This is a genomic window from Aquirufa sp. TARAVU-A1A (assembly GCF_054558675.1).
In genome coordinates this window covers 204,112-319,454 of sequence record NZ_JBPXKP010000001.1, presented here as the reverse complement: position 1 = coordinate 319,454, position 115,343 = coordinate 204,112, and the positions used below count along the sequence as shown (strand labels likewise).

Below are 115,343 nucleotides of genomic sequence, written 5' to 3'. Positions count from 1 at the left end.
ATGTCCCTGCCGCATTTAATGCCATCAAAAAAGCCCTAACGGAAGGCGAAATCACGGAAGCGGAACTTGATAAACGCGTTCGCCGCATCTTGAATGCCAAAGCCTGGGCGGGCTTAGATCAGTACCAACCGATTGAAACCAAAAACTTAATTGACGAACTCAATCCATTGCAAGCGGATTTGTTGAAACGTAGCTTGGCAGAGAAATCAACCACAGTTCTTAAAAATCCTTTTGACTTAATTCCATTGCGCCGTATAGATACCTTGAAAATTGCCACCCTGGCGATCGGAAAGGCAAACTATGGCGGGGTATTCCCAACGGAGTTCCAGAAATTGGCCCAAAATTACGTCGAGATGGAGCACTTCTATTTGGATGAAACGAGTGCCGACTCAACTATTACTCGCGTGGAAAATGCCTTGAAAAATTACAATGTTGTGTTGATGGGCTTGCATGGAATTTCTTACCGACCTGCGAATAATTATGCGATTAAGCCGCAGATTCAGGCTTTGGTGAAGCGTTTTGCGACCCCGAAAACGATCTTGTCTTATTTCGCGAATCCATTCACACTGAAGTCTTTTGAGAACCTGAAGAATTTGGGGGGATTGGTATTGACTTATCAGGATGGGGTGGCTCAGCAAGAAGCGGCGGCATCCGTGATTTTCGGTGGAATTGCGGCAGAGGGCAAAATGCCGGTAAGCGCATCTGCGGATTACCCAGCGGGAACGGGTATTATCACACCAAGTTTGGGCCGTTTGCAATACAATGTGCTTCCGGAAGCGGTAGGCATTTCGGGTAAATATTTGAATAAGCAAGTGGATTCTTTGGCACAAAAAGCAATCGATATCAAAGGTGCTCCTGGGGTTGTGGTATTGATTGCCAAAGAAGGCAAGGTGATTTACCACAAGGCTTTTGGTAACCAAACCTATGAATCCAAAGAGCCTTTGAAAAAGACGGATATCTTTGATTTGGCGTCCATTACTAAAATTTCTACCTCGATCCCGGCTTTGATGAAATGGCAGGATCAAGGAAAATTTACCTTGGAAACGACCATGGGGGAATTGATTCCGGAATTTGCGCAAAGTAATAAGAAGGATTTGAAGTATTTGGATGTCTTGACGCACCAAGCGCGCTTACGGGCCTGGATTCCTTTTTGGCAGGATTACATTGATAGCACCGACATGATTGTCCACAGCAAAAAGTTCAATCAGCGTTATGCCAAAAACGATATGCAATACTCGTTTGTGGAAAAGTATTTGACGAAAGCAGCGGGTGAGGAACGCATCAAAAAAATCATTCGTACGCAGAAAAACCTGTGGGATTCATGTGTCGACATTAAGTCGGAAGTAACACGTTGGAAGCCGAGAACGCTTTCTTACGCCTCTTCAGAAGAATATCCAATTCAAGTTGCTCCGAACCTTTGGGCGCATCGCAGCATCAGCGCGCAAGTAAGCGATGCGATTAAAAACTCGGCACTGCGGGAGAAAAAAGAATATGTGTACTCGGATTTATCGTATTATTTATTGCCCCAAATCGCTCCGCGCATCACAGGAAAAACCTGGACAAATTACCTTTCCGAGACTTTTTACAAGCCTTTAGGGGCTAGTACCTTGGTTTATCAAGCTGAGAAGTATTTTCCATTAGCGCGTATTGTCCCAACCGAATACGATTCTTTATTCCGCAAGACCTTGATTCATGGCAAAGTGCATGATGAGGGAGCTGCTTTATTGGACGGTATTAGTGGGCATGCAGGTTTGTTTGGAAACGCGAACGACTTGGCGAAATTGATGCAGATGTATTTGCAGAATGGTTATTATGGAGGCCAACAATTCATCGAAGAGAAGACGATGAAGCAATGGACTTCGTATCCGCTTCCGGTGGAAGAAAATTCTCGTCGGGGAGTTGGTTTCGATAAACCAGATCGAAAGAAACCAGGCATATCAGCGGCGCCATCTGCGAGCGGGGCGAGCTTTGGCCATTCCGGATTTACGGGAACTTATACTTGGGTAGATCCGAATCAGGATTTGGTCTATGTTTTCTTGTCGAATCGCGTGTATCCGACTCGAAATAATAGCAAAATTTCCGATGCGAATATTCGAACAGGGATCAATGAAGTGATTTATCAAGCGATTAAAAAAGGGAATTAATGCGCATTCTCATCACCGGCGGAACGGGTTTTATCGGGCAAGAACTACAGACATATTTACATGCGCTGGGACACCAAACGCGTGTATTATCGCGTAAGGGTGGTTGGGACATCGACAAAGGATTTCTGGCGGCGGATGCCTTGGATGATATTGATGCGATTGTGCATTTAGCGGGAGCGGGGATAGCCGATAAACGCTGGTCGGAGGCAAGAAAAAAGGAATTGATTCATTCGCGAGTGGCCTCTACTCGCTTGTTGGCGGAGGCCTTAAAAACGCGAAATCATCAGGTGCACACCTTTGTTTCAGCTTCGGCGATTGGTTATTATGGGGCGGATTCTGGGGATGTACTTTGTAAGGAGGACACTCCGGCGGGCGCCGACTTTTTAGGTGCTTGTACGGTGGCTTGGGAAAAGGCGGTGGATGAAATACAGGATTTGCGCGTGGTGAAATTGCGCATAGGCTTGGTTTTGGGTGCAAATGGGGGGATATTCCCCGTATTAGCCCGACCGATTCGTTGGTTCGCGGGTGTCATTTTAGGCAAGGGAACGCAAGGACAATCGTGGATTCATATTCAGGATTTAGTCAAAATGTTTGCATGTGCGCTGACGGATGAGCATGCACACGGTGTTTACAATGCGGTGGCGCCAAATCCGGTAACACATGCGGAGATGACAAAACAGATTGCGGCGGCTTATCACAGACCGATTTGGTGGCCTCAAGTTCCGGCTTGGGCATTGCGTTTGGTACTGGGCGAGATGGCCGTTTTAGTTACAGGAGGAAATTTTGTTTCTTCGGAGAAAATACAAAAAGAGTTAAATTTTACGTTTACTTACACGCGGCTGGCGGACGCGTTAACACAAATTATACATGTCTAAAACAATTTTAGTTTATTGTGGCTCATCAAAAGGGCACAACCCGATTTACGAAGCAGAAGCAAAAGCCTTAATGCAGGCGTTCAAGAAGCACGATTGCAAATTGATTTTTGGTGCGGGGAGTGTGGGAATCATGGGCGTTTTGGCAGATGAATATTTACGTTTGGGCGGTCATGTGATCGGGGTGATTCCGTCGTTTATGGAGCCTTGGGAAGTGAAGCATAAAGGTATTCAGGAATGTTATGTCACGGAAACGATGCACAGTCGGAAGCAGAAAATGGCTGAGCTGGCGGATGGCGTAATTGCTTTGCCGGGAGGTTTTGGTACCTTGGATGAGTTGTTTGAGATGTTGACTTGGAAGCAATTGGATTTACACCAAATGCCTATTTCCATCCTGAATACGAATGGCTATTATGATCATTTATTAGCGCAATTAAAGCATATGGTGGATGAAGGATTTTTGAAATCGCCTAATTTAGAAGCTTTGCAGGTGGAGACAAATCCGGAGGCTTTGGTCGATTACATTATGGCCTATGAGCCAGAGAAAATGGAGAAAAAATGGATTTATCGCGGCTAATTTGCCTTTTTTTATTGGTGTCATTTGTGGGTTTCGGGCAGCAAAAGTCGGAGAACTTAGGCTCTGCTGTGAACTCGGAATACGCGGAGTTGAACCCCGTAATGGCTCCAGATGGCAAGACGCTGTATTTTGGTCGGAAGAATCATCCATCTAATCGTTTTGGAACGCAGGGTTCGGAGACGGTGGCGGGGTCACAGGATATTTGGTTTAGTGAGCGTGTGGGGGATGTTTGGAGTACGGCGCGTCGCATGCCGGATGTGTTGAATCGTGATCAATACAATACGATTTTATCGATTTCTCCGGATGGCCAAACAATATTATTGAAGGGCGCTTACATCAATGGCGTGTATGAATCGCGCGGTTTTTCTTTGGCCAAAAAGACTGTCGGTGGATGGTCGATTCCTGAGAAAATTGACATTCCGGGCTATGAAAAGCTGAGTCGGGGTAAGAATGAATATGCTTATTTAGCGATGGACGGGAAGGCCCTCTTATTAGCTTTCGCGGAGAAGAAAAATAGTGATCGGGATGATATTTATGTGAGTTTATTGGGGGATACGGGTTGGTCGAAACCCGAGAATTTAGGGGACGGAATAAATACGGATTTTTCGGAAACAACGCCATTTTTGGCGGCGGATGGTCGGACGCTGTATTTCTCGTCGGACCGACCGGGTGGTCTAGGTTTGCAGGATATTTACATGTCGAAGCGTTTGGGAAATGGTTGGACGTCGTGGCGCAAGCCCGTGAACATCGGTCCGCCGGTGAATACAAGCGGTTATGATGCCTATTATACTTTGGCTGCCAAAGGGGATTATGCTTATTTTTTATCGTCGACGGAGGCAGGAAAGAAGGATATTTTTCGGATTGCGATCGAGCCTGAACCGGAGCCTGTTGTTGCGGAGGCGCCAAAGCCCATCTTGCAACAAGATGTTAAATCGAGTCCGCGAATCGGGTCATCAGAAACGTCCGAAGCAGTCGTATTGTTAACCGGAAAAGTAAGTGATGCTGCAGGCAAGGTGCCTTCGGGTGCTTCGGTGAGTTATGAGGATTTGAAAACGGGGAAGATCATTGGGCAAGCGACGCCGGATCCGGGAACGGGGCAGTATAAATTGGTCTTACCTTATGGAACGAATTACGGGATTACAGCGAAGGCGAATGGCTATTTACCTAGTTCGACGCATTTGGATTTAAGCCAATTACGCGGCCGGTATTTGGAATTAGATGGTCGGGATTTAGCGATGTCGCCTATTGCCAAAGGAAGTACGGTGACGGTTAATAATCTATTCTTTGAGCTGAATAAGGCAACCTTAACGGCGGAATCTGAGCCGGAATTGAAACGAATGGTTCAGGTGATGTTGGACAATGTGGCTTTGCGAATTGAGATCAGTGGGCATACGGATAATACGGGTACCGATGTAATTAATGATGCCTTGTCGCAGGCGCGTGCGGATGCGGTGAAGATTTATTTGTTGAACGCTGGTATTCCGGCGGGAAGAATTCAGTCGAAAGGCTATGGCTCTAAGCGTCCGAAGGTCTCGAATGATACGGAGGAAGGAAGAGCGCAGAATAGACGGGTGGAGTTTTCGATATTGTAAGTCATCAGTCGCTAGTCGTCAGTGGTCAGTCTGGAGTCCGGAGGGAATTAGTCCGAAGGGAGTCAGGGTTCAGTGGTCAGTCTGGAGTCCGGAGGGAATAAGTCCGGAGTCCGAAGTCTGGAGGGGATAAGTCCGAAGGACATTGTAGAGACGCAATACTTTGCGTCTGATTTAGTTAAGACGCGAGTTATCGATTCCTATTTTCGTTCTAAAAATTCCCCGGGGGAGCAACCTACTTCGGCTTGAAATGCGGAGTAAAAACTGGAACGGGAGCTGAAGCCGGCCATTTGGCCAATACCTTCCAAACTCAGATGAACGGCATCATCAGATTGCATCAATTGTTTCGCATATTCAATGCGTAATGAAGTCTTCAGCTTAGGAAAACTTTGCTTGTAGAGTACGCGGAGGCAATAAGAGATATGGTGCTGAGGCACTTTCATGGCAGTTGCCAAGTCGCCAATAGAAAACTCGGGATTCAAATAGGGTTTTTCCGATGCTAGGTAATCGCTAATTTGATCTCTTAAATCAATAAATGGATTGTCTTCTTCGTCTTCATCTATTTCAGGCAGTATGGGTTTATTAGCCTCTGTTTTACGAATAATTTTTTCGTTTGAACTTTGATAAACAGGAAATCCATACAGGATTTGGGGAAAGATGAGTAGGGATGCGGAAAGAATCAAGAACATAATTCCACCAAGGGTATGCACAAGATTTAATGCCCCAAAGGTCTCTTTTGGAGTTTTTTGAATAAAATCAGCCGTAATTAATCCAAACGCAATGAGCAAAATGATTAAGGCAATAAAAAACATATTAAGCCAGCGGTAGGTCAATAAATACTGTTGGGTTGGGATTGACTTTTTCACCTTGGGCTTGTACTTCCATACTTTGTAATAACTGTAAAGTGTATAAATCATCAGCGATGTTACCCGCATGATGTAATTCACAGATATTGGAAAAATGAAATTTACCCCGATATATTTGAGTTGATCCATGTCGGTTAAAATCTTTTTGGCATTTTCAATTTTAACATCAAATGGTGTAAAGTAATATGGGATATTTCCGATGAAGACAATGATGGCAGGTATAAAATGCAAATAATCCTGCGGGGTCAACACATAGCTATCTCGGATTATTCCCCGCACGTAAAAGTAGAGGAGCGGACCCGCAAGCAACATGAAGGGGGAGAAGTGACCATAAAATATGGCTAGCATGAAGGGAGAGTTCCCAAATACCGAAAAGTAATGTGTTAGGCTATATAGTGAAATGAGGAATAAAAACAGCCCCAAATAAATCGTGTTTTTATTCTCCTTCCAGTTGAAGAATAATAATATTAGGGAAATAAATAAGCTCAATAAAGCATTAAATAGAAACATAATTTTTAGAACAGCTGCAATCGAATAATTTATGTAAAGGTATTAGAATTGCCTGATATTCCCATGTACATGTCCTAGTTTTCAAATCTAGGACATGTACTGGAATTAAAATCGCATTTTGAAAAGTAATATTTTGAGATTTGTGTGGGAATAATCCTATGTTCTATTAATTACACATGACGATTCGATTTACGCGTTTATTCGCCCTAATCTTTTTATTGGGGTCACTTCATCAACAAACTTTTGCTCAGTCGGTTAATTATATCATCAATCCTAATACGGATGGTGGGTTTGAAGGAGCGCATGGCTGGACTTTTTTAAATGGCATTCAAGCCAATCAATGGCAAGTAGGCCCAGCTGTAAAATCTGCGGGTTCGAATGGAGCTTATGTCTCGAACAATGCAAGTACGCAAACATTGACAAGCCCGCAAGCAGGTAACTCGATTGTCTATATGTATAAGGACATCACAGTTCCTACTAATGCGACTTCGATTAATTTATCTTTCAAGTGGAAAAATCCGGATGGATCTACCTTTCCTCCGCGCGTCTTGTTCATGCCAGTTTCGGATTTGCAGTACTTGCCTACGGGCGGGGATTTTTACCGAACGAGTACCTCGGCCTTGACCACATTTTTGCAAAACCAATCAACGTGGCAAACGTATACAAACAGCGATCCTTTACAAAACGATCGAACCTCAACTTACCTATTCTTTACGGGTTATAACTTAAAGCCGGGTACAACGTATCGGGTAGTTTTTGAGTGGGCGGCATTTGATCAAAATTATTATATTCAAAACCCGCCTATTTGTACATTGCCTACGTCGGCAACGATTGTTCCAACGGGAAACAATATTGTTTATGATGCCAACCATGTACAACAATGGGCGGCTAACACTATTTACACTTACCATGTTGATTTACCTGGTGGCGGGGCCAATTATATTATTGAATGGTCGTTTGACAATGCCACAATTGTCTCAGGTCAAGGAACTCAGGATGTTACGGTGCGAACAAATAGCTCTATTCCTTCGGGAACATCTTACAGCCGAGTTAAAGTTTATTGCCCTACGCCGACCTATACCTTTGGCGGATATAACGGAGGTAATTTAGCGATTGATGAGGTTGCATTGACTTATGTGGCGGCACCTGTGATTTTGACGACAAGTGCTACCTCGGGGGCCGTAGGAAGCTCCGTAACATTAAATGGACAGTTTTTTGGCGATGATGCGGCTCATAATATTGTGTACTTAGGAGGTTCAAAATGTACGATCACATCTGCAACATCCACAAGCATCACGGTCACGATTCCGGCTCACGCGAAATATGATCATTTCTCTGTGCTGAATACCGCAACCAATCTGTCGGCTACTTCACAAGCCAAATTCTTGCCCAAAAACACCGGTTTAGTTAACGCCAAATATTCGAGTTTGGCGAATACGTCCTTTTTAGCGCCGATTTCATTTTCTACTCCAGAGGCCTTAAACCCATCCCAAAGATTAGCTGTTGCTGATATTGACCAAGATGGAAAACCCGATTTGGCGACCTATTCTTCAGCGGGTGTTCCTCAGGTGTTACGTAATACAGCTACGGCTGGTGTTGTTAACTCCAGCACTTTTGCTGCCGTTACAGCTGTTGCCGGCGTATCAGAAACGTATTACCCTAATGCTTCTCGTTCGGTGATGGCTGCCGACTTGAACAATGATGGCAAGATTGATTTGGCTACAAGTAATGGATTGTCTGCCGCAGGTGGATTCGCGAATATGAATTCAAGCACGAGTGGTTCCATCAGTTTAGGGGCTTATCGCAGCATCAAGGCACCAAACGGGGATTATTTCGTGGATGCTGCGATGATTCCTTTGGATGTGAATAACGATGGTAAATTGGATATTTTTGGATTGAATGGTCAGTCAATTTTTAATCCCTCAATAAATTCAAGTTACCAATCGGGCTATTATTTAACCCAAAACACTTCAACTGGAACTAGCTTTTCGAGCTCAACAGGAAAATCTGCTAATGCAAATGCTTGCAAATCATGTACCGACTACCTATTAGTTGGGCCCATGTATGCTGCCGATCGGGCGGATTTAAATGGGGATGGTAAAGTGGATGTTGTCGTAGCGGGTAAAGCGGTAAATATTTTGAATAATACGACTAACCCAGGTTCTCTGACGTTGGCGGATTTCAAGTACGATAATTTCAATATGCGATTTAATGATAATTCCGGCATTTCAAATTCCGTTAAAATCGCAGATTTTGACGGCGATAGTCGATTGGATATTGTCTATTCGAATAGTACGACGAAGCAGGTATCTGTGTTGATGAATACCTATACAGCAACGGGCACCCTAAGTTTCCCTGTTTCGGCGAGCAATTTTGCCACCCCGGATCTATTGAATACGCACATGATTGCCGTAGGAGATATGAATGGTGACGGAAAGCCGGATATAATCGTATCGGATTATTCATCGGCAGGTGGATTTTCAACGAAAATTGCCTATTTGGCAAATACTTCCACGATTGGAACGATATCATTTGCTCCTGAAGTCCTTGTTGCGACCACTGCTAACCGTGTGTATCATCAATTGGAACTGCTTGATGTAGACGGCGATAATAAATTGGATATCGTAGCGACGCAAGTGGCATCTGCCGTGGATGTTTACCGTAATATGACCGGCGAAGCGGGGTCAATCGGCTCAGATCAAACCATTTGTTCGGGTGCTTCACCTGCCGCTTTTACGAGTATCGCCGCAGGAACCTATACCGGAGGTACATTGGTTTATAAATGGCAAAAATCAACGGATGGAATAAACTTTACAGATATTGCTGGTGCGACATCCACGACTTATACATCGACGGCCTTGACGCAAACGACATGGTTTAGACGTGGGGTGACGAATCCGGGAGATGCGAATAATTATTATTTTACTACACCTGTACTTGTGACAGTAACAGCCTTGCCTACAGTGGATGCCACCGTCCCTGGGGAACGTTGTTCAACGGGCACGGTGGCGCTTTCGGCGTCTGCCTCCGCAGGAAGTACGATTGAATGGTACTCTGCAGTTACTGGAGGTACATTATTAGCAAGTACCGCAAACTATACGACTCCGAGTATTGCTTCTTCAACTAACTATTATGTTGGAGCCGTTACGCCAAATGCTTGTCGGTCCGCAGCCCGAACAACTGTACTAGCAACTGTTCAAACAACGGCACCCGCTTTGCCTACATTAAGTTCGGCAACTGCTTTGACGCGCTGTGATGCGGGTTCGGTGACAATCACGGCAACGGGGGGAGCAGGAATTACATACAATTGGTATAATGCAAGTACTGGAGGAACCCTTTTAGGTACGGGGAGTACTTTTGTAACACCGGTGGTTTCGGCAAATACAACTTATTACGTTTCTGCGACCAATTGTATCGGGACAAATGCCTCTCGAGGGTCAGCAGCGGTGACTGTTTTAACGACACCTTCTGTTTCCTCGGTGACGGGTTCAACCGTTTGTCAGTATTCAACGGCAACTTTTAGCGCGGTTCCATCAAACGGTGGAAATAATATTCGTTGGTACGATGCTGCGACAAATGGTACATTAATAACGGCGAGTTTGTCTACTTCATTATCGCTATCGGCAAACACAACGCGTTATGCTGCGGCATTTTCAACGGCTAACAGTGTTTATTGCGAGAGCCCGAGAACTGCGGTAACAAGTAGCATAATAAGTTTACCCACTGTAACAAGTTCAACGCCTGCATCTATTTGCAAACCAGGAACGGCTACGATTAGTGCGACCTCAGCGACCGGGACTATTGTTTGGCAAAATATAGGAGGGGGCGTTGTTGGTACAGGTAATTCATTTGTGACTCCAGTCTTAGGTGACATGCCGCGCGCAAACAATCCCATGCCACAAACTTACTATGCTGTTGCTGTAAGTCCTGCGGGTTGTTATAGTAGTCCTAGAACTGCAGTGGCGGTTACTTATACAGGTGCTTCGATTCAGAATACACTTTCTAATTATAGTTTTGTTACCAATTCATTAAGTCAGAAAATAGTTGCGGGAGGATTAAGTGGACAGGCGACTTACGTATGGCAACGTAGTACGGATGGAGGATTAACGTATACTGATATTACCTCTAGCATGGACGGGATTACCTATACTGGCTATTCAGGTACAACCGCTACCGCTGCTACGTTGACGCTTTCAACTGTTAAAAAAGAATTTAACGGTTTCATGTACCGCATTGCACTAACCGCCTCTGCTGGTTGTGTTTCGTATAGCAATGGATCGATTATCAATGTTGCTGATGTTTTTGGTTCGTGTGCAAATTCCTATTCGGTTAATAACTACATTAATTATGCAGGGATTACCTATTTAAATCCAAGTTCGGGCTCCTATAATGTTCCTGGAGACCAGGGAACTTATGATTATAATATGAATTGGGTCTATCCTGACCAAACCTATTATTTCAATACCGCTAGTGCTGGAAGTTTAACTGACCAAGGACAATACGGGGGCATTGATACGAAGTCTGGTATCGTAGCGAATCAAATTACGTTAGATTTTGGCTCAATTTATCGAATTAATGCGATGGTTATTGGAGGTATTGGAGGGTTTACACCTGATCCCAATTCACCATATGCAAGTAACTGGGGTAAATTTAGCTTAGAAGATTGGAATGGAGGATCGATTGAGTATAGTCCGGATAATGTCAACTGGTATACCTTAGTGAATAATTTGTCTAATACGGAATATGAGTCAGCATTTAATGGATATGGTAGTGGATATTTTCCTGACCGAACTTTTACAGAAGTCGAAGCGCGTTATATCCGGGCAACCAAATGGGGTTCCGGTGCTGGATTAAGTCATTTGCAATTTAAGGGTTACGGATTAGATGTTGTTCCTTCTATTAAAACGGCTCCATCTAATATTACAACCAGTGAAGGGGGATCCGTTTTTGTTAGCGTTACGCCTATTTCGGTAGGGTCTTCATTTAACAATGAAGTTTGGTCAAGTTCGTCTTACTGGGGAGGTCCGAATTTAGATATATCTTCTGTTGCTTACGGCAATGCAGGAACATATACCTATACGGCCACAGACGGAAATCAATGTGAAGTTTCCACAAGCCTCATTCTAAGTGTTGTTGCTCCCTTTTATTCTTCAGCCACAGGTGCTGCAGGACAGTTACAGTCCTTGGCCAACTGGAGTTCGAATGCGAACACATTAGGTACGGGACCTTCTCAGCCATCTAATTTTACCTCTGTATTTTTATTAGCCAATGGTGCCGGAGGTTCATACACCTTTGCATCAGATTGGTCCGTGCCCGGTAACTTGCGTTTGAACGGTAAGGTATTGACTTTAGGAACAAAAAATTATACAGGAGGAGTTGTTTCTGATGGCGGGGCTAATTTGAACGCATCAGGGCTTCTTTCCTATGTTAATACGAATAGTACAGGTATGCTGAAATTGCCGGTTGGTAATTTCGAAACCACCTTCCCAATTGGTGTCGGAAATGCTTACGCACCGGTAACCATGGTTAACAATGCGAACGCATCCGAGATTTATACAGCGCGTGTTGCAACGGGAGTTTTGTCGGCAGGGTCCACTGGAACGGCATTAACGAATGTTGTCAATAAAACCTGGTATTTAGGAAAAACATCCGCGAACTCGACGGGTACAGGAACAGACTTAATTTTCAGTTATGATCCGACGGATGTCAGTGGTACGGTGGTGAACCCCGTTTTATATAGTTACGTGGCTGGGGCTTGGGTAGCGCAAGCTGTGGCTTCAACGACCTTTGAGGATGATCCAGCTAATTCAAATCCGACTAATAGCACGCCATACAAGCGCGTGACTTTCCGCGGATTTAAAGGAACGATGACCCTTTCGGGATCCTTGTTCATGATTGGTAATCCGCCGCCAACGATTAGTTCGTTTAGTCCAACCAATTCTGGAGCTTCAACGAGTGTAGTAATCACCGGAACAGGATTGACGGGAGCGACGGGAGTGACTTTTGGTGGTACGGCTGCAACGTCATTTACGGTGAATAGCAATACGCAAATTACCGCTGTTGTAGGTGCAGGAACTTCAGGTTCTGTCGTGGTTACCGCACCAGGCACTTTGGCAACAACGGCAACTTTAGCGGGCTTTACCTTTGCGCCAGCACCTACAATCACGTATTTTAGCCCGATTCGCACGAATGCTTCAACGACGGTTACCATCAAAGGAACCAATCTAAGTACGGCAAGTTCTGTGTCTTTTGGGGCTACTGGAGCTTATAGTTTTACGGTTGTGGATAATAATACCATTACCGCAGTTGTGCGTAATGGTAGTTCTGGCGCTGTCACGGTTACAACAGCAGGTGGAACAGCAACATTAGCAGGATTTGCGTATGGTTTGCCTTATACTTCGGTCGATTTATTGGCCGGTTGGAACCAGGTTAATACCTCTTCAACTACTTACCCTTCAGCAGCTACTTATACTAAGTCGGGGGCTGTTACGTCTGCGTCGACCACGCAATTGAGTATGTCTACGGCGAACTCAACGTCTAACCAATGGACACATGCAAACGCATCAGCAAGTTTAACAACCGGAACAGCGCCATACCTAAGCTATTCAGTTACTACTAGTGTAGGTACGAAGTTTACGCGTTTGGTTTTGGGTGGATTGAACATCGCTGGGACAACCAAGTTGCAGCTAAGATCAAGTGTTGATAATTTTGCGTCTTCATTAGGTGAATTTAAATCTGCGGCAGGCGCTGGTTTTGGCCTTACTTCTGTCGACCTTTCTAGCATTGCTACACAGCCTGCAGGTACCACGGAATTCCGTATCTATGCTTACAATGGGAATGGGGATTTAATTACACTGAAAGATGGCAATAGCTATTCTGCCACGGATAATACGAACCCTACGCTAAGTGGTGCGTATAATGTCATGGTCTATGGTGCGACACGTACAACGCCAACGCTAGGTTCGTTGGCTAACGTGGACAAGTTGGTTTCCGATCCAATCTTCTCGATTCCAACGCCTACTTCAAATAGTAACGGAACCTTCACCTTTACGAGCAGCAACACAGCGGTTGCCACGGTATCTGGAAATAATGTTACGATTGTGGGACCGGGTGTTACGACGATTACAGCGAAGCAAAATGCGACGGAAGACTATGCGGAGGCAACAACAACCTTCACTGTAACAGTTACGAAATATGCCTCCATTCGTTTAACGCCAATCAATAAGTTAATTGGGGATGCGAACGTTACATTGGGTGTAACATCAGATTCACCAGGAGCGATAACTTATTCGGGATCTGTGGCGAATGTGTTCTCTGTAAGCGGGACAACGTTGACTGTGGGAACGACTGCTGGTTCAGGGACGATTACTGTGACGCAAGCTGCGAGTGGGATTTATGCGGCAACGACAGCCACAATTCCTGTGACGGTATCGGACCCTTCGAAATTAGCTCCAACGATCACTTGGGTTTCCGGTTACAATAAGACAAAAGGCCAACCGTCCTTTGCCTTGCCAGTGCCCGTTTCAACAAGTAATGGAACCTATACCTACTATTCAAGCAACCCATCCGTTGCGACCGTTTCTGGGAATACCGTTTCGATTATCGGTGATGGACAAACAACCTTGACCGCGATTCAGGCTAGCACAACAAACTATCGTTCGGCGTCGATTAGTGCACCGTTGATCGTAGGATTGGTTTCCAATACCACCCCAACCTTGAGTGGATTTGCGAATCAAACTAAGACCATTACGGATGGAACTTATACGATAACTGCGCCAACATCAGCCAGTTCAGGGGTGTTCACGTACATCAGCTCAAATCCTGCAGTAGCAACGATTTCGGGGACAACCGTGACGTTAGTAGGATTAGGAACGACGACCATTTCTGCGATTCAAGATCCGGCAACAGGCTATAATGGAGCTACGACCTCAGCGACATTAACAGTACTCAATCCGAATATTCCAATCATTACTTTTGCGCCAAGCGCATCGTGGACAAGAGGGTCTGCTATTACGAATTTATTGCCAACATTCGTTTCGGGCGCTGCGGCAACATCCTATAGCATTGCTCCGCCACTTCCTGCTGGCTTAAGTTTTAATACGACGACGGGTGAAGTTTCCGGAACGCCATTAAGCTTAAGTGCTGCTCGTGATTATACAATTACCGCATCCAATGTGGGGGGGTCAACATCCGTTGTGACGAGTTTGGCGGTATTAGAACCTGCCCCAACGGCTTTAAGCATTTCGGTTCCGTCGATTTATTTGTTAGGCCAAAGCATCACGCCAGTTGTTCCTACAAATAGTGGAGGTGTTGTGAATACCTACAGCATTAGTCCAAGTTTACCAGGAGGTTTGGTATTTGATCCAGTGACAGGTACGATTTCAGGTGTACCTGCCGAGCTAAAAGCAGCTACTACGTATACAATTACTGCGACCAACTCAGGGGGATCTACAACTACAACATTCTCATTGACCGTTAATGATGTTGCGCCTACTTCTTTGAGTTATGCCTCTCCGATTGTATTGGAAAGAGGAATTGCCATTTTATCGATTGGGCCAAGCACATCAGGCGGAACAATTACTTCCTATAGCATTAGCCCTGCATTATCTGCCGGATTATCCTTTAACACGACAACTGGGGTTATTACGGGAACGCCTACTGCGGTAACGGCTCGGACGACTTACACGATTGTCGGATCCAACGTGACAGGTTCTTTGACAGCAACACTTGACATCATCGTCAATGATGCACCACCGGTGAATTTCACGTATTCAACACCACCTATTTATTACTTGAATACCGCAATCACGCCATTAACTCCTTCGAATAATGGTGGAACGCCAGCGGGATATTCCATCTCCCCTGCCTTGCCAGCGGGATTAAGTTTCAATACATCGACCGGGGTTATTTCGGGTACGCCTACCGCGATTACGGGTTCTGCAACTTATGTGGTGACAGCCTCCAACTTCGTGGGATCTGTTTCCCAAAACGTCGTGATTGAAGTCAAGGATTATGCACCGGTGAATTTGGTGTATCCTTCCGCGACGCTTACGGCAACGAAAACCGTGGCAATTAATCCGTTAACGCCAACCGTTGGCGGAGGCGCTGTGATTACTTATACCGTCAGCCCAGCTCTACCAGCAGGTTTGTCAATTAACACCAGTACGGGTGTGATTTCGGGTACGGCGACGGCATTAAGCCCCTCGGCGAATTATACGTTGACTGCCAACAACGGAACGGGTTTCACCACATTCACCATGAACATTACCGTGGTCGATGTAGCGCCATCACAATTAAGTTATGCGACCCCAGTAGGTTTGGTCCGTACCCAAGCGATGACGAGCTTAAGCCCGACCAGCATAGGAGGTACTGTTATTAGTTACTCCGTTGTTCCGGCCTTGCCAGCGGGATTGCTTTTGAACCCTACAACCGGGGTTATTTCAGGTACGCCAACAGCCGTTACGGCGCAAGCAACATACATCATTACTGCAACCAATACAGGAGGCTCATCGAGTTTTGGTGCGGTGATTCGTGTCTATGAATTCAACGACCCTAACCTAGATTCCGATGGGGATGGTATTATTGATTCAGCCGATTCTTGTCCATTGTTATTTGGTACAGCCCAATTAAATGGTTGCCCGGTTGATTCTGATGGGGATGGATATTATGATACTGTGGATGATTGGGATGATGATAACGATGGTATTTTAGATACAGAAGAAAATGCTGCTTGTAATCCGGCAAGCGCGTCTTGCGATACGGATGGTGATACTGTTCCAAATCGATTGGATTTAGATTCTGATGGAGATGGCATTAAAGACGTGATCGAAGCCGGAGGGACAGATGCAAATAATGACGGTAAGGCCGACGGAACAATTGGTGCACATGGAATTCCTTCTTCAGCAGGAAGCGGTTTGGCAACGGTCGATACAGATTCGGATAGCATTGCCAATGCCTATGACCTGGACTCTGACGGAGATACCGTATTGGATGCGGTTGATCAATGTCGTTTGGTTGCAGGTTCGGTTCTATTGAATGGTTGTCCAGTTGACTCCGACGGTGACGGGGTGTTTGATACCTTGGGTGATTTGGATGACGATAATGATGGTATTTTAGATACGGTAGAAAATGCGGCATGTAATCCATCAAGTATTTCTTGTGATACGGATGGAGATAATATTCCAAACTACTTGGATCTAGATTCTGATGGTGATGGCATCAAAGATGTGATTGAGGCCGGAGGAACGGATGCAAATAATGACGGCAAAGCGGATGGCCCTGTCAATGCCAATGGTATTCCTTCTACGGCCGGAACGGGCTTGACACCTTCGGATATTGACGGAGATGGAATCCGTAATCCGTATGATTTAGAAAGTGATGGGGACGGTGTCTTGGATGCGACGGAGGTCAACGACAATACCAATCCAAGAAATAATTGCTCGTATTTATTGATTCACCGGACGGTATCGACTTCCACCGCTTGGCAACAAGGGGATTGCGATGGAGATGGAGTTCTTAACTTGAATGATACGAATCCATTGCTGGCCTTAGCCCAAAACGACTTCTTTGGCCCAGTTGTTAATGGTAGTATTTCTGGTAATGTGATGGCTAATGACGATTTTGTTCCTGGAGCAAACATTAGTCTTACACGCTTATCGGGCGGTGGTGCAGGAACAGCTACGGGTACGGTTGTGCTTACGCCCACAACGGGGGTACTGAATTACACAGCAGGCCTGAATGAACCCGCGAGTGTGGTGACCATTGGTTACCAAGTGTGTAATACGACGACGAGTACGTGTGCTACGGCAACCATCTCAGTCCGAATCACGCGTGATAACCCGACGCTTTCGAACTTCCCGGCTATCACGAAAACAATCCGTGATGTGGCATTTACGATTACTCCGCCTACAAGTTCTGCGGGAACAGGTGCAATTACGTACACAAGTAGTAATTCGGCTGTAGCAACAATCAGTGGGAACACAGTGACTATCGTCGGAATCGGTACGACGACCGTTACAGCGACACAGGCGCAGGATAATAATTATAATGCGGCAAGCATCACGACGATTATGACGGTGTTGATTGGTGATTCTGATGGAGATGGTGTGCCAGATACGGACGAGCAAGCGCAAGGCACAAATCCGTATGATGCGGGTAGTTTCTTAGATACCGATGGAGATGGTGTACCGGATTATATTGAAAACCAACAAGGTACGAATCCAAACAGCGCGACAAGTTTCTTGGATGCGGATGGGGACGGTGTTCCGAATTATGTGGAGCAACATCAAGGGACAAATCCAGCGAATATTTCGAGTTATTTGGATAGCGATGGCGATGGCGTTCCAGATTATGTGGAAATCCGTCAAGGAACAGATCCACATAATGCAACAAGCTTCTTGGATACGGATCATGGAGGAATTGCGGATTACGTGGAAACGCGTCAGTCCACGAACCCTTTGGTCGCTCCAGATACCTTGCATGATGCAGATGGTGACGGAATCCCAGATTATTTGGAAGGATTCGACCCGAATAACCCTGTCGCCTCGACAGATACGGATGGGGACGGTATTCCGGATTATTTAGATACAGATTCAGATGGCGATGGTATTCCAGATGCGACGGAATTAACGCATGATACGGATGGGGATGGTGTGCCAGATTATCAAGAGATGCTTGATGGAACGAATGCAAATAACCCGACGAGCTTTAAGGATTCCGACGGTGATGGGGTTCCGGATTATGTGGAAATCGCACAAGGAACAGATCCTTTCAATCCGACAAGTGTTCGCGATAGCGATGGGGATGGGGTGCCAGATTATGTAGAGACCCAACAAGGTACAAACCCGAATAACCCAAGTTCATATCGCGATAGCGATGGTGACGGTATTCCGGATTATGTGGAAAGTCGGCAAGGAACTAACCCGAACTCCGCAGGAGACGTAGTAGCAGATAGTGATGGCGATAGTATTCCAAACTATATCGAGGGCTATAATAGTCAAAGCCCAAGTGCTTCGCGCGATAGTGATGGTGACGGAACGGCAGATTATTTGGATATGGATTCCGATGGGGATAACATTCCAGACATCACAGAACGTACGGTGGATTCAGATAGCGATGGCGTTATGAATTACCGCGATTTAGATAGTGATAATGATGGTATTTTAGATGCCTCTGAAGGTAGTAGCGATTGGGATTCTGATGGTGTCGCAAATTATATAGATACTGATACAGACAACGATTCGATATTTGATGCTTGGGAGGCTGTGGATGATTATCATTATCACCAGGATTACAATGCGGATGGCCGATTATCAGTGGCTTCAGGCGCATTTTTGGATGCAAATGCGAATGGTTTGATTGACTATTTAGACCCTCGTGTAGGCGGTATCGCTCGGACCCTTCAGGATACAGATCACGATGGAACTCCAGATTATAAAGACACGGATTCGGATGGGGATAGTATTGCCGACTTCTTAGAGCGGACCAACGATGCGGACCATGATGCCTTGTCGAATTACCGTGATGTCGATGCTGACGGAGATGGAGTAGGCGATAACTTCGAGAAATGGAGTGATGTGGATAACGATGCGTTACCGAATTACCTCGATACGGATTCGGATGGCGACGGAATTCCGGATGCTTGGGAGGGTGCGGAGCGCTGCTGGACATGTACGGATGCCGACAAAATTGACAACAATGGAGATGGCTGGGATGATCGCATTCAGTTTGCTGGATTTAAGCCAAAAGATACCGATCTCGATGGCACATGGGATTTCTTGGATACCGATTCAGATAATGATTGCGTTCCCGATGCGGCCGAGGGCTTAAATGATGTGGATCATGATGGTCAATTCAACTTCCGTGATGGAGATAGTGACAATGACGGTATTCCGGATGCTGTGGAGGCTGTGACATGTGCCAAACCGGTGGATACAGACAATGATGGTGCCCGTGATTTTGAAGATTTTGATTCGGATAATGATGGCATGCTTGATTCATTTGAAGCGGGTTCCAATGGATGGACTCCACAGGATTTTGATCGCGATGGCAAGCCGGATTACCGCGATACTGATTCGGATAATGATGGTATTTCAGACCTTTTGGAAGTAGGTTCATCACCTAAAATACCTGTTGATTCGGATGGGGATGGAATGCCAGATTATCACGATTTAGATTCCGATGCGGATGGTATTTCGGATGCCATTGAGACATCGGTGGATACGGATGGGGATGGCACGGCTGATTTCCGTGATTTGGATTCGGATAATGATACGATTCAGGATGTGATTGAAAAAGCAATCGATACGGATGGGGATGGCATTATGAACTTCCGTGATTTGGATTCAGATAACGATACGATTTTTGATTCGGTTGAGAAAGCGATTGATACAGATGGCGATGGTTTGGGTAATTACATTGATACGGATTCGGATGGAGATACAATTCCTGATACAGTTGAGAAAACGATTGACACGGATGGCGATGGTAAGGCCAATTACATCGATACGGATTCCGATGGCGATAAGATTCCGGATGCGATTGAAGCAGGTTTGACTCCGGCTAATCCAGTGGATACAGATGCAGATTCGCGTCCCGATTACTTGGATTTAGATACGGATGACGATGGTATCCCAGATACGTATGAGGCGGGGACTACGCCTGCTGCTCCTGCAGATACGGATCGCGATGGGGTGTACAATTTCCGTGATTTAGATTCCGATGGCGATAAGATTCCTGATAAAGTGGAGGCGGGCAATTTGGTATCTGCCAACGAGCCGAATGGCTACAAGGAAATCGATACGGATGGCGATGGTCAGGCCAATTATGCAGATACAGATTCCGATGGAGATGGAATTACCGATGCGATCGAGGCGGGGCCTAATCCTTTGGTACCTATAGATACAGATAAAGATGGAAAGCAAGATTATGTGGATGTCGATTCGGATAATGATGGAGTTTCCGATAGAGATGAGGCGAACCTAGTGAATGGTGTTCCTGCGGATACCGACAAGGATGGCATACCCGATTATTTGGATTTGGATACGGATGGTGATGGAATTTTGGATGCCGTTGAAGAAGATTTGAATTATGGTGCGTTGCCAGACTGCGATCACGATGGTATTCCAAACCGTTTGGATAAAGATCAATGCGAAACTTTTGCGACGCAAGGTTTCTCACCGAATGGTGATGGCAAAAATGATACGTTCATCATCCCAGGAATTTTAAGTCGGCAGCCAAACCGCATGACGATCATGAATCGCTCAGGTCAGGTGGTTTATGATGCAGAAAATTACAAAAATGATTGGGCTGGGAAAGGTTCGGATGGACATGATTTACCAGATGGAACCTATTACTATGTCCTTGATTTTTATGGCAAATACCCGACGGTTTCGACATATGTCTACATCAATCGGTTAAAATAAGAAGAATATGAAACGAATATATATGATGTTTTTGCTTGCCATGGGGCTTTTGCCAGCCTGGGGACAAGTAGATCCTATTTATAGTTTGTACCGATTTAATCCGCAAAATATTACACCGGCACATGTGGGTGGATATGAAGGAACGGAAATTACGGTGATGAATCGTCAGCAATGGATGGGCATAGAAGGAGCTCCTAAAACGATGGGAATTACGGCAAACATGAAGTGGGGAAAACAAAAAGGCCTTGGGATTGTGGGATTATTGGATGAAGCAGGCCCAATGAAAACGGTTCATGTCGGCCTTGATTTCGCTTACCATGTTCGCTTAAATGAGCTTTGGTCGTTTTCTGGCGGTATTCGTGGGGGAGTGGGTAACATGAGCCTAAACTTTAATGGGATTCGTGTTCCTCAAGCAGGAGATGAGGCTTTTACGACGGATCGTTCTACAGGAATGCAAATAAATACAGGCTGGGGAGTGAAGGTTTACAAAGGGGAGGGTCTATTTTTCTCTGTATCACAGCCTCGTATGTTTCGTTATGATTTTGGTACATCAGGAGCTGCATACAAGGATAGTCCGAGTTTTTTTGTGATGACGGGGACCAAATGGCCTGTCTCGGAGAAGGTAATTCTATATCCGAGTGCGTTGATTCGATTAGCGACAGATTTGCCGGTTAGCTATGATGTGAATGTGGTGGCGAATATGAATGGGAAATTGGATGCAGGATTGAGTTTTCGTGGCGGAGAAAGCGTAGGCATTCGTCTAGGCGTGCAAATGTCAAAGGTTTTTTACCTAGGCTATGTATATGAATTACCGACATCCCAAATTAGTAAAATGACGAGTCAATCGCATGAGCTAGCTCTGCGCGTGCAATTGGCTAAGAAATAGACAGTAAATTTTAGAACACAGAGTAAGTAAAGTCATGCGTTTTTAACGCATGGCTTTTTTGTTTCTATGCGTTCTCAATTAGTTGTATGATCCAGCGGAATGGCATGCTGGCATATTTGCGGACGCGCAAATAACGTTTAACTGGGGCTTTAACGACCGGTTTAATGTAATAGCAGCTGTATTTTTTTAGTTCTTTGTGGCCGTTCGCGATGAGTGCTTGGGCGTAATAATCGAATAGACTGGCGACGTCCCCCTTTTCTTGGAAGCTGTAACGGTCTTGGTATTTCGATATCTCAGTGGGTTTTTCAGGTGAATAACCTGAGAAATGGAAGAATATCAAGGGGAATTGATTGTTGACCTGATAGGGTTCGTTATCGTTTGTTATTTGGCGTTCATGCAGATTCCAATAGGCCATGTTCAGGCCGAGGTGTCTGCTGACGAACACATCTTCGTAGAAAATGGGCGCAAAATTGACCCATAATTGGTCGACGAACATCCCATTGGCCAAATCGATGTAACATTGATCAAACAATCTGTCTTTCCACCATTGCAGGAAATGTTGGGTCGTTTCGCTGCGTTTGGTCCCGATAAAACCTAGGTTATATAAGCCGGTATTTAATAGACCGCGCTCGTTTGGACTACAGGCGTCATCCGGGTAGGCTTGCAGTGTATGCGGCGTTAAGAAGAGACTGTGATCTTTCAGGCCGTTTTCAACTTCTGTGAGCGGTTGATAGATGATGATGTCGGGGTCAAAATAATGCACAAATTGTGCTTCAGGGTAATTTTGGTACACAAAGTCGAGAAAGTACGGTTTAACGGCCGTATTTAGTTCGGTGATGTCATAACGCGTGCACATCTCGTCGAGGTCTTCTACGCCAATTGTATGTAGTTCTACGAGGGTGTAGGGGGGCAATAGGTTCTTGTCGACCTGCGATGCATCAATTCTGTCTACCAAACCGATTAAAAACGTATAATCGGGGTTATGTTTCATTAGCGAATCGCCGAGCGTTTTGGCTTGTGCGAGGTAGTTAATGGAACAGATGGTGATGACGATTTTTTGCATGCTTCAGATTATCAGTTTCAAAAATACGAAATGTAAATTGAAAATCGTTAGGGCTTTGGCGCCTGGCGTGACCACGCTGCCGGGGTCAGCGACCCCGGCAGCGTCCGCCACCGCACGGGCCAGCAGGCGCCAAGCCTACGTGACAAGGCTACTTTTTCAGACTGCCGTAGATGATGTTTTCGATTTTATCACCATAATCCCCGTGTGAATTTGGCGTGTGCTGTGTCATAATCAGGACAACTAATTTCTCTTTGGGATCTACCCAGTAGGTGGTGCCATAATACCCACCCCAGCCATAACTGCCTTCAGAGGTTACATTCAGTTGCGCAGATTTTTTGGACGTTATGCTGAACCCTAAGCCAAAATCATCATTTCCCATGTTGATCTGCGGGCTCGTCATGAGTTCGATTGTTCTCCGACCTAAGATTTGTTTTCCATTGTAAACGCCCCCGTTCAACAACATTTGCAAGAACGTTGCGTAGTCGAAGGTTGACATGGAAAGTCCCGCACCACCCGAAAAATAGGTATGTGGATATAGGGGATAATTCGGGTCTAAATTGCGGAAATTAGGATCCCAAGGGATAATTTGTTTGTCGGCATTCTCCGTGTACACCTTGGGCATACGCGACGATTTTTCTAAAGGAACCGTAAAGTGGCTGTCCTTCATGCCGAGCGGCTCAAAAATATTTGCCTTAAAATAGTCTTCCAGCGTTTTACCTGTGATGACCTCGACTAAACAGCCCAATAAATCCGTATTCAGGCCATAAGTGAACTTTTCGCCGGGTTGGTGTGCCAACGGCAAGCGCCCTAAGGATTTCATTTTATCCAATAATACCGCGTTGAAATTTCCTAAACCCGATGGAATCCCCGCTTTCGCATAAATGGCTTGCATCTTAGGAGAACCGATTGCCGCGTAGTCGATTCCGGAACGGTGGCTCAACAAATCGCGAATGGTAATTTTGCGTTTCGCGGGCTCCGTCGTGTACGAAGAATCCGCGGGATTAAAATCTTTGAGCACTTGTTGGGTCGCGAATTCTGGGATAAAATCTCCTACGGGTTGATCTAAACGCAATTTCCCTTGCTCGAACAGTTGCATGATGGCCACACTCGTAATGGCTTTTGTCTGACTCATGACGCGGTAAATCGCCTCATTGGTCATCGGTTTTTTATTCGCCAAATCGGCATAGCCGTTCGACTTAAAATAAACGACGGAATTGTCCTTGATAACCAAGGTTGTAGAGCCCACCATCCAGTTCTTTTGGATGTATTCTTCCATCACCGTATCGATGTAGGCCAAACGTTTGTCATCCATTTGTGGATGCGATTTTTGAATAGGGGAGAGGATTTGCGCCGTAGCAGCAAAGCCCGTCAAGAGCAAAAACAGAATTTTTTTCATGGATAGGTTTTTTTGACAACGCAAACTACGGATTGTGTGGGGGAGATGCAAGGGAAATAGACATTGGACATTGGACTTTAGACATTAGACAATTTGCAATGGTTTCAAGTTTAATGAAAAAATCCAACGTCTAAAGTCCAATGTCCAACGTCTAATAACAAAAAAACCTTCCAAGTTTCCTCAGAAGGTTTTCAGTCGATTTATGTACCTGGGATGGGAATCGAACCCATACGAGCGTTTCGGCTCACAGGATTTTAAGTCCTGCGTGTCTACCAGTTCCACCACCCAGGCAGCCCTGTAAAACTTAAAAGCACCTAGAGGTGCCTTCTCGTTTTGAGCGAAAGACGGGGTTCGAACCCGCGACCTCGACCTTGGCAAGGTCGCGCTCTACCAGCTGAGCTACTTTCGCGTTTTGTGGGTACAAAAGTAGAACCTTAAAGTTATTTATGCAAGACCTAAGGCAAAATTTCCTTAAAAAATCTTTATTTTTGTTTTTTCAAATCAACAAATGAGCATCACCAAACTCGATCAGATCGATCATAAATTATTGGAAATTCTTCAGCAAAACGCGAAGATTACCAATGCCCAATTATCCAAAGAAATCGGTTTGTCGCCGGCTCCCACCTTAGAACGGGTGAAGAAATTAGAAGCTTTGGGAATCATACAAAGCTATCACGCTCAGGTAGATCGCGATAAAATCGGCTTAGGGGTTAGCACGTTTGTGACGGTAACGTTGACAGGTCACAAGAAGCAAGTAACGGAATCTTTTGTGCGTCAAATCAACCAAATTCCCGAGGTGATCGAGTGTCATCACGTGACAGGTTCAGGTGATTTTATGTTGAAAATTATCTCGAAAGATATATCTACCTACCAAAAATTGATGTTGGAAAAAATCAACGAAATCGAAGAAGTAGCTGCTACATCCACGATGGTGATTCTTTCTAGCTTCAAAGAAAGCAAGGTTTTACCTATTCCTTGATGGCTATAAGCGGTTCATGAACTGCGGAATCATCCGATTTTTCCATGCGGTAAAAGTGCCTGCTTGAATTTCCTTGCGGGCCTCGCCAACCATCCATAGGTAAAAACGTAGATTAAATACACTGGCGATCATCGGTCCCAAAAGCTCCTCACAGCGCACCAAATGGCGTAAATAGGCTTTGGTATATTGCCCATGGATATCTTCTGCAAAGTGTGGGTCGATCACCGAAAAGTCATTTTTCCACTTTTCATTTCGGATATTGATAAAGCCTTGTGTCGTGAAAATCATTCCATTTCGCGCATTTCGCGTCGGCATCACACAGTCAAACATGTCGATTCCGAGCGCAATTCCTTCCAAAATATTCGCCGGCGTTCCCACACCCATCAAATAACGAGGCTTGTCTTTGGGTAAAATATCGGTTACCTCATCGGCCATTTTATACATATCTTCCACAGGCTCACCTACAGAAAGGCCACCTATGGCATTACCAAATGCTCCTTTGGAGGCGATGTATTCCGCCGAAATTTTACGTAAATCCGAATAAACACTACCCTGAACAATGGGGAACAACGCTTGATTGTAGCCGTATTTCGGAGTCGTTTCGTCGAAGCGCTTGATGCAACGATCCAACCAGCGGTGCGTCATGTCCATCGACTTGCGCGCATATTCGTAGGTACATGGATAAGGCGTACATTCGTCAAAGGCCATCATGATATCCGCCCCAATCGTGCGCTGAATATCCATCACGCCCTCTGGACTAAAAAAGTGTGTACTGCCGTCGATATGCGACTTAAACTTGACGCCTTCTTCTTGAATTTTCCGACCGGTTCCCGCCAAAGAATAGACTTGGTAGCCACCTGAATCGGTTAGGATTGGCTTATCCCAACCGTTAAATTTATGCAATCCGCCCGCCGCTTCGATGACGTCGAGGCCGGGTCTGAGGTATAAATGGTAGGTATTTCCCAAAATGATTTGGGCATTGATGGGTTTTGATAATTCGGAAATGTGAACCGCTTTTACGGTGCCCGCGGTACCCACCGGCATGAAAATGGGTGTTTCAATCACCCCGTGATCGGTCTCTAACTTTCCTGCCCGTGCCTTGGAATTTGGGTCTAACTTTTCAATTTCGAACTTCATGCGGCAAAGGTACGAAAATAGTCACAAGTCGCTAGTCACTAGTCCGAAGGGGATTAGTCCGGAGTCCGAAGGGGATTAGTCCGGAGGGGGTTGGTCCGGAGTCCGGAGGGGAAATAGTCCGGAGTCCGAAGAATAATGTAGAGACGCGATACTTCGCGTCTAATTCTTTTTTAGTATAACCCTAGGCTTCAGCCTAGGGAATCGACGCTGAAAAAGCGTCTCAAACTTTGGCAATCCTTAAAGGTTTGCCAAAGACGCGAAGTATCGCGTCTCCACAGCCTGGGAACTAGACGCGAAGTATCGCGTCTCCACAGCCTGGGAACTAGACGCGAAGTATCGCGTCTCTACAATCCTATGTCCATGGTCCAACGTCCAACGTCTAATTTTCTACTTTCATCACCCCATTCATAATCCGCCAGTGCCCCGGGAAAGTACACAAGAACGGATAATTACCCGGTACACTAGGAGCTTTGAAGACCACTTTTACCCGACCATCCGATTCAACCAATGGTGTAAATGCCAATACTTCCGGCATCGAAGGAATGTAGTTTTTCGCTGCGCCATCTGCGGCCGTAATCATCTTATCTGCCGCCAAACCAATTTTTTCTTGGCTTCCCAAAGCTCCTAATACCCAGTTGTGCTGCATCGCATCCACATTTTCAAAAATCAATTCCACCGTCGCACCTGCCGGAACCTTGAATTCCGCCGGACTATATTTCATCGCTTCCTTGATCGTTTGAATCGTGACCTTAACCACATTGCCTTTGGCACCTGTATTCGGAATTTCAATCTTCCATGCATTCGCCAAACGCTCCCACATCTCCACATCTTGTGGACGAACCACTTTTGCTAATGCTACGAAATATGCTTTATTTTCTTCGGAAAGCTCTGCCGCCCGACGGGCATTCCAAGTGCCTGCCGCTCCTTTCAAGGCCACGCCCATCGCGTTGCTTTCCGGATTGCTGATTAAACGTAATTTGTCAACGACCTGATTTCCTGTCCATTCGGTCGCACCTGCACGGAAGATTTTTTCCACCATGTAGCTCGATAAAGTCGACGTATTATTCACCGCAATGGCTTGTCGGTACCCGTTATTTCCGCGATTCGATTCCGCGATGCTCGCCTTCGGATCCAAGGAAATTTCCATCGTATAATTGCCTGGATTTTCTGCGGTCCAACCTAAATTTCCCGTCCATGGGCCATTGTTTCCTTTAATCACGGATACCGTTTCACCAGGTGCAATGCCATCCTTGAAGGTATAGGATTCCATGTCGATCCGACTACCCATTCCCTCAATTTTGATGTTCATTGGAACCGGGATTTCCTTCGCTAGTGCTTGTATCCCGCGGTTTTTCACACGAACAACAAAGCTGGCTCCTTCACGTAATTTGAAGTTGCCTCCTTTTACTTGTACCTCTTCTACGACTAAATCGATCCCCGAAGTTGATCCGTCCACAGATGGGTTTTTCAAGTCTTTCGCTAATTTCTCAGCGACTGTTTGCGCCGATTTCGCTCCTTCCGTTCGGATGATTCCTTCGATGCGTTTTTGGTTCGCCGACATCGCCCAAGCTGTCAATGCATCCGGAATCCAACGGTCCTCGTTTTGTTGGCTTGCAGCCATTTTCTTCATCACGGCAGCATCGATCACTGGACTGCTCGGCATTTCACTTAATGCCAAAATGCTGTTCAATACCACCAACGAATCACGGTCATTCAATAAACCAAACGCTAGAATTGCTTTCGCTCCAGCTTCTGTTCGAGGCAATACTTGTACTGCTTGTTTACGAACCGCTGCGCTCGGATGACGCAAAGCTTTGGTCGTAACATCGAATGGCAATGCGCCTAATCCTTCCAACGTACGCAAAGCATGAATAGCTCCTGGTGCTAATCCGATTTCGTCCATGCGAGCGGATGAAACCAATGCGATCAATGCTGGAACTACATCTTTATTTCCGCGTTCTACCAACAAGCGTTGTGCTGTTAATCGCCAGAATAAGTTATTGTTTGACAATGCTGCCACACATCCTGCTGGCGTACTCAAATCCACAGGTGTATAGGCTGGTGCTTTGTTGTATCCTATGCGGTAAATACGACCATGTGTAAAGTCGCGCAAATCCGTATCATACGCATTACCCCCACCATTTTTAAATCCTTGTGGAACGGGATTGTGCTGAATGATGTAAGAATACCAGTCGGCCACCCAAACCGCACCATCCGGACCTACTTGTGCAAACACGGGCGATACCCATTCATCCGCTCCAGCGAGCAAATTAAAGGCCTCTTGATCGCTGAAATCAGAGCCTTTGGCAACTTGTCGGTTCTGGTGAATCACGTGTCCTGTCGGTTCCGAAACAAAGGCGATTTGATTCCAATAGCTCTTTGGAAAGGCTCTCGCTGTGTAAAAATTATGTCCTGCTGCAGCGGTAAATCCACCAAAAACGTCCACTTGGCGTACTTTTTGCGTGATTGTCCGCATGTCTTTATGCGTATCCGTATTTTTGGAACCGTTCAAGGACATCGGCGCATGCCAGATGTTGCGATGGGGAATAGGCATGTACCAACCGTGTGCGTTGTTTGCCGTAGAACCAAACACATCTCCTGCTTCATTAAAATCAAATCCCCAGGTATTGTTTGAGGTAGTCGTCATGTGCTCCATTTTCGAACCATCAGGTTTAAAACGGAAGAATGCTTGTGCAAATTGCAAGGAATCCGCCCCTACTTTTCCTTTGAAACCGGAATAACCAATACACCCCCAAATCCAGTTATCAAATCCATAATGTAAATTCGATGGTCCCGCGTGCGTATCGCCAGTGCCGAAGCCCGTGAATAAAATTTTGCGCTCATCGGCCTTGTCGTCACCATTCGTATCCTTTAAGAAAATCATGTGTGGCGCTTGTGAAATAATCATCCCGCCATTCGCAAATACCATGCCGGTTGGGATGCTTAAACCATCCGCCCATTTGGTAAATTTATCAGCCTTTCCGTCCTTATTCGTGTCCTCACAAAGCAAGATGTAGTCACTTCCGCCCGTCTCTTTGCGCTCGTTCGGGTAGTCTTTGGTAATCAACACATACAAACGTCCCTTATGATCCCAAGCCATGGCAATCGGGTGCATGACATTCGGTTCTGCGGCGAATAATTGCAAATTGAAGTCTACCGGAACTTGAATGAATTTAGCAGATTCCTCCGGACTTAAGGGCAATTGCTGCAATTGCGGCCCTTCGCGTTTCTCGTAATTCGGCAATTTTGCCTCGCGGTATTTCAAAGTAGGCAAGTTAAGTGCTGCCAAAATCGCCCGTTTTTCTGGGCCAACCGCATGCAAAATGCCTTGCGTAATTAGGTCTTGAAAACCGGTTGTATTCCAGGTTCTTTCATCGTGGCCATAAGCCGTGTAAAAGATATTACCTTTGCCATACGTGCGCGTCCAGGTATAAGGTTCCGTCTTCACGCCGGGTTTATCTTTGGCCTGTTCAGGTCCCAAAATTCGACTTTGCCAAATCTGATTATCGGGTTGCAAATAGGCGTGTAAATAGGTCTCGTCAACGGTCTTAATTTGCACGTTTGTATTGGCCTCATTTTGTACCCGAATGGAATCCATGCCATGACGCCAGAATTGCCCGCCGACCATCTTCACAAATTCCTTCGAATTCCGGAAGTTGAAGGACGCACAGTGAATTGCCACTAAGCCGTGACCCGTTGCGACATAACCCAACAAAGCCTTTTCCTGCGGGGCAGGAATGGAATCGTGATTCGCATAGATGATCAAGGCATCGAACTTATTCAAGTATTGCGGATTCAAATCCTTCAACGATTCCGTGTAGGTGATGTTCATGCCTTTGACACCGATGGCCGACTGCAATGCCGGCAAGCGATCGAAAGGTTTGTGGTGTCCTTTGTCCCCTAAAAAGAGGAGCTCTAGTCGACGCCCGGTTTGGGCATTCAAGGTAATTTGGGACAATAATAGGCAAGCAATTAGCAATAAACGCATGGCTTAAAATTTAGGTATTTCAATGATTTTACCGCCTTGTAAGGCAGATTCGTGGGCTAAAATTCCCACAGAAGTCCAGTTGGCCGACTGCGGTGCATTCGGGAATGGATCGCGGTCTGCCGCAAGTGCTTGTAGGAATTCGTTCACCAAATGTGGGTGAGAGCCACCGTGGCCGCCCCCTTGGGTGAAGGATAAGTGGGTATTTTCATCCTCGTCGTAGACGCCTTTGGTCGTAAATCGTTGGATTTCTTCGGGTAAATAATGGGCGAAATCCGGTGTAGGAACTTTCGATGGAATCTCGGGTTCCGGTTTTTTGGCGGTATGTACGACCAATTCTTCGCCTTCGATTAATGGCCATTCCACGGATTTTTTGGAACCATATACCTCGAAACTTTCGCGGTATTGGCGGGCTACATCAAACAGCGAACGATAAACCATCGCGCTTAAATCGGAATCCCGGAATTTGATATGCGCAGATTCCACGGCGAATGGGGAATTGTAATGTTGGATCAGCTCCTCGCGGATCGTACCAGAACCGAAACAAGACACATATTCTGCCTCCAAACGCAATAAACCAGCTACCGGGCCTACGCAGTGCGTCGCGTAATGCATGGGAGGTAATCCCGGCCAATAATCCGGCCAGCCGTCCATGTCTTGTTGGTGAGATGCCTTCAGGAACTGAATTTTGCCTAATTCACCTTTCTCATAAAGCTCTTTGATGTATAAAAATTCGCGGGCATACACCACGGTTTCCATCATCATGTATTTTTTCCCCATGCGCTTGCTCGCATCTACAATCGCCTTGCATTCTTCCACGGTCGTTGCCATAGGAACCGTACAAGCAACATGCTTTCCGGCATTCAGTGCCTTCAAAGTTTGCTCCGCGTGTAAGTGAATAGGCGAGTTGATGTGAACGACATCCACATTCGGGTCTTGAATTAATTTCTCAAAATCCGTGTAACGGGTCTCGATGCCGTATGCATCACCAATCGAGTTGAGTTTTTCTTCGTTTCGTTGGCAAATGGCATACATATTTGCCAAAGGATGTTTCAGATAAATAGGAATGAATTCCGCTCCAAATCCCAGGCCGACGATGGCTACGTTGTATTTTTTCATAGGTTTAGGTTATATGTAGAGACGCGATACCTCGCGTCTATTTTTTATTTGGGCGACGCGATTTCGTGCGTCTGTTTTCTGTTTTGTAGAGACGCGATACCTCGCGTCTATTTCTTTTTTTAGACGCGAAGTATCGCGTCTCTATATTTTGTCCCGATCATGGGAACAACAGACGCGAGGTATCGCGTCTCTACAATAATGACATCAAATGCTGATACGACTCGCGAATCAATTCACGCTCATTCGCAAACATTTTACGCCAAATATGGGCTGCTGGAAGTTTTATCCCGAAGGATTCTACGACGATCCAGCCCTGATAATTTAATTCATCTAAGGTAAGCAGCAGGCCGGCAATATCTACCTGCCCTTGTCCTAATATTCCACGGGTACTTTCGGAAATTTGGATGTGTGGCGTTTTGTTGGCGATCCGTTTCAGTGCTTCCGAGGTGTTTTTTTCCTCGATGTTGGCATGAAAAGTATCATACATGATGCGTACATTTGGACGGTCGATTTTTTCCACCAACGCATACAATTCATCCGCGCAGGATACCAAATAACTTTCGAATCGATTTAAATATTCGAGGCAAATGGTGATGTTTTTGCTCGCGGCGTAGTTGGCCGCCTCACGAACGCCCTCCACGGCCCAGTTGATTTCTTGTTCCGTCGCAGGCTTCCCGGTAAATACACCTAATGCTGAGTGGATGGGTCCTGAAATATAAGGAGATCCTAAATAGGCAGCGATGTCGATTGTGGCTTTGATGTATGCTAAACCTGCATTTCGAACAGCAGGATCTGGGGAAATTAAGTTCTCGCTAGGTCCTGCAATTCCGCAGGTAAAAATCTGCAAACCGAGCCGGTCGGCTTCTTTTTTCCATGCTTCCCAATGCGCTAAATCCGTATTGAAAATAGGGATTTCAACTCCTTGATAGCCGGTTTCGGCGATAAAGGCTAATTCGGATAATACGGTTTGATCCATCTCCGGCCCGAAAACGAGCAGGTTCATTGCGATGGGGTGTTTCATGTTGAATAGGTTTGCGGAGGCAAGATAAGAAAAAATTAGACTTTGGACGTTGGTCTTGGGACCTTGGGGGTCTTTTTTGTCTTGTAGAGACGCGATACTTCGCGTCTAGTCCCCAGGTTAAAACCTAGGGTTATAAATATTTGTAACCCTAGGCTTCAGCCTAGGGTTTTAGGGGGTATGTCTATTCTCCAGACTAAAGTCTGGGTTATAAAAATCCTCAGGACTCCAGACTGATCCCCTTCGGACTATTTCCCTCCGGACTTATTTTCTTTCTTCTGCAAAAACGGTTGCACCATCACTGTCAGCACTAGCAAAGCCGTGCCCCAATAAAAACCCGGAGACATCACCTCTTTTTGGCCAAAAATAAACACGGCTAAGAGTATGCCATAAACCGGTTCCAGGGTGATCACCAGATTGATCGAAAAGACCGAAAAGACCTTGTACAAATGTATCGTTTCTGTATACGCATAAACGGTACAAACGACCGCCAATATTCCAATCCACAACCAGTCCCATTCCAGGGGAATATAGCCCACGCCTCCTTCGAGCAATCCATAAGCCCAAACCAATCCGGTCATGACTCCCGCGGCGGTCATCTCGTACGCGGTAATCAATTTCGGATCATGCGTATGCGTATAGTTGCCATTGATAACGGAAAACAGCGCTCCAAAAAATCCCGCTCCGATGCCCATCAACAATCCGAGCCATTGGGCTTGTTGGACCGAAAAAATAATCCCCAATGCCACAATTACCAGCACACCCAGGAATACTTCCTCCCAAGAAATCTTTGTCTTCTTCGCTATAGGTTCCATCACCGAAGTCCAGAAGGTTTGTGTGGATAATCCTGCCAAACACATCGCGACCGTAGAGACTTTGGCAGCTCCAAAAAACAATAGCCAGTGCAAGGAAATGAATACACCATTCAAGAGCCAGACGCTTAAGACTTTTTGGCTGATGCGAAAAGAGCTTTTGGAATAATACAGAATGCCGACCAATCCCATCGCCGCAATCACGCAACGAAAAAAGACAATCGTCAGCGCATTCGCCTGCGTTGCATTGCCCAAAATGGCCGTGAACGCATACAGCACCACAATGAAATGGATTTTCAGGTAATCCAGCAAGCGTGGGGCCGACTTCATCTTTAACGCGGAATGGTGTAATATAAGCCGAGGCCTACGCCAGAAAAGACAATGTTTGGCAACCAAACGGCCAACATCGGTGGCATCCCGCCACCCTCTGCAATTCCCTTGCTCATCATGAAAAACAAGATGTACACAAAGGCCAAACTAAAGCCTAAAGCAATTTGGAACCCTACGCCTCCTCGAGCTTTTCGAGCAGAAACCAAGAAGCCGATAATCGTCAAAATAATGATCGAAAAGGGATTGGCAAAACGTAAGTATTTCTCAATCAAAAACACCTCAATTCCATCCGCCCCACGCGACCGAACCAAATCAATGTGTCGGTTTAACTCTGGCAATGTAAAGGTCTCGTGCAACAAGTGTTTATTCTGAAAATCTTTGGGCAATAGATTCAAGGTTGTATCAATCTTCGTTCCAAAAACAATCCCATTAGCGCTTCCCGTAAAGGTCCGAATCCGATAATCATGAATGGTCCATTTCTTCGCCACAGAATCCCAAGTGATGCGGTCCGACATCAATTTCTGCTTGATTTCATTGTCGGCAATCCGCTCTAAACTGAATCGATAACCCGTATTCGACGTGTTGTCATAACTCTCAATGTAGGCATACACATCCGGCGCAATCTTGATATGCACATCTCGTTTATCGAAAAAGTAGGTCCCGTTGATGTATTCATGTTCAAAGGGAACGCGGATTTTATTGGCATTGGGTACGACCCAACCGATCATCAAGAAGGTTCCTAGGGCAATGATGGAGGAGCCAATTAAATAAGGTCGCATCAAACGCGTGAAGCTAACGCCTGAACTGAGAATGGCAATGATTTCGGTTTTGGCAGCCATGTTGGCGGTAAAAAATACCGTCGCAATGAAGACCATCAAGGGGCTGATGTAATTCGCCCAATAGGGAATGAAGTTCAAATAATAGTCGAAAATGATGGCCCGCATGGGCGCTTCTTTTCGAATAAAATCATCGATTTTCTCTGTATAATCAATGACCATGACAATCAATACAATGAGAAATACCGCGAAGACATAGGTCTTCAGGAATTTTTTCAGAATGTACAGGTCAAGGATTTTCATTATTTATTCGGCCGGTATTTGACTCCGGAAAACAAATGTATGAAAATAACGCGGGAGACGCGGTAATTAAAAGGCACCAAAATCAATGAAATCGTCGTGATAGGTACGACATAGCCCATGGCATCGGGATCATTGAAAAAGTTGAAAATAATGATTCCCCCCACAAGCATAATCCCAACGGTAAAGGCATAAGAAACATACATGGCCCCATAAAAAAAGCCAGGTTCTACTTCATATCGCATGCCACATGCTGAACAATGTTCTTCCATCTGAGCGAAATTGAAGACATTCCACCACTTAAATTTGAATAATCGACCCTCGTGACATTGTGGACAACGAGCGTTTATGGTGGCTTTCAATTTGGATGAATCTGACATTTTTGTGCGTATTTAAAGCCCCAAAGGTAAAGAAAATTGGAGGATTATTCGTAACAAAGGTCACGTTCCAAGGGCTTTTTGTATCTTTGCGCCAAACTAAAACTTATCATCACATGTATTCAATTGTTTCAACCGTTCACATCGTACTCTGTGTACTCGTGTTCATTTTAGGTATTAATGTGATTGCCCGCGCGCTTCGTGGACGTTCAAACAACGCTTTGTTTACCGAATCAGATCGCAAAGCAGGTTTGTTCTTTATGATTTCCTTGCACACGCAATTACTGATTGGATTAGCGCTTTACTTCTTTTTAAGCCCGATTACGGCGGCTGCCTTTACCGATTTCGGTGCAGCAATGAAGGATCCAGCAACGCGTTTAATCGCTGTTGAGCATATTTCCGTGAACATTATTGCTGTTGTTTTGGCAACCGTGAATAATGCGAAAAACAAGAAAGCGATCGCTGATGCTGCGAAGCACAAAAACGCGTTGATTTTCACCTTGGCTGCGCTCGTTTTAATCTTGAGCCGCATCCCTTGGAAGCTTTTATTTTAATTTGAATGAAGAATAAGTGCATTTTCTTGGATCGCGACGGCGTTCTAAATGTTGACCGCGTGGATTATGTGTACCGCATGGAGGAATTCATCATTCCGCCGGGTGTGGGAGAGGCCTTGCGCGCTTTGAAGGATGCTGGATATTTGTTGGTGATTATCACCAACCAAAGTGGTATCGCCAAAGGTGTTTACAAACGCGAAGATGTCTATATGATTCATCAAGCGATTCAAGATGGAACTGGCGTGGAATTAGATGATATCTATTTCTGTCCTTACCACGAAAAATTTGATAGTCATTCTTTGACCCGCAAACCGGGATCCTTGATGATTGAAAAAGCAGCAGCCAAATACGAAGTAGATATGGATGCTTCCTGGATGGTGGGGGATCACGAGCGGGATATTACCGCCGGAACGCGTGCCGGATTACGGACGATTCGTTTGGCTCCGCAAGGAACGGAAACGAAAGCCACCCATTTAGTTGATGATTTATTAGCAGCTTCAAAAATTATATTAGCATGAACAAGGTCTATTTAAGTGATGCAGGTCCCAAAGTTTCTCCTGCTATTTACGGATTCTGGCGCTGGGAAGCGGGGAAGGGCGACATGGAGAAAATTGTCAACCTTTGCTTGGAATTAGGCGTGAATACCTTTGACCACGCAGATCGCTATGGAAATTATACCTGTGAAAAACGCTTCGGTGAAGTACTTTCCAAACAATCTTTCAAGCGTTCCGATATCGTTCTTTTCTCCAAATGTGGTGTGAACACGCCGCCCTTATATCGCGTTAACCACGTAAATACGTCAGCGGAACACATTACGCTTTCTGTAGAAAACTCCCTGCGTAATCTGCAAACGGATTATTTGGATGTGTTTTTGTTAGACCAATTGGATCCGCTTTCGGATTTGGAATCGACAGCTTTGGCTTTGGAAAAATTGAAGTCTTCCGGCAAAGTGAAGAACATCGGGGTTTCGAATTTTTCTGTATACCAACATCAGTTGTTGGTTTCTTATTTAAACATTCCAGTTGTTTCGAATCACATCGACTTGAACTTGTTGAACACCGCGGCATTGGATAACGGTGCCATTGATTACATCAAGCAAAAATACATGCGCCCCTTGGCGACATCCCCTTTAGCGGGTGGTCGCATCGAACACGGGACGGACGAACTAGCCCTGAAGGTGCGTAAAAAATTAATGGAAGTTGCGGCTCGTTACGATGCAAACATCGAATCGATTGCCGTAGCTTGGTTGGTGAAATTAGGTGCTTTGCCTTTAATTGGAACCCTCGAAGAGAATCGCATTCGCAACATTGTGAATTCGTTCCAAATCAGTTTAAGTCACGAAGATTGGTATGAATTGTACCACGCGACGAAACCCATTTCGTCGATACAAGACTAATCAGAGCCCTGGAAATTCCGGGGCTTTTTTTATGTGCTTTGCATTTGAATTTTGATTCCCAAAGGTAACATGAGGATAAAAAACAGCACATACCAAATAGGTAAACCCGCGAGCCATAAGCCCGTTCCGAGCAGCAGTAAATATATCGGATAGGTAAAAAGCAACGTCGCAAATAGCACCGAATCATAAAAGACAGTCCCCTTCGTTTTGCGATCTACGGTCTTTTGAACCCTACGGTAATAGGGTAGATTCAGGTAGTAAAACAGGCTTTTTTTGATGCGGATGCGTTTCGAGGGAACATGAATTAATCGGCGCATTTGTTCAAACACCGCTGCGTTAAAATCCAATCTATGTTTGGCATGTCCTAAGGTAGGAGCTCGCTCAAATTCTTCTACATGTATTTCAACGACCTTGCCAAAAGCTTTGAAATCATTGTAGGCGATTCCCACCACATGAATTATCGGCTGCACGCCACGTTGCTGGGCGGCTTCCAAAATTCGAGTGGCGCCTTTTTTGTAGGGCTGTAATTCATGGGTCAACAAACAGATCCCCTCAATGAAAATCAGGATGCCACCGCCATGGGCAAGGATATCTACAGAAGCATCAAATGTCCCGGCATTCAAGTGCAAATGTTCTCGACCTTCCCGTGCCCGGTGGATAGGTATCATCCCGATGGAGCGTAATAAAAAGCCAAACAAAGGTTTTCGAAAAACGTCTCCCCTTGCGAGAAAATGCATTTTTCGCGGGTAATATGCACCTAGGATGACGGCGTCTAAAAAGGAGTCGGGGTGGTTTGCTACGACCAGCAAAGGTCCTTGTTTTGCGAGGAGGCTTTTATTGCGAATATGGACCTTGGGAACGAAGATCCAGAGGCCAAGGCGAACAAATAATTTTAGGATGACAAGCAAAATTTCAATATTTTGAGCAAGGTTTAAAAATTATTGGATGCAAGCAAGTTTTCTTTCGATCTATCTCATGCCCATGGCCATCGCCATCATCATGGTCGGATTAGGCTTATCCTTAACTCCCGCTGATTTCAAACGAATTTTTGAATACCCCAAAGCGGTTCTCATCGGATTGATTACCCAGATGCTTCTGTTACCAGCTATTTGTTTATTCATTGCCGACTTCTTCCAATTGGAACCCGCCTTGGCAGTTGGCCTCATGCTACTAGCCGCTGCCCCTGGAGGCCCCTCAGCAAATCTTTACAGCCACATGGCCGGAGGGGATGTCGCCTTGAATGTGAGTTTAACCGCGCTGAATAGCGTACTCTCCATCTTTTCGATTGCTGGCATTGTGAATTTTTCCCTCGCGTATTTCATGCAAGCGGAGGCCTATGTGCCCATGCAATTTCAGAAAGTATTGGAGGTTTGTGCGATGATTATTACGCCCATTAGTTTGGGGATGTGGATTCGGCATCGCTATCCTGGCTTTGCACAGCGGATGGAAGGGAAGGTTAAATTGATTTCTGGGTTATTCCTCGCTTTGTTAATCGTCCTAGCTGGCCTCAACGAAATCGATCATTTGGTACATGATATCAAAGCCGTGGGTGCTGCAGCGCTTAGCTTTAATTTAGCCTGTTTGCTCGTGGGCTATTTTCTTCCGCGATTATTTAAGCTTCCTCCTAAACAAGCCGTGGCGATTTCCATGGAGGTAGGGATTCACAATGGATCATTAGCCATTTACATCGCATTGAGCATTTTGAACAATGGTGCGATGACCATTCCGGCGGTGGTCTATAGTTTGATCATGTTTATTACGGCGGCAGTTTTTGCTTTTTGGTCTCAAAAAAAGCTTGCCAACTAAGTTTTGCCTATTTTTGTGGCTATGAAAAAACTGTTGATTCTTTGCCTTTTCCCCATTCTTTCCTTTGCACAAGCTCCCATCCCGGCCGAGGTGATGTTTGGAAATAATCGTACGAATTTTTTAATGATTCTGAATCGTCCCGTGGATGCCAAAGGGCGCTTTCATTTTTTCAATGTGACGGTTGGCGCTGCCGACTACCAAAATACTCCCTCGGAAACGGAAATCGTTGTGAATAATTCATTAACCTATGCCTTAGGTCACAATTTCCATGCGACAGCTGGTGCGCAATGGCATTTTAAATTGGGTTTTGTTCCAACAGTCGGCGTTGAATACTTAAAGGCTCGGCCCGATTTTTTATTGGTGATTTTCCCTACCTTTAACATGCTTCCGAATAAGAATTTGGAGACAGTGGGTATTTTAGAATACAAGCCAGCATTAAGTCCCAAAACTCGATTGTATACGCGTTTGCAGGCGATGTACAACCAAGATATGACTTTGGAAGCGCATGCCCGCAGTGCTTACAGTGTTCGTGCGGGAATTAGTATCAAGCAATTCACGGTGGGTTTAGGGTCTAATTTAGATTACTATGGCCCAATGAAATTCGATAAAACCAATCACGGGCTTTTTGTCCAAGTTCGACTATGATCAACCAACTCGCCATCCAATTACAAGAAATGCAAACGTTAGCGGAGCAATGGGAAACCACAAATCCCGCCGTTTCTTCGAGTTCTGTAGGCTGGCATTTGTTGCATAACCTGCAAGTGATTAATGGGGTCGTGGCGACTTTGGCCGCTTCAAATCCGGAAGAATATGCCCCAAAACATACATTTATCAAGTGGTATGTGCTGCTGACAAAAAAGATTCCACGCGGGAAAGCGCGTGCTCCTAAGGGCGTTGTTCCAGAAACAATTTCTAAAGAGGAATTGGATGCGGCATTAGACCGAGCTAGTTTGAGTGTCTTGAATTTGTTGAACCAGCAACCCAAGCAATTCTTTCCGCATCCGATGTTTGGGCATTTAAATACCAAGCTTGCGAAGCGATTTTTGTGGATTCACACGGAACATCATTTAAAGATCGTTCGAGATATTCTTGCTCAATAATCTTCAACGGTTTTTTAGGATTCGCTGGACGACTATGCCCGTCAGGAGAATGGTCAAAGTCCCAAGGACTACCGTCAATTTGCCTTCCAACGGAATCTGTAATGTTTCCGGTAAATTATCCTTAAACGACATACATGCAATAATCACCACACCCACGAAGGCCGCAATTTTCGCTGCGGCGTTGGATACCTGTTTCGCGAGAAAGCCTAAGAGAAAAATGCCCAACATTCCTCCGGCAAAGATGCCTGATAGCTTCCACCAAACATCCAATAAACTCTTGACCCCGATCATACTAATTCCAAACACAATACCGAGGCAGCCCATAGCCATGGTGGAGATGCGTAAAATCCGCAGTTGTTTTCGTGGGCTCAGGTCTTTTTGAATATAGCGCAGGTAAATGTCATTTAAAAAGACTGTTGCGGAACTGTTCATCCCCGAACTCATGGTGCTCATGCCAGCCGACAATAACGCCGCGAGTAGCAATCCCAATAGACCTTTTGGGATTTGCGTTTTCATAAAATACGGTAGAACGCGGTCGGCATAATCAACCAATTGCATCGATTGAATCGAGATGTTTTTGTCCGTAGCAACCTGTTGTTTGAGGTCCATGATGAGCCCCGGATTTACGTCGTAAAAGGCGTATAGGGATGTCCCAATCAAGAAAAACAGAAATGAAACGGGGACATAATACACAACGCAAAGCCAGATGCTATTCGCCGCATCTTGGGTGTTTTTCGCCGTATGATAGCGTTGGATATAGTTTTGGTCTACACCAAAATTCGTCAGATTAATGAAAAATCCGTAAAGTAATATCACCCAAAAGGAACTCGTATTAAATTCAGGTTGAAACGTCCCTAAGCTAAATTTATTATCTCGTTGTGCGATCGCCCAAATTTCCGTGATGTCTACTTGGTTTAAAATCAATCCTAATATCATGAGGGCGCCCAAGGTCTTCAGAATTGCCTGAATGACTTCCGTCCAAATGACAGCTTCCATTCCTCCTAAAACGGTGTATAGGATGATTACGAATCCTGCGATTACAATAATGAGTGGCATTTCAATGCCTGAAAGGGCATTAATCGTCAAGGCCAATCCATAAAAAATAGTCCCCATCCTTGCCAGCTGCGTTAAGATAAAACACAGCATCGCATAGGTTCTCGCCCATGCACCAAAACGTTTTTCTAAGTGGGTGTAGGCGCTGACCGATTGCCCATTTCGATAAAATGGCACGAATAATTTACTGGCTACCCATGCCGCAAGTGGAATGGAAAGGCTAAAAACGAAGGGATTCCAATTGCTTCCAAAGGATTTTCCAGGGTCCCCTAGGAACGTAATAGCACTCAAAAATGTGGCATAAAAACTTAGGCCTAACGCCCAGCCAGGAATTTGACCAGCAGCGGTAGCAAACTGTTCAGAACTCCGTTTTCGACGAGAGAAAAAGATTCCCACGCCAACCATGCTGAGGAGGTACAGCCCAATAATGACCAGATCGAGAGTTGTCATATTAAAGTGTCATCACCACATGTTTGATTTTCTTTCGCTTCCACGTGTAGGTGATGTGAATTTTCCCATCAGCCGATTGGATGACTGCGGGATATGAAAACTCGCCATTCGGTTCGTTTTCTAAGATGGCAATGTCTTGCCAGTTTTGACCATCCGACGAAATTGCGACATTTAAGGGGCTTCGTCCTTTTTTCGTATTGTTGTACACAAGGATATGTCGGCCATCTTGTAAGGTGACCGCATCAATGCCTGAATTCGGATTCAAGAGGGTCGTAGGTTTTAATGCCGTCCAATTTTTGCCTTGGTCAGTTGAGGTGGCTTGTAGGACGTAGTCGTTTTCCGACCGACAAACAAGCTGGAGTTTACCGCCCGATAATTTTAGGATACTGGGCTGTATGGCCGAAGTCGTTACGCCATCATTTAATGCCTCGGTTCGCGTCCAAGTTCGTCCACCATCTCTCGTGAATTCCATGTGTACGCGCCAGTCATGATCTTCCGAACTCGATGGACAAATAAGCGTTCCATCCGCCAATAATACGGGTTTGTTCTTGATGGGGCCATAGATATCTTTCGGGAGAAGCTCTTCTGCCGACCAGCTTTTACCGCCATCTGAGGAGCGTTTTAGCGCACCCCACCATTCGTCGGGTGCTGGGCCAACTTTATAAAATAATATAAGTTCTTTGCCAGGCATTTGGAATAAGACCGGATTCCAAGTAGGATATCGCTTCCCGTTAGCTTGGATGCCATTGGCCACTTCCATGGGCTTTGACCAGCTTCCGTTTTGGTGAAAACTTAACCATATCGCCACATCCGGATGCTTTTCATGTGTCCCCCCGAACCAAGTTGCCGCAATGCCTTGTGGGGTTTCGACCAAGGTGGATGCATGACAAGATGGGAAGGGAGCGGATTCGTAAATGAAACTTGCCGACTCAATTTTTTGGGCGTGTGCAACGAAAAATGCCATGCAGAACATGCATGAATAGAATAGTTTTTTCATAGGTTTAGATTTCTTCAGCTTTCATCCTCAGAGCTTTACAAAGCTAAAGGGAAAAAAGCAAAATCAAATAAGCCATGAAAAAATTATCAATTAGCTGATTACGATCCCGAAATCAGTCAATAAGCCTGCTAATCCGTCTTGGGAAAATTTGGCTTTCTTCAATCGATTAATCGTAGGGGAAATGCGAAAATTGAAGGCATTTCGGAAGTCGGCCTTCTCTAAATTCGTCTGGTCAAACAAAGCGCCCGCCAAATCACATTCCTCAAAATGGGCCTCGCTGAAATTTGCCTCCGTAAAATCAACCTCATGTAAACTGCAGGATTCAAAGTTCGTCCCTTTGCCGTTTACTTGGTAAAATGATGACAAATTCAATACACAGTTCTTGAAATGAACTTCAAACAAAAAGGGATTGCATGCCTCAAAACGTAGACCTTGCATCTTGCAACTTTGGAAATAAACCTTTTGGAAGGACGCCGCGCTTAATTTGGCAAGACTTAGGTTGCAGTCCTCGAACCGACAATCCACGAATTGGAAGTTCTTAAAATCCGCCGATTCAAATTGGCAATTACGAAACGTACAACCTTCGTATTCGCCTAAAGCAAGCGTGTCTATTTTATCAAAAACTTGATCCGTGTGGTAGGGTTTTTCCATGACAACAAAATTAGCATAATTCAGAAAAAACTTTCACTTTTACGGACCAACCTATTTAAAAATGAAACAGACTTTATTCGCTTTTGCGTTCTTATTAACGCTCCCCGCATTTGCTCAAAAATTATACACCTATCCCATGGGTGTGCAGGCCTACACCTTCCGGAATCATTTCCCCAAAAGCACCGAAAACACGCTGGATATCATTCAGAAAATGGGCATTACGGAATTAGAAGGCGGTGCAACGAAAGGTTATACCGAAGAACAATTCAAGAAATTATGTGCTGAACGCGGCATCAGCATTCCGTCGACGGGTGTTGGATATGACGAATTAGCTAATCCGATGGATGCAGTTCGTCGGGCGAAAACCTTAGGTGCTAAATTCGTCATGTGCGCTTGGATTCCACACAAAGGCACGGATTTTACACTCGAAGATGCCCAAAAAGCCGTTGCACTTTTTAACAGTGCAGGAAAAGTGTTTAAAGAAAACGGGATCACGTTTACTTACCACGACCATGGCTATGAATTTCATGCCTATGAGGATGGTACTTTGATGGATTACATCATCAAAAATACGAATCCGGCCTATGTTTCTTTTGAGATGGATGTCTTGTGGACGATGCACGGCGGAGGCGCTGATATGCCGGTTAAATTATTGAAGAAATACCCGAATCGTTGGAAATTGATGCACGTCAAAGATTTGCGCAAAGGGGTCGAAGGAAATTTAACGGGTGGTACGCCTGCGGAAAATGATGTTCCCGTGGGAACGGGCCAGGGGAACTGGAAGGAAATCATCAAACTCGCGAAGAAAAATGGCATCGAACATTGCTTCATTGAGGATGAAAGTAATCAAGAACTTGATTTTGTTCCACGAAGCATCGAGTTTTTAAAGAATTTGTAACGAATTCCCGTATTTTTGTTGGGTGGCTCAGCTGGGTCACCCATTTTTTTGCCTTTATGAAAAACATTCTCTTCTTTTTATTGATTTCCTTAGCCGTTTTCGCGCAGGAAAAACATCGTCCGCAATTGCATTTCACGCCACCAAGCATGTGGATGAATGACCCGAACGGGATGTTTTATGCGAACGGTACCTATCATTTATATTACCAGTACCATCCGGAAAGTACGGTTTGGGGACCCATGCACTGGGGCCACGCGACGAGTAAGGATTTGATGCATTGGGAACACCAACCGATTGCCTTGTATCCGGATAGCTTAGGTTTAATCTTCTCGGGTTCAGCTGTCATCGATCATCAAAATACTTCGGGTTTAGGTAGCAAGGGCATTGCGCCTGTGGTTGCTATTTACACGAGCCACAACATGGCTTGGGAAAAAGCAGGTCGGATCGATCGTGAAAATCAAAGCATCGCCTATAGCTTAGATGGAGGCCAAACCTTCGTAAAATTTGCCGGAAATCCAGTCATCAAAAACCCAGGTATTGCAGATTTCCGCGATCCGAATGTGACTTGGTATGCACCAGGGAAGAAATGGATTATGGTTTTGGCTACACAGGATCGGGAGACGTTTTATTCATCGCCCGACTTGAAAAACTGGACGAAGGAGAGTGAGTTTGGTGCAAAATTAGGTGCCCATGGAGGTGTTTGGGAATGTCCAGATTTGTTTCCGATGCAAGTGGATGGGAAGACCAAATGGGTCTTAATCGTTAACTTAAATCCAGGGGCGGCTAATGGTGGTTCTGGAGCACAATATTTTGTAGGGGATTTCGATGGACATCAATTCATTCCACAAGATGAAGAAACGCGCTGGGTGGATTATGGAAGAGATAATTATGCTGGAGTGACTTTCCACGAAACGGGCGATAAGCGGATTTTTATGGGTTGGATGTCCAACTGGGATTATGCGACCGTTGTACCTACCGCTTCATGGCGGAGTGCAAATACCTTGCCTCGGGATTTGAAATTACATAACCTGAACGGGAAATATGTGTTGGCTTCCACTCCGATTGCCGCTGTTTCCAACTATGTTACGGGGACACAAACGATTAAATCGAATAAAGTTGTGAAGTCGGCTGCTGCGCTGCAACGCTTGTCGGGGAAACTACCGGTACAGGATTTTTCTATCACGCTTTCCAACAACAAAGGAGAACAAGTAATCATTGGTTACGAAGCAGCTTCGAATCGCTATTTTGTGGATCGCGATGCGGCAGGGGATCATAGTTTCAGTTCGAAATTTGCCGGAAAAGCTTATGCGCCGCGTCTGGCTACAAATGACACAATCGACTTTACCTTGATCACAGATGTTGCTTCGGCGGAGTTTTTTGCAGATGGAGGCTTGTCGGTATTGACAACGATTTATTTTCCTTCGGAAACCTTAAACAACTTGAAAATTACCGCGGCGAAAGGCCTTCCATTTACCTTGGAAAACCTTAAGCCATCGATGTAATTATTTCAGAATGGATTTCAGTTGGCTTAATCGACCATCAATCGTTGATTCGTCGATTGTCAATCCTAAAATCTTGCCAACCATCGGATAGACGTTCACATTTTCGAATGCTGGAATGGTTTTACCTGATTTAAATGCTGGCCCCCAAGCCTGAAAACTTGCTTGCATGTCGGGATGGTGATTGTCATATCCATGTTTTCCAGGACTCGTTTTCCGCGTGCCCAGGTTGAAAATAGATGGGTGGTTTGGCACGAGTAAAATATCTCCCAAACGATTAAATCGGTCATCCGATTTGCTGTAATGCCAGTGTGCCGGAGTTTCATCCATCAAATAGGTCTTAAAGCTCGTGTTCTGTTTGAGTGCTGCAAGTGTGCTCGGTACGGCTGCTTGAATTTTGGTATACACATGCACCAAAGCATCGCCGGATGGAACTTTAAATGCCGCGGTATCAAGAGCGGCAGGTTTTCCCAAGGTGTGCTCGGCATCTACGGTGGTCATACCATGATCTGAAACAAACACATAATTGATAGGTAATTTCAGAGGATCTAAGGCCGCTTGCAATTTAGCGATGCTCTCATCCACAAAATGAACGGCATCACCCACACGAGGGTCTTCGGGGCCATACTCATGTGCATCATGGTCAACTTGTGGAAAGTAAAAAGTAATCAAGTGCGGGCGTTTTTCGGCTGGTAAGGATAACCAATTTTTCACCGCTTGAACGCGCTGCTCGATCGGAATATTTTCGTTGTAGGTGTATAAATAAGTTGGTCGAATTCCTTGAATGTCGGCCTCAGATGCCACCCAGTAAAAACTTGCACTTAACATGCCTTGTTGCTCTGCCAGTACCCAAAGTGGAGTTCCGCCGTACCATTTTCCTTCGGCCACCATCTTTTTGTTTCCCATGTTGTATTCCTTTCCGGAATTCACATCGAAATAACGATTGTCGACCAAGCCGTGGTGCGAAGGGTAAAGACCGGTTACGATGCTATAATGATTAGGAAATGTGAGCGTTGGATAGGATGGGATCATTGCATTGGCCTTGATTCCTTGAGCCTCCCGACTCTGTAAAAATTTGGCACCATATTTCACCGAAAAGTCTGATCGAAATCCATCTGCAGAAATTAAAATGACATAGGGTTTGGCTTGTTGGGAAGCGGAATTGCGTCGATCCGCATGAACAATTTGGGTAGTGTCTTGACTAAATGCGAAAAAGGAAATACAAGATAAGAGGAGGTAAAGACTAAGCTTATGCATGGGTATGATTTAATGTTTAAAATTAGCCATTAAAATAATAAACCCCGGATTTCCGGGGTTTATTTTAACCAACTTGTGGAATAGGGAGACTTTGAATTTTAGCTTCCCAAAGGGCTAATTCGTCTTTCATGTCTTGTAGACTCGGAAGGCTTAGGTTTTGGTAGTAGGCGACGCCGGCCAACAAATTATCGCGGAATGTTTTGAGGTAGCGTTCCTGTTTTGTTGTCATGGATTCGACGCTTTTTTCCACTTCTTTTTTCAAGTAGTCAACATACAAGCTGAGTTCCTTCACAAAAAGGTTCGGGCGATTGTGGTTGTTGAGAATATTGGCTCTTCCGTAGATGTGATCTACCATTTCTTTGAGCGAAAAGGTTCCGGAAAAATAGGCCAAATTAGGTCCTGGACAGATCGCAACGGCATGCTGGTGATGCGAAGGTTTGATATCAAAATTTTGTAAAGCCGATGTCCCAAGTCCCGTGCACAAGCAAACCTTTTCCGTGATTGCATCAAAGGCTTTTTGATATTCCGCTGCTGCTAAACCTTGTTCTTCGAGTTGCTTCAATTTCGCATGTTGGTATTTCCGCGAGGCCGTGCAAATCGGCTTTTCTGTAAACTCGGTATTTGTTGCCAAATATTCCAAGTTACAGGGACTGCCGGGTCTACCTTTTTCGATGCGTTCCAAACGTTGTTTCTCCGATGAACTTTTTCGGAAATTGTTGAAAGGTACGCCCAGCGGAGAGGCATGGCTCATGTAATAATCGCTTTCCTCGGCTTCGGCTAAAGCTTTTCGCGTGGAAGGATCTACTTGTGTCGCTTCAGGAACCAATAAAAAAGGACTTCCCCAGCCGGTTCCTTGGGTTTGAAAATGATCTTGAAGCAGGGCATCTTCCGCATGCGTCCCGATTCCCCCTTGCACGGTTACGCGCATCGTTGGATATTCGAGGTACACGTTTTGACCTTTGTCGGCTAAGCTTTTTTGACACATTTCGAACAACTCGCTCATTAAGGCTTGTCGGTTCGTCTTAAATTCCTCTAAAATGGGCCCGATCAACAAGCCATCCGTGGCAAAAGCATGTCCTCCGCAATTCAAACCCGATTCGATGCGGAATTCAGAAACCCAAATTCCTTTTTTCGCCAAGATTTTACCTTGCGTTACTGCGCTTCGGTAATCGCTCACTTTGAGAATGATCTTCTTTTTTAGCTTACCTGCAGCGTCTGGGAAAAAATCGGGGAAAGCCTCGATGTAGCCATAGAGCATGGGGTTATAACCCGCCGATAGGATGATGGAGGAGCTCAAATCGCTTTGCGCATAACCGCGCAAGGCCGCTAAAGCATCTGCGAATTCCTTTTCCAGCGCGTTCCCTTTTTTGTCGTAATTGATTTTATTGACCTTCGACATGATGTTGACATCGATGGAACCTGCGAGGACATGTTTGCGCAAATTGCCTTGTTTGACGAATTTTTGGCAGACATCCGTCTCCGCGAGCATCTCCTGGTATTCCCTTTTTTGTGGAGTGTTTTCCGGCAATAATTCAAAATAACGTGTGATGTCCGACTCGGGTTCAAAAGGCTGATTGCGAATGCTAGTCGTCTTATCTTGTACGAGCGTCTTTACTAAATTCAGATAGGCGCTGATGCGTTTGGCACGGAAATCCTCCTCCGTTTTCGCGATCGGCGTAAAATTCAGGTTATTTTCTTTGCTGTAGGCCTCGCGCATTTCTTCAACTAAATGGTCGTCCACGATGGAAACGACGGAAGAAATACCAAAGGGCCCAACTTTCACCGGGGTGTCAATCGTGAAGCCCAATCCCATCACGGGAATGTGAAATGTATGTGCGGCGGATTTTTGCATGTTCTTTAAAATTTAAGAAGGACAAAGGTCGGCCGGGAAATTTGGACTAAATATGATTTTGGTCAGCCACAAAAAAAACACCTCAATTTTCCTTGAGGTGTTTTTAAATGAGAGAAACGAAAAAATGCTATTTGTATTGTTGAACGCGGGCATCTTGAATTACACCTTTCCAGTTCATTCCGAAGCCAAAATCGTAGCGATGTCCTTCTGCATCCACATGGCATTCCATGTCGAAAGGAACATCTTCTTTTTGCTTTTCTACCACCTGCATACTGGCTGGCATCTGCATGGGCAATAAGGCTTGTGGCTCCGCCTTGCCGGAAATGATATCTAAAATCGCTTGATCTTGTACACCAAAACTTGCCAAAATCGCATCCGCCTTACCCTCGATTTCCGCAAAAACCATCGGATTCGATACGTTCACGGATACAATCACTGGTTTGCCTTGCATCTTTTGACGCGTGTCTTCGATCAATTCCATGTCGGTAATATTACGTGTTTTGGCAGTTTTGCCTTTGTAGGAACGATTTGTGAAATTCTCCAAAGGATCTCCACCCGCAATACTCACCTCGCGTGCGTCATTCGCCACGTAATCACTGTATTGCAAGGAAATAGGCACATATCCATTTCCGCCTTTGGCCACATCTTCCTTGTCATAGCCGATGCTGCTTTTCGGATTTTCGATGCAAACTAAAGCCAAATCTGCTTCCGTCGGATTATCTGTCACGTTGAAATATTTCTTCACTAATTCCATGTTGATCGGGAAATCATTCGATGCTGGAATTGGGAATCCCAAGAAGTGACGCGTCGCTGCGACAAAACGTTTAGGAATGTAAATCGTCTTTTTCGTTTGAATAGGAAGGACATTTCCCTTGTTTTTCAACAGCACGATGGATTGCAATTGTGCTTGATAGCCCGCTTGCATGAACTCCGGTTTTCCAACCGTTGCTTTGGTATCGGCTGGATTTTGGTAAGGATTCTCAAACAAACCTACTTGGAAAATGTTGCGCAATAATCGCACAGCCGATTGCTCCATCCTGGCACGCATGAACGCTTCACCATGTTCTTTCACGCCCATCGCATAGGCATCGATGATCGGTTTCATGTCATTATTTCCACCGAATTGATCCGCGCCGGCCATTAATATCTTGTAATGCCGCTCGGCCATGTTTAGGTTTTCTACGCCCCAAACTTTTCCATCGATGAATACATCCATCGCCTTGTGGTCCCCAGTTACACTCCAATCCGTGCAAACCACCCCATCATAACCATATTGCTTGCGAAGTAAATCTGTCACCAAATATTTGTTGTAGTTATTCGCCACATTTTCCTTCGTTTGATTCCAAGAAATCGTGTAATACGGCATCACCGCAGCGGCTTTTTTGGTTTGACCGGATAATTTAAACGCTCCTTCCGTAAAAGGAATCAAATGCTCATTGAAGTTATTCCCTGGATAAACCGCAAATTTTCCATTGGCATAATGCGCATCGCGGCCCGCCTCACCGGCTCCACCTCCTGGCCAGTGTTTCACCATGGCATTCACACTTTGAGCGCCCCAGTTTTCATTCTGAAAACCATTGCAATAGGCTTCCGCCATCGCAGCGGAAAGTTTAGAACTTTCGCCAAAGGTTCCGTCAAAACGTAACCAGCGAGGTTCTGTGGCGATGTCAACTTGTGGAGATAATGCGGTTGCGATACCTAAAGCACGGTATTCTTGTGCCGCTACCCGACCGAATTGTTTGATCAATTCCGGCTTGAATGTCGCGGCCATACCTAAAGAACTTGGCCACATCGAAATCAAACCACCCGCTGCTGCATTGAACTCCGCACGTGCTTGTGTTCCGTGACGTGGGTCCGTACTGTTGTTGGCCGGAATCCCTTTACCCACCGACTCGCAAAATGCCTGAATTTTATTGTTCCATTTCGCGGCATCTTCTGGGGATGAAACCGTGGTGACGAGTACGTGACGTAGATTATCTTCTTTGAGGAATTTCTTTTGTTGGTCCGTTAACTCACTTGCATCCATCGTCTTGGGATCGAAAGGTTTTCCGTTGTAGGTCCCAGCAAAATAGCCGTCGGGTCTTGCAGGGATGGCTTGATGGCCTGAATACAACATCAAACCTGCGATTTCTTGCACGCTTAATTGCTTAGCTAAATCGGCGGCACGAACGTCAACGGGTTTCCGCCAATCTTCGTAAATATCTAATTTCCCGTTCTTATTTAAATCCTTAAAAGACAGGCCGTCTTTTTTGATGATTTTAACAGATGATTGGGTGGAATAGGCCAAAGTTGGACCTTTGGCTTGTTTGATCTCCACATGTTGGGCGAATGCCGCCGTGGAAACTACTAAAAGGCTAACTATTTTTTTCATGTTGGTAGGGTAATAGCTTACAAATGTAGCAAAATGATACAATAATAAGATAGGCTATTTTAGGATAATTTTCCAGTTTTTGCTTTGAGTTACGCGGGGCGTTTGGCCTTGTAGATAATGTACGCTGATTCGATTATCGCCGACTTCCACATTCTCAATGTGCGCCTCTTTCCAGCTCGAAGGCATGCGTGGCGTAATGGTAATCTCATGCAAATCAGCCCGGGGTTGTATCCCAAAAAACTGTTCTACGATGGGAACCGCGAAGCCAAATACATTCCAAGCTTGGGTCATCATCCCAAAATCTGGGGACACTTCGTACATGCTGCCAGGCAAGGCGTAACTGAATGAACGAGTGAGTTTTTGCATGTAATCGAGGGCTTGGTCGGGTCGTCCGTAATTGTTTTCGGCCACGGCCATCACGCCGGTGGGTAAGGTCATAACAGCTCCCGTGTACGTAAAAATTTTGGGCGCTTTGTAAGAACCGGCATCGCTCCCAGCGGAGGCATCTCGGTCGATTCCCGTCACGAATAATCCGAATGGGTTCGTGTATTTATTAGCCGTTTCGAGTGCTTTTATGGCTTTTTCGGAATCCGCTAAGCCCATTTCCATGGGTGTGTTAACGACCCAATTATGATGTACCACAAAGGGTCTTGCTTGATCACTAGGATGTGCTTGGATGTATTTTTCGGTTTGTTTTAATTCCGCTACAGCCCAGGGTTTTTGTAAGGTATCTGCCCGAACAATGGCTTGCTTGATTAATGCAAGCGCCTGTCGGTCTTGGCTACGGAAGTCTGCATAGGACCTAAAATCCTCATTCCAAAATTGCGTATTGATCTGTTGTTTTAGTTGGGAGGCTTTGGCCTTATATGCTTTTGCTAGGCTATTTTCGCCTAAAATCTGTGCCATCTCCGCAGCATCTTGCAAGGCTTTCTGCGTATAGGAGGCCACGTCGATCATTTCACTATGTAGGCCTTGGATTTCCATCATTCCCGACCCATCCGGGAAGTCATTGTGGTCTTGATCGTTGTCAGTGACCAACCACTGCAATCCTTTTTGGATGCTAGGGAAATAGGTTTTTAGCATCTCCTTGTCACCTGTCCATCGAAATACTTTCCAAACGAGCGAGGCAAATTGGGCCGTTTCATTCAGGTTGCCTGGATTATAAACGGCGCCGTTGGTGGATACTTCATGCACGACCCGACCGTTTTTGTTGGTCTTTTGGGAAAGTTTATGAATGAGTTGGATGGAGTTTAGGGTCAGGTCTTTTTGGCCAATCGCGATGGCACCTTGCAGGGCATATTCGCTATCCACGCCAAACCACCAAGGGTAGTCGGGCAGCCCAGCGCTGATGCCCCGACCGATTCCCGGAACATCGCGTGTCAACCCATCGGTATTGTATTGCAACCAGGTGTAGGCTTCTTGAATGTTTTTGTCGGGGATATTAATCTTACTTTTTTGTGCCAATGCGTTGATGCGGCTCCATTTTTGTTGGAATAATTTTGCGGTATTTTTCTGAAGTTCTCCGTAGGTATTTAATGCCTGAGCCTTTGAAGTTGCAGATCCAGCGATATAGAACTGAATGGTTTTTTTCCTGCCGACAGGGATACTTAGTGAGTAATTGATGGATTTAGCGATTCCCTTCCCGATGGAAGTAAAAGGAATCGGAGCGGCGCCTGGAATTCCTTTTTCACTTGCTCCTAGGATAGCAAACCAGGGATTTTTAGTGTCTTTGAAAACCCATTGGTCATTTATATATTCAGCATGATCTTCATCGTCGATCAGGTTGGTTCGTTCTCCCAACCAAGTAGGCCGCAAGTCGGATTTAGCTTGAAAAACAAAGGGAATGTTTTGTGTTTGTAGGCTTTTGTTTTCGATTTCAAACTCAATGACACAACCTGCGAGTCCATCCGGAACGAATTGCGTGCGAAAAATTTCCAGGTTTTTCGTTTGGTAGCGATGTTGATTCGCCATGGGAAAATTGCGAAAACTCACTGCATTTGTTAAATCTTGTCCGTCCACGGAAACAATAAATCCGTCCAGGAGTTTAATGGGATGTGCCCAAATGCCGCCCATTTCGCCCGTGATGTGCCAACCCAAATCAGGGAATTGCCCGTTTTGATGGCCCACAAGGTATAATCGGTCGCCTGTGGTGGCAAAGGGGGAGGCGAGGTAGGACTGTTTTCCGTCAACATGCGGTAAGGCATTTACGAGCTGTGTGATGCCTTGGGCGCATAAGCTGGAGGAAGCTAGAATAGTTAATAAAAAGGTGCGGATGGAGAACATATTGCCGGATAATTATCTGCCGAAATTACATTAAATTGCTGAGATGAAAATAGAAATTTGGAGTGATATCATGTGTCCGTTTTGCTACATTGGTAAACGGCATTTAGAGAAGGCCTTGGAAAGCTTTCCTGGGCGTGATACGGTGGAGATAACTTGGAAAAGTTATCAATTAGATCCAACGATTCCGATGTCATTTGAGGAACCTGTGGGTGTATATGAATACTTGGCGGATCGGAAGGGTTGGTCATTAGAGCAATCAGTGCAAATGCACGAACGTGTCGTGGAGATGGCTGCTTCTGTCGGTTTGGAATACAATTTTGACAAGGCTGTGGTGGCGAATTCGTTGTATGCGCACCGCGTGATTCAATTGGCCAAAGAAAAAGGTTTAGATGATGCGATTGAGGAGATTTTCTTCCGAGCTTATTTTACGGAGGGAAGGGATTTGGCTTCCGTTACGGAATTGGTTGCATTAGGTGAGGAAGTTGGATTAGCTGAGGCAGACATTCGTGCGGCGATTGTTAGTGAAGACTTGGCTTACCGGGTAAGTCAAGACATTCAAGAAGGAGTAAATTTAGGGGTTCGTGGGGTGCCATTTTTTGTCTTTGACAGGAAATATGGTATTTCAGGAGCGGAGCCCATTCAAGTTTTTATAGACACATTAAACCAAACACAACATGCAAGTTAAAGGGTATGGCGCTACGAGCGCGGAGGTGCCGGTGGCGCCAATCGTTTTTGAACGCCGCGAGGTAGGTCCTCACGATGTTCAAATTGATATTGAGTATTGTGGCGTTTGTCATTCCGATATTCACATGGTACGTAGTGAATGGGGCCCGTCGATTTATCCGATTGTACCTGGACATGAAATCGTAGGTAAAGTCGTTGCGATTGGATCACATGTAACGAAGTTTAAAGTAGGCCAAACAGCCGGAGTAGGCGTATTTGTGGATTCTTGTCGGGAATGCCCTTCTTGCCAAGCAGGCCAAGAGCAGTATTGCGATGAGGACATGACAGCGACGTATAATGATTACTACCGCGATGGAAAGACGCAAACATTTGGGGGCTATTCAGCGAATTATGTGATCGATGAAAAATATGCCTTACATGTGAATTTTGAGCAAAAAGATTTGGCTCGCGTGGCACCATTACTGTGTGCAGGGATTACAACCTACTCGCCATTGCGTTTTGCGGGCGTAGGCAAGGGGCACAAAGTTGCTGTGTTGGGATTAGGTGGATTGGGTCACATGGCGGTGAAATTTGCAGCATCATTTGGGGCGGAGGTTACCATGTTATCAACCTCGCCATCGAAGGAGGCGGATGCGCGTTCCTTGGGCGCTCATCATTTTGCTTTGTCGACGGATCCTGAGCAAATGAAGGCGTTGAAAGGGTCTTTTGATTTTATCTTGAACACAGTTGCTGCCAAACATGATTTGGATGCATTCTTGGGTTTGTTGAAAGTAGAAGGGAAAATGTTGTTAGTGGGCATTCCGCCCGAAGCCAATGAATTTGGCGCAGCGACGTTGATTTCAAAACGTCGGAGCATTGTGGGATCGATGATCGGCGGTATTGCTGAGACGCAAGAAATGTTGGATTACTGCGCGGAGCATAACATTTTATCTGATATTGAAATGATTTCGATGCAGGATGTGAATGCGGCATATGAGCGGGTAATCAAGTCGGACGTTAAGTATCGTTTCGTGATTGATATGAAGACATTGTAGATTATCAGGAAACTTTTAGGTAAAGGATTTAGCTTTGCGGTAGACGCTGCCAGGGTCGCAGACCCTGGCAGCGTCACCATTTTCGGCGTTTATTTAGGTAGCAAAAAACACCGGTTTGGTCTATATGTTTTGGGGAAATTAGGGGTAAATTATAATTTCACCGACTCACATAATCATTCACACATGAATCCATTTTCATTCTCCATGGCCGCGCTGGCTGCTGTTGTACCTAATCAATCGGGCGTTTTAGCTGCACATTTCGAGCATATTTTAGGAACGTCATTAGACGTGAAAATTCTAGCAAATTCGTTTGAATTAGCGGAAAAAGCGGAGGCGAAGGTCTTAGTGGAATTTCGTCGATTGCAAGCAATTTTAGGGAGTGGAGAAAATCATGAGTTTGGGGAATGGGCTCGTTCGCGGGGGGAAGAAATTTCGGTTTCGGAAGAATTACATACGGTTTTAGGATTGTTTGATACGTGGCGTGAAGCGACAAAGGGAGCTTTGAATGCGGCTGCGGATGATGTGCGTTTGAACGGTTTTTCGGATCGAGTGAATCATTCACATTGGGAATTAGGTGATGGAACAGCGACGCGTTTAAGTGATGCGGAGTTGCGTTTACATACGTTTACGAAAGGTTTTATTATGGAACAGGTTGCTGATGCTGTGATGGCGGAGTCTGGTGTTCGTGGTGTGATGTTGAATGTAGGGGGTGATATCCTTGCCAAAGGCGATTTACGCGAAGCGGTTCGTATTTCTGATCCGAATTCAGATGCGGAAAATGGTGCTTCATTGAGCACGGTTTCAATCCAAAATCAAGCGATTGCTACGAGTGGGGTGAGTCGGCGAGGTGCGCACATTATCGATCCTCGTACAGGAGAAACGGCTTCTGGCAGCATATCTGCAACGGTCATTCACCCAGACGCGGTGACAGCGGGGGCTTTGGCCACCGCATTTAATGTGCTTTCGGTAGAAGAATCAAAAGCTTTGGCAGCCGAATATCCAGGAACGGAATATTTGCTTGTGGATGCTGCGGGAACGCAACATGTCAGCGAAAATTGGTCGGGTCGTTCTGTGGTTACGGAATCTGCAATTGAGTTGGTACATGTCAAAGACAAGGTTTGGACAGCGGGTCAGGAATTGTTGATTAATGTGGAATTAGCGGATTTGGGCGGTGGAGCTCGTCGGCCCTATGTGGCGGTTTGGATTGAGGATGAGGCTCATAAGCCCGTGCGTCGTTTGGCCCTTTGGTACCGCAAACCTCGTTGGCTACCGGATTTGCGTTCCTTCTCTGATGCGCAGCGTGAGGTACCGATTGACTTGATGTCAATTGCTTCTGCGACACGTTCAGCGGGGAATTATTCGTTGATTTGGGATGGTAAAAATGATCAAGGAGAATATGTAGCCTTGGGTAATTATACAGTATTTATTGAGGCGGCACGGGAGCATGGTTCGTACCAATTGATGAAGCAGACAATGAAATTTGATGGAAAGGCTAAGTCGCAGGCTTTGGCAGGAAATGAGGAGATTTCAGGAGCGAATTTAGTTTACAAGACGAAATAGGATGAAGCGTAAATTAGCGGAGTGGTCGCGATGGCTGCATATTTATTTGTCGATGTTTAGTTTCGTGATTGTGTTTTTTTTCGCGGTGACGGGCTTGACCTTGAATCATTTGGAATGGTTTCCGGAGAAGGAAAACTTGCATGAGGTGGATGGGAAATTGAATCCTTCTTGGGTGAATGTAACCGATACCGCTCAAGTGAAGAAGTTGGAAATTGTAGAATTATTCCGTTCTCAATACCAGGTTCATGGTATTCTGAATGATTTCCGAATTGACGAAACAGAGGTTTCCGTTTCGTTGCAAGGTCCGGGATATACGGCGGATGCGTTTATTGACCGTTCCACAGGGACCTTTCATTTAACCGAAAGATCCCTGGGTTTTGTTGCTTGGATCAATGATTTGCATAAGGGCCGAGACACGGGTCAAGGCTGGAAATGGGTCATTGATTTTTCCGCTATTTTCATGATTTTGATTTCCTTGACAGGCATCATTTTGCTGCTTTTCTTAAAGAAAAAGCGTGTTAACGGAATGATATGGCTTGTGCTTGGCTTTTTGCTCGTAATTGGTTTATACTTTTTTACGGGGCTTTAATTTCAGGCTATCTACTGGATAATTGGCTTTCAAGGTATCCATTTGTGCTTTTGCCCAGGCGATTAGTGCATCTTTATCTGCTGCATTCAGGTTTGCTTTTGGGTGTAAGCCAAAATACGTGTAGGAAGGCATGGGCATTTCGCCTTCTTCGACGGTTTCGATGACCTCTTCCAACTTGTGGTTTTGGACAGCAATAGGCATTTTGGTGAATGTCGAAAAGTTTAAATGCTCTTTCCCTTCCTCGATGTGGTGATTGAGCCAAAAGCCTACGGGTTGAATGTTTGAATACCATGGGTAGGTGCTTTGATTCGAGTGGCAGTCGTTACACGCATTTTTTAAGGTTTCTTGCACCGGTGCGGGGATGCTGTATTTCGTGGAAATGTCGTAAGTGTTGTCGTTGCTTTCGTTTTTCTCTGGGTGAATGAATTGGATGACGATGAGGATTGCAACAATTCCGAGGATCAGTTTTTTCATAGATTTATTGGGTTAACGAATCGAAAGCTATAAAAAATCTTTGAATTAAATGTCTACTTTTGAGTGGATTTTAAAAGGATGGGATGCGTTATTTAGAAAAATCAGTTTATAGCTATGTGCTGATCGGCTTGCCTATCGTGATTTTTGCGTGTGCATTGGTTGCTTTTTCTGTGAATATCCCGTGGTTGGATGATTTTGAGGTCGGGCCATTGATGCTTTTCAACTGGCTTCACGAGGGTAATTTTCAGCAAAAAATGGCGTTGTTGTGGGCGCCCAATAATGAACATCGGGTTGTGACATTGAAATTGTTGACCTTGTTTAATTATTATGTATTCGGCCAATTCAATATTCAGTGGATGATTTGGCAATCCCACTTGTATATAATTGCGCTATTCTGTTTGATATGGCGGATTTTGCCTAAAGAAAACAAGTTGTTTTATTTCATGCCCATTCCGTTTTTGTATCTAAATTTCCAATATTATTTATCAAGTTTTTGGATGATCGCTGCTGTGCAGCACAATTTGGTGATTGGTTTTGGGGCGATTTCCATGTATTTATTGGCAAAATCCAAGCACTTTATTTGGGCCGTTTTATTTACGTTATTGGCTAGTTTATCTAATTCCGACGGCTTATTTTTTATTGGAATCGGGACTTTCGTTTTGTTTTTGCAGTACCGTTTTAAGGAATTATTTGTTTGGTTAGGCTTGTTGGTCTCCGTGATTTTCTTGTTTTTTTGGAAGTACCCGAGCATGTCCTATCACGAAACGGGGATGGCTTATTTCAAATTGCATCCTTGGACAAGCGTGCAAGGTTTTTTCGTTTTCATGGGTGGGGCTTTTGATTTTTGGTATCGAGAGCAATCGATGTTTCGTATCCTTGAAACGGCATTTTTTGGCATGATTTTAGTTGGGATTTTGCTGTGGACTTTTGTTCGATTTGTGTACCAAACAGGTTTGCAGGAGATTGTTGTTCGTTGGCGTGCCAAAACCTTAACCCAGGCCCCTATTCTTTTTGTTGTTGCCATGCTTGTATTTTGTCTGATGAATGCGGCTGCGATTAGCATATTGCGCTCTTCTTTTGGGGAATTTGTGTATTTAATTGGGAACTATAAGATTTATCCGACCTTGGCTTTGGTCTTCGTTTATCTGCTCGTGATGCTTACATGGGGGCAAGTTATTATGCGTTTTGTGGCGGTGTTTAGTGTGATGTTTTGGTTACTCAGTATTGGGAATAGTTTGGGGGATGTACAAGAACGGAAAAGGATGTTGGAGAAAGAGTATATTTTGTTTCGTGCCGGGGGTGCAGGCTTGGGATTTTCGGCAGGCCAACAAGCTAAATTCCGCGTGGCGGAGGTGTTAAAAGATTTTGAATCAAAAGGAGTTTATCATGTGGAATAAGGGGATTATTTTCTTGCTATTGTTTAGTTTCGGATTGCACGCACAAAATCATGTCGATGAGATTAAAGCATTTCGTGCAGCGCGAATCACCAGCCTGAAATCGGAGACGGGTTGGCTTAATTTGGCAGGGTTATTTTGGTTGAAGGAAGGGAAAAATACGTTTGGGGGAGATGATAAGAATGATTTTGTTTTTCCTGCTGATCATTCCGACCCATTTTTGGGAGAATTATTGCTGAAAGATGGCAAGGTTTTCTACCAAACTGTGAGCGATACGATGCTCGTTTTTCAGGAGGGAATTAAAGCCCCGGTGATTTCGCATCGTTCATTGCGTTGGTTTATCATTAAACGAGGCGATAAATATGCAGTTCGTTTACGTGATTTGGAGGGAGAATATTTGAAGGCATTCAAAGGGATTGATTGTTTCCCAACGGATTCGAGTTATCGCATTGTGGCGGATTTCATTCCGACCCAAGGTAAAATGATGACGATAATTGATGTGACAGGTAGGGCATATCAGTTAGAGTCGCCGGGTTTGTTACGTTTTAAAATTGGAAAGGCCATTTATGAGTTGGAAACAAGCCAGGAAGGGAATAATTTATTTATTGTTTTTGGGGATTTGACGAACAAAAAACAGACCTATGGAGCAGGTCGTTTTATGGATACGTCTTTGCCTGATGCGCAAGGGAAGGTGGTGATTGATTTCAACAAGGCTTACAATCCGCCTTGCGCCTTTACCCCATTTGCAACTTGTCCGCTACCAACTCCTGCGAATAAATTAGCCGTTGAAATTCGAGCCGGCGAGCAGTTTCATGGGCATTGATTCGATTTATTGCTTCAGGCGGTTTATCAACTTTTTTATAAAAGATTGCTTTTCTGATGAGATTTATGGGAAAATGGAGAAATATCAGGAAACTTGTATAGGAAGCCGCTAACTTAGACGCTGCCGGGGTCGCAGACCCCGGCAGCGTCAACCCCCACCTCACTCGAGTTTATTGATTCCTGCAATATCTGTGCATAATGTGCCCGTCTTTTTCGAAAACATCTTCTAGCGTGAAATGCAGTTTTTGAAGTAATTTGATGGAGGCCAGATTATCGGCCTGGCATATGGCTAAGACGGTTTTATGTGTTTTTTGTTGGTAGGCTAACCAGGCTTGACTCGATTCTAACGCATAACCATAACCTTCATATTCAGGTAGTAGCGCATAGCCAATATCGGGACTGGGTAGAAAATCGCGTTTGACCCAGGTCACAACTCCCACAGACACGGAATTGTCTTTTGTTTCGACAACCCAATAGCTGATATCGGGATTAATGAGCATGTTTTGGAGGTATGAATTTGCTTGATCTACTGTTCTGACTTTTCGGTCGCCAATAAAACGAATAAAGCCCGGGCAGTTTATCAGTTTCAGCATAAACTCTACATCATCAAGGCCGATTGGGCGCAATAGAAGCCGATTTGTTTCTATGGATTGCATTTATCAATAAACTTTTAAAGATGGGAGCTAACTTAGACGCTGCCGGGGTCTGCGACCCCGGCAGCGTCAACCCCCACCTACAATTTTTTTAACACCACCGCGCATCCACCTCCACGCTGTAAGCGAAAGGTTAAATTTGAGCTTTTAGAAACTAATTTCTTTTCAATCACGTAGGCTTCCGGGTTTTTCTCAAAATCCGCATCATCCGCATCGCGATATAACATCGCTTCATAGGCCGTTCCTGCATCTAGGAAGTCTAGTGGCAGCGATACATTCCGAGCATTCTCGTCCGTGATAGAACCGATATACCACGTATCTTTATTTTTGGCCTTGCGCGCGATGCTTACATAATCTCCCGGTTCAGCGGAAAGCACCTTCGTGTCATCCCAATCCACGGCAACATCTTTAATGAATTGAAATGCATCCAAATGTCCCTCGTAATTCTCTGGTAAATCAGCAGCCATTTGCAAAGGACTATAAACCGTGATATACAGCGCTAATTGTTTTGCCAATGTCGATCGAACCTTCTGAGTACGTGTCGAATCAAACTGATTTAGTGACATGTGGAATAAACCAGGCGTATAGTCCATCGGTCCGCCCATCAAACGCGTGAAGGGGAGAATCGTCGTATGTTCAGGTATAATTCCCAACGTAGGGGCGTTGTTAAATTCAGATCCGCGCGCAGCCTCGGAAGCCATCCAGTTCGGATAGGTGCGGTGTAAACCGGTTGGGTGCACCGACTCGTGGGAATCTACCATCAAGTGATATTTACCCGCTTTTTCTGCCACACGATTGTAATGGTTCACCATCCATTGGCTGTCGTGATGCTCCCCGCGCGGAATGATTTTCCCCACATAGCCTGTTTTCACCGTATTAATTCCTTTGGATACCATGTATTGATAGGCCTCATCCATTCGGCGCTCATAATTCGTTACAGAACCCGAGGTCTCATGATGCATGATCAAACGCAAACCTTTGGCCTGCGCATATTGCGTCAACGAATCAATCGCATAATCCGGATATGGGCTCACAAAATCGAATACTTCCTCTTTCCAATTTCCAAACCAATCTTCCCAGCCCTGATTCCAGCCTTCCACCAAAACGCCATCAAATCCATGTTGGGCCGCAAAATCAATGTATCGCTTCACATTCGCCGTATTTGCCCCATGTTTTCCACCTGCCAATGGCCAATTTGCCTTTCCAATGTGCATTTCCCACCACATCCCCATGAATTTCTGTGGCTTAATCCACGTGGAATCGCCAAATTTGGCAGGCTCATTTAAATTCAAAATCAATTTGGATTCCAAAATCTTCTCCGCCTTCTCACTCATGACCATCGTCCGCCACGGTGTCGAAAACGGCGTTTGAAGATATGCTTTATTTCCCACCGCGTCCGGGACTAATACAGATTGAAATGTCTGCGTCGTTTGGTCCAAACGCAAATGCATGGCCGGATAATTCACCAAAGCCGCCTCATGTATGTTGAGGTAAAAGCCATTCGCCGACTTCATCATCAAGGGCGTTTGAACCACATTCTTGCCCATCAAAGCCGTCACGGCAATATCCTTTTCCTTCGCCGCCGCCGCCGTCGCATCAATCTCGCTTAACTTCGTTTTGTTATAGGTATATTCGTTTGTGTCATAATCTCCGGGGATCCAAAAAGCGGTGTGATCGCCCGACATGTTAAATTGGGTCAACTCTTGGTCAACGATAAAATGCTGAAAATTGGCCTGCACTGGAAAATGATACCGCAATCCGACGCCATCATCGAAAATGCGAAAGATTAAATCAATTAAAACTCCGTTGCTGGAAGTATGCAATACGAGCTCATTGTATTGGTTTGTAATTTCCTTGACTTCACCCCAAATAGGTTTCCAGGTTGATGAAACTGTTGAGCTGTCAATATTTAATACGGTAAATTTCTTCAATTCCATGGCCGGTTTCTTCAATACAAAACCAAGCGAAGAAGGTGAAATGACTTCCTTTCCTTTAAGCTGAACTTGATATAAAAGTTGACCTTCAGTATTTCTCGTTGTGCTTAATTGAATCCCTTTGTTTGGGGAATTTAACAACGCTACTTGTTGGGCTACACTAGGGAATACGACGAATGCCGCGATTAGGCAAAACAAAAACTTCATCATTTTGTTATCTTTAGGGTAAACAAAATTAGCCAAATCTTTCTTTATGCCCAATTTTGATTTCGTTCAGGCAGATTATCAGGAAACTTATAAATGAAAGGCTTTAAGCTACGTTTTCGCATATAATGATACAATATCAAGAAACTTTTATAAAAAGCTGTTAACTTAGACGCTGCCGGGGTCGCAGACCCCGGCAGCGTCAACCCCCACCAGACCCATGCTTGAAAAATTAATTCATTATTTCGACACAATTCCCAGCGCGCATCGCGCCTTTATTTTAGCAGGTGGAATTGCTTTTTTTTGGTTAATCGAAGGCGGTATCCCTTTGGTCCGTTTTGGCTACAACAAATGGAAACATGCAGGAATCAATCTATTTTTCACCTTGACCACAATCATAATCAATTTTGCCTTTGCTTCTGTCATCGTGAAGGCGAGTGATTGGACCGTGGAGAATCAATTCGGTTTGTTGCCATGGAGTGGACTTTCGGGCTGGGCGCAACTCATCGTAGGATTATTGCTTTTGGATTTAGTGGGGGCCTATTTCATCCATTGGATCGAACATAAAATTAAAGTACTATGGAAGTTTCACATGGTTCACCATGCTGATACAATGGTAGATACCACGACAGCAAATCGCCATCACCCTGGCGAGAGCGTTTTTCGGGCCATTTTCACTCTTTTGGGCGTTTTGATTTGTGGCGCTCCGATGTGGCTGGTCATGCTTTACCAAAGTATGAGTGCACTATTATCCCAGTTCAACCATGCAAATATTCGTCTTCCAAAAGGTTTAGACCGTGCCATTTCTTACATCATTGTTTCGCCCGACATGCACAAGATTCACCATCATGTGGAGCGCCCACAGACCGACTCGAATTACGGGAACATTTTCTCCATTTGGGATCGTTTATTTGGAACATTAAATGCTACCCCCATCGAGCAAATTCGCTATGGATTGGATGTACTTCCTGATGAAACAACAGCAGACATGCGCTTTCAATTAGGAATTCCTTTCAATGCGCAAATCAAAACCGACGACTAACACGTTGCCGAATAATCAATAAATTGATAAATTCAGGCAATTTAATGGCATTTCGGTTCAATTGCTCAGCTATAAATTTGTCCTGCTTTTCGAAAACAGGACAAGTAAATTTCAGGCTTTTCTTTATTTTTGACGTCTAATTGGCCTTTATTAAATTTTGGTACAGAGGCACTCTACCATACAACTGACATTCGTCTTGTTTTATTTTCTGTGATTAGTTTACTTTTGTGCACGTACAACTTGACGAAAGCTAGATAGCTTCGTTATCTAAATTATAAAATAAATGATTGATCAGTCTACTCAGAGATCCTCTGGGGGTTTAGCACTGTTTCGTGTGCTTAAGTCTCAATTTATCACAATTATTCTCTTATCGCTTGTATTCGGATTACGCACGACTGAATTAGTCGCTCAATGCGTTCCCACAAATAAGTACGATAAAATCATTAGTTCATTCCACCAATCGGTTGCAATCAAATCAGATGGGACTTATTCTGTTTGGGGTGATTTAATGTCAAATAGCGGTACTGCTGCCGTATTATCTCCTCAGGATATCAACGTGACGAATTATCCATCTTTGACTGGAACCGTACTTAAAGCTTCTTTAGGTAGTAACCGGACTTCTGCGCAAGGGATTGTTTTAACCACAACTGGTTTATTCGCTTGGGGAACTTCCGGAACAATTTTGGAAACCTCTTTAACAGGTAGCAATGATGCTTTTCATCACATAGTTACACCAACTGGCGGTGACCCTTCAACAGGACTACCTTCAGGTGTAACACCTGCCAACGTAAAAATGTTGTTTACAACATACCAAACGCTTGCCATTGTAACTTCTGCTGGGGATGTTTGGGTATTGACTCAGGCAGCTTTGCAATTAGCAGGTAATGGTGCTTCAGGAACGCCTAGCACAGCACAAGCGAAAACTTGGTATAAAGTTCAAACAAGCGCGGGGGTTTATTTGTCAAACGTGGATGCTGTTCGTGGTCAGGTTGCTGACAATACACATAATGCTTTAATGGCGGTAACTACGTCAGGAGCCATTTATACATGGGGGGCTTCGACATTTTTGGGTAATGCTTCTGCTGTTGCTTCCAAAACATATGCGACGGCAATGACTTTGCCAACTGGCGTTTTGGCTTCCGATGTGAAAATGATTGGCGTTGGTGGAGGTAACAACACGACAACTTCCACGAATAACACATATTATTTATTATCAAACCAAGGCTATTTATATGCTTTGGGTGAGAATAACAATAAGCAAGTGGGAGATTATACCACAACTGTTCGTACTTCCTGGGTGAATGTTAAGCAAAGTGCTTCAACGAATATGTCGAACATCTCAACATTCTCCGTACAAGAACATGATGCTGCTTATTCTGCAGCTGCTGCTGTGACAGTTTCAGGGGATCTTTACTCTTGGGGAGAAAACCAACGTAATATGTTGGGTCAACCTAACTCGGCAATAAATTATGACCCCGCAATTCCTTCCACTTTCAACCAAGGAGCGGATAAAGCGCTATTTGCTGAAATTGGGGGTCATACGTTGGTTTACCTAAAGCAAGGATCTACACAGTTTTGTTATGTGGGACATAAAATCAATGGTAGTATGGGTGATGGTACTTCAGCTGCCGCAGACGTTGTAGCTTTTGACTGTAGCAATACTCCTTCACTTTATATTTGTGGTTCCGTGCCAGTTGTTGCGAGTCCAATCACTTCGTTAATTTCAGCCAACCCAACAACAATCAATGCGGATGGTACGTCCACCTCAACGATTACGATTCAACTAAAAGATGCGCTTGGAAATAACCTTACTACAACGGGTGGTACAGTGAGTGTTGCAACTTCGGCAGGTACTTTGGGAACGGTTGTCGATAACAACAACGGAACCTACACGGTCATATTAACGAGTTCAAATACAGCGACTACAGCCAATATTACTTACGTGCTCAATGGAACTACGGGTACAAATACCACTTCTGTTGCCTTTGTCAGTGGAGCAACATCGCCACCTACGGGTTCGGCTAGTCAGACTTTTTGTACGACCAACTCACCTACTTTAGCCAGCCTATCGGTAACAGGTACCGCAATTCAGTGGTATGCTGCTTCCTCAGGCGGTAGTCCGTTAGCTTCTAATACAGCCTTGGTAGATGGAACAATCTATTATGCAACTCAAACGGTAGCTGGTATCGAGAGCGCAAGCCGTCTAGCTGTAACAGCCGTTGTTTCGCCGGTCGTGAGTGTTTCAGTTTCTCCGAGTTCCGCATCACTTAATGTCGGACAATCGGTTACATTAACTGCCAGTGGAGCAACCACGTATTCATGGTCGCCAAACACAGATATCTCTGCCATTGTAGGCGCCTCGGTGATTTCAACACCAAATTCGACCATTACCTATACAGTAACAGGCACATCAGGTGCTTGTTCAGCAACGGCAAACGTAACCGTTTCAGTAAGTGGTGGTGACACCGACGGTGACGGAGTAAGTGATGCACAGGAATTATTAGACGGCACGAATCCCAACGACGGCTGTAGCTATTTAGCTGCTAGCCAAGTATTTGCTAATACATCTTCTACGTGGCGCAATGCGGATTGCGACGGTGATGGTACAGCGAATGGTACGGACCCAGAGCCTTTGAACTATTGCGTAGGCGGTTCAGGTCAAGTACCTGCCAACGGAACCCCGGCTTATGATGTTTTCCGTTACCAAGATTGCGATAACGACGGCATCTTAAACGGTCTAGAATGTACAACGGGTGTTACTTGCCCTGATTTTGATAACGATGGTATTCCAAATTACTTGGATAGAGATTCGGACAACGATGGTATTGGTGATATCACGGAAGGCAACATCGATACAGATGGAGATGGCAGTGCCAACTACATTGATTTAGATTCAGACAACGATGGTATTTTGGATAGCCGTGAAACGACACAAGATCGTGACGGAGATGGTACGCCTAACTATTTGGATTTAGATTCAGATGGTGACGGTATCTTAGATACGGTCGAGGCAACTGCGTTATACCGCAACGGAGAAGATAGCAACGGCGATGGCGTTTGCGATCGTTCCGGAGTTACGAGTGATGCGAATTACAATGGTATTCCAGACCAACTAGAGCCTGCTTACGGCGGCCGTATGTTGGAGGTTCCTGATACCGACAAAGATGGCACACCTGATTTCTTGGATTTAGAATCGGACGGTGATGGCATTTTAGATAGTATAGAATTAACTGGCGACATGGATGGTGACCAACACCCGAACTACCGCGATGGCGATAGCGACGGAGACGGCGTATCTGATGCTTATGAGAAATTCGGTGATATGGATGGCGATGGCAAACCTAACTTCTTGGATTTAGATTCCGACGGTGATGGATTGAGCGATCAATATGAAGGCTTGAACTTATGCGAGAATTGTGGTCGGGTAGACAATAACGACGACGGATACGATGACCGCGCGCAACAAGATTCAAAATACCCTGCTGTAGATACAGATAAGGATGGAGCTCCAGACTTCTTGGATTTAGATTCTGACAATGACGGTATCCCAGATGCAGTAGAAGCTGGCAACGATCCTAAAAATCCAGTAGATACAGATAAAGACGGAACACCTGATTTTAGAGATTTAGATTCAGATAACGATGGCATCCCAGATGCAATCGAAGCAGGTAAAGACCCTTCCGTTCCTGTAGACACGGACAAAGATGGTACGCCAGACTTTAGAGATTTAGATTCAGATAACGACGGCATCATCGATGCAATCGAAGCTGGAATTGATCCAACCAAACCTTTGGATACCGATGGCGATGGCATCTACGACTTCCGTGAAACCGACAGTGATAATGATGGCATCTCAGATAAAATCGAAGCGGGTGCAGACCCAAGCAAGCCGGTAGATACCGACAAAGATGGTTTACCAGATTACCGCGACATCGATTCAGATAACGATGGTATCTCGGATAACATCGAGAAAGGCCCAACAGCGACTCCGGTAGATACGGATGGCGACGGAACACCAGATTACCGCGATTTAGATTCGGATAATGATGGTATCTCAGACAACATTGAGAAAGGCCCTACTGCAACACCGGTAGATACGGATGGTGATGGCACGGCCGACTTTAGAGATTTGGATTCGGATAACGATGGTATCTTGGATAACACGGAGAAAGGCCCAACAGCGACACCGGTAGATACGGATGGAGATGGCACGGCCGACTTTAGAGATTTGGATTCGGATAACGATGGTATCTCGGATAACATTGAGAAAGGCCCAACAGCCAATCCAGTAGATACGGATGGCGATGGCTTACCAGATTACCGTGATTTAGATTCAGATAATGATACGCTTTCGGATAACATTGAAAAAGGCCCAACGTCAATACCGGTAGATACGGACAAAGATGGCAATGCTGACTTTAGAGACTTGGATTCAGATAACGATGGCATCGCGGATAAAGTAGAGGCGGGTCCAGATCCAAAGAATCCGGCAGATACGGATAAGGATTTGACTTATGACTTTAGAGATATCGATTCGGACAACGATGGTATTTTGGATAAGGATGAGGACAATGTGAATATTGCAGGTTTAGCGGATTGCGACCACGATGGTATTCCAAACCGATTGGATCCGGACAAATGTCCTAGCTTCATGCCACAAGGTATTTCACCGAATGGCGATGGCAAGAATGATACGTTCATCATCCCGGGTATCTTGAATGCACAACCGAATACGGTAACGATCTTTAACCGTTGGGGTAATATTGTTTATGAGAAAGACAACTACCAAAACGATTGGCATGGCCAAACAGATCGTGCCTTTGATTTGCTAGCGAGCGATGGCTTGCTACCTGATGGAACCTATTACTATGTAGTGGACTACAAAGGGAATAAATCAAACGTGAAGTCATTCATCTACGTAAACCGATTGGATAAATAATCGGGTCAACTAATAGAACAAGCAATAGCATGAAAGCAATTATAAATTTTAATCAGAGAGTAGATCAATTTAAGTGGACCAAGGGTCTTATGACCCTTGTTTCCCTTGTGTTGATGTTAGTAGCTCAAACAAGTTTTGGTCAGGTCGAGTCGATGTATTCATCTTACCGCTTGAACCCGCAGATTTTATCACCTACGCATGTAGGCAGTGATTCAGTGAGTGATATTACGGTAATCAACCGCCAGCAATGGGTAGGAGTTGAAGGCGCTCCGGTAACCTATGCCATTTCGGGCGACTTTAAATTCAAGCAACAAAGTGGAATCGGTTTTAATGCGATGTATGACCAAGCAGGCCCAGTGAAAGTAACTGCGATCAGTGGAGATTACGCATATCACATCAAGCTAAGCGAACAATGGCGTTTTTCCGGTGGTATCCGTGCAGGATTCTCGAACTTGAGCTTGGACTTTGCAGGTTTGGCATTGGTACACGATGGCGATGCATTGTTTAGTGGTAGTCGTTCCACAGGTATTTCATTCAACACAGGTTGGGGATTGCGTATTAATAAGGGCGATGGTTTTTTCGTCAGTGTATCACAACCTCGTTTATTCAAGTATGATTTAGGAAGCGGCGCATACAAAGACGTTGCTTACTTCTACACGATGGTAGGAACGAAATTGAAGTTGAATGATCACGTTAATTTATATCCATCAGCCTTATTCCGCAGCGCGAAAGACGTTCCGTTGAGTTGGGATGCGAACGTGTATGCTCAATTACACAATCGATTTGATGTAGGCTTTAACTACCGCCACCAAGACAGTTGGGGCGTACGTTTAGGTGTACAAGCCACCAAGAAGATTTACGTAGGATATGTATACGAGATGCCTACCTCGGCGATGAGCAAGATGAGCTTGCAATCGCATGAGATAGCCCTGCGATATTCATTAACCAAGTAAGACAAAAGCCCCGGAGAAATTCGGGGCTTTTTTTAGGTCCGTGTCCAAATGAAAAAAGACGCGAAGTATCGCGTCTCTACAGTTAATATCCAACGTCTAACTTCCAATGCCTAAAATGAGATATTGTGTCACAAATATATTTTTATCTCTTACCTCTTAGTTCTTAACTAAAGTTAAACGTCTAACGTCCAACGGCTATTATTGCCACCGGACTCTTAACTTGGATATCATCATGCAAGTCTTGCATATCGCCAGTTTCACTATTGAATGAAAATTGTTGAATCCGATCTTCGTCTTTACACGCTACGTAGATCTTTCCGCCTGATGCGTCAAACTGGAAGTTACGAGGAACTTTACCCACCGGAATATCACGCGTAAAGCTTAATTTTCCGGTTGACTCAATGCGAAAAACGGTTAATGAATTTTGTGTAATACGGTTTGATGCAATCAGCCATTTTCCGTTAGGTGACATGTGAATGTCCGCACTCGCTTTGGGACCATCCCCTTTGGAAAAATCAATTTTCTCCCGCTGAATCGCTGTCCAGTTTCCATCTTGAACGGCAAATACATCCACCGTTCCGCTGAGTTCCCCTACGACATATACATACTTCTCATCTGGTGAGAAAACAAAATGCCTGGGGCCAGTACCGTCCGGGAATTGAGTAAAATTAAGTTTGCCTTCTATAAGTCCATCAGGCCGTAATTGATAATGGTAAATACGATCAGCACCTAAATCGGAAATATGTATTTTTTGTTCATCGTTAGAAAGAACGATCATGTGAGCATGTGGGGCGGATTGTTGGGGATATATCCCACGACCACTAAACGCTATTTTTTGTGCTAGAGAACGAACAATACCATCCTTAGTTTGAAACACCGACACACTTCCGCCCATGTAATTGGCCGTGTAAATCGTTTGGCTTTTCTTCCGGTAATTAATGTGGCATGGCGCATCGCCTGCGGTCAATTGCTGATTCACAAACGCCCATTTACCCTGCTCATTCTTTTTGTAACTATGTACCGCTCCAGCATTTCCAACGAGTTCTGAAACCGAAAATAAATATTGTTTATCAGGCGAGATCACCTGATACGACGCTTGTGGTACGGCGATGCGCTCAATTACTTGTTTCGATTTTGTGTCGATGAGTTCGATACCCGGATTTCCTTGCTGAGTATATGAACCTACTAGTAACGTATCTCCAGAGCTAATAAAAAGAGTAATCAGGGAATGAATGAGCATCAACATCGTGAATTAATTTAGTGGGTATAGTTGTGCCAAGCTCTGAATCCAGGCTTGAAATAATTTATTTTCTAAGTCACAGGCCACAGCGGCATGTGTTTCCCATTGGGGAGAGAATTCGGCCAACTGTGCTTTCATTTCATTCAAATGCCCAACCTCTTCCACGATGATGGATTTTACCTGAATTTTAGAATGGCTGGCGGTTAATATTTCTTGGTAAATAGGATATAATTCATCAGCACGCACTTCGATGGCATATGTTACTAATAAATAGGAGGCCCATTTCAACTCATATCCACTTAATCCTAAGGTTTTTTTGATGTATTTGCTTACCCAAACATCAAGCATGTCTAGGTAGTATTTCGACGTTTTTGGGCTAATTAACCATGCATCATCGTAATTTTCAAAGCCCGTAGACGCTAATTTCGATATCTGTTTTTTTAAATAATAGGCATGACGATGTTCTTCCGCTGCGTGTTTTAATATGAGCAGGCTGACATCCGTTTTTGATTCAAATTTTGATATTTTTTTAGCCCCCGTATTCTCCATGTATGAAAGGGTATTTAACCATTTAGCATGAACTATCGGGTCTTTTGTGATCTTTTCAATTAAGGGTTTTAATAATTGTGTCATACAGGCGGATTTTATTCTATGCAAAGATAGGTTCTATGCATGGAATTGAGAAAATAAATTAAATTTGGCCTAATTAATTCCCGAAACGATGCCTATAGTCTATCAAGTAAATCCACCTCTGACCACAGCAGATTTTATCGATATCTTACGTCGGTCTACCTTAGGCGAGCGAAGGCCGTTACAGGATTTGCATGCCATGGAGCAAATGTTTCTGCACGGAAATACCTATGTAGGTGCTTATGATGAAGCGAAATTAGTAGGAATTGCGCGGGTGATGACCGACTTTGTTTACACCAGTTATTTGTCCGACTTGGCTGTGGATGCGCAATACCAAAGGCAAGGAATAGGCAAGCAGCTGATTAATGAGGTACAGCAAGCGATTCCCAAGGCGAAGATTATACTTTTGGCAGCTCCTGCCGCCGAAGGCTATTATCCCAAAATCGGAATGCAGCACCATGGCCATTGTTACACGTTGGCTTCCACGGAAACCTTAGTGTAAAATCGCGAGACGTTTACTGTAGGTTCTCCCTGTATCCGATTTAAATTGCACAAAGTAATTCGCGCTTATCCATTGTGAGGCGTCGATGCTCGTCGCATAAAGCTTATCAATGCGCTGACGGTACACTGTTTTCCCTAGCATATCAAAGACTTCCAAGAGGCCATTCGCCTGATTGTCCCAGGCTATTCGAATGAAGTCTGCTCCAGGATTAGGGGAACAGGTAAAATCAAAATTTGCTTTATCAAGGACAATGACGGGGAAATTTGAAAAGGCAAATGCCCGCATTCCCATGCTGTTCTTTATGAAAGGTCCCGGAAAAGTATATTCCCGAGTTCCCGTTAGAAAATCTCGATGATAATCCGGTAAATACCCGATTGTATTTCCAGCATACGCCTGTGTAAATGTGATAATTACCTCATTGTTTAACGCCTCAATCGAACTGATGTAAGGCTCAAATGATCCAATATTCGTTTTATCCCAATAGAAGTATTTCGCTAATTTGGCCTTAATTTGATGGCCCTGGTTATCCACAACTGTCGTGTCTAAGCTCACGCGCATATTCTGCCCTTCTTCGAATACCAAATGTATTTTATTCCGTTCCGCCTCCGACATGAAATATGCCTTCTGGATGTTTGGACTCTGAATCTCCACGGAATAAGGACGCTTGTATATCTGATTCGAAATTAATCGGAATAATTCGTTTGCTGTTTGTCGGTACCCCACGTTTGTGTAGTGTAAGCGATCGGGTAGGACGCCAACATTCCCCACTGTGGCGAATGATTTCACATAGCCGTTTTGGCTGATCGTGCGCTGATCTTCGCGTAATTGAGACGCATTTTTGTTCGGGTACTCGTAGATTGTTAATTGTGGATTATAGACAAATTGAGCACTCGGGAAGAATTGTTTATACTTTTGAAGCAAGGAATTAAACTTATTTCCCCACGTGTAAGGTACGTTTGAATCTGCCGCTTCCGCCTCGCCTTGTCGGTAAATGATCGCACGAACTTTTTGAATGGTCTTCGACTTGACGGCCTTGTAATACATAATATTGCCGCCATCCAGTGCCGCCAAATTTCCATCTAGTTGCAAATGCCAATCAATCCCACTTCCTCCTGCTGCGGAGTTTATGATGGCGATAGGGATTTGTTCCGACTGATATATCAAGCGAGCAAGTTCTGCAGCAAAGGGACCGATGCGCGCGCGGCCCGTGGCAAGCGACCAAAGCGTATCCGCCGGATTGTACGGGCCATAATTTTCAGAGCCTTGTACCAAACCAAATGATCGACACCATTCTCCTTGATAGACTAAATCATCAATCGGCCCAATCCACGCATTGGATTGACCGGTCACATAAAACACATCGCCTGCTACTAAATTATTGCGACGAACAATTAATGTGGAATCGGCATTTTTGAATCCATAAATTTCTAATCCGTATTCTGCTAATTCCGCAGGAATTTTCAAGGATTCAGCAAGCTTCGCTGTCCCATTGCTAAACTGAAGGCTTGATTTTTTATACGTTTTGACGACCCCATTCCGAAGCAAACGAACCGCATAGGATTGAAAATCATTACTGGATAAGCTACCTTCAATGGCAATTGTACCCAGGTTATCATTCTCTCGGGGGAATAGCTGATAATCTTGAGGAAGTTGACTAAAGGTAAATGCATTAAACTTTTGACCCACGACTACCTGTGTACTGAAGAAACTCAGTAGTAAGAAGAAGTAAAATAAACGGTATTGTGGTTTTTTCAATGCTGTATCAAATGAAGGACCAATTTACAATAATTCAGGACTTAATTAAAGGCATCCAAACCATTTATTGATTTTTTTAGCCTGACAAATCAGCAAATCCGTTTAAAGCATTAACTTTGACTTTAATATCTTTAAGTCAACGCATGAATGTAGTAATCTTTACGGGCGGGAATGGGAATGCTAATATCATCAAGCATTTAAAAGATATTCCTTACGTAAATTTAAGTCTTCTAATCAACGGCTATGACGACGGTCTGTCCACCGGAATTATTCGAAGTGCCAATCAAGGCATGTTAGGGCCATCTGATTTTAGAAAGAACTTTACCTACATCATTGATGATTTCACGGAATCCAATCGCAACGTCAAACGCTTGTTTGAACATCGCCTTTCCGAGGAACAAACACACGAATTACTTAATTCGCCCGCTAATCTCATCGATAAATTAGTTGGCAATCAGTTCAAACTAGACGAACGGGCTGATGCCTTCATTAAACAATATTTCATTCTTGGCGCCAAACAACTGCTCGATTTCACGCAGCAATATGCGGAGTTACTCGGGTTTAGTGTTGGAAATATCGTCATGGGTGGACTTTTTGTGGAGACAAAAGACTTTAATCTGGCCTTGCGTAACTTGACAAATCAGTTCCAACTGACCGCTCGGTTAATCAATGTTTCTACAGAAGACGATTCCAAATTAGTCGCATTTGACGCGGAGGGGAATTTGCTGAAAAATGAGGCGGATATTGTCAACTACCAAGGAGACAAGCCATTAAAAGCATTTTATTTGCTTCCTTTGTCTGCTTTATTAAGTCTTGATGATACGAAAACGTATACGATTGCTGACATTGAAGCGCTTGCCAAAGTCCCTTCGATCTCGAAAGAGGCAGAACTTGCATTGAAAGAAGCCGATGTAATCATTTTCGGCTCGGGTACGCAGTTTTCTTCCTTGCTACCGTCCTACCGTATCTGTCAAAAAGAAATCTTGGCCGCTCCTGGTAAGAAGGTTGCCATTGTTAATAATCAATACGATAGCGATATTCGCAATATTAGTTTTGAGCAATTCATGGGCCAAATCCTTCAGGAAATTGATCCAGCCAAGACCGATTTCTTTGATGCAATTCTTGTTGACCGTGAAAGTTTAATCAAGCCTAAAAATAGTGCGCCCTCAATCATTGTTCAGCGAATTGCGGATGCAAACTTGAAACATGATGGCCAAAAACTCTGGAATTGGATTTGTCGGGCCATCGACATGCAAGATGGTGTTGTCAACATTGGCGTGCATTTCTATGGAAATTCCTTGGGTTTAGTGGATAAGCATTATTTACCGGAAATCGAACGCTTAAATGCTGATACATCTCGTAAAATTCGCTTTGTCCTAGGGGATGCGACGCGAGATGCAGCCTATCAATTGCATATTGATGCCTCCGGCAAAATTGCTTTGTTTGAGATTGATTCTTGGATTGATATCGTTCAAATGACCCAACTTGACGGAGTTATAGGTTCTCGTTTTGAATCGAGAAGACAATTAATTCGATCACTCAAGCACAATTTTGTTGAATCCAATCGCAATTTCGTGGTGGCTTTGGTTACCTCTTATTTTGTGAGTTTTGTGTACTTTTTGCGTTTTGGTAGAATTAAGCCGGATCCATTAAGTGGAATTTATTTAGTCAAAGGAAAATACGCCATTACCTATCGGAATATCTCCCATTTTTTAAAGGAAGTTAATCGCATTCCGATGGTTAAACTCGCCTCCTTGCCGATCGGCTATCGAACCTTTAAGGAGTTTAATCTGTTCGCAAAAGTAGGTACCGTTTTAAAGAATTTAGTTCGTCTTTATGTGTAGCCTATTGTTCGATTTCGATGGTACCTTGTTTGATACAGAGGCAGGTCACGAGGCCGCTTATTTAAAGACATTTCAGGAATTTAATTTGGGCGAATGTCCGCCCTATGAATCCCTCAAAGGCATAAAAACGATGGAAGTTTTTGCGCGCTATCAATCAGTTTTTCAAGATACACACAAGCTTGCTCAATATAAATCAGCAAGCTACCAGGCGAATTTGGATCAAGTAAAAACGCTCGTTGATTTTAATCTTCTCGCGCAATTAGTTCAAAAGGATTTCAAACTTTATATCGTAACTGGTGGTAGCCGAAAATCCATCGATGCGTTGGTAGATTTACACCAAGTGCGAGACTTGTTTCAAGGAATCGTAACGGCCGAAGATTATGGTGCTTCTAAACCAGACCCAGAACCCTTCTTACATGGCATCCGCACGTATGATATTCAAGGAGAGGTGCAAGGCATCGAAGATTCTATCCAAGGCATTCAAAGTTTAAAAGCTGCGCAGGTTCGCGCCGTCGGTGTGCACAATCCCGCGATTGAAAGCATTTCAGACGTATATTACCCCTCGATCAACACCTTTTTAACGGAACTAATACAAACTCGATGAAACAGATATTAGCCATACCTGCTGCGGGGAAAGGAAGTCGTTTAAATAGCCAGGTTCCCAAAATATTTACCCCAGTTTCGGGTTCAAAGACTGTTTTTGATTTCATCTTGGAATCCTTGAATGCAGAGTTTGATCTTGTGCTGTTGCTATTAAGTCCCGAAGGAAAAACCTATTTTGACAAGCATGTAGCTGCGTATGCACCTTCGAATATCGAGTTATTAATTCAGTCCGAAGCCACAGGCATGTTTGATGCGGTGAACCAATTAGTCTCGCATGTCTTAGCTATGCCTGAGGACGTCCGACTAATTTTGCAGTGGGGAGACCAACCATTTTGTGACCAAATGCTGCATGATGCTATGTGGAAAGATTTAACCCTACATGACGCTACGGTACCGCTGGTTTGGGTAGATAAGCCCTATGTTCAATATCGTTTTGCTGGGCAAGATGTACAGGTATTAGAAAGCCGCGAAGGGGAAGCTGTTGATGCACATGGTTTTAAAGACATGGGGATTTTTGGTTTAAATAAAAGCCTTTTACAAGCTACTTGGGCACATTATGCGGAACATGCCCCAACAGGAAAAGTGACAGGGGAAAAGAATTTTGTTAAATATATTGGTACCTTGCACCCGCAATTTAAGGTGTTTTGGCGCCTCGATCAGCCTTTCTATAAATCACTGGGAATCAATACACCAGAAGAACTAGCGCAGGCAAAATTGTACGTAGAACAACGCGAACATATAATTCAATAGTATGCTATATTTAGTGACCGGGGGTGCCGGATTTATTGGAACACACTTATCGAATACCCTAGTAGGAGCCGGACATCAAGTCCGTGTCTTAGACGACATGTCATTTGGTGATGCGACTAAATTGCGTCCAGAGGTACAACTTATCGAAGGGTCTATTCAAGATCTTTCCACGTGTGAAAAAGCAGCTGAAGGTGTCGATGGGATCTTTCATATGGCAGCCTTCTCTCGAAGTGGCCCTTCATTCGATATGCCCTTTGAATGCCACGATAGCAATGTGTTAGGGACATTGAATGTTTTAGCGGCTGCACGGAAACAAGGAGTGAAACGCATGGTTTATTCAGGCTCCTCGACGTTTTATGGGAATCACCCAGGAGTTCAAAACGAAAACGATCACGGGGATTTTTTGAATTTTTATGGCTTAACGAAGCATATTGGTGAATTGTATGTCCAGCAATACGTTCGGAACTTTGGTTTGGAGGCGAATATTCTGCGCTATTTTAATGTGTATGGTCCAGGCCAACCGACGACCGGGGCTTATGCGCTTGTCGTGGGTATTTTCCTGGATAAATACCGAAACAAACAAAGCCTAGAAATTCACGGAAGTGGAGATCAACGCCGTGATTTTATTCATGTTTCAGACGTAGTACAAGCGAATATCAAAGCGATGGAAAGCGCGCATGTAGGGGAGATCTTTAATGTGGGATCTGGCATTAACTACGCTGTCAATGAATTGGCGGCCTTTTTCCCCTTGGAAAAAAATCATACCGCCTCTCGTGCTGGCGACGCGAACACAACCCTAGCGGATGTGAAAAAGATTACGGAAATGTTGGATTGGACTCCACAAATTTCGTTGGAAGAAGGAATTAAATCGATGATTCAAGCAATTGATGAAGAACTCAATTAGTATTGTTACGGCGGCATTTAATGAATGTCCGGGGATTATTTCCTTGGTCAATCAATGGCTTGCCTATGGGGAAAATCATCCTGAGATCGATGCCATTGAGGTGATTGTTTGCGATGACTTTAGTGCCTTGGACCAATACGAGCAATTGCGGGATGCTTTTGTAGGGAATTCACAGGTTACAATTTTGCGTAACGAAAAGAACGAAGGTCCCGGCTTTTCATTCGCTCGGGCTATCGCGCAAGCAAAACATTCATGGACGCTTATTACGGATTCTGACGGGCAATTTCCCATCGAAAATTTGGATACCATGTTGCCTGCCTTGTGGCGGACGGAAACTCCCATTGCCTTTACCTTTCGTACCCGAAAATTTGATAATTGGATGAATCGTTTTGGCCAAAAAGCTTCTAACCGATTGTGTAATTCAATTTATGGGTCGAGCTTAAAGGATTTTTCATGTGCCTTTAAATTAGTCAACACCGCTATTTTGAAGTCATTGCATTTCGATGCGCGTTACATGAATTATTCGCTGGATCATTCGGGGAAACTCTTGGAAACGGGTCTGGGATTTCAAGAGTTTGAAGTGACTTGTACACCAGCACCCGCTCGGAAGCGACCGTTAAAAGCGGAATATTTGCGAGCTCGAAACCGTTTCTTTTACATCGTTTATTTATTTTTCAGCGTTTACTTGCGCAAAAAACGCGTGATATTTTAATTAAATGGGAAACAGCAAAGTGAGTCGAATGATTGGTCTAGTCATGCTAGTAGCTTGTTTTAGCTGCTGGTTTGTCATGGTAGGGATGATGTTGTACATCGCGCAATTCAATACACCTAACCTCGTGGACGATTTCTGTTTTGCTTGGGTATCCAAAGAATATGGCGTTTTACCAGGCGCTTATTATTATTACATGGGCTGGAGTGGTCGCTATTTTGGTAATATCCTCATGCACTTGACACCCTTGTTTTTTAGCTCAAGCTTTACTTTTTCTGGCCTCAATACCTATTTACTCCTTTCCTTTGGTTTTGTGACAAACCTCTACCTGGTGCGCCGAGTAACCGATTTGCCTTTTCGGTCTACTCGATTGTGGTCCAGTGTCTTTCTGTTTCAAGCCGCAGCACTATATTCCATTTCGGGTATGTATCAGTGGTTTTACTGGTTCTCGGGGATCTATTATTATGCATCGCTCCAACTGGTTCTGCTGTTTTTTGTCGTCTACTTTTTCGAAAAGGAAAGTCGGCTCCGCACGTGGATATTGTCCATTATGTTGTTTTGCCTAATGGGAAGCAGCGAAATTAGTATGCTGCTTTTTTCGGGCGTATTTTGGGGATATCAACTTTGGAAATGGCGCTTTAAGGGCCCGATTGAATCCGAACTATATTTGTTTTTTGCGATTTGGCTTGTCGGGTTTTTACTTGTCATGCTGGCTCCTGGAAATCAAGTACGTGCCGTCACCAATGTAAACCTGGACGATGGAATTCATATTTTACTATCCAATGTCAAAGAATTAATCAAACAGTTCTTTTCATCTCCCTTCATGTGGGCATGTTTTCTTTGGGTGCTGTTTGTCCTCGAACTCCCCAAAAGCTATGCCCGGATGTCCATCGTGGATATGTTTCTCGTAACCGCTTTATTCTTTTTCTCTATTATCGTCAGCTTTATCCCTTTGTCATTTGCCCTTGGAGAGGTGCACATTCCCGAACGAATCATCAGTTTATTTTTACTCTTTATGCTGATGTTTACCTGCTTTATTGTCTTGCAACTTAAGTCGGTATGGGGCGGATTACATCTGAACAGAATTTCCGTTTTAGTTTTGGTATTCATCGGTCTGGGGATTTATAAAAGCAAAAACTTCAGCTTACTCAGTCATGAAATTAGCTCAGGTTCTGCGGAGGCCTATACACAGGAATACCGGGCAAGATTTGAGCAAATACGCTTATCAAAATCGGATAGCGTGGAGGTTGCTCCGTTAAAAAATCATTCCGCATTATTCTTTACGGAGGACCTTTCACAGGATCCTAAACACCTTTGGTGTAAATGCGTCGCAAATTATTATGGTAAAAAAGCAGTAAATCGGAAGTAGGGATAGGCAGAAAGATTTTTTTTGGTAACTTGTTTGTTCATCAATAAAGCATACCTATGAAAATATTCTCCTATCGGAGTCTCGGGGTCCTACTCGCTTTCCTCGTGCATGGACTTCAAGCCCAAGTAACTTTTCCTATCAACGATGTCGCCAATCCACGCGCAGGGTATTATGCCTTCGTTCATGCGACTGTCGTAAAAGATGCCAAAACAACCTTGCAAAATGCTACCCTGATTGTTAAACAAGGACGCATTGAGGCGGTTGGAACATCGGTTGCCATCCCGAAAGATGCCGTTGTCATCGAATGTAAGGGTAAATTTATCTACCCAAGTTTCGTCGATGCTTTTAGCGATTATGGCATGGAAGCTGTGACAGCTAGCAATTATAGCTACCGCGCTCCTTCACAAATGCTGAGTAATACCAAAGGGCCATTCTCTTGGAATCAAGCATTAAAATCAGAAGTAGAACATGCGAAACATTTCGCCGTGAACGAATCCAAAGCGAAAGACCTTCGCAAATTGGGTTTCGGTGCGGTTTCTACCTTGCAACCCGATGGAATTTCCCGCGGAACAAGTGCCTTGGTTTCTTTAGCGAAAGACCGCGAAAACATGGTCATTCTAAAGGAAAAAACGGCCGCCCATTTCTCTTTTGAAAAAGGTTCTTCTACACAAGATTATCCAGGTTCTTTGATGGGTAGCGTTGCATTGCTTCGCCAAAATTTCTTGGATGCGCAATGGTATAAATCAAAGCCAGCACAAGAAGGTTTGAACTTAAGCTTAGAACGTTTCAATCAAAACGCTGGCCTTCCACAGATTTTTGCGGTGACCGAAAAATGGAATGTTTTACGTGCCGATAAAATCGGTGACGAGTTTGGTGTGCAATACATTATCAAAGGTTCTGGGGATGAATACCAACGAATCGATGAAATGAAAGCGACCAAAGCCTCCTTCATTTTGCCACTAGCTTTTCCTCAGACGATTGATGTGGATGACCCGACCGACATGCGTTTTGTGAACGTGGCGGAATTAAAACATTGGGAATTAGCGCCTACAAATCCAGCGGCTTTTGAGAAGGCAAATATTACGTTTGCTTTGACAGCGAATGGCCTAAAAGAAACAAGTTCATTCTTGCCTAACCTCCGAAAAGCCATTCAATATGGTTTGTCAGAGCAAAAAGCTCTTGAGGCATTGACGACAACACCGGCACAATTATTGGGTGTTTCGGATTTAGTGGGTAGTCTAGACCCAGGCAAAGTAGCCAATTTCTTTATTGCAAACGGGCCGGTTTTTGCTGAGAAATCAGCCATCATCGAAAACTGGGTGCAAGGAAGTGGCTATGCCGTTCAGTCCGATTTATGGACGAATTTAGCTGGCACATATCAGGTAACCTTAGGAGCCAATGCGGCTAAATTAGTTATTCAAGGAGAACCAGGTTCTTACAAAGCATCTCTAATGGCTAGCGATACAACGCAAGTTGATTTGACTCAAAAAGAGCAATTAGTGAATCTTGGCTATGCAAGCAAAGCGGATAAATCACAACGTGTTCGTTTGACGGGATCATTTGATGGATCTAGCATTTCAGGTACAGGCCAATTAGCATCAGGCAATTGGATCTCTTGGAAAGCGGTTCGTTCTGAAGCTGCGAAATCAGATTCTGTTCAAGTAAAAACGAATAAACCTGAAGCTATAGGTGACGTAGTTTTCCCTTTCAATGGTTTTGGTCAAAAGACGATTGCTAAGCAAGAGAACTTGTTGATTCAACACGCTACGGTTTGGACGAACGAAAAACAAGGGGTGTTGAAAGATGCCGACGTACTCGTAAAAGCTGGCAAAATTGTCCAAGTAGGCAAAGGCTTGAAAGACCCAACTGCACGTATCGTTGATGGAACGGGTAAACACGTGACGGCGGGTATCATCGATGAGCATTCGCACGTGGGTGCTACCGGGGGAATCAATGAATGTACACAATCTGTTACGGCGGAGGCTCGTATTGCCGATGTTATCGATCCCGATGATGTGGATATCTACCGCCAGTTAAGCGGTGGTGTTACTGCAAGTCATATTCTTCACGGAAGCTGTAACGTAATTGGTGGACAAACCCAATTGTTGAAGTTCCGTTGGGGTCAAAACGCGGAGGCATTGAAATTTGCCAACTGGGATCCATTCATCAAGTTCGCTTTGGGTGAAAACGTGAAGCGTTCTTGGAACACATCCAATCCACGTTTCCCGGATACACGTATGGGGGTTGAGCAAGTGTTGACAGATGCATTTACCCGTGCACGTGATTATGAAAAATTAGGACCGGGCAAGCGCATCGACTTGGAGTTGGAAGCATTGTTGGAAATCTTGAACAAGAAACGTTTCATTACTTGTCACTCATACGTCCAAAGTGAAATCAATGCCATCTTGAAAGTGGCTGATAAATTCGGTTTTACGGTGAATACGTTGACGCACATTTTGGAAGGTTACAAAGTAGCTGATAAAATGAAAGCGCACGGGGCGAATGCCTCTACATTCGCGGATTGGTGGAATTATAAAATGGAAGTATTGGATGCCATTCCACAAAATGCGGCGATCATGCAGGCGGTGGGTGTGAATGTTGCGATCAATTCGGATGATGCGGAAATGGCGCGTCGTTTGAACCAAGAAGCAGCTAAATCAATCAAATATGCAGGCATGTCGGAAGAAGATGCTTTGAAAATGGTGACCTTGAATCCTGCCAAAATGTTGCACGTCGCGGATCGCGTGGGTAGCATCGCAGCTGGAAAAGATGCCGATTTAGTTATTTGGTCAGATCATCCGTTAAGTATCTATGCTAAGTCTGAAAAGACAATTGTTGATGGTACCGTTGTATTCGATCGTGCAGAAGATGCCAAATTGCAAGAGGCGTTGAAAGTTGAGAAGCAACGTTTGATTCAAAAGATGATTGCATCGAAAAAAGGTGGAGCGCCTACGCGTCCATCTGCTCCATCTGTGAAAAAGCAAAACATGTGTGAAGAAGATCACAACCATGATAAGAGCCTTTGGGAGCGTATCGCAAGTCGTTTTATTGATGAAGACCATATTAATGAATAAGAACATGAAAAAGCTATTAATACCTATATTTTGCTTTTTGGGCCTATCATTGATGGCTCAAGAAACCATGCATCCTTCCCCGGCACAAACGAAAAAAATCGTAATTACCGGGGCAACCTTGCACATCGGCAATGGCCAAGTGATTTCCAATGGAACCGTTTCCATCGATAAAGGGAAGTTGACGATTTTGTCCTCAGCTCCGGCTATATCTGCAGATGTGGAGCACATCGATGCGACAGGAAAACATATCTATCCAGGTGTTATTGCACCGAATACCAATTTAGGTTTGGTGGAAGTAAGCTCCACGAAATCGACTGTTGACTTCGACGAATTAGGTGAAATGAATCCAAATATTCGTTCGATTGTTGCCTACAATACGGATAGTAAAGTGATTAACACGCTGCGTACGAATGGGGTTTTGTTAGCCCAAATCGTTCCACAAGGAGGCCTGATTTCGGGTTCTTCGACGGTCGTTCAATTGGATGCCTGGAACTGGGAAGATGCGGCGTATGCTTTAGATAATGGCGTTCACATGACTTTTCCTGCGTTGATCAATCGTCCAAATGGCGGAGGCGGTCGTCGGGGTGGCGATTCGGATGCCGTGAAAGCGGGATTGGAGCGAATTGAAACGGCTCGTGTATTTTTCCGTGAGGCAAAGGCGTATTTGAATGAGAAATCACATGCATCGATCAACTTGAAATTCGAAGCCACAAAAGGTCTTTTTGATCGTTCAAAATCACTTTATGTGCATTGTGATTTGGTGAAGGAAATGCTTACTGCGATTGATTTTGCCAAAGAATTTAACTTTAAATTGGTTATTGCTGGAGGTGCTGATAGCTGGATGATTGCTGATATTTTAGCGGCTAATCAAGTGGCAGTTATCTTGCATGAGCCGCATGCCTTGCCTGCTGCGGAAGATGATGCAGTGGACCAGCCCTACAAAACAGGTGCTCAGTTGCAAAAAGCAGGTGTATTGTTTACCATCTGCCAAGACTCAGGCGATGGCTATACACAAATTCGTAATCTACCTTTCATGGCAGGAACGATGGCTGCTTATGGCTTAACGCGTGAAGAAGCTTTGTCGGCAATCACCCTTAATCCAGCCAAAATCCTAGGCATCGCAGATCGCACAGGAAGTTTAGAGAATGGAAAAGATGCGAACATCGTGATTTGCCAAGGGGATTTGTTAGACATGAAATCGAGTGTTGTAACGCATGCGTTCATTCAAGGGCGTGCCGTGGATTTGAACAACAAGCATACGCAATTATACAATCGCTACAAGTACAAATATAACTTGTAAACTTTGTGTTTATTCTTGAGAGGGTCGGCAAAGCAATTTGCCGACCTTTTCATTTATTTAGCCTATTTTTGTTTTGTGAAACAGCGTTTGCTTCTTTTTGACACGATTCTGGATGGGCATCATCCTGAATACCTCATTCACCTGATCGGCTATTATAGCAGTCGGCCAGAGGTAGATGTCATCGTTGCCACAGGTGCATCTTTTCAAGCAGCATTTGCCAAACGCCAAGCAGCCGAGCAATTAGTTTGGGGCGAAAACATTCAATTTTATCCGATTCTAGAACAGCTTATCGTTAAGGGCAATATCTTTTTGCGCTCACTCCGCGAATGGAACTTGATGTTGGCCATTGCTAAAGAAATGGATGCGTCTCAGGCTGTGTTGATGTACATGGATTATTTTCCTTTGGGAGCGATTTTAGGGAAGAAGGCGGCAATTCCCGTAGCTGGAATTAGCTTTCGACCACCCCAACAAATTCAAGGGGCCTTTGATTTCGTGAAGCATAAAATCTGGCAATCAATGTTGGCATCAGGCCAAATTTCAACGGTTTTTTCCTTGGTTCATGCGGCTGTGCCCGTGATTAATACCTTAGCGAATTGTAACCGTGCCTTAGCTTTAGCTGACCCCGTTATTCAGTTGCCTGTAAGTGCCACACAAATTGCAGATTTTCGTTTAGGTCATGGTATTCCATCCGATAAAAAAGTCTATTTGAATTTTGGTCAGTTGGATCAGCGTAAAGGAATTGAAGCGTTCTTGTCTGCTTGCAAACAGCTTTCTAGCTCAGATTTGCGCGCCATGTGTTTGTTGCTGGCGGGGCCTATTGAGTCGGATTATGCGGCGAAAATTGATCAATTGCTGGAAGAGTTGCCCGACTTGCAAGTGGTTAAATTGTATGATTATTTGCATTACCCAACCGTCGAGTTGTGTTTCGAGGTGGCTGATGTTGTCTTAGTTACTTATCAAGGCCACTTAGGTATGAGTTCGGTGTTGATTCGTGCCGCTTTAGTTGGCAAGCCGGTTATTGGAACTTGTCATGGAACCATCGGTGCCACGATTGATGCCTATGAATTAGGCAGAAGCATTGATCCTGCTAACGCGGTTGAATTTGCCCAGGCCTTACAAGGTGCGTTGCATGCGAACGCTGTTAAGCAGGCTGAACTTGTTCGACAAAATTCTGTGGAGGCGTTTACGCTTACGATAGCGCAAGGTATTGAATCTTCGTGCTAAGATCCTTCAGTAAATTCTTGGTTCGTTCGGGACGGGCATCTGTGATAAACACCTGACCAAAATGATCTTCTGCCATCATTTCAATCAATCGTTGAATCCGTCGGTCGTCTAATTTATCAAAAATATCATCTAACAACAGGAGCGGCTTCCGAGGTTTGACTGCGGTTAACGCATCAAACTGTGCCAGTTTTAATGCCACAACAAAGCTTTTGGTTTGGCCCTGGGAACCGTATTTTTTCAAGGGATATCCATTAATCTCAAAATCAAAATCATCCCGATGAATACCGATCGTCGTTCGTTGGGCAGCAAAATCCTGCCGTTCTGCCTGTTTCAAGGTCTCGTCTAATTGACCCGCCACAAACGTTGACTCCAAACGAATCATGACCTGCTCCCGATCATCCGATAGGGCAGCATAATGCGCCTGAAAACGAGGTAAAAAGTCCTTCAAAAACTCAATCCGGGCAGCATTGATGGATTCGCCCAACATAACCAGCGGTTCATGGTAGCTGGCAAGCATTAATGCGTCATGTGTTCCCGTTTCGGCAAACATTTTCAAAAGACTGTTGCGCTGCTGGACAATGCGATTGTAGCGCATCAAGTTCTCTAAAAAACCGCGGTCTAATTGCGCCATCACGCCATCGAAGAAGCGTCTGCGCGTATCGCTGCTGTCGCGCACCAAGTCCGTATCGTGAGGATCCATCAATACGATGGGGAAGTTCCCAATGTGGTCTGCGAGGCGTGTGTAGGGTTTTTGGTCCCGTAATAAGGCTTTTTTCTGGCCCTTTTGCACAGCACAGGTGATTTGCGTTTCCGTTTCGGGAACATGTTCATCCTTTTGAAAGATGAAACTCCCCTGAACCATGAAAAAGGAATCGCCGTGTCGGATACATAAGGGATCCGCGACACCTCGGGCACTTTTGGTCAGAGAAAGAAAATGGATCGCGTCCAAGAGGTTCGTTTTACCGATTCCGTTCTCGCCCACGATGCAATTGATGTTCGGAATAAATTCAAATTGCGCCTCCTCGTAGGATTTAAACTGTTTGACCTGTAAAGATTTTAGGTACATAGAGACGAGTGAATGGGCACAATGCTGTAAAAATAAAGAATAATACGCGATTTTTTGGCTGCTTGCGTGTTTTGTTTTAATTTCGCCTTGATTTTGACTGGGGCATTTTCCCTAGGCAACAAAAAATTTTCCGACCGACAGATGGCAAAGAAAGAAACACAAGCACCTAAGTATTCCAAAGAGACCTACATGTACTGGTATGAGTCTATGCAATTGCAACGCAAATTCGAAGAGAAATGCGGTCAATTATACGGGATGCAAAAAATCAAAGGTTTTTGTCACTTATACATTGGCCAGGAGGCTTGTTCTTCTGGTTCTAAATCTGCCTTACGTGAAGGCGATAAATACATTACAGCTTACCGTGACCACGGTATCCCGTTAGCTTTAGGTACTTCACCAAACGCAATCATGGCGGAATTATACGGTAAAATTACCGGTGCTTCCAAAGGGAAAGGGGGTTCGATGCACATCTTCGATAAAGAAGTTGGATTCGTAGGCGGACACGGTATCGTAGGGGCACAAATCCCTTTAGGTGCGGGTTTGGCTTTTGCTGAAAAATATAAGAAAACAGGTAATGTTTCAATCACGTATTTCGGTGATGGTGCGTCACGTCAAGGAGCTTTGCACGAAGCGTTCAACATGGCGATGACATGGAAATTACCTGCAATCTTCGTTGTAGAAAACAATGGTTACGCGATGGGTACTTCGGTTGCTCGTACATCGAACGTGACAGAATTATACCAATTAGGTGAGGCTTACGACATGCCATCCGAAGCGGTTGACGCGATGGATGTAGAGGCAGTTCACGAGGCTGTTTCTCGTGCTGCGGCACGTGCTCGCGCGGGTGAAGGTCCTACGTTTTTGGAATTCAGAACATACCGTTACCGTGGACACTCCATGTCAGATCCACAAAAATACCGTTCAAAAGAAGAGGTTGAAGCTTACAAAGAGCGTGACCCGATCGAGCAAGTAAAGCAACGCATTTTGGATTTTGGTATCGCGACGCAAGCAGATTTAGATGCGATCGATGCGAAGATCAAAGTTCAGGTTCAAGAGTCGGTTGATTTTGCGGAAGCATCTCCATTCCCTACTGCAGATGAGGCATACAAAGATGTATATGTTCAAGAAGATTATCCGTTCATTGCGGAGTAATTATTCTGACAATTAATATGAGAGGCGCGGGATGTATTCCGCGCCTTTTTTTATTCGACCAATAATTTGTCGATGGCCAAAAGCTCGTCCCGGAATTTTGCCGCTAATGGGAAATCCAAATCGCGTGCCGCGCGTTCCATTTCTTTTTGAACCGCCTCTTTTTGCTTCTTGAGTTCCGGTTTACTCATGTAGGCCAAAAGAGGATCTGCTGCCTGTAAGGATTCTTTTGGTGTAATGCCATACGATTTCATCGGTTTCGCCATGCGATCCGCAATGGACGTCTGCTCCATGATTTCATCATGACTGCGCCAAATGGTTTTCGGTGTGATACCATGTTCCGTGTTATAGGCCATTTGCTTTTCCCGCCGACGATTCGTTTCAAGAATCGCTTGCTGCATGGAGCCTGTCATCTTATCGCCGTACATAATCACACGGCCATTTTCGTTCCGCGCTGCCCGACCAATCGTCTGAATCAAGGAACGAATATCACGTAAGAAACCCTCTTTGTCCGCATCCATAATGGCTACCAAAGAAACCTCCGGCAAATCCAATCCTTCGCGTAATAAGTTGACGCCCACCAAGACATCAATCACCCCTAAGCGTAATTCCCGTAAAATCTCAACCCTTTCCAAGGTTTTAATCTCGGAGTGAATGTAGCGGCATTTGACGCCCACGCGATCGAGGTATTTGGACATTTCCTCGGCCATACGTTTGGTTAAGGTCGTGATTAATACCCGCTCTTTTTTCTTGATGCGGTCGTAGACTTCGTCGAGTAAATCGTCGATTTGATTTTTCGTCGGGCGAACCTCGATTAACGGATCCAAAAGTCCAGTAGGTCGAATGATTTGCTCGACCACCACACCCTCGGATTGTTTTAATTCATAATCAGAAGGTGTCGCTGACACGTAAATCGTTTGGCCTACTATATCTTCAAATTCCTGAAAAGTTAGCGGCCGATTATCCATCGCGGATGGTAAACGGAAGCCGTATTCGACTAAAGATTCTTTCCGGGAACGGTCTCCGCCGTACATGGCACGAATTTGTGGCATGGTTACGTGGCTTTCGTCCACAACCATGAGGAAATCATCAGGGAAAAAGTCAAGCAAGCAGAATGGGCGCTGGCCCGGTTTCCGCTGGTCAAAGTATCGTGAGTAGTTTTCGATACCGGAGCAATAACCCAGCTCGCGCATCATTTCTAAATCGAATTCCGTCCGTTGTTTGATGCGTTCCGCCTCTTGCAGTCGACCATCTTTCCCGAAATACGAGATTTGATTCACTAAATCCGCTTGAATATCTGAGATGGCATTGTTCAGGGTCTCGCGACCTGTCACAAATAAATTCGCGGGGAAGATCGCGACCATCGTTTCTTTGGAAATTTTCTTGCCCGTCCAAGGGTCGATGCGATGAATCTCCTCAATTTCATCCCCAAAGAAAATGATGCGATACCCAAAATCAGCATAGGCTAAAAAGATATCCACGGTATCGCCTTTGACGCGGAAAGTCCCACGTAAGAATTCCCCTTCGGTTCTAGAATAAAGAATCTCGACGAGTCGGAAAAGGAATTGATTCCTTGAAATCGTTTCACCCACACCGATTCGCATGATCGAATTCTTGTATTCGTCGGGATTCCCCATACCGTAAATGCAAGAAACGGATGCGATGACGATGATATCTCGCCGACCGGACATCAGGGCTGCTGTGGTTGCGAGCCTTAATTTCTCAATTTCTTGGTTGATGGAGAGGTCTTTTTCGATGTAGGTACCCGTGGAGGCAATGAAGGCCTCGGGTTGGTAATAATCGTAATAGGATATGAAATATTCAACGGCGTTTTCGGGGAAAAAGGATTTGAATTCGCCGTATAATTGAGCTGCAAGGGTTTTGTTATGGGATAAAATCAGGGTAGGGCGATTGACCTCTTTGATGACATTCGCGATTGTAAAAGTTTTTCCGGAACCGGTTACCCCGAGCAGTGTTTGTGCGCGCTCTTCTTTATGGAGCCCCTCCACCAATTCCTTGATGGCATTGGGTTGATCCCCGGTGGGTTGGTAGGATGATGCGATTTTAAATTCCATGTTCAAAAGTACATAATATTCACTTGTGGAGAATAGGAAATGTGCTAGGAATCGGGTTATTTTTGAGGGTAAAAAATCAACAGATGATCAAGAACATTGTACTTTTAGGAATAGCCTTTTTAGGATGTTCATCCCAAGAAGCTCCAAAGCCCTTTTTGCCAACAGAGCCTACGACGCCCATTGCACCCAAAGTGTACACATTCACAAAGGATCCGATTTGGTCGGATGAATTTGATACTCCTGGATTACCGAATGATAAGTTTTGGTCTTATGATGTAGGCGGTTCGGGTTGGGGTAACAATGAACTACAATATTATACCAAAGCGGATTTAGATAATGCACACATTGAAAATGGCCTATTAACGATCGAGGCACGTAAAGAATCCATGGGGGCAATGAATTATTCGTCTGCTCGTATCGTCACTAAAGGCAAGCAAGATTTCTTGTATGGGAAAGTGGAAGTGCGTGCTAAGATTCCAGCAGGTCGCGGAAACTGGCCGGCAATTTGGATGTTGGCAAGCCAATCAGATTATGGCGCAAATTATTGGCCTGACAATGGCGAGATTGATATTTTGGAACATGTGGGATATGATCCTGGGGTCATGCATTTTTCGGTGCATACCAAATCTTTTAACCATGTAATCGGGACGCAAAAAACGGCCACGACCCGTATGGATGATTTTGATACAGCTTTCCATGTGTATACGATGGAGTGGACACCGCAAAGTATCAAGTCCTACATTGATGGTAAATTGTATTTTACGTTTGAAAATACGGGTCGAGGATGGGAGGAATGGCCCTTTGACAAGAAGCAACATATCTTGTTGAATTTGGCAATTGGTGGAAACTGGGGAGGCCAAAAAGGAGTAGACGATACGATCTTCCCGAATAAGTTTTTGATTGATTATGTCCGCGTGTACGGATTAAACCCATAGAAATGAGATACCCAGCAGCGGCGGAGGCCTTTGATCGATTATTGTGCATCATGGATGATTTGCGGGAGAAATGCCCGTGGGATAAAAAGCAAACCATGGAAACTTTGCGTCACTTAACGATTGAGGAGACTTATGAGTTGGCCGATGCCATTCTCTCCAAAGACATGGCTGAAATTCGCAAAGAAATTGGCGATGTGATGTTGCATTTAGTGTTTTATAGCAAGATTGGGTCGGAGACAGGCGAATTTGATGTGACATCGGTTTTGCATGGAATTTGTGAGAAGTTGATTTCGCGACATCCGCATATCTATGGAGATGTGGTGGCGGAGACGGAGGAGCAGGTGAAGGCCAACTGGGAAGCTCTGAAACTTAAGGAGGGGAATAAGTCGGTCTTATCAGGCGTGCCTAATTCCTTGCCGGCTTTGGTGAAGGCGATGCGGATTCAGGAGAAAGCGCGGGGAGCGGGTTTTGATTGGGAGGAAAAGGAGCAGGTTTGGGAAAAGGTGGAAGAGGAGCTTGGTGAGTTTAAGGAAACCTTTGTGGGAAAAGAATTAACGCAGGCTCAAAAAGAGGAGGCGGAAGGAGAGTTGGGTGATTTGATTTTCAGCTTAGTGAATTTTGCACGCTTTATAGATATCAATCCGGATCAGGCAGTTGAGCGGACAAATCGGAAATTTATTTATCGTTTTCAGCATTTAGAGCGTCGTGCGGCCGAAATGGGCAAGAATTTGCAGGACATGACGCTGGCAGAGATGGATGTACTTTGGAACGAAGCGAAGGTGACGCTGCCAGGGTCATGACCCTGGCAGCGTCTACCGCCGAACGCAAAAAATTGTCGATTATTGCACAGAAAACTGATAAACAGTCTTTGAAGTATATTTTTCTCCCGGACGCAGCACGGTAGAAGGGAAGTTTGCTTGATTGGGTGAATCAGGGAAATGTTCCGTTTCTAAGCAAAAGCCAGTTCGTTTGTTGTAAACCGCTCCATATTTGCCAGTCAAATGGCCATCCAAGAAGTTCCCCGTATAGAATTGTACTCCAGGTTCTGTGGTGTAGACATCCATGACACGTCCGGAAACAGGTTCTGTTACATGGGCGATTTTCTCAAAAGCACCCGGAGCTTTTTTCGTGGCAAAGCAATGGTCATAGCCACCACCTGCTTTAATCTGTTCGTCATTCGCATTGATTTCCAATCCCATTTTCTTGGCTTTGGTAAAATCAAATGGAGTTCCAGTAACGGATTTGATCTCGCCTGTTGGAATGAGCACTGAGTTCACGGGGATGAAATAGGGCGTATTTAATTGGATGCTGTGTTCAAGGATATCACGTTTATTATTTCCTGAAAGGTTGAAATAGGAATGATTGCAAAGATTGAGTACCGTCGCTTGGTCGGTTGTGGCTTCGTACGCAAGCGATAAGGCATTTTCCTCGTCTAAGCTGTAGGTGATTTGTACCTGTAAATTTCCTGGGAATCCTTCTTCCCCATCTTGGGAGAGGTAGGCAAATGTGACGCTATCTGCAGTTTTCGCAATGGTTTTCCAAACCCTTTTATCGAAACCCTTCAGTCCCCCGTGCAGGTGTTGGCCATTATTTTGAGCGGCAAGTATATAATTTTTTCCATCTAGGCTAAATTTTCCTGCGGCGATGCGGTTGCCATAGCGACCCACAACTGCGCCGAAATAAGGAGAATCTTTGATGTAGTCATCCACCTTGTCGAAACCTAATACGACGTCTTCCATGACTTTGTTTTTATCCGGAACGATGATTTTGGTGATGATCGCACCATAATTCATGATTTGGACCTCCATTCCCTTTGAATTTTTCAAGGTATAGAGAGTTACATCTTCGTTAGAAGGAGTTTTTCCGAAAGATTTTTCGCTCATTAACATGCTGGATATAAGAGGTTTAGTTTGTGCCATGCCCATAAAAAAGGTGCAAGCAAAAATGGCTGTTGCGAGCCTGGAAACAGATTTTTTCATGGCAAATAGGTTATTGAACATCCAATTTAAAGAATTTGCTTGAAAATAAAATTATTCTCTCTATCTTTGCACCCCAATTTAAAAATTGTTTTACACTTAATTTCAGCACGTTAGCCCAGCGTGTTGATGTATCTAGGGCGATCAAATATGTCAAAAGTTAAAAAAGATTTCGACTGGGATTTAGTTGAAGGAAAAGGATTCGGTGGTAACTATACTGCTGATCAAAAAGCACAAATGGAGGCAGCTATTGAGGCTACTCTTAACTCGGTAACTGAGAAGGAAGTTGTGAAGGGGGTTGTTGTAAGCAAGACAGACCGTGAAGTAATCGTAAACATTGGATTCAAATCTGATGGTTTAGTATCTGCATCTGAATTCCGCGATATGCCGGATTTGAAAGCTGGAGATGAAGTAGAAGTTTACATTGAGAATCAAGAAGATTCAAATGGCCAATTGATCTTATCTCGCAAATTAGCGAAGGTAATGGGCGCTTGGACGAACATTGAGAAAGCTTTGGAAGAAGATACAATCATCAATGGTTTCGTAAAACGTCGTACAAAAGGTGGTTTGATCGTGGATATTTTTGGAATCGAGGCATTCTTGCCAGGATCTCAAATTGATGTGAAGCCAATCCGTGATTTCGATATTTTTGTTGGCAAAAATATGGAAGTTAAGGTGGTTAAGATCAACCATACAAATGACAACGTCGTTGTATCTCACAAAGTATTGATCGAGAAAGATCTTGAGGCACAACGTCAATTGATCTTGAACAACTTAGATAAAGGTCAAGTATTAGAAGGTGTGATCAAAAACATGACTAATTTCGGTGTGTTCATCGACTTAGGTGGTGTGGATGGTTTATTGCACATTACAGATATCTCGTGGGGACGTATCAACCACCCACAAGAGGTGTTGAAATTAGATCAAAAAATCCAAGTAGTTGTGTTAGACTTTGATGAGAACAAGAAACGTATCTCATTAGGTATGAAGCAATTGCAAGCACATCCTTGGGAAGCATTAGCTGCTGAGGTTGAGGTTGGATCAAAAGTAAAAGGTAAAATCGTTAACGTTGCGGATTACGGTGCTTTCTTAGAAGTATTGCCAGGCGTTGAAGGTTTGATCCACGTTTCTGAGATGTCATGGTCTCAGCACTTGCGTAACCCACAAGATTTCTTGAAAGTTGGCGATGAAATGGAAGCCGTTGTGTTGACATTAGATCGTTCTGAGCGCAAGATGTCTTTAGGTATCAAGCAATTGACTGAAGATCCTTGGAACAAGACAGATTTATTGTCTAAATATGCTGTTGGAACGAAGCACAAAGGAACGGTTCGTAACTTGACTAACTTTGGTTTATTCCTTGAGTTAGAAGAGGGAATCGATGGTTTGGTTCACGTTTCTGACTTGTCTTGGACAAAGAAAATCAAGCACCCATCTGAATTCGTGAAAGTAGGCGATTCATTGGATGTTATCGTGATTGAGTTAGACGCGGACAACCGTCGTTTGGCATTAGGTCATAAGCAATTAGAAGAGAATCCTTGGGATACATTTGAAAGTGTGTTCACAGTAGGTTCAGTACATAAAGCAACTGTTATTTCGAAAAATGACAAAATGGCTACTTTGGAATTACCTTACGGTATCGAAGGTTTAGCTGCTTTGAAACAATTGACGAAAGCAGATGAGTCAGTAGCTGAAGCGGGTGAGGCATTGGATTTCGTTGTAACGGAATTCCACAAAGAAGATCGTAAGATTATTCTTTCGCACACACGTACATTCTCAGGTGCGCCAGTTGAAGAAGTAAAAGTAGAGAAGAAAAAAGCAACAAAATCTACAGAGAAGACAGCTACAGTTACAGCTGAGAAGTCGACAATGGGAGATATCGGAGCTTTATCTGCTTTGAAAGAGCAAATGGAAGGTGCTGAGCGTGAGCAAGCGATCAAAAAATTAGAGAAGAAATCTAAGAAAGCAGAATAATATTTGTTTTAAGTTTTGATCAAAAGGGGATTCGGAAACGAATCCCCTTTTTTTGTGCTATCCTGACCGAGGCACACAGATTTGTAAAATATCAAGAAAAGAATTGCTTAATTCGAGGTATTTTGACAACTTAGGGTCTTGACTTTATGAGGGTGAGAAGCCCTTGTCGTCTTACCAAACTAAATCATTTAAATTATGGGAAATAATTCACGGAGAGACTTTCTGAAAAAAGCTGGATTAGCTGCAGGAAGCTTTTACATTGTACCGCGACATGTATTGGGAAAGGGTTTTACGGCTCCTTCCGACAAATTAAACATTATGGGTATCGGTGCTGGCGGTAAAGGCCAGAGTGATATCATGAATTCATTCAATAAAGGCAAAGAGAACATCGTTGCCCTTGTCGATGTAGATGATCGTCGCGCGGTTCAATCGCGTAAAGATTTCCCCAAAGCGAATTATTACCGGGATTTCCGCAAGGCTTTAGAAGCCGAAGGAGACAATGTTGATGCCGTAATCGTATCTACCCCCGATCATACACACACAACCATTGCGATGGAAGCGATGCGTCGCAAGAAACACGTGTATGTTCAAAAGCCATTAACACACGACATTTATGAAGCGCGTATGATGGCCGAAAAGGCACGTGAGATGAAAGTGGTTACTCAAATGGGTAACCAAGGATCTTCAGGTGATGGCGTTCGTCAAATGGTTGAATGGTTTGATGGCGGCGTTATCGGTAAAGTATCTGAAGTATTGGTTTGGACGAATCGTCCTGTATGGCCACAAGGAATTTCTTATCCAGCTGCGGGACATCCCGTTCCTGCTGAATTGGATTGGGATTTATGGTTGGGACCCTCAAAATATCGTGAATTCAACCCTGCCTTTGTTCCGTTCAAATGGAGAGGCTGGTGGGATTATGGTACAGGTGCTTTAGGTGACATGGGTTGCCACTTGTTGGATCCTCCATTCAAAGTATTGGGTATCCGTGATGCCTTAAACGTAGAATGTTCAGTAGGTTCTGTATTCTTAAATGACTGGGTTCCGGAGTGGATTCCAGAAGGATGCCCTCCATCATCGATGGTAACCTTGAATTATGGTCCATCTGCAAAGAATAAATCGAATGTAAAATTAACTTGGTTTGATGGTGGTCTCCGTGCTCCACATCCTGCAGGTATCCCAGCGACTGAAATCATCGGAGATCCAGATGGAACCAATGGCGTTATCTTGATTGGTACAAAAGGTATCATGACTTGTGGTACCTATGGTATGTATCCAAAAGTGTTCAAAGATGGCAAGCGTGTAGACGAGTCGGAACTTCCAAAACCAAAATTAGCGCGCGTTGAAGGCGGTGCTGGTGGCCACAATACGCAATGGGTAGAGGCTTGTAAAGCTGGATTCGGAAATATGGAGGTTAGTTCTCCTTTCGACTATGCAGGTCCATTTACGGAATCTGTGTTGATGGGTAACCTTGCCATTCGTTCGTACATGTTGCGTGAAGGCGAAGGTCGGAATGCGAAGTACATTGGGCGCCAACAACTCGAGTGGGATGCGGCGAATATGCGCATTACCAATTTCGAAGCGGCGAATCAATTCGTGAAGCGCGAATACCGTGCAGGTTGGACAATGTAGTAAGTTAAAACCTGATAAATGGAAAAGACGGGGGTTCTCTCCCGTCTTTTTTTTATTTTTGTGAAAATATCTAATATGCTCCCAACGTTTCAATCATCCCATCAAGCCTCCGAAGTGTTCGCGCAAGTGAATGCTTTTATCCAACAAGAGGGATATGAAATTGCTTCGTATGATTTTGACCGTCCATGGGGAGGTTTTTTTGTGTTACACGAAGATCAAGCTGCTAAGTTTGCCAATCAGTTTTTCCCTTCCGTTGATTTTGATTCCATTCAAATTACCCAAAAGCTCAGCCCTAAGTTTTTAGTAGTCGCGCCCAATAAACGCTTATCCTGGCAGTACCATTTTCGCCGTGCCGAATTATGGTCGGTGACCTCCGGCCCCGTAGGCGTTGCGATTTCAGATACCGATGAACAATCGCGACCAGATACGTATCAAGTGGATGACATCATTACATTGCCAATCGGGACACGCCATCGCTTGGTGGGTTTAGATCAATGGGGTATAGTAGCAGAAATCTGGCAGCATACGGATGTTGCGAATCCTTCCGACGAATCCGATATCGTCCGATTGCAAGATGACTATGGCCGTTCGTCCTAGCTTTCATCCACTAATCTAAAAATAGTACAAGAAAACTTTGTAGTCTTCAAAAGTTTCCATAGTTTTGCTTCCCGATTAATTAAGGGTTCAAGCAAATGAAATCGCGTATTCTAGAAAAAGGAACTGAATTATTCTTCAGCTATGGTGTAAAGACTGTAACGATGGATGCTATTGCAGCCGAATTGGGGATTTCGAAAAAAACGATTTATCAACATTTTCCTGATAAAGAATCCATGGTTTGTGAGGTGGTAAAATGTTTTACAGAGCAGGATGCAGTAAAGTGGGATGAGCTCGATAAGCGATATTCGAATGTCATTGAGAAGATGTTTAAGTCCTTTGAAATGGTCAAAGACATGCTGGTCACCATGAACCCTCGTTTGCTTTTTGAAATTCAAAAGTATTTTCCTGCAGCTTTTAAATTGTTTAAAAATCATGGGGAAAACTACATTCATAAGAATTTGATTGCCGACTTCAAGAAAGGTGCTCAATTCGGATATTTTAGAAATGATATTGATTTTGAATTGCTAGCACGCCTGCGTATGGCAGAAGTTGATTTAGCTTTTAACCCCGACTTTTACCCGAACAATAAATTATCCTTGTATGAAACTCAATTAACCTTGATGGATATTTTCATGCGAGGCATTTTGACCGAAAAAGGTCTAACACTTTATAACTCTTTTCAAAACAAATAAAATTATGATCCGCCTAAGAAAAATCTACGCCGGTCTATTTTTACTTTGCTCCTTGTCAGCAAATGCGCAATCTTTCAGCTTAAAAGATGCTGTGGATTATGCAATTGTACATCATGTGCAAGTGAAAAATAGCCAGATTGACTTGCAAAATGCAAGTGCGAAAATCAATGAAATTAAGGCTATGGGCCTTCCGCAGGTGAATGCTTCGGTCGCATTAACGAACAACGTTGTTATGCAACGTATGTTTATCCCGGCAAAAATCTTTAATCCCGCTGCGGCTGAAGGAGAATTAATCGCGGCCAAATTCGGTGTGGAAAATTCAGGTTTTTCAAGTGTAGGCATCAACCAATTGGTTTTTGATGGCAGCTATTTATTAGGCTTAAAAGCTTCCCAGGTTTACAAAGACCTTTCAGTGAAGACCTTAACACAAAGCAAACAACAAGTAGCTGAAAATGTAACCAAAGCTTATTATGGTATTTTGGTGAACGAGAAACGCTTATCGATTTTGCAAGCAAACGTGGGCCGATTGGATACCTTGTTGAAAGAATCTAAGGCACTCAACGCGCAAGGTTTTGTTGAGAAAATCGATGTGCAACGTTTAGAGGTTCAAGCGAACAATTTGCGTACGGAATTGGAAAACGTATATCGCTTACAAGAGTTGAGCTACTCCTTATTGAAGTTCCAAATGGGTTATCCGATGGAAACTCCTATTCGTTTAGCTGAAACCTTGGAGCAAATCGAATTGAGCCATCGCTTATTGGAAGATCAAGATTTGCCTTTCAATTACGGCAATCGCATCGAATATTCGATTCTAAAAACACAAGAAAATCTGGCTGAGCTAGATTTGAAAAGCATTAAAGCAGGTTATTTACCACGGGTGTTATTGGCAGGTAATTATGGTTACAATGCAGGTGCGAATGCGTTTGGCGATTTGTTCAGCAAACAATGGTTCGATAATGCAGCGATCACCTTGTCGATTCAAATCCCAATTTTCGACGGATTTTCAAAGAAATACAAGGCTGTACAATCAGCAAACAATCTTCAAAAAGTTCGTCAAAGCTATGATTTGTTGAAATCATCGATTGATTTACAACGTAGTCAATCCATCATTTCTTTGAAGAATGCTCTAGAGTCTTTGAAAGAACAAAAAGCAAATCTTGACTTGGCCAACGAAATTTCCCGCGTTACGCGTGTGAAATACACACAAGGAGTTGGGTCGAATTTGGAAGTGCTGAACGCAGAAACTTCCATCAAGGAATCTCAAGGAAATTACTTTACCGCACTTTACAATGCCTTAATCGCCAAAGTAGAGCTTGCAAAATCTAACGGAACATTATACTCAGAATAATACGAACATGAAAAAATTAACTATCCTCCTAAGCGCCATTGTCTTATTCGCGGCATGCAATAAGTCGGCAGATAAGAAAACGGAATTGGCCAACTTAAAAGCAGAAGCCAAAGAAATTAATGCGAAAATCGCGTCCTTGGAAAAGGAATTAGGTGCAGGTAAAGAATCGGCATCGTCGAAAGTAATTGCGGTTACGGTTACTCCTATCGCACCTGTTGCCTTCAAACATTTTGTTGAAGCACAAGGAAATGTAGTTGCAGAAAACACGGTATTGGTTAGTCCGCAAACAGGTGGAATGATTGTTTCCTTGCCGGTTGTGGCGGGCCAACAAGTTTCCAAAGGACAATTGATTGCAACCTTGGATAATAGCATCTTGAAGGAATCCATGGAAGAGGTGAAACACCAATTGGAATTAGCGAAGACGTTGTTTGATAAGCAGAAGACGCTTTGGGACCAACAAATTGGTACCGAGGTTCAATACTTAAGCGCTAAATCGAATAAGGAATCTTTGGAGAAGCGTTTGGTTACTTTACGTGCTCAATTAGGCTTGTCACGTGTGGTGGCGCCTATCTCAGGAACGATTGAAATCGTGCGTCAAAAAGCAGGTGAAATGGCAGCTCCAGGGATGCCAATTGTTCAAATTGTCAACTTAGGTAACTTGAAGATCTCGGCAAAAATTGCAGATGCTTATGTAGGTTCTGTGAAACAAGGTGATCCGATCAACATCAAATTCCCGGATATCAACAAAGAAATTACAGCACGTATTTCATTGGTTTCTAAAATGGTGAATCCATTGACGCGTACGTTTGATATCGAAGCGCGCATTCCCAATGCAGGTGGAGATTTGAAACCCAATCAATTAGCTGTCATCAACATCAATGATTTGTCTAAAGCAAATGCCTTGGTTTTGGATGAAAACATCATTCAAAAAACAGAAAAAGGTAATTTGGTTTATGTAGCTGTTGAAGAAAATGGCAAAAAAGTAGCTAAGGCACGTGTTGTAACGATCGGTTTGACATACAATGGACAAGCAGAGATTGCTACAGGTTTGCAAGCAGGTGACCAAGTTATTACACAAGGCTACCAAGATTTAGTTGACGGACAAGCAATTTCATTCTAAGTCAAGCATGGAAAAGAATTTAAAGAACGAGCAACTGCCCGAGGGGAAAGGCTTGATTTATAACATGGTCGGCTGGTTAGGCCAAAACCGTACCACTGTTTACATTTTTACGTTTATCATTTTCGTAGCAGGTTTGGGTATTTACTCACGCCTTCCGAAAGAGCAGTTTCCGGATATCGTTGTTCCGCAAATGGTTATTCAAACGGTTTATGCAGGAACGACTCCGGCGGATATTGAGAATACGATCAATAAACCGATCGAAAAGCAATTGAAGTCGATTTCAGGCATTAAAAGTGTCAAATCGAATGCATTGCAAGATATCTCAGTAATCATTGTTGAATTCAATACGGACGTTTCTGTTCCCGTTGCCAAACAACGTGTGCAAGATGCCGTGGACAAAGCAAGTAATGACCTACCAAAAGATTTAACACGCGATCCTGCTGTGGCAGAGGTGAACTTCTCGGAGTTCCCGATCATGAACATCAACATCGCTGGGGATTATCCGCTCGATAAGTTGAAGAAATATGCCGAAGATTTACAAGACGAGATTGAGGGGATGCCCGAAATCACACGTGTAGATATCGTCGGTGCTTTGAAACGGGAAATTCAGGTAAACTTGGATCTGTACAAGATGCAGAGTTATGGCTTGACTTTCTACGACATCCAACAAGCTGTTCAAGGTGAAAACGTGAACATTTCAGGAGGTGATTTAGATGTGAACGGCGTTCGTCGTTCGTTACGTGTGGTAGGAGAGTTTAAGTCGGTGGATCAATTGGCCAACTTGATGGTCGGTTCTTCGACGGGCGCTCGTGTACGATTAAAAGATGTGGCGGATGTTCGTGATGGATTTGAGGAGAAGCAAGATTTTGCCCGTTTGGATAACAAATCGGTTATTACCTTGAACGTAATCAAACGTAGTGGTGCGAATCTAATTAACGCGGCGGATCGAATTGAAAAGACGATTGAAGAATATCGCGAGAGTCGTTTTCCTGCGGGTTTGGTTGTTTCTGTGACAGCTGACCAGTCGGAGCGTACGCGTGGTGATCTTGCCGATTTGATTAACACGGTAATCCTTGGATTTATCTTCGTGGTGGTGGTCTTGATGTTCTTCATGGGTGTACGCGATGCGGCCTTTGTGGGTCTTTCAGTGCCATTGTCGGCCTTATTGACATTCTTGTTCATGCCAGGCTTAGACTTTACGTTGAATACCATCGTATTGTTTGCGTTCTTATTGGGCTTAGGAATTGTAGTGGATGATGCGATTGTGGTGATTGAAAATGCCCACCGTTTGTTCAATAATTTTAAGAAATTAACGATCACGGAAGCAGTTAAATTAGCGGCATCGGAAGTATTTGTTCCGGTATTAACGGGAACGTTGACGACGATTTCGCCTTTCTTGCCTTTGTTATTCTGGCCGGGTATCGTGGGTGAGTTCATGAAATTCTTGCCGATTACCTTGATCATTACCTTGTTTGCGTCCTTGTTTGTGGCTTACGTGATGAATCCGGTGTTTGCGGTTTCGTTCATGAAGCGTCATGATGAAGAGGTGAATGATGTGAAAGAGCCGAAGTTCGCGGATATCCGTCGGACCGTGTTTATTCTTTTGAGCTTAACCATCTTTGGATACGTGATCGGTTTTGGCTTAGGGCATTTTGGATTCGGAAATTTTGGCCTTTTGTCATTGGTATTGTACGTTTTCAATCACTTTATTGTGACGCCAAAATGGGTTGTGCCTTTCCAAGAGGAGACCTTGCCGGCATTTAAAAATGCATACCGTCGAGTTATTTCGTGGGTTTTGGAGGGTCGTCGGGCGGTATATGCTACGATTGGAGCCTTTGGATTATTGGTTGCGACCATCGTATTGATGGGTATTGTGAAGCCGAAGGTTATTTTCTTCCCAGCGTCAGATCCGGATTACATTTATATCTATTCAAAAATGCCAATCGGGACGGATTCCAAAGTGACGGATTCTGTTACAAAGATTGTTGAGCAGCGTGTATTTGCCTTTATCAAAAAGGAAAATGCGGGTAAGGCTGTGAACTCGGTGATTTCGAACGTTGGTAAAAATGCAGGAGATCCGATGCAACCTGATCGCGGTGCGACACCACATAAGAGTAAGGTGACGATTGCCTTTGCGCCTAAGCAGGAGCGTGGAGAAGTATCTTCAGGTGTATTATTAGAGAAGTTGCAGAAAGAATTCTTCGAGAAGCCGATTCCAAGTGTGGAAATGGCGATTGAGCGTGAGGCGAAAGGACCGCCGACGGGTAAGCCAATTTCCATTGAGATTGCGGGCGATGATTTTGTTGTTCTTCAGGAATTAGAGCAAAAGGTGCGTAAGATTATTCAGAAGTCGGGCATTGAAGGAATTCAAGAATTGAAGTCGGATTTGGTAACGAATAAGCCAGAAATTATCATTGATGTAAATCGTGAGAAGGCGAGTCGGGAAGGGATTTCATCCGCACAAGTTGCGATGGCTGTTCGTACGGGATTATTCGGTGCTGAGATTTCGAAGTTCCGCGATATCAAGGATGAATATCCAATTCAATTGCGATTGAAAGGGGATTCTCGTAATCAAATCGAGAAATTATTGTCGATGAACATTACCTACCGTGACATGAATATGGGGGGAGCCTTGCGTCAAGTACCTTTGAATGCGATTGCGGATATACGTTATGCGACTTCATTTAGTCAGATTAATCGCAAGAATCAGGAACGTGTGGTGACCTTGGGATCTGATGTAGTTCAGGGTTATAATGCGAATCAGATTGTGGGTGAATTGGAGCAATTGTTTGAGACGATTGATATGCCGCAGGGCTACAAGATCCGTATGGGTGGCGAGCAGGAGCAGCAGAAAGAATCAGGCGAATTCTTGGGTGTAGCCTTTTTGGCAGCCTTAGTATTAATCTACTTGATTTTAGCGACGCAGTTTAACTCGGCGGTGAAACCATTCATTATTTTCGCGACGATTTTGTTATCCTTGATTGGTGTATTCTTAGGCTTTATGGCCTTTGGAATGACCTTCTCGGTGATTATGTCGGGCGTGGGGATCATTGCCTTGGCAGGTATCGTGGTGAAAAACGGTATTTTGTTGATCGAGTTCATTGAGGAGCTACGTTTCAAGCGTGGTTATGACTTGAAAGAAGCGATCATTGAAGGTGGTGGAATTCGTTTGACGCCGGTATTGTTGACCGCTTCGGCTGCGGTATTAGGTTTGATTCCATTGGCAGTAGGCTTGAGCATTGACTTCGTGTCGATGTTTACGGAGCTGAATCCACATATTTTCTTTGGATCGGAATCTGCGGATTTCTGGGGGATTTTGGCTTGGACGATCATTTTCGGATTGACGTTCTCGACGGTCTTGACCCTAGTGATTGTGCCGTGTATGTATTACATCTCGGAGCGCATTAAGCAGAAGTTCTTTCCAAAACGTGTTTATTAATTTGGTGGTTCAAAATGTAAAAACCCTCGAACAATGTTCGAGGGTTTTTTGTTGCTATGCCTTAATTCTTGGAGGCATTTACAGCATAATAGATGATTATTCCCCAACATGGCAGGAACAAGACGAGTAGGATCCAATTAATTTTTTGAACATAGGAAAAGGTACTCGTTTGAAAAATCTGCCTGATAGCCCGCGCGACGATGAAGAAATATAAGAAAATTATTGCCCCAACAATTATTCTAAATAATTGAGCGGATTCGGGTGAAATTAGATTCATGATTAGCTAGCTATATTGCATTTGAAGGTTGAAATCGTAACACATCCTAAGGATTCAAAGAAACAAGAAGTACTAGTTCCAAGTAATGTGCATTCATATTTTTTTATTTCATCAACAGAACCACCTCTAGCCGAGAGTTCATCATCAATAGATTGCTCCCTTGTAAAGCCCCAACCAATCGTAAATGAATAGATTGATTTACCAATTGGGGATTCATTCTCACTACGTATGATTGAACCATTTACAAGGTATGGATTAGATACGCGAAATTCATCATAGTAGTTTAATAAAATTATTGCCACCAAACGCTGCCGACTTGTCATGACTAACTTCTTTTGAAGGTTAAATGAAACATTATTTAATTTCATAATGAATGAGTTTGTTGCATTATCTACGGAAAGACTTGCAGTTAATCCCCAATCCTTGAAATAGGTATTAAGAGTATAACTTAGTGCAGTTATTTTTTTGAAAACTATTTTTGAATTATTTAAGTTGATAATCTCTCCGTTTATGATGTTGTTTTTCCCCCCAACGACCAATGTCATTTCATCGGGCTGGCTTTGTCGACTTTTCGTATATTTATTAACTCCTAATAAGTAACTAATCTTAGAGATATCGGTTTTTACAGAGTCAAAAGAGACTTCATCTGATTTGATTTCTATCCCTACATCAGAGGATTCCAAAGCATTTTTGTTAACACATCCTTGAATGAATATTAATCCAATAATTAATGAAAAAAAGATGATTGTTTTGTGGGTAGTTAGGTATGTTTTCATGATAAATAAATGATAATTTCCCTACTCTTGATTGGTTTTTCGGGGGCCTCCATTACTTATTTTTTAGGTTAGGTTATAATTTGAATGGAAAGCTAACATTAAAGAGGTTGATTTGTTATTCTATTTTCGACTAATTAAAAAAAGATTGTATTTCAACGAATGAAAACTTAATTTACCCCCTCAAAATCAACAACATGAAAAAACTTCTCCTCTTACTCGTATTACCTTTTTTAGGACAGGCACAAGATAGAACCTATGGAAAATTATGGGCAACACGTTCACAGGTGATGGCCCAAAACGGGATGGCTGCTACGTCACATCCTTTATCCACACAAGCAGCTTTAGACGTACTGAAAGCAGGTGGTAATGCCATCGATGCGGCCATTGCGGCGAATGCGATGGAAGGGGTTGTTGAACCCCATGTGAATGGAATCGGGGGTGATTTATTTGCCATCGTTTGGGATGCGAAAACAAAAAAACTATACGGTTTAAATGGTTCGGGTCGCTCGCCGAAATCCCTGACTTTAGCCGAATTTAAAAAGCGTGGATTAACGCATATTCCTTCTTTGGGGCCCCTTCCTGTTTCTGTTCCCGGTGCTGTGGATGCTTGGTTTGAGTTACATAAAAAATTCGGGTCGATGCCCATGAATAAGGTGCTAAATGCGGCTGTTTCCTATGCGCGCAACGGCTTCCCAGTTCATGGCGAATTTGCCTCTGCCTTAGCACGCGTCGAAGCGAATTATGGTAAATTTCCGAACGTAGCCCAGCACTACTATCCTGCCGGGAAAGTACCTGTCGAAGGAGATATTTTTAAGAATCCGAACCTTGCGAATACGCTCGAGAAGATTGGTCGGGAAGGCCGCGATGCGTTTTACAAAGGCGACATGGCGCGGACGATGGATGCATTCATGAAGAAAAATGGAGGCTTTTTGAGCTATGAGGATTTAGCAACGCATACGTCTACATGGATTGATCCGGTGTCAGTGAATTACCGAGGCTACGACGTGTGGGAATTGCCCCCCAATGGTCAAGGCATTGCTGCATTACAGATGTTGAACATCTTAGAAGGCTATGATTTTTCTAAAATCAAGGTTGGCTCCGCGGAGCATGTCCACTTATTTACAGAGGCAAAAAAACTGGTTTTCGAAGATCGCGCGAAATATTATGCGGATCCAGAATTTGCCAAAATTCCGGTGAAGAGTCTTATCTCAGAGGAATATGCGGCGGAACGTCGGAAATTGATCAATCCAAATCGTGCATCCAAACATTTCGATGCAGGTAACCCAGCTTTGAAAGATGGTGATACCATTTATTTGACGGTGGCAGATAAGGATGGGAATATGGTTTCATTGATTCAAAGTAATTACCGGGGTTTTGGCTCGGGGATGATGCCTGACGGTTTGGGATTCATGTTCCAGGATCGCGGGGAATTATATAGTTTGACGGAAGGGGAGAACAATACGTATGCGCCAGGGAAACGTCCATTCCATACGATTATTCCAGCTTTTATGACGAAAGACGGTCAGCCGATTATGAGTTTTGGGGTGATGGGTGGAGCATTCCAGCCGATGGGACATGTGCAAATTGTGATGAATGTGGTGGATTTTGGGATGAATGTGCAAGAGGCTGGAGATTTTCCGCGGATTAATCATGAGGGGTCTTCAGAACCTACAGGAGAGAAGATGGAACCAACTGGCGGTATGATTACATTGGAATATGGCTATCCTTACGAAGTGATTCGTGAATTGCTTCAAAAAGGCCACCAAGTGGGTTATTTGAATGGTATTTATGGAGGTTATCAATGTATCAAATGGGATCCTGTTCGCAAGGTGTATTTTGGCGCGACGGAATCGCGTAAAGATGGACAAGCTGCCGGTTACTAATCTCCCCCTTACCTTTGGCAATCCTCCAAGGTTTGCCAAAGGTACAGGAGAAAAACGACAAAAATGACAAGTAAACTGATATTCAAAAAGGTATTCACCGGACAAGCTTGGTTGGAAAATCAAGCCATTTTCATCGAAGACGGGCGAATCAAATCACTCGATCGAGCGGCCGACGGAGTAGCCGATGGATTCTTGGTTCCGGGCTTCATCGACTTACAAGTCTATGGAGGTGGAGGAATTCTTTTTTCGAATCATCAGACGGAAGAGGCGATTCAAGCCACCTTCGATGAGCATGCGAAAACCGGTACAATCGCTTTTCAGATTACCCTAAATTGTTCTCCCAAAAGCAGCATGTGGGCAGCCATCGATGCATGTCAACATTATAAAGGGAATGGACTTGTGGGCTTACATCTCGAAGGCCCCTTTTTTAATCCGGTAAAACGAGGCGCGCACCAAGAGGCATTTGTTCAAGAACCCACCATAGATTTTGTGAAAGAAATCATTGAACGCACGAACGGCCTTCCCACCTACATGACCATCGCACCAGAAATGTTTAAACCGGAGGTGCTGGATTTATTGAAAAACAGCCACATCATGTGTTCCATGGGTCATTCGGATGCGACGTTTGAGCAAGCGCAAAAAGCCGGCATTTCACGCATCACGCATTTGTTTAATGCGATGTCGCAATGGCAAAGTCGGGCTTTAGGATTGGTTGGCGCCAGCTTTCGTTCGGATGCCTGGACAAGTATCATCGCCGATGGACTGCATTGTGATTTTGAGTCCTTACGTTTGGCCAAACAACTCAAAGGCGAAAAACTCTTTTTAATTACGGATGCCGTCACGCACGACGAGTCGGGGCCCTATGTTTTTTCCAAAAATGGTGCACGTTTCACGAATGAGGCCGGTGTCCTTTCCGGATCCGCGCTGACCATGGACGAGGCCATCCGAAATTGTGTTCATAAAGCAGGGATTTCCACCGAGGAGGCCATTCGCATGGCAACGGTATATCCCGCGGAAGTGGCAAATTTGCATGATTTAGGGACTATTGAGGTCGGGAAGCGCGCTTGTTTTGTCCATTTATCAGACGATTTGCAGGTGAAGCAAGTTTGGTATGATGGAGAAGCTTTGATAAATTAGAGCATGATTCATTTTCCTTCTAAACAGCCGCAGGTTCAAACCACGATTTTTACCAAAATGTCCCAACTCGCCTTGGAGGAAGGGGCGCTGAATCTTTCGCAAGGTTTTCCGGGTTTCGACTGTTCCGAAGAGTTGCAAGAATTACTCAAATTTTACTCCAAAGGATTTAATCAATATGCCCCTATGGCGGGTGTTCCGGCCTTGCGAAATAGCATTGCCGAAAAAACGAAGGCTTTTTATGGGTTGGATCTGGATGCGAATTCTGAAGTGACTGTCGTTTCCGGAGCTACAGAGGCTCTTTTTGCCGCGGTTCATTGCTGTGTTTCGCCGGGAGATGAGGTGATTATGTTCGATCCTTCTTATGATGCTTATGATCCCATCGTGCGTTTGGCGGGTGGTATTCCCATACACATTCAATTAAAGGCTAACGAAGGATTTCGAATCGATTGGGCTGAATTGGCACGTAAGATTACGCCCAAAACGCGCGCGATCATGGTGAATACACCGCATAATCCGACAGGATCTGTTTGGTCTATGGAAGATTTAGATGCTTTTGCAGACATCGTGAAAGGGACGAATATTCTGATTATTTCCGATGAGGTGTATGAACACATTGTATTTGATGGTGCCCAACATGCCTCCGTTTTATTGCATCCTGAGTTGCGCAAACGTAGTTTTGTCTGTGGTTCTTTCGGAAAAACGTATCACATTACAGGTTGGAAAATAGGATATTGTTTAGCGCCCGAATATTTGACAAGTGAGTTTCGTAAGCTCCATCAATGGGTCACTTTTTCAAGTGCGACACCGCTCCAATATGCCTTGGCTGATTACCTGAAAACACCTGACCATTATCTAGGTTTATCCGATTTCTATCAAAAAAAGCGCGACATATTCGCCTCTTTTTTCGTCGGTTCTCGCTGGAAGGTTTTGCCTTCGCAGGGTAGCTTTTTTCAATGTTTGGATTATTCGGCAATTAGTGATGAGGCAGATGTAGATTTGGCGGTCCGACTGACCCACGAACTCAAGGTCGCCTCCATTCCTGTCTCTGTCTTTTATGAAACGCCTTCAGCCGATCGTATTCTGCGTTTTTGTTTCGCAAAAAACGACGACATGCTTCAAGAAGCAGCCCAAAGACTCGCGAAATTATAAGTATTTTAAGGCAATCGCCTCCCCAATCTGAGTTAAATACAGTGCTGCGTTTTCCATCGCGTCTTTTGAGCTAGTAGCCACATCCGTGATGCTATAAACATCCCTAGGGTCAAGAAACAAGGGGATTTTCTCCGGGTCTTCAAATAGCCCACAGACTAATATAGATTGCTTTAATTGCTTGTCGGCGCGATCCACGATGTTGGATACTAATTTCCCCGACCAGCTTTGTTGGTCTATTTTTCCTTCTCCCGTGATGATAAAATCTGCCTTGCGAATAGCGCGGTTGATGTGAATCTTGTTCAATAACCATTCCGCACCAGGCTCTAAAGTCGCGCCTAAAAAATTGACAGCTCCAGCACCTAATCCTCCTGCAGCTCCTGCCCCTGGCATATCGGCGGGAAGCCATTGGCCCATATTAATTAGACCTTTGTCTAATTGTTTAATCATCGTGGCATTTGCCCCTTTTTGTTTGGCATAAACCTGTGCAGCTCCTTGAGGACCATGTAAGGGATTGGAAACATCGCTCAACACAATGAACTGAATATGTGCGTAGGGGTTTGATCCCTTGATTTCTGTGATATTTTCAAGTGCAGAACCAATGGGTTCAAGCGCTGTACCCGAGGCGTCTAAAAATGAATAACCTAATGCCGCAGCCATTCCAATTCCCGCATCATTGGTTGCAGAACCACCGATCGTCAACACGATGCTTGTTGCACCCGCTTCCGCCGCATGACGAATTAATTCTCCCGTCCCGAACGTACTTGTTTTTAAGGGATTCTGCTCTTTTTTCAGCAATAAACCTAAGCCTGATGCACGCGCCATTTCGATGTAGGCTGTTTTTTGGTCGGCCAACCACAAATAAGATGCTTCAATAGGCCGATAGAGTGGATCGTTGACCTGAACGGAAATCCATTGCCCGCCGTGCATTTGTTGGACAACCTCCAAGGTTCCCTCCCCGCCATCGGCCAAAGGAATACATTGAATACTGGATTTTTTCCGTTTATTAAGGATACCTTTGGCAAGCGCTTCGGCTGCTTCATGGGCACTTAAAGATCCTTTGAATTTGTCGGGGCAGATTAATATGTTCACTTGTGCAAGTTAGGGACATTTCTTTAATTTGTATTGCTAACCCCCAGCCATGAAGTACCTACTTTTTATCCTCCTTACTTTTTTGATTTCCGCTTGTACGCACCAACCTGATTTAACAGGTTTTGACGCGGAAGCGTTTAAAATGGATAGAGGCGGCTGCAATGGCCAACGAGCGAAGCAAGTTGCCTGGTTAAAAGCGCATAAGATGGAATTGCGTGGGACAACGTCAAATAACATGGAGGATATTCTTGGCAAACCCGATATCCAGCAATTAGCCGATCGGAACCAAGAATATTACATCTATTTTCTGGAGCCAGGTCCACATTGTAATCAAAAGGCATCCCAAGCCAAATCGATTGCCTTTCGTTTTAGCGCCATGGGCATTGCGACTGAAATCACGTTTCAAGCGGGTGTACCCCTATAAAAAAAGCCCTCAATTTTCATCAAGGGCTTCCTATTATCTTCTTCGTTTTCCTCTCGGAATTACTTTCGAACTTCGTGCACCGCGTGGCATATCACGTTTCCGTGAGCGGTTATTCGCATAAGCTCCTGCTCCACGCATCCCCACCATTTCTAAATCGATGGTTCTTTTAGCCAAATTCGTATCACGAACTTTGACTTTTACGGCATCGCCAAACGTAAAGACACGTCCGTTGGATTTACCCACAATCCGGTAATTGTCTTTATCTAAATCGTAGAAGTCGTCATTTAAATCCACCATGCGAACCAATCCTTCGCAAGAGGTATCGCCGATTTCCACAAACAAACCAAATTCTGTGACGCCTGTAATGATACCATCAAAAATCTGAGGTTCATGCAAACTCATGTATTCCACTTGCTTGTATTTAATCGACGCACGTTCCGCATCAGCCGCTAATTTCTCGCGATCCGACGAATGCTTACATTGAATTTCCAAGGGTGCGCGCTCCGGAGAAGCACCTCCATCTAAATAATGTTGGAGCAAACGGTGTGTCATCACATCCGGGTACCGACGAATCGGACTCGTAAAGTGTGAATAGAACGGAAATGCCAAACCAAAGTGGCCAATCGCATCTGTGCTGTATCGTGCTTTGGACATGGTCCGCACAGCTAAACTCTGCAAGACATGCTCCTCGCCTTTGCCTTCAATGGATTCCATCAAAGCATTGAATGATTTACTTACCTGCTTAGGTTCTGTGGTTACTTGATATCCGAATTTCTTCGCGAATGTCGAGAATACCCGTAATTTCTCTGGATCCGGAGCCTCATGCACCCGGTAAACCATCGTATTACGCGGATCCGTTTTCTTTAAATCATGCACATAAGTCGCCACACGCTTATTAGCCAATAACATAAATTCCTCGATCAATTTATGCGCATCTTTACGAACGCGAGGATGTACTGCTATCGGCTTGCCATCAGCATCCAATTCAAAACGAACTTCTGCCGTCTCAAAATTCACGGAGCCATGTGCAAAACGTGCATCACGCAATTTGTGTGCTAATTGATTCAAAGCCTTGATGATGGGCTCGTAAGAATCCGTTACCTCACCTGTGTGCTCAATTAATTCTTGGGCTTGTTCATAAGCAAAGCGACGATCGGAATGGATCACCGTTCTTCCAAACCATTCTTTGAGAATTACACCATTCGTATCAAATTCAAATACGGCTGAAAACGTTAATTTGTCTTCATTAGGTCGTAATGAACAAAGGCCATTAGATAATTTTTCGGGCAACATCGGCACCACGCGATCCACTAAATAGACAGAAGTTGCGCGTTTGTAAGCCTCTTGATCCAATAAACTACCCGGTTTCACATAATGGGAAACATCGGCGATGTGAACACCAATCTCCACATTGCCATTTTTCAAGACTTCATAGCTTAATGCATCGTCAAAATCTTTGGCATCAATCGGGTCAATCGTGAAACTCAAAACCTTCCGCATATCGCGGCGTTTTTTGATTTCTTCTTTTGGAATCGTCGTGTTGATAGATTCTGCGGCGTATTCTACGTCAGCAGGAAATTCATAGGGTAAGCCAAATTCCGCTAAAATCGAGTGCATTTCTGTCTCGTTTTCGCCTGCTTTACCTAATACTTTAATCACCCGACCTTCTGCTTTTTTGCCTGGGCTACCCCAACGGGTAACTTCGACGATTACTTTGTCTAGATGATTAGCGCCCATTACTTCTGTGCGCGGCACGTAGATATCTTCGTAGATTTTCTTGGAATCCGGGATCAGAAATGCATAATGTGGTGTCACCTGAATTACGCCAACTACATCCGTTGATCCGCGTTCTAAAATCTCAATGACTTCCCCCTCAGGGCGGTCGTTCTTCTTTTTTTCTGAAGGCTTGCGTGCTTGTACACGTACTCGGTCACCATCTTTGGCATTATTTAAGTCGGCAGTCGCCACCCAAATATCCTTTCCTTCTCCCTCTACCACGACAAACGCAAAACGCGAATTGACGTGGTCTACGCGACCTTCCACAACAAATGATTCGTTGTCAAAGCGAAAATTGCCATCTTCCTGGCGGATTAATCGGCCATCCGAAGCCAAGCGATTTAATACATCGCCGTAAATTTCTTTTGTCTTGCGATCGCGAATGGCGAACGCTTTATGAATCTGATTTAACGAGTATGAACGGTAGTCGTTCAATTCGAAAAAGTCCAATACTTCTTTTTGGAGTCCTTGAAAAAACTTCTCCTCTTTTGGGTTCCTTCCCATAATTATTTTCTATTAGCCTGCAAGGTACATAACCTTCACAGCGTTTCAAATCTTAAAACCTTATTTGTATCTTTACGGGATGAATCGCTCCCGCATTGCGCTATTGTTATTGGTACTCCTCGTTCTTTCTGGAGTTTATTACGGATACCAATCTTTCCAAACAGGTACTCAAGAAACCGCATCGGCTCCTAGTTTAGTTCCAACACCGGAATTTGCCGCGGATTCGGCCTATGCCTTTATTGCCAAACAAGTAGCTTTCGGGCCTCGTGTACCCAATTCTCCCGCGCAAAAAGCCTGTGGAGCATGGATTGTAGCGAAGATGAAATCCTATGGTTTGCAAGTATCTGAGCAGCCATTTGAGGCGAATCGCTATGATGGAAAAAAATTGCAAGGCATTAATATCATCGCATCGTTTAACCCTGCCGCAACAAAACGCATATTGATTGCCGCGCACTGGGATTCACGTTCGATCGCCGATAAGGATTCTGTTCGCAAAGATGAACCGATCGATGCTGCGAATGATGGTGCATCGGGTGTAGGGGTTATGATTGAATTGGCGCGCGTATTATCAGAGACAAAAGAGAAGCCTGCGGTAGGCGTAGATTTCGTGTTTTTCGACTTGGAAGATCATGGGGAACCGCATGACATGGAGGCAGGGAATCCATTAAGTTGGGCCCTAGGCTCACAATATTGGGCGGCTCATTTGATGCCAGAAAACTACCGCCCTTACTATGGAATTTTATTGGATATGGTGGGTGCCAAAGGCGCGGTTTTCCCGCATGAGGGTACTTCGATGCAATATGCACCGGGTTTAGTTCGCTCGATTTGGTCAACAGCCTCCGATTTAGGGTATGCGGGTCAGTTCATCGACGCGGATGCATTTGGAATATCCGATGACCATACTGCCGTGAATGAAGTTGCCAAAATTCAGATGATAGATATCATCGATTTACGTCCCGTGAATGGCGGATTTGATTTTGGATCTTACCACCACACGCATCAAGATAATTTATCGAACATCGACAAATCCACGTTGAAAACCGTGGGCCAAACACTTTTACAAGTTTTATACCGAGAATAATGGAAGAATTATTGCAAGTACATTTGAATGATACGCACGTCGCTTTGGGTGCGAAAATGGTTCCTTTCGCGGGATATAACATGCCGGTGCTTTACACAAACCTGATCGAAGAGCACAATTGTGTTCGCAATGGAGTGGGTGTTTTTGATGTGAGTCACATGGGAGAATTTTTCTTGAAAGGGGAGAAGGCTTTGGATTTGATTCAATATGTTACTTCGAATGACGCTTCGAAATTAGTGGATGGTAAAGTGCAATATTCTTGTTTGCCAAACGCAACAGGCGGTATTGTCGATGACTTATTGGTTTATAAAATTCGGGATAACGAATATTTATTGGTCGTGAATGCGTCCAACATTGATAAAGATTGGAACTGGATTTCTTCGCACAATACCTTCGGGGTTGAGATGACGAATGCAAGTTCGGAATATTCATTATTTGCCGTTCAGGGTCCTAAGGCAGCGGGTGTTTTACAAACATTGACGGCTGTTGATTTGTCGGCGATGCCCTATTATACCTTCAAAATTGGTTCTATGGCCGGATTTGATGATGTGATCATCTCGAATACGGGTTATACGGGAGCTGGCGGATTTGAAATCTATGTGAAGAATGAAAATGCCTTAGCGATGTGGAATGCCATTTTTGCGGCAGGAGCTTCGGAAGGTATTCAGCCGATCGGTTTGGGTGCGCGGGATACCTTGCGTACGGAAAAGGGCTATTGTTTGTATGGTCATGACATTGATGACACGACTTCACCCATCGAAGCGGGTTTAGGTTGGATTACTTCTTTCAACAAAGATTTCATTATGAAAGATCACCATGCGGCGATTAAAGCGGCTGGTCCTTCGAAGAAATTAGTTGGCTTTGAGATGATTGATCGTGGGATTCCGCGTCAGCATTATCCGATTTTAAATGCAGCGGGTGAGGTGATTGGTGAGGTTACTTCAGGTACACAATCGCCTACGCTTTCGAAGGGAATCGGTATGGGTTATGTGTCTACGGCACACCAGGGTTCAGAAATTTTTATATCCATTCGCGAGAAGGCTTTGAAGGCTGAAATCGTTAAAATGCCATTTGTATAATATGCAGAAAGTCGATGTTTGTTTGTCGCCAGATTTAATTCACCTCTATGATTTAGCGGGGAAAGCGGTCGTTGTTGTCGATGTTTTTCGAGCGACCTCATGTATGGTTACAGCTTTCGCGCATGGCGCTGTCGAAATTATTCCTGTAGAAGATGTGGATGTTTGTGCCTCGCATCGGGAGCAAGGTTATTTGATTTCTGCGGAACGCAATGGTGTGACGCCGGCGGGATTTGATTTTGATAATTCCCCTTTTTCCTATCAGGTGGATCGCGTAAATGGTGCAAAAATCTGTGTGACGACGACGAATGGAACTGTTGCTTTGCGTCGTTCCGTGCAGGCTGCTCAAGTGTATGTGGGGGCTTTTTTGAATATTTCCTCAGTGGTTCGAGCTTTGAAAGCTTGGTCTGGGGATGCCATCGTGGTTTGCGCAGGCTGGAAAGGGAAGCCGAATTTAGAAGATACCTTGTTTGCGGGGGCGCTCATTGATGAGCTTGTGGGTCAATACAGCGTCGCAGACGATGCGGCATTGATGGCTTGGAAGCAATACAATTTAGCATCCAGCGACTTAATTACGGCCGTGAAGCATTCTTCCCACGTGAATCGTTTATTGGGATTGGGCATTGAAAAAGATATTACGTTTTGTTTGGAGCGGGATCGTT

General features: G+C 44.4%; 81 protein-coding genes and 2 tRNA genes (2 of these 83 only partly in view). 51 read left to right on the top strand and 32 right to left on the bottom strand.

All coding sequences use genetic code 11. From position 1 onward, the window contains the following. The 4 genes in view from V7S75_RS01430 to V7S75_RS01415 are tightly spaced (each overlapping or abutting the next) and all read left to right on the top strand, a layout consistent with a single transcriptional unit that may run on beyond the window. Positions 1–2,144 carry the 3' portion of a glycoside hydrolase family 3 N-terminal domain-containing protein gene (locus V7S75_RS01430; protein ID WP_459510910.1) on the top strand. 976 nt of this gene lie to the left of the window's left edge, so only the last 2,144 of its 3,120 coding nucleotides appear in the window; its start codon lies beyond the left edge, outside the window; the stop codon is at positions 2,142–2,144. Next, the gene (locus V7S75_RS01425) at positions 2,144–3,019 is read left to right on the top strand and encodes a TIGR01777 family oxidoreductase (RefSeq protein WP_459510909.1); all 876 of its coding nucleotides are present in this window, start codon (positions 2,144–2,146) and stop codon (positions 3,017–3,019) included. Before V7S75_RS01430 ends, V7S75_RS01425 begins: the two co-directional genes overlap by 1 nt. Further along, entirely contained in the window at positions 3,012–3,593 is a 582-nt protein-coding gene (locus V7S75_RS01420) for an LOG family protein (protein WP_459510908.1), read from the top strand. Before V7S75_RS01425 ends, V7S75_RS01420 begins: the two co-directional genes overlap by 8 nt. Further along, positions 3,575–5,185 carry an OmpA family protein gene (locus V7S75_RS01415; RefSeq protein ID WP_459510907.1) on the top strand — a complete coding sequence of 537 codons (1,611 nt, stop codon included), beginning with the start codon at positions 3,575–3,577 and terminating at the stop codon, positions 5,183–5,185. The genes V7S75_RS01420 and V7S75_RS01415 overlap by 19 nt, the downstream gene beginning before the upstream one ends. Positions 5,186–5,382: 197 nt before the next feature. Here the strand turns inward: V7S75_RS01415 and V7S75_RS01410 are convergent, their stop codons facing one another. Continuing rightward, on the bottom strand, positions 5,383–6,396 hold the full coding sequence (locus tag V7S75_RS01410) for a helix-turn-helix domain-containing protein (protein WP_459510906.1): 1,014 nt from the start codon (positions 6,394–6,396) through the stop codon (positions 5,383–5,385). A gap of 338 nt (positions 6,397–6,734) precedes the next feature. Between V7S75_RS01410 and V7S75_RS01405 the strand changes: the two genes are divergently transcribed. Both V7S75_RS01405 and V7S75_RS01400 read left to right on the top strand, forming a co-directional pair. Next, entirely contained in the window at positions 6,735–20,981 is a 14,247-nt protein-coding gene (locus V7S75_RS01405; RefSeq protein WP_459510905.1) for an Ig-like domain-containing protein, read from the top strand. 7 nt (positions 20,982–20,988) lie between these two features. Further along, entirely contained in the window at positions 20,989–21,867 is an 879-nt protein-coding gene (locus tag V7S75_RS01400; protein ID WP_459510904.1) for a PorP/SprF family type IX secretion system membrane protein, read from the top strand. Between the two features lie 64 nt (positions 21,868–21,931). Here V7S75_RS01400 and V7S75_RS01395 read toward each other — a convergent pair whose 3' ends face one another. The 4 genes from V7S75_RS01395 to V7S75_RS01380 all read right to left on the bottom strand — a co-directional run bounded on the left by V7S75_RS01395 (position 21,932) and on the right by V7S75_RS01380 (position 24,735). After that, positions 21,932–22,930 carry a glycosyl transferase gene (locus V7S75_RS01395; RefSeq protein WP_459510903.1) on the bottom strand — a complete coding sequence of 333 codons (999 nt, stop codon included), beginning with the start codon at positions 22,928–22,930 and terminating at the stop codon, positions 21,932–21,934. Positions 22,931–23,078: 148 nt separating this feature from the next. Continuing rightward, entirely contained in the window at positions 23,079–24,326 is a 1,248-nt protein-coding gene (locus tag V7S75_RS01390) for a serine hydrolase domain-containing protein (RefSeq protein WP_459510902.1), read from the bottom strand. Between the two features lie 205 nt (positions 24,327–24,531). Beyond that, positions 24,532–24,617, bottom strand: a tRNA-Leu gene (locus tag V7S75_RS01385). A gap of 45 nt (positions 24,618–24,662) precedes the next feature. Further along, positions 24,663–24,735, bottom strand: a tRNA-Gly gene (locus V7S75_RS01380). A gap of 99 nt (positions 24,736–24,834) precedes the next feature. On the opposite strand from V7S75_RS01380, the gene V7S75_RS01375 reads away from it, so the two are divergent. Then, the gene (locus V7S75_RS01375) at positions 24,835–25,305 is read left to right on the top strand and encodes an Lrp/AsnC family transcriptional regulator (protein ID WP_315574624.1); all 471 of its coding nucleotides are present in this window, start codon (positions 24,835–24,837) and stop codon (positions 25,303–25,305) included. A gap of 3 nt (positions 25,306–25,308) precedes the next feature. Here V7S75_RS01375 and tgt read toward each other — a convergent pair whose 3' ends face one another. From tgt to V7S75_RS01340, 7 genes are all read right to left on the bottom strand, one after another. Then, on the bottom strand, positions 25,309–26,442 hold the full coding sequence (tgt, locus tag V7S75_RS01370) for a tRNA guanosine(34) transglycosylase Tgt (protein ID WP_459510901.1): 1,134 nt from the start codon (positions 26,440–26,442) through the stop codon (positions 25,309–25,311). A gap of 379 nt (positions 26,443–26,821) precedes the next feature. Further along, a complete protein-coding gene (locus V7S75_RS01365; RefSeq protein WP_459510900.1) occupies positions 26,822–30,430 on the bottom strand; it encodes a PVC-type heme-binding CxxCH protein in 3,609 nt (1,202 codons plus the stop codon). Positions 30,431–30,433: 3 nt separating this feature from the next. Further along, positions 30,434–31,546, bottom strand: coding sequence for a Gfo/Idh/MocA family protein (locus tag V7S75_RS01360; protein WP_459510899.1), 1,113 nt, complete (start codon positions 31,544–31,546; stop codon positions 30,434–30,436). A gap of 190 nt (positions 31,547–31,736) precedes the next feature. Further along, positions 31,737–32,567 carry a sugar phosphate isomerase/epimerase family protein gene (locus V7S75_RS01355; RefSeq protein ID WP_459510898.1) on the bottom strand — a complete coding sequence of 277 codons (831 nt, stop codon included), beginning with the start codon at positions 32,565–32,567 and terminating at the stop codon, positions 31,737–31,739. Positions 32,568–32,812: 245 nt separating this feature from the next. Further along, entirely contained in the window at positions 32,813–33,706 is an 894-nt protein-coding gene (locus V7S75_RS01350) for a DMT family transporter (protein WP_459510897.1), read from the bottom strand. A 2-nt stretch (positions 33,707–33,708) separates the two neighbouring features. Further along, positions 33,709–34,785 carry an LptF/LptG family permease gene (locus V7S75_RS01345; protein WP_459510896.1) on the bottom strand — a complete coding sequence of 359 codons (1,077 nt, stop codon included), beginning with the start codon at positions 34,783–34,785 and terminating at the stop codon, positions 33,709–33,711. Beyond that, positions 34,785–35,162, bottom strand: coding sequence for a DUF983 domain-containing protein (locus V7S75_RS01340; protein ID WP_459510895.1), 378 nt, complete (start codon positions 35,160–35,162; stop codon positions 34,785–34,787). Before V7S75_RS01340 ends, V7S75_RS01345 begins: the two co-directional genes overlap by 1 nt. Before the next feature lie 113 nt (positions 35,163–35,275). On the opposite strand from V7S75_RS01340, the gene V7S75_RS01335 reads away from it, so the two are divergent. The 3 genes from V7S75_RS01335 to V7S75_RS01325 are packed head-to-tail and all read left to right on the top strand — an operon-like array spanning position 35,276 to position 37,109. Beyond that, positions 35,276–35,713, top strand: a complete 438-nt coding sequence (locus V7S75_RS01335) for a hypothetical protein (RefSeq protein WP_459510894.1) — start codon at positions 35,276–35,278, stop codon at positions 35,711–35,713. Between the two features lie 5 nt (positions 35,714–35,718). Beyond that, positions 35,719–36,231, top strand: a complete 513-nt coding sequence (locus V7S75_RS01330; RefSeq protein ID WP_315574638.1) for a D-glycero-alpha-D-manno-heptose-1,7-bisphosphate 7-phosphatase — start codon at positions 35,719–35,721, stop codon at positions 36,229–36,231. Beyond that, complete coding sequence (locus V7S75_RS01325) at positions 36,228–37,109, top strand: aldo/keto reductase (RefSeq protein ID WP_459510893.1); 882 nt, start codon at positions 36,228–36,230, stop codon at positions 37,107–37,109. Before V7S75_RS01330 ends, V7S75_RS01325 begins: the two co-directional genes overlap by 4 nt. A 29-nt stretch (positions 37,110–37,138) precedes the next feature. On the opposite strand, the gene V7S75_RS01320 is transcribed toward V7S75_RS01325, so the two are convergent. Beyond that, positions 37,139–38,017, bottom strand: a complete 879-nt coding sequence (locus tag V7S75_RS01320; protein WP_459510892.1) for a 1-acyl-sn-glycerol-3-phosphate acyltransferase — start codon at positions 38,015–38,017, stop codon at positions 37,139–37,141. Between the two features lie 37 nt (positions 38,018–38,054). Here V7S75_RS01320 and V7S75_RS01315 point away from each other — a divergent pair, with 37 nt between their 5' ends. The 3 genes from V7S75_RS01315 to V7S75_RS01305 are packed head-to-tail and all read left to right on the top strand — an operon-like array spanning position 38,055 to position 40,015. Continuing rightward, positions 38,055–38,915, top strand: coding sequence for a bile acid:sodium symporter family protein (locus tag V7S75_RS01315; RefSeq protein WP_459510891.1), 861 nt, complete (start codon positions 38,055–38,057; stop codon positions 38,913–38,915). Between the two features lie 21 nt (positions 38,916–38,936). Further along, positions 38,937–39,560, top strand: a complete 624-nt coding sequence (locus V7S75_RS01310; RefSeq protein ID WP_459510890.1) for a hypothetical protein — start codon at positions 38,937–38,939, stop codon at positions 39,558–39,560. Further along, a complete protein-coding gene (locus V7S75_RS01305; RefSeq protein ID WP_459510889.1) occupies positions 39,557–40,015 on the top strand; it encodes a DUF1569 domain-containing protein in 459 nt (152 codons plus the stop codon). Before V7S75_RS01310 ends, V7S75_RS01305 begins: the two co-directional genes overlap by 4 nt. A gap of 3 nt (positions 40,016–40,018) precedes the next feature. Here V7S75_RS01305 and V7S75_RS01300 read toward each other — a convergent pair whose 3' ends face one another. The 3 genes from V7S75_RS01300 to V7S75_RS01290 all read right to left on the bottom strand — a co-directional run bounded on the left by V7S75_RS01300 (position 40,019) and on the right by V7S75_RS01290 (position 43,166). Further along, positions 40,019–41,518 (bottom strand): sodium:solute symporter family protein, encoded by a 1,500-nt coding sequence (locus tag V7S75_RS01300; RefSeq protein WP_459510888.1) that lies wholly within the window; start codon positions 41,516–41,518, stop codon positions 40,019–40,021. A gap of 1 nt (position 41,519) precedes the next feature. Further along, positions 41,520–42,515, bottom strand: coding sequence for a sialidase family protein (locus V7S75_RS01295; protein WP_459510887.1), 996 nt, complete (start codon positions 42,513–42,515; stop codon positions 41,520–41,522). Positions 42,516–42,605: 90 nt separating this feature from the next. Further along, a complete protein-coding gene (locus tag V7S75_RS01290; protein WP_459510886.1) occupies positions 42,606–43,166 on the bottom strand; it encodes a pentapeptide repeat-containing protein in 561 nt (186 codons plus the stop codon). A gap of 61 nt (positions 43,167–43,227) precedes the next feature. Between V7S75_RS01290 and V7S75_RS01285 the strand changes: the two genes are divergently transcribed. Together V7S75_RS01285 and V7S75_RS01280 are read left to right on the top strand one after the other, a co-directional pair. After that, a complete protein-coding gene (locus tag V7S75_RS01285; RefSeq protein WP_459510885.1) occupies positions 43,228–44,064 on the top strand; it encodes a sugar phosphate isomerase/epimerase family protein in 837 nt (278 codons plus the stop codon). Between the two features lie 56 nt (positions 44,065–44,120). After that, on the top strand, positions 44,121–45,566 hold the full coding sequence (locus V7S75_RS01280) for a glycoside hydrolase family 32 protein (RefSeq protein WP_459510884.1): 1,446 nt from the start codon (positions 44,121–44,123) through the stop codon (positions 45,564–45,566). On the opposite strand, the gene V7S75_RS01275 is transcribed toward V7S75_RS01280, so the two are convergent. The 4 genes from V7S75_RS01275 to V7S75_RS01260 form a co-directional block, all read right to left on the bottom strand. Beyond that, entirely contained in the window at positions 45,567–46,820 is a 1,254-nt protein-coding gene (locus V7S75_RS01275) for an alkaline phosphatase family protein (protein WP_459510883.1), read from the bottom strand. A gap of 64 nt (positions 46,821–46,884) precedes the next feature. Continuing rightward, the gene (locus V7S75_RS01270) at positions 46,885–48,672 is read right to left on the bottom strand and encodes a hypothetical protein (protein ID WP_459510882.1); all 1,788 of its coding nucleotides are present in this window, start codon (positions 48,670–48,672) and stop codon (positions 46,885–46,887) included. 127 nt (positions 48,673–48,799) lie between these two features. Then, positions 48,800–51,043, bottom strand: a complete 2,244-nt coding sequence (locus V7S75_RS01265) for a glycoside hydrolase family 3 protein (RefSeq protein WP_459510881.1) — start codon at positions 51,041–51,043, stop codon at positions 48,800–48,802. A 54-nt stretch (positions 51,044–51,097) separates the two neighbouring features. Further along, positions 51,098–53,326, bottom strand: a complete 2,229-nt coding sequence (locus V7S75_RS01260) for an alpha-L-rhamnosidase-related protein (RefSeq protein ID WP_459510880.1) — start codon at positions 53,324–53,326, stop codon at positions 51,098–51,100. 43 nt (positions 53,327–53,369) lie between these two features. Here V7S75_RS01260 and V7S75_RS01255 point away from each other — a divergent pair, with 43 nt between their 5' ends. From V7S75_RS01255 to V7S75_RS01240, 4 genes are all read left to right on the top strand, one after another. Next, positions 53,370–54,011 carry a DsbA family oxidoreductase gene (locus tag V7S75_RS01255; RefSeq protein ID WP_459510879.1) on the top strand — a complete coding sequence of 214 codons (642 nt, stop codon included), beginning with the start codon at positions 53,370–53,372 and terminating at the stop codon, positions 54,009–54,011. Further along, positions 54,001–55,044: an NAD(P)-dependent alcohol dehydrogenase gene (locus V7S75_RS01250; protein ID WP_459510878.1), complete on the top strand. Its 1,044-nt coding sequence runs from the start codon at positions 54,001–54,003 to the stop codon at positions 55,042–55,044. The genes V7S75_RS01255 and V7S75_RS01250 overlap by 11 nt, the downstream gene beginning before the upstream one ends. Positions 55,045–55,227: 183 nt before the next feature. Then, entirely contained in the window at positions 55,228–56,604 is a 1,377-nt protein-coding gene (locus V7S75_RS01245; protein WP_459510877.1) for a DUF2271 domain-containing protein, read from the top strand. Between the two features lies 1 nt (position 56,605). Then, positions 56,606–57,193 (top strand): PepSY-associated TM helix domain-containing protein, encoded by a 588-nt coding sequence (locus tag V7S75_RS01240; protein WP_459510876.1) that lies wholly within the window; start codon positions 56,606–56,608, stop codon positions 57,191–57,193. On the opposite strand, the gene V7S75_RS01235 is transcribed toward V7S75_RS01240, so the two are convergent. Next, the gene (locus tag V7S75_RS01235) at positions 57,170–57,667 is read right to left on the bottom strand and encodes a heme-binding domain-containing protein (protein WP_459510875.1); all 498 of its coding nucleotides are present in this window, start codon (positions 57,665–57,667) and stop codon (positions 57,170–57,172) included. The genes V7S75_RS01240 and V7S75_RS01235 overlap by 24 nt on opposite strands. Before the next feature lie 83 nt (positions 57,668–57,750). Here V7S75_RS01235 and V7S75_RS01230 point away from each other — a divergent pair, with 83 nt between their 5' ends. Continuing rightward, a complete protein-coding gene (locus tag V7S75_RS01230; RefSeq protein WP_459510874.1) occupies positions 57,751–59,064 on the top strand; it encodes a hypothetical protein in 1,314 nt (437 codons plus the stop codon). Beyond that, the gene (locus V7S75_RS01225; RefSeq protein WP_459510873.1) at positions 59,054–59,884 is read left to right on the top strand and encodes a DUF1684 domain-containing protein; all 831 of its coding nucleotides are present in this window, start codon (positions 59,054–59,056) and stop codon (positions 59,882–59,884) included. The genes V7S75_RS01230 and V7S75_RS01225 overlap by 11 nt, the downstream gene beginning before the upstream one ends. 169 nt (positions 59,885–60,053) lie before the next feature. On the opposite strand, the gene V7S75_RS01220 is transcribed toward V7S75_RS01225, so the two are convergent. Beyond that, a complete protein-coding gene (locus tag V7S75_RS01220; RefSeq protein ID WP_459510872.1) occupies positions 60,054–60,539 on the bottom strand; it encodes a GNAT family N-acetyltransferase in 486 nt (161 codons plus the stop codon). A 77-nt stretch (positions 60,540–60,616) separates the two neighbouring features. Further along, on the bottom strand, positions 60,617–62,677 hold the full coding sequence (locus V7S75_RS01215) for a glycoside hydrolase family 97 protein (RefSeq protein WP_459511144.1): 2,061 nt from the start codon (positions 62,675–62,677) through the stop codon (positions 60,617–60,619). 217 nt (positions 62,678–62,894) lie between these two features. Between V7S75_RS01215 and V7S75_RS01210 the strand changes: the two genes are divergently transcribed. From V7S75_RS01210 to V7S75_RS01200, 3 genes are all read left to right on the top strand, one after another. Further along, positions 62,895–63,716: a sterol desaturase family protein gene (locus V7S75_RS01210; RefSeq protein WP_459510871.1), complete on the top strand. Its 822-nt coding sequence runs from the start codon at positions 62,895–62,897 to the stop codon at positions 63,714–63,716. A 283-nt stretch (positions 63,717–63,999) separates the two neighbouring features. Next, entirely contained in the window at positions 64,000–68,655 is a 4,656-nt protein-coding gene (locus V7S75_RS01205) for a T9SS type B sorting domain-containing protein (protein WP_459510870.1), read from the top strand. A 29-nt stretch (positions 68,656–68,684) separates the two neighbouring features. After that, complete coding sequence (locus V7S75_RS01200; RefSeq protein WP_459510869.1) at positions 68,685–69,608, top strand: PorP/SprF family type IX secretion system membrane protein; 924 nt, start codon at positions 68,685–68,687, stop codon at positions 69,606–69,608. 181 nt (positions 69,609–69,789) lie between these two features. Here V7S75_RS01200 and V7S75_RS01195 read toward each other — a convergent pair whose 3' ends face one another. After that, positions 69,790–70,854 (bottom strand): lactonase family protein, encoded by a 1,065-nt coding sequence (locus V7S75_RS01195; RefSeq protein WP_459510868.1) that lies wholly within the window; start codon positions 70,852–70,854, stop codon positions 69,790–69,792. 6 nt (positions 70,855–70,860) lie between these two features. Then, a complete protein-coding gene (locus V7S75_RS01190; protein ID WP_459510867.1) occupies positions 70,861–71,481 on the bottom strand; it encodes a hypothetical protein in 621 nt (206 codons plus the stop codon). A gap of 88 nt (positions 71,482–71,569) precedes the next feature. On the opposite strand from V7S75_RS01190, the gene V7S75_RS01185 reads away from it, so the two are divergent. After that, entirely contained in the window at positions 71,570–71,980 is a 411-nt protein-coding gene (locus tag V7S75_RS01185) for a GNAT family N-acetyltransferase (RefSeq protein WP_459510866.1), read from the top strand. Here V7S75_RS01185 and V7S75_RS01180 read toward each other — a convergent pair. Continuing rightward, positions 71,972–73,735, bottom strand: a complete 1,764-nt coding sequence (locus tag V7S75_RS01180) for a sialate O-acetylesterase (RefSeq protein WP_459510865.1) — start codon at positions 73,733–73,735, stop codon at positions 71,972–71,974. The two genes, V7S75_RS01185 and V7S75_RS01180, sit on opposite strands and share 9 nt — an antisense overlap. A 143-nt stretch (positions 73,736–73,878) precedes the next feature. Here V7S75_RS01180 and V7S75_RS01175 point away from each other — a divergent pair, with 143 nt between their 5' ends. The 9 genes from V7S75_RS01175 (at position 73,879) to V7S75_RS01135 (ending at position 85,512) form a co-directional block, all read left to right on the top strand. Next, entirely contained in the window at positions 73,879–75,579 is a 1,701-nt protein-coding gene (locus V7S75_RS01175) for a 2-phospho-L-lactate transferase CofD family protein (protein ID WP_459510864.1), read from the top strand. Beyond that, the gene (locus tag V7S75_RS01170) at positions 75,572–76,183 is read left to right on the top strand and encodes an HAD family hydrolase (RefSeq protein ID WP_459510863.1); all 612 of its coding nucleotides are present in this window, start codon (positions 75,572–75,574) and stop codon (positions 76,181–76,183) included. The genes V7S75_RS01175 and V7S75_RS01170 overlap by 8 nt, the downstream gene beginning before the upstream one ends. Further along, complete coding sequence (locus V7S75_RS01165) at positions 76,180–76,932, top strand: NTP transferase domain-containing protein (RefSeq protein ID WP_459510862.1); 753 nt, start codon at positions 76,180–76,182, stop codon at positions 76,930–76,932. The genes V7S75_RS01170 and V7S75_RS01165 overlap by 4 nt, the downstream gene beginning before the upstream one ends. Before the next feature lies 1 nt (position 76,933). After that, the gene (locus tag V7S75_RS01160) at positions 76,934–77,836 is read left to right on the top strand and encodes an NAD-dependent epimerase/dehydratase family protein (protein WP_459510861.1); all 903 of its coding nucleotides are present in this window, start codon (positions 76,934–76,936) and stop codon (positions 77,834–77,836) included. After that, positions 77,820–78,548 (top strand): glycosyltransferase family 2 protein, encoded by a 729-nt coding sequence (locus tag V7S75_RS01155; RefSeq protein WP_459510860.1) that lies wholly within the window; start codon positions 77,820–77,822, stop codon positions 78,546–78,548. The genes V7S75_RS01160 and V7S75_RS01155 overlap by 17 nt, the downstream gene beginning before the upstream one ends. Before the next feature lie 4 nt (positions 78,549–78,552). Next, positions 78,553–79,914: a DUF6056 family protein gene (locus V7S75_RS01150; protein WP_459510859.1), complete on the top strand. Its 1,362-nt coding sequence runs from the start codon at positions 78,553–78,555 to the stop codon at positions 79,912–79,914. Positions 79,915–79,970: 56 nt separating this feature from the next. Then, positions 79,971–82,988: an amidohydrolase family protein gene (locus tag V7S75_RS01145; RefSeq protein ID WP_459510858.1), complete on the top strand. Its 3,018-nt coding sequence runs from the start codon at positions 79,971–79,973 to the stop codon at positions 82,986–82,988. Positions 82,989–82,992: 4 nt separating this feature from the next. Further along, positions 82,993–84,288: an amidohydrolase family protein gene (locus tag V7S75_RS01140; protein WP_459510857.1), complete on the top strand. Its 1,296-nt coding sequence runs from the start codon at positions 82,993–82,995 to the stop codon at positions 84,286–84,288. A 75-nt stretch (positions 84,289–84,363) separates the two neighbouring features. Further along, the gene (locus V7S75_RS01135) at positions 84,364–85,512 is read left to right on the top strand and encodes a glycosyltransferase (protein WP_459510856.1); all 1,149 of its coding nucleotides are present in this window, start codon (positions 84,364–84,366) and stop codon (positions 85,510–85,512) included. On the opposite strand, the gene recF is transcribed toward V7S75_RS01135, so the two are convergent. Beyond that, positions 85,478–86,578, bottom strand: coding sequence for a DNA replication/repair protein RecF (gene recF / locus V7S75_RS01130; protein WP_459510855.1), 1,101 nt, complete (start codon positions 86,576–86,578; stop codon positions 85,478–85,480). The genes V7S75_RS01135 and recF overlap by 35 nt on opposite strands. 141 nt (positions 86,579–86,719) lie before the next feature. On the opposite strand from recF, the gene pdhA reads away from it, so the two are divergent. Then, positions 86,720–87,730, top strand: coding sequence for a pyruvate dehydrogenase (acetyl-transferring) E1 component subunit alpha (gene pdhA / locus V7S75_RS01125; RefSeq protein ID WP_459510854.1), 1,011 nt, complete (start codon positions 86,720–86,722; stop codon positions 87,728–87,730). A gap of 50 nt (positions 87,731–87,780) precedes the next feature. Here the strand turns inward: pdhA and uvrB are convergent, their stop codons facing one another. Then, complete coding sequence (gene uvrB / locus V7S75_RS01120) at positions 87,781–89,802, bottom strand: excinuclease ABC subunit UvrB (protein WP_459510853.1); 2,022 nt, start codon at positions 89,800–89,802, stop codon at positions 87,781–87,783. Between the two features lie 83 nt (positions 89,803–89,885). Here uvrB and V7S75_RS01115 point away from each other — a divergent pair, with 83 nt between their 5' ends. Both V7S75_RS01115 and mazG read left to right on the top strand, forming a co-directional pair. Then, the gene (locus tag V7S75_RS01115; RefSeq protein WP_459510852.1) at positions 89,886–90,737 is read left to right on the top strand and encodes a glycoside hydrolase family 16 protein; all 852 of its coding nucleotides are present in this window, start codon (positions 89,886–89,888) and stop codon (positions 90,735–90,737) included. Between the two features lie 2 nt (positions 90,738–90,739). Continuing rightward, positions 90,740–91,537, top strand: a complete 798-nt coding sequence (gene mazG / locus V7S75_RS01110; protein WP_459510851.1) for a nucleoside triphosphate pyrophosphohydrolase — start codon at positions 90,740–90,742, stop codon at positions 91,535–91,537. Positions 91,538–91,576: 39 nt separating this feature from the next. Here mazG and V7S75_RS01105 read toward each other — a convergent pair whose 3' ends face one another. Next, positions 91,577–92,716: an aldose epimerase family protein gene (locus V7S75_RS01105; protein ID WP_459510850.1), complete on the bottom strand. Its 1,140-nt coding sequence runs from the start codon at positions 92,714–92,716 to the stop codon at positions 91,577–91,579. A 147-nt stretch (positions 92,717–92,863) separates the two neighbouring features. Between V7S75_RS01105 and rpsA the strand changes: the two genes are divergently transcribed. From rpsA to V7S75_RS01070, 7 genes are all read left to right on the top strand, one after another. Beyond that, positions 92,864–94,684, top strand: coding sequence for a 30S ribosomal protein S1 (rpsA, locus tag V7S75_RS01100; RefSeq protein ID WP_459510849.1), 1,821 nt, complete (start codon positions 92,864–92,866; stop codon positions 94,682–94,684). 195 nt (positions 94,685–94,879) lie between these two features. Further along, the gene (locus V7S75_RS01095; RefSeq protein ID WP_459510848.1) at positions 94,880–96,313 is read left to right on the top strand and encodes a Gfo/Idh/MocA family protein; all 1,434 of its coding nucleotides are present in this window, start codon (positions 94,880–94,882) and stop codon (positions 96,311–96,313) included. A 75-nt stretch (positions 96,314–96,388) separates the two neighbouring features. Then, on the top strand, positions 96,389–96,910 hold the full coding sequence (locus V7S75_RS01090; protein ID WP_459510847.1) for a cupin domain-containing protein: 522 nt from the start codon (positions 96,389–96,391) through the stop codon (positions 96,908–96,910). 95 nt (positions 96,911–97,005) lie between these two features. Continuing rightward, positions 97,006–97,602: a TetR/AcrR family transcriptional regulator gene (locus V7S75_RS01085; protein ID WP_459510846.1), complete on the top strand. Its 597-nt coding sequence runs from the start codon at positions 97,006–97,008 to the stop codon at positions 97,600–97,602. Positions 97,603–97,606: 4 nt separating this feature from the next. Beyond that, a complete protein-coding gene (locus tag V7S75_RS01080) occupies positions 97,607–98,950 on the top strand; it encodes a TolC family protein (protein ID WP_459510845.1) in 1,344 nt (447 codons plus the stop codon). 7 nt (positions 98,951–98,957) lie between these two features. Then, positions 98,958–100,070 (top strand): efflux RND transporter periplasmic adaptor subunit, encoded by a 1,113-nt coding sequence (locus V7S75_RS01075; protein WP_459510844.1) that lies wholly within the window; start codon positions 98,958–98,960, stop codon positions 100,068–100,070. Between the two features lie 64 nt (positions 100,071–100,134). Further along, positions 100,135–103,509: an efflux RND transporter permease subunit gene (locus tag V7S75_RS01070; RefSeq protein WP_459511143.1), complete on the top strand. Its 3,375-nt coding sequence runs from the start codon at positions 100,135–100,137 to the stop codon at positions 103,507–103,509. A gap of 279 nt (positions 103,510–103,788) precedes the next feature. Here the strand turns inward: V7S75_RS01070 and V7S75_RS01065 are convergent, their stop codons facing one another. Continuing rightward, positions 103,789–104,562 (bottom strand): hypothetical protein, encoded by a 774-nt coding sequence (locus V7S75_RS01065; RefSeq protein WP_459510843.1) that lies wholly within the window; start codon positions 104,560–104,562, stop codon positions 103,789–103,791. A 194-nt stretch (positions 104,563–104,756) separates the two neighbouring features. On the opposite strand from V7S75_RS01065, the gene ggt reads away from it, so the two are divergent. From ggt to V7S75_RS01050, 3 genes are all read left to right on the top strand, one after another. Further along, entirely contained in the window at positions 104,757–106,445 is a 1,689-nt protein-coding gene (ggt, locus tag V7S75_RS01060; RefSeq protein WP_459510842.1) for a gamma-glutamyltransferase, read from the top strand. Between the two features lie 63 nt (positions 106,446–106,508). Further along, complete coding sequence (nagA, locus tag V7S75_RS01055) at positions 106,509–107,582, top strand: N-acetylglucosamine-6-phosphate deacetylase (protein WP_459510841.1); 1,074 nt, start codon at positions 106,509–106,511, stop codon at positions 107,580–107,582. A 3-nt stretch (positions 107,583–107,585) separates the two neighbouring features. Then, entirely contained in the window at positions 107,586–108,731 is a 1,146-nt protein-coding gene (locus V7S75_RS01050; protein WP_459510840.1) for a methionine aminotransferase, read from the top strand. Here V7S75_RS01050 and V7S75_RS01045 read toward each other — a convergent pair. Further along, positions 108,726–109,820: a glycerate kinase gene (locus tag V7S75_RS01045; protein WP_459510839.1), complete on the bottom strand. Its 1,095-nt coding sequence runs from the start codon at positions 109,818–109,820 to the stop codon at positions 108,726–108,728. The two genes, V7S75_RS01050 and V7S75_RS01045, sit on opposite strands and share 6 nt — an antisense overlap. A 49-nt stretch (positions 109,821–109,869) precedes the next feature. Here V7S75_RS01045 and V7S75_RS01040 point away from each other — a divergent pair, with 49 nt between their 5' ends. Beyond that, the gene (locus V7S75_RS01040; protein ID WP_459510838.1) at positions 109,870–110,244 is read left to right on the top strand and encodes a hypothetical protein; all 375 of its coding nucleotides are present in this window, start codon (positions 109,870–109,872) and stop codon (positions 110,242–110,244) included. Between the two features lie 33 nt (positions 110,245–110,277). Here the strand turns inward: V7S75_RS01040 and rnr are convergent, their stop codons facing one another. Beyond that, positions 110,278–112,524, bottom strand: coding sequence for a ribonuclease R (gene rnr, locus V7S75_RS01035; protein WP_459510837.1), 2,247 nt, complete (start codon positions 112,522–112,524; stop codon positions 110,278–110,280). Positions 112,525–112,603: 79 nt separating this feature from the next. Between rnr and V7S75_RS01030 the strand changes: the two genes are divergently transcribed. The 3 genes in view from V7S75_RS01030 to V7S75_RS01020 are tightly spaced (at most 1 nt apart) and all read left to right on the top strand, a layout consistent with a single transcriptional unit that may run on beyond the window. Next, complete coding sequence (locus V7S75_RS01030) at positions 112,604–113,605, top strand: M28 family peptidase (protein WP_459510836.1); 1,002 nt, start codon at positions 112,604–112,606, stop codon at positions 113,603–113,605. Next, positions 113,605–114,684 (top strand): glycine cleavage system aminomethyltransferase GcvT, encoded by a 1,080-nt coding sequence (gcvT, locus tag V7S75_RS01025; RefSeq protein WP_459510835.1) that lies wholly within the window; start codon positions 113,605–113,607, stop codon positions 114,682–114,684. Before V7S75_RS01030 ends, gcvT begins: the two co-directional genes overlap by 1 nt. 1 nt (position 114,685) lies before the next feature. Further along, a protein-coding gene (locus V7S75_RS01020; RefSeq protein ID WP_459510834.1) for a 2-phosphosulfolactate phosphatase crosses the window boundary here: on the top strand, positions 114,686–115,343 show its 5' portion. Its footprint extends 44 nt past the window's final position; only the first 658 of its 702 coding nucleotides appear in the window; it begins with the start codon at positions 114,686–114,688; its stop codon lies off the right edge, out of view.

Bases quoted from the DNA above. Each gene is read 5' to 3' on its own strand.
- V7S75_RS01105 (WP_459510850.1), bottom strand. From the start codon at position 92,716: ATGAAAAAATCTGTTTCCAGGCTCGCAACAGCCATTTTTGCTTGCACC.
- V7S75_RS01365 (WP_459510900.1), bottom strand. From the start codon at position 30,430: ATGCGTTTATTGCTAATTGCTTGCCTATTATTGTCCCAAATTACCTTG.
- V7S75_RS01245 (WP_459510877.1), top strand. From the start codon at position 55,228: ATGAATCCATTTTCATTCTCCATGGCCGCGCTGGCTGCTGTTGTACCT.
- V7S75_RS01145 (WP_459510858.1), top strand. From the start codon at position 79,971: ATGAAAATATTCTCCTATCGGAGTCTCGGGGTCCTACTCGCTTTCCTC.
- V7S75_RS01030 (WP_459510836.1), top strand. From the start codon at position 112,604: ATGAATCGCTCCCGCATTGCGCTATTGTTATTGGTACTCCTCGTTCTT.
- V7S75_RS01160 (WP_459510861.1), top strand. From the start codon at position 76,934: ATGCTATATTTAGTGACCGGGGGTGCCGGATTTATTGGAACACACTTA.
- V7S75_RS01065 (WP_459510843.1), bottom strand. From the start codon at position 104,562: ATGAAAACATACCTAACTACCCACAAAACAATCATCTTTTTTTCATTA.
- ggt (WP_459510842.1), top strand. From the start codon at position 104,757: ATGAAAAAACTTCTCCTCTTACTCGTATTACCTTTTTTAGGACAGGCA.
- V7S75_RS01295 (WP_459510887.1), bottom strand. From the start codon at position 42,515: ATGAAAAAACTATTCTATTCATGCATGTTCTGCATGGCATTTTTCGTT.
- V7S75_RS01220 (WP_459510872.1), bottom strand. From the start codon at position 60,539: ATGCAATCCATAGAAACAAATCGGCTTCTATTGCGCCCAATCGGCCTT.
- V7S75_RS01230 (WP_459510874.1), top strand. From the start codon at position 57,751: ATGCGTTATTTAGAAAAATCAGTTTATAGCTATGTGCTGATCGGCTTG.
- V7S75_RS01420 (WP_459510908.1), top strand. From the start codon at position 3,012: ATGTCTAAAACAATTTTAGTTTATTGTGGCTCATCAAAAGGGCACAAC.
- V7S75_RS01250 (WP_459510878.1), top strand. From the start codon at position 54,001: ATGCAAGTTAAAGGGTATGGCGCTACGAGCGCGGAGGTGCCGGTGGCG.
- V7S75_RS01085 (WP_459510846.1), top strand. From the start codon at position 97,006: ATGAAATCGCGTATTCTAGAAAAAGGAACTGAATTATTCTTCAGCTAT.
- V7S75_RS01140 (WP_459510857.1), top strand. From the start codon at position 82,993: ATGAAAAAGCTATTAATACCTATATTTTGCTTTTTGGGCCTATCATTG.
- V7S75_RS01190 (WP_459510867.1), bottom strand. From the start codon at position 71,481: ATGACACAATTATTAAAACCCTTAATTGAAAAGATCACAAAAGACCCG.
- V7S75_RS01425 (WP_459510909.1), top strand. From the start codon at position 2,144: ATGCGCATTCTCATCACCGGCGGAACGGGTTTTATCGGGCAAGAACTA.
- V7S75_RS01310 (WP_459510890.1), top strand. From the start codon at position 38,937: ATGAAAAAACTGTTGATTCTTTGCCTTTTCCCCATTCTTTCCTTTGCA.
- V7S75_RS01405 (WP_459510905.1), top strand. From the start codon at position 6,735: ATGACGATTCGATTTACGCGTTTATTCGCCCTAATCTTTTTATTGGGG.
- V7S75_RS01150 (WP_459510859.1), top strand. From the start codon at position 78,553: ATGGGAAACAGCAAAGTGAGTCGAATGATTGGTCTAGTCATGCTAGTA.
- V7S75_RS01040 (WP_459510838.1), top strand. From the start codon at position 109,870: ATGAAGTACCTACTTTTTATCCTCCTTACTTTTTTGATTTCCGCTTGT.
- V7S75_RS01275 (WP_459510883.1), bottom strand. From the start codon at position 46,820: ATGCATAAGCTTAGTCTTTACCTCCTCTTATCTTGTATTTCCTTTTTC.
- V7S75_RS01195 (WP_459510868.1), bottom strand. From the start codon at position 70,854: ATGTTGATGCTCATTCATTCCCTGATTACTCTTTTTATTAGCTCTGGA.
- V7S75_RS01240 (WP_459510876.1), top strand. From the start codon at position 56,606: ATGAAGCGTAAATTAGCGGAGTGGTCGCGATGGCTGCATATTTATTTG.
- V7S75_RS01170 (WP_459510863.1), top strand. From the start codon at position 75,572: ATGTGTAGCCTATTGTTCGATTTCGATGGTACCTTGTTTGATACAGAG.
- V7S75_RS01330 (WP_315574638.1), top strand. From the start codon at position 35,719: ATGAAGAATAAGTGCATTTTCTTGGATCGCGACGGCGTTCTAAATGTT.
- V7S75_RS01260 (WP_459510880.1), bottom strand. From the start codon at position 53,326: ATGTTCTCCATCCGCACCTTTTTATTAACTATTCTAGCTTCCTCCAGC.
- V7S75_RS01390 (WP_459510902.1), bottom strand. From the start codon at position 24,326: ATGAAAAAAATTCTGTTTTTGCTCTTGACGGGCTTTGCTGCTACGGCG.
- V7S75_RS01335 (WP_459510894.1), top strand. From the start codon at position 35,276: ATGTATTCAATTGTTTCAACCGTTCACATCGTACTCTGTGTACTCGTG.
- V7S75_RS01175 (WP_459510864.1), top strand. From the start codon at position 73,879: ATGAATGTAGTAATCTTTACGGGCGGGAATGGGAATGCTAATATCATC.
- tgt (WP_459510901.1), bottom strand. From the start codon at position 26,442: ATGAAGTTCGAAATTGAAAAGTTAGACCCAAATTCCAAGGCACGGGCA.
- V7S75_RS01315 (WP_459510891.1), top strand. From the start codon at position 38,055: ATGCAAGCAAGTTTTCTTTCGATCTATCTCATGCCCATGGCCATCGCC.
- V7S75_RS01375 (WP_315574624.1), top strand. From the start codon at position 24,835: ATGAGCATCACCAAACTCGATCAGATCGATCATAAATTATTGGAAATT.
- V7S75_RS01340 (WP_459510895.1), bottom strand. From the start codon at position 35,162: ATGTCAGATTCATCCAAATTGAAAGCCACCATAAACGCTCGTTGTCCA.
- V7S75_RS01355 (WP_459510898.1), bottom strand. From the start codon at position 32,567: ATGAAACACCCCATCGCAATGAACCTGCTCGTTTTCGGGCCGGAGATG.
- V7S75_RS01070 (WP_459511143.1), top strand. From the start codon at position 100,135: ATGGTCGGCTGGTTAGGCCAAAACCGTACCACTGTTTACATTTTTACG.
- V7S75_RS01080 (WP_459510845.1), top strand. From the start codon at position 97,607: ATGATCCGCCTAAGAAAAATCTACGCCGGTCTATTTTTACTTTGCTCC.
- mazG (WP_459510851.1), top strand. From the start codon at position 90,740: ATGAGATACCCAGCAGCGGCGGAGGCCTTTGATCGATTATTGTGCATC.
- V7S75_RS01155 (WP_459510860.1), top strand. From the start codon at position 77,820: ATGAAGAACTCAATTAGTATTGTTACGGCGGCATTTAATGAATGTCCG.
- V7S75_RS01410 (WP_459510906.1), bottom strand. From the start codon at position 6,396: ATGCTAGCCATATTTTATGGTCACTTCTCCCCCTTCATGTTGCTTGCG.
- V7S75_RS01095 (WP_459510848.1), top strand. From the start codon at position 94,880: ATGGGAAATAATTCACGGAGAGACTTTCTGAAAAAAGCTGGATTAGCT.
- V7S75_RS01350 (WP_459510897.1), bottom strand. From the start codon at position 33,706: ATGAAGTCGGCCCCACGCTTGCTGGATTACCTGAAAATCCATTTCATT.
- rnr (WP_459510837.1), bottom strand. From the start codon at position 112,524: ATGGGAAGGAACCCAAAAGAGGAGAAGTTTTTTCAAGGACTCCAAAAA.
- V7S75_RS01115 (WP_459510852.1), top strand. From the start codon at position 89,886: ATGATCAAGAACATTGTACTTTTAGGAATAGCCTTTTTAGGATGTTCA.
- V7S75_RS01050 (WP_459510840.1), top strand. From the start codon at position 107,586: ATGATTCATTTTCCTTCTAAACAGCCGCAGGTTCAAACCACGATTTTT.
- V7S75_RS01300 (WP_459510888.1), bottom strand. From the start codon at position 41,518: ATGACAACTCTCGATCTGGTCATTATTGGGCTGTACCTCCTCAGCATG.
- V7S75_RS01305 (WP_459510889.1), top strand. From the start codon at position 39,557: ATGATCAACCAACTCGCCATCCAATTACAAGAAATGCAAACGTTAGCG.
- V7S75_RS01165 (WP_459510862.1), top strand. From the start codon at position 76,180: ATGAAACAGATATTAGCCATACCTGCTGCGGGGAAAGGAAGTCGTTTA.
- V7S75_RS01210 (WP_459510871.1), top strand. From the start codon at position 62,895: ATGCTTGAAAAATTAATTCATTATTTCGACACAATTCCCAGCGCGCAT.
- V7S75_RS01400 (WP_459510904.1), top strand. From the start codon at position 20,989: ATGAAACGAATATATATGATGTTTTTGCTTGCCATGGGGCTTTTGCCA.
- V7S75_RS01345 (WP_459510896.1), bottom strand. From the start codon at position 34,785: ATGAAAATCCTTGACCTGTACATTCTGAAAAAATTCCTGAAGACCTAT.
- V7S75_RS01290 (WP_459510886.1), bottom strand. From the start codon at position 43,166: ATGGAAAAACCCTACCACACGGATCAAGTTTTTGATAAAATAGACACG.
- V7S75_RS01265 (WP_459510881.1), bottom strand. From the start codon at position 51,043: ATGAAAAAAATAGTTAGCCTTTTAGTAGTTTCCACGGCGGCATTCGCC.
- V7S75_RS01285 (WP_459510885.1), top strand. From the start codon at position 43,228: ATGAAACAGACTTTATTCGCTTTTGCGTTCTTATTAACGCTCCCCGCA.
- V7S75_RS01270 (WP_459510882.1), bottom strand. From the start codon at position 48,672: ATGCAAAAATCCGCCGCACATACATTTCACATTCCCGTGATGGGATTG.
- V7S75_RS01185 (WP_459510866.1), top strand. From the start codon at position 71,570: ATGCCTATAGTCTATCAAGTAAATCCACCTCTGACCACAGCAGATTTT.
- V7S75_RS01395 (WP_459510903.1), bottom strand. From the start codon at position 22,930: ATGCAAAAAATCGTCATCACCATCTGTTCCATTAACTACCTCGCACAA.
- V7S75_RS01415 (WP_459510907.1), top strand. From the start codon at position 3,575: ATGGATTTATCGCGGCTAATTTGCCTTTTTTTATTGGTGTCATTTGTG.
- V7S75_RS01200 (WP_459510869.1), top strand. From the start codon at position 68,685: ATGAAAGCAATTATAAATTTTAATCAGAGAGTAGATCAATTTAAGTGG.
- gcvT (WP_459510835.1), top strand. From the start codon at position 113,605: ATGGAAGAATTATTGCAAGTACATTTGAATGATACGCACGTCGCTTTG.
- V7S75_RS01255 (WP_459510879.1), top strand. From the start codon at position 53,370: ATGAAAATAGAAATTTGGAGTGATATCATGTGTCCGTTTTGCTACATT.
- V7S75_RS01235 (WP_459510875.1), bottom strand. From the start codon at position 57,667: ATGAAAAAACTGATCCTCGGAATTGTTGCAATCCTCATCGTCATCCAA.
- uvrB (WP_459510853.1), bottom strand. From the start codon at position 89,802: ATGGAATTTAAAATCGCATCATCCTACCAACCCACCGGGGATCAACCC.
- V7S75_RS01360 (WP_459510899.1), bottom strand. From the start codon at position 31,546: ATGAAAAAATACAACGTAGCCATCGTCGGCCTGGGATTTGGAGCGGAA.
- V7S75_RS01215 (WP_459511144.1), bottom strand. From the start codon at position 62,677: ATGAAGTTTTTGTTTTGCCTAATCGCGGCATTCGTCGTATTCCCTAGT.
- nagA (WP_459510841.1), top strand. From the start codon at position 106,509: ATGACAAGTAAACTGATATTCAAAAAGGTATTCACCGGACAAGCTTGG.
- V7S75_RS01225 (WP_459510873.1), top strand. From the start codon at position 59,054: ATGTGGAATAAGGGGATTATTTTCTTGCTATTGTTTAGTTTCGGATTG.
- V7S75_RS01325 (WP_459510893.1), top strand. From the start codon at position 36,228: ATGAACAAGGTCTATTTAAGTGATGCAGGTCCCAAAGTTTCTCCTGCT.
- pdhA (WP_459510854.1), top strand. From the start codon at position 86,720: ATGGCAAAGAAAGAAACACAAGCACCTAAGTATTCCAAAGAGACCTAC.
- rpsA (WP_459510849.1), top strand. From the start codon at position 92,864: ATGTCAAAAGTTAAAAAAGATTTCGACTGGGATTTAGTTGAAGGAAAA.
- V7S75_RS01090 (WP_459510847.1), top strand. From the start codon at position 96,389: ATGCTCCCAACGTTTCAATCATCCCATCAAGCCTCCGAAGTGTTCGCG.
- V7S75_RS01280 (WP_459510884.1), top strand. From the start codon at position 44,121: ATGAAAAACATTCTCTTCTTTTTATTGATTTCCTTAGCCGTTTTCGCG.
- V7S75_RS01075 (WP_459510844.1), top strand. From the start codon at position 98,958: ATGAAAAAATTAACTATCCTCCTAAGCGCCATTGTCTTATTCGCGGCA.
- recF (WP_459510855.1), bottom strand. From the start codon at position 86,578: ATGTACCTAAAATCTTTACAGGTCAAACAGTTTAAATCCTACGAGGAG.
- V7S75_RS01205 (WP_459510870.1), top strand. From the start codon at position 64,000: ATGATTGATCAGTCTACTCAGAGATCCTCTGGGGGTTTAGCACTGTTT.